This window comes from Aestuariibius violaceus (genome assembly GCF_040779325.2).
GTDB classification, from domain to species: Bacteria; Pseudomonadota; Alphaproteobacteria; order Rhodobacterales; family Rhodobacteraceae; genus Aestuariibius; species Aestuariibius violaceus.
Genome location: NZ_JBFONT020000001.1, coordinates 165,359 through 277,457, shown reverse-complemented (window position 1 = coordinate 277,457; position 112,099 = coordinate 165,359). Strand labels below are relative to the sequence as shown.

Below are 112,099 nucleotides of genomic sequence, written 5' to 3'. Positions count from 1 at the left end.
CTTCCCTTCGCTGGCGTGTCACGGACGAGGCGGCCGAGATTACGCACCGTGCCCCAGATCATCCGGTCCTTATAAGCCCGAACCCGATCGGGCCGGCGGATTGGGCAGGGTGGCACAAGGAGAGGGGGCTCTATTTCGCCGCCCGCTGGGATGACGCCTATCAGCCGCTTCTGTCCATGTTGGACCCCGGCGAGGCGCCGCTGCACGGCGCGCTCCTGTCCGGTGAGATCGGGCGGGGGCGCCACAGCCACTGCGCCCTGATCCTGCACCATCAGATGGAGCATCTCGTGCCGGGCGCCTTCCGCCTGCTTGCCAACCTCTGTGACCCAAGGCGCTGAGGCCCCGCCACGGTCGGAGTGGCGCGGGGTCAGCTGGCTTCTGGCTGATATGAGCCTCAACATCTGGGCGCTGGCCATCGTGAAGGCCAGCGGAGCGGAGTTTCCCGCCACCCAGCTTGTCTTCCTGCGGGCTGCGGTTGGCCTTGTCCTGATGATCCCGTGGATCGTCACCGCCCGGGCCGACTTTCGGTTGGCCCGCCGTCCGGGACTGCACCTTGCCCGGATCGCGCTGTCTTCGCTCACCCTTACCGCCAGCTTCTACGCCATCGCCCGGGTGCCCTTCGCGCTTTTCACAGCGGTGAATTTCACCCGCCCCCTCGTGATGATTGCCCTTGCGGCGCTGTTTCTGGCAGAGCCGGCCACGCCGCGTCGCTGGTTGGCTGCGCTGCTGGGGCTCGTCGGTGTGCTGATCGCTGTCGGCCCGGGCCCTGCCTCGCTGGATCCGGCATTCCTTGCGCTGACGCTGACGGTCCTCTCAGGAACTGCGGCCATCATCGTGACCTGCAAGATCAACGACCAGCCGCCCGTCGTCCTGATGACGGCATATACCGCCGGACTGGCCGTCACGACCGCCGTTCCCGCCGCCTTGTCCTGGGCGCCCGTGGCGAGGGCCGACTGGCCGGTCCTCCTGGCGATCGGCCTTTTTGCACAGGCCGCGCAATTCTGCTTTCTCAGAGCGCATCGCGGCGCGTCTGCAGGCCTTCTGGGCATTGTCGGATATGTCAGCCTCGTCCTTTCGACATGTGTTGGATGGCTCCTATTCGACGAGGTGCCGTCTTTGGAATTTTGGTGCGGGACCCTCCTTATCCTGACGGCGACCTGGATCGTCCGTGCATCATGGCGGGGATCAGTCAGATGACGATCGAGTGGAACGGGGAGGGGGCGGGGCGCGGTGGCTTTCTTGGACCGACCCAACCATGGACGCCTAGCTCTCGTTCGCGACCGATCGCCGGAAGAGCAGGAGGCTTGTGATCAACAGCACGGTTCCCAGCAGGGCCATCCAGAAGAACTCTGGCCAGACGGTCTCGATGCCTGCGCCCTTGAAGACGATGGCCTGGCTTGCCGCCATGTAGTGGCGTGATGGCAGTATGAGCGTTCCGACCTGCAGCCAGTCGGGCTGGCCTTCGACCGGCGTCTCACCGCCCGACAGCATCAGCATCGGCAGGACCGTCAGCATCACCAGAAGCGCGAATTGCGCCATCGAGCGGGCGAGCGTCGCCAGGAAGACCCCGAGGGCCGTCGCGGTGAAGAGAAAGAGGGCAGTGCCGGCAAGAAACAGGGTCTTGGAGCCTGCGACGACGATCCCCAGGGAACCCTGCAGCACGAATGTCAGCGACAGCCCTGCGGCGATCAGGACCACCGCTGCGTTCGCCCAGATCTTGGCCGCTGCGATGTCGAAGGGGGCGAGAGGCATGGCGAGCAGGTGTTCGATCGTCCCATGTTCCCGCTCCCGTATCATGGCGGCGCCGGTCAGAATGGTGGTCAGCCACATGATCTGGCCGATGAGCGCGACGATGCCGGCAAAGCGGACGGTGTCGCGGTTCGGGTTGAAGGCGCTGCGCAGGACCAGATCAACGACAGGCGGGTCGACCAGGTCTGCTCCGATCGCGAACCTGCGGATCTCGGCGCTGAGAATGCTGGTGATGTAGTTGGCACCGATCCCGGCCTGTTCCATCGCCGTCGCGTCGATCAGAACCTGGATCTCGGGAGTTCGGCGGGCGCGAACGTCCTTCTCGAATCCCGGCGGAACGGCAACTATGAAAAGGAAGCGCCCGGCATCCATCTGGGCGGCGCCGGACCCCGGTACGATCTGGACGACAGGCTGGAACTCCGGCGGGAAGAAGGCGGAGGCAAGTGACCTTGAAAGCGGCGAGTTGTCCTCGTCCGCGAACGCGATTGAGGCGTTGTTGACCGAACTTGCGACGCCGGTTGCCTCCATCACCGGCGCCAGGGTGAATGACCAGACCAGGAGCGCCATCATCACCCAGTCGCGGCGCAGGCTCATCATCTCTTTCAGGCCGAGCCAGAAAATGCGGGACAGCCGGTGCATTCACTTCTCTTGCGCGCGGAGCGCGAGGGCCGCGATCCCGGTCAGCACAGGCCCGAAGCAGGCGAGGGCCAGGATGTCGGGGCCGAGCGCCTCCCAGCCGAGACCCTTGGTGAAGGCGCCGACATTGAGATGCAGAAAGTACGACGACGGCCAGAGGGAGCCGATCGTCTGCGCGCCGCCTTCAAGGGTGGAGACGGGCTGCAGCAGCCCGGAGAACTGAATGGTCGGCACGACCGATGCGATCGCCGTCGCGAATGTCGCGGCCACCTGGCTTGTCGTCATGGTCGCTATGAGCAGTCCGTAGGATGTGGTGGCCCACACATAGAAGAGTGCGCCAATCGCAAGCGCCGCCGGATTACCTTTGAGCGGCACACCGAAGATGAAGATCGTCATCCCGGCCAGCAGCAGGAAGTTCGCGAAGGCGATTGCGATGTAGGGAATTTGCTTGCCGATGAGGAATTCCAGCCGCGTCGTCGGGGTCACATAGAAGTTGATGACCGAGCCCAGTTCTTTTTCCCGGGCAACGCTGACCGCCATGAGGACGGCAGGCAGCATGATGAGCAGGATCGCCGGCATGGCCGGGGCCATGGCGGCAATGCTTTCGAAGCTCTGGTTGTAGCGGAAGCGCGGTTCGATCCGGGCAATCTCGGCTTGGGGTGCGCCGCCGTTGCGGGCCTGAACGTCCAGGAATGTCTGGTGCAGCCCGGCGACATACCCCTCGACCGTCTCGCCCTTGAAAGGGATAGCGCCATCCACTGTCGCCAGTACCTCTGTCCGCTCGCCTGCGCGCAGTTTGCGCCCGAAATCCGGAGGCAGTTCGACAACGAGCGAGACATCGCCGGCGGTCAGCTGGTCGCGCCCTTCCGCGGCGCTGCCCAGTGGCGGTGTGGCTTCGAAGTATCGGGATCCGGAGATCTCAGAGATATAGGCGCGGCTTTCGGGACCCTGCGACAGGTCAAGGACTGCGAAATCCAGTTCTTCGATATCCAGCGTGATCCCGTAGCAGAAAACCAGCATCAGGAGAGCCGATCCGAGGAATGCGAAAGCAAGGCGGATGGGGTCGCGCAGCACCTCGACCGTCTCGCGCCTTGCATAGGCCATGGCGCGCGCCACGCCGCCGCCGGCCCCGGCGCTTGGCGCGTCGACGGAAACCGCGGGAGCGGCCACCGGGGCCGGGGGATCTGCGGTTTCCAATGCTGCGATGAACGCGCCTTCCAGAGTGTCTGCCCCCTCGGCCGCGATCAGCTCTTCCGGGGTCCCTTCCGCAAGAACCTGGCCGGCATGCATGAAAGACACGCGGTCGCAGCGTTCCGCTTCAGTCATGAAATGGGTCGAGACGAAGATCGTCACGCCCTGTCCGCGCGAAAGCTCGATCAGCAAGGCCCAGAACGAGTCGCGCGCCTCGGGGTCGACGCCTGAGGTGGGCTCGTCCAGGATCAGCACGCGCGGGCGATGGATCACCGCGACGGCCAGCGACAGGCGTTGTTTGATGCCAAGGGGCAGCGCCATGGCCAGCGTGTCGCGGTAGGCATCCAGACCGAAACGGCCCATCAGTTCTTCGATCCGCCCCGCCTGGTCGGCGATGGCGAAGATACGGGCGTGGAGCCGGAGGTTCTGGTGAACCGTCAGCTCGCCATAGAGCGAGAATGCCTGGCTCATATAGCCGATTTCCCGGCGCATCCTGCGGTCGCGGGCATTCACCGGCTTGCCGAACAACGTCGCTTCGCCCGAGCTTATGGGCAGAAGGCCGGTCAGCATCTTCATGGTCGTCGACTTGCCGCAGCCATTCGATCCGAGGAAGCCGAAGATCTCTCCTTGTTTGATCGAGAAATTGACACCGTCGACCGCGGTAAAGTCACCGAATAAGCGGGTCAGCCCATGGGCTGTTATGACAGGGTCTGCATCAGGCCGCCTGGCAGGCACGCCGACCGGCGCGGAGGGCGCCTCTCCATGGGTTCGAAGCCGCCGGTAGGCAGTCTCCAGGTCCTCAGCTTCGGCTTTCAAATCGGCCGGGCTGCCCTGAAACAGAACGTGCCCCGCATCCATCGCGACGATCCAGTCGAAGCTTTCGGCTTCCTCCATATAGGCTGTTGAGACCAGCACCGAGAGATCCGGGTTGTCATCCTGGATCGCATCGATCAGCGCCCAGAACTGACGGCGGGACAGCGGGTCGACGCCGGTCGTCGGCTCGTCCAGGACCAGCAGTTTCGGGTCATGGATCAGTGCACAGCAGAGCCCCAGCTTCTGTTTCATCCCACCAGAAAGCTTGCCCATCAGCCGATCGGCAAAGGGGGCAAGCCCCGTGGCCGACAGCAATGCGGCGATCCGGATGTCGCGCTCCTCCCGGCCCTGCCCGAAAAGGCGCGAGAAGAATTCGAGGTTTTCGCGGACCGACAGCTCCGCATAGAGATTGCGGCCCAGACCCTGCGGCATGAAGGCAATTGCCGGGCAGACGCGGCGTCGATGGGCAGGATCGTCGATCGGCCCCCCGAGAACGTCGATCTTTCCAGTCTGAAGCTTCTTTGCGCCTGTGATCAGGCCCAGGAGCGTCGATTTGCCGACCCCATCCGGCCCGATGAACCCGACAAGACGGCCGGGCGGCAGATCCAGCGACAGCGCGTCCACCGCTATGTGTTCGCGATATCGGTGGGTGACGCCTGCGATGCGGATCGCCGGTGCGGCGCCCCCGGCGCTCATTCGAAGAGCTCTGGCGGAATGCGCCGCTCCAGCGCCTCGGGCCAAGCGCTGTCGGAGCTGAGCCGGATCACAGCGACGCCGCGCAGACCGGTTTTCACATGCTCGATCCGGCCCGCGACGAGGTTTTCCGGGATGCGGACACGGACGCGGAAGACCAGCTGCTCGCGTTCGCTCAATGTTTCAACCTGCTTCGGCGTGAACTGCGCCTCGGGCGAGACGAAGCTGACGGAGGCAGGGATGGCGAAGTCCGGCAAAGCGTCGAGCACGATGCGCGCCTCGGCCCCGATCGGCAGAAGGCCTGCTTCACGGGCCGGGAGAAACACCTCCATATAGACGTCCTCGAGGCTGAGAAGCGTTAGGATCGGCTCGCCCGCGCCGACGACCTCACCCGGCTCCGCCAATCGATAGAGCACACGACCCTCCATGGGTGCGAAGAGCGTGCTGTCCTCGATCTGCGCGGCGATCCGGCGAACCTCGGCCTGCGCGGCTGCGATCTGGCTCTCGGCGGTTGCGACACGAGCCCTGGCCGCGCCATGGACTGCTACGGCGACGTGGTGGGCGGTTTCGCGTTCTTCGAAAACGGTCTCTGAGATATTCTGACCGGCCAGAAGCGCCCTTGCGCGGTCGAGTTCATGGGTCGCCCGAAGCTGCTCGCTTTGCCGCTGCAAGACGATGGCTTCGGCTTCCGCCTTCGTCTGACGAGCGAGTGCGACCTCGGCCTTGGCCCGGTCCAGCGTAGCCAAGAGCTCGTCGGTATCCATCTCGACCAGAACCTCGCCCGAGGCAACCAGACTGCCCTCGGCCGCCATGACCTGTGCGACGCGTCCGGGCATGGTTGGAGCGATTTCGACCTGCTCCGCTTCGATCCGTCCGTTGCCTTGGACGAAGCCATCCGGCAACCCTTCGCCGTTTTCCGAGATGAGCACATAGGCCGCCGCACCCGCGAGCAGGAGCGCCACCGCGGCGAGACCAGCGCTTGTCGTTCTTCTCATGATCGGGTGCTCCGCAACAACTGACAACACCCCGGGAGTTTGGTCAGAACCTGCGCGTCATGCCTTGCGTTCGGTCAAGCCGGCGCTTCCGAAATGCAGAGGATAAATGGAAAGAACGGCTCGTCAGTGGCAGGTCGGGCAGGTCAGCACGAGATGACGGCTGCAGATGTGCCGGAAGGGTGGAACACGCGTGCGCCACACGTGTGTCCTCTTTCAGCTCAGACATCTTTCTTGCAGATCGAAGGCATCAGCAGCTGCATCGGGCCAGAGTGACGTCTCAGCGCAGCTCATGCGACGGGCCGCTTGCGGGTCTTCATCCGCAGCCGGCCGTCGGCGACCAACAGCTATGTCACGGGGCGGCCCCGCCGAAGCGATTGGTCTTATGTCGTGCAGTATCTTGGATGTTTGGCTTGCAGCAACTGGGGACAGTCGTGACCCCCGGCAGGTGTGGCGCGGGACTGCGCGTTCACAGGGAGAAACGCCACCGCCGTTCGGCGATGAGCGTATCTCTGATCTAGAGCTATCGCGGCGGGCTTTTGGAGCTTTTGAAGCGAGCAGTCATCGCGGGAGGACAGCCGTCGCCTCGATTTCCACCTTTGCGGCATCTTCGATGAGGGCGCTGACCACCACCATGGTCATGGCGGGAAAATGATAGCCCATCACCTCGCGATAGGCCTGTCCCACCTTCTTCTGGTGGGCGAGATAGTCGCCCTTGTCTGTCACATACCACGTCATCCGGGCAATGTTCTCAACCGAGCCGCCGGCGGCCTGGACCACATCGGCTACGTTGCGCAGGGCCTGACGCATCTGGCCGATGAAATCATCATGCTCAAAGACCTGATGCGCGTTCCAGCCGATCTGGCCGCCGACAAACAAGACGCGCCCTTCGGCAATCATGCCGTTGGCATACCCCTTGGCTGGTTTCCAGCCGTCGGGGTGAACGGTGATGGTGCTCACGCTGTGCCCTCCTCAAGATAGGGCGCCAACCGGGTGCGGATCGCCTCGGGCCATCTATGCGACTTCATTGCCTGGACATCGACACACACAAGCGTCCCTTCCGTTCTTAGCCTGCGCTCTGGCCTGGTTTCATTCTGACTGGCATCGCCCCCGAGCGCTTCCATAGCGAAATCCACAGACGCTCCCCCCAGCCGCGTCAGCCACATCCGCCAATGCGTAACGTCGCCGAGGCGGGACGGCGCCTCGAACCGAGTGGATATCTGCCCCATCGGAACGCCCAGACCATCGTTGATATGCATCTGACCGAAAGACCAGCCTATGGCCTGATCAAAAAACGTCTCGACGCAATCGTTCATCATTTCAAAGTACCGCGGGTAGAACACGATTCCCGCCGGATCACAGTCGCGGAACATGATCTGGCGCTGCCACTGGAAGACAGCCATCAGGCGAAGGCCTGAAGACCGGTGATCGCACGCCCCAGGATCAGCGCGTGGATGTCGTGCGTGCCTTCATAGGTGTTGACCGCTTCCAGGTTCATCACGTGACGGATCACCGGGTATTCATCCGAGATGCCGTTGCCACCCAGCATGTCGCGGGCCTCGCGCGCAATGGTCAGCGCCTTGCCGCAATTGTTGCGCTTCATCAGGCTGATGAGTTCCACCGGAGCTTCATGATCATCCATCATGCGCCCGAGCCGCAGCGCGCCCTGGAGGCCGAGAGCGATCTCGGTATGGGCGTCGGCGAGTTTCTTCTGGATCAGCTGCGTTTGTGCCAATGGACGGGCGAACTGGCTGCGGTCGAGCGTGTATTGGCGTGCTGCCGCGAGGCAGGCTTCGGCGGCGCCCATCGCCCCCCAGGCAATGCCGTAGCGTGCGCGGTTCAGGCAGCCGAACGGACCGGCCAGACCGGAAACCTCCGGCAGGAGGTTTTCATCGGGAACGAAGACCTCATCCATCATGATCATGCCGGTGATCGAGGCACGCAGACTGAACTTGCCTTCGATCTTGGGGGTCTCCAGACCCTTCATCCCGCGTTCGAGAATGAAGCCCTTGATCTTGCCGTCATGGGCGTCGGACTTGGCCCAGACGATGGCGACATCCGCAATGGGACTGTTCGAGATCCAGTTCTTCGATCCCGAAATGAGGTAGCCCCCGTCGACCTTCGTCGCCCGGGTCGTCATCGATCCCGGATCGGAGCCGGCATCGGGCTCTGTCAGTCCAAAGCAGCCCACCCACTCGCCAGTCGCCAGTTTCGGCAGGAACTTGCTGCGCTGGTCGTCCGTGCCATAGGCAAAGATCGGGTGCATGACGAGCGAGGATTGAACCGACATGGCCGAGCGATAGCCGCTATCCACGCGCTCGATCTCGCGGGCGATCAGGCCATAGCCGACATAGCTCGCTCCGGCGCCGCCGTATTGTTCGGGGATGGTTGGCCCGAGCAGACCCAGCTCGCCGAGTTCGGTCATGATCTCGCGGTGGAAGACTTCCTTGCGGTTTGCTTCGACGACGCGGGCCATCAGCCGATCCTGGCAGTAGGCATGGGCCGCGTCGCGGATCATGCGCTCCTCATCGGTCAGTTGAGCGTCGAGCAGCATCGGGTCGTCCCACACATAGGAGGGTGCCTTGGCGCGGGCGCTTTGCGGTGTGGCGACCGCCGGGGTTTCACCGTCGTGTCGGATATCCTTGGCAGACATGGATCAGACCTCCTTGGGAAGTGCTTCTAGGGCCAGCGCGGTTCTCTGCCCGGCGCCGATATGCGGTGCGGCGAGGGCACGATCGGCGATGCCGCGGGCGGCATTCCGGTCTTGCGGCTGAAGCGCATGAGTATCCGGAACGGCACGTGCGATCAGCCGCCGGCCGCCGGAGACAACCACTGCCGCGGGAGGCACCTCCGGGTTGTCGGCAGCCGAGGTCAGCTCCTCTGCATTCGCTCCAAGAGGCAGCACGTTGAGCGCGTCTTGCCGCTTGGCCCGGTTCAACCGGAGGTGCAGCACCGCGCCCCGTCTTTCGGTGATGAGGACACTTCCCATGGTGACGTTCTTCAGCCTTGCCGCGTAAATTTCAAGCCTAAAGTTTTAGGCTTGAAATTTCGTCGATGTCCGTTCAGTGTTTTAGGGAAAGGCGCCGAAGATCAGGAGAGCGCGCGATGAGAGTTGTCTGCCTAGGCGGGGGCCCCGCCGGACTGTACTTCGCCATAAGCCTGAAGCTTCGCAATCCGTCACACGAAGTGACGGTGATCGAGCGTAACAGAGCAGACGACACGTTCGGTTGGGGCGTGGTCTTGTCGGACGAAACGCTGACCAACCTTAAAGCAAACGATCCGCAATCTGCCGAGATGATCCACGCGCATTTTGCCTATTGGGACGATATCGCCGTCGTGCATGACGGCGTGCGCACCGTCTCTACCGGGCATGGTTTCTGCGGTATCGGGCGCAAGTGCATGTTGCTGTTGCTGCAGGATCGCGCGCGGGAGCTTGGCGTCGATCTACGCTTCGAGACCGAGATCGATGACATCGAGACCTGCATGGAGGAGTACGATCTGGTCGTCGCGGCGGATGGCGTGAACTCTCGCACACGCACGCACTTTGCCGAACACTTCAAGCCAGAGATCGACCGCCGCGCCTGCAAGTTCGTCTGGCTGGGTACCCGCGCGAAGTTCGACGACGCATTCACCTTCATCTTCGAGAAGACGAAGCATGGCTGGGTCTGGGCCCATGCCTACCAGTTCGACGAGGACACCGCGACGTTCATCGTCGAATGCGCTGAGGAGACCTGGGCGAAGTGGGGCTTCGGCGACATGACCCAGGACGAGACCATCGCGGCCTGCGAGGCGATCTTTGCCAATCACCTTGATGGCCACGACCTGATCTCGAACGCAAAGCACCTGCGCGGGTCGGCGTGGCTCAATTTCAACCGGGTGCTTTGCGAGAAGTGGCACCATAAGAATGTCGTCTTGCTGGGAGATGCTTCCGCCACGGCGCACTTTTCGATCGGGTCTGGTACGAAACTGGCGTTGGAAAGCGCCATCGCGCTGGCGGAATTCGTCGATACCGAGCCGACGCTTGAAGCGGCGTTCGAGAAGTATCAGGAAGATCGGCGGCTCGACGTGCTGCGCTTGCAGTCGGCGGCCCGGAATTCGACCGAATGGTTCGAGGATGTGGAGCGGTATCTCCACCTCGATCCGGTGCAGTTCAACTATTCGCTGCTGACACGCTCGCAGCGGATCAGCCACGAGAACCTGCGCCTTCGGGATGCCGAATGGCTCCGCGGGGCCGAAGAATGGTTCCAGACGCAATCAGGCGCGAATGGTGTGCATCGCGCGCCGATGTTCGCGCCCTTCACGCTGCGGGAAATGCGCCTGAAGAACCGTGTCGTCGTTTCTCCGATGGCCCAGTACAAGGCCGTCGATGGCTGCCCGACGGACTGGCATTTCGCCCATTATGCGGAACGGGCAAAGGGCGGGGCGGGCCTTGTCTACATCGAGATGACATGTGTCAGCGCCGAGGGGCGGATCACTCCTGGATGTCCGGGCCTTTATGCGCCAGAGCACGAAGCGGCGTGGACCCGGCTTGTCGATTTCGTCCATGCCGAGACCGACGCGAAGCTTTGCATGCAGATCGGTCACTCCGGCAGGAAGGGATCGACGCAGCTCGGGTGGGAGGAGATGGACGCACCGCTCGCGGATGGCAACTGGCCGCTGCTCTCGGCTTCGCCGCTGCCGTGGTCTGACAGGAATGCTATACCCAAAGAGATGGATCGTGCCGAGATGGATCGCGTCAAAGCCGAATTCGTGACAGCGACCGAAATGGCCGCGCGCGCGGGCTTCGACATGATCGAGTTACATGCCGCCCACGGCTATCTGATCTCGTCCTTCATCTCGCCCCTGTCCAACATTCGCACCGACGAGTATGGCGGCTCACTCGAGAACCGGATGCGTTACCCGCTGGACGTATTCCGCGCCATGCGTGCCACCTGGCCTGAGGAAAAACCCATGAGCGTGCGGATCTCGGCCACGGATTGGGTCGGTGATCGGGGTATCGGGGGTGAAGAGGCCGTGGAGATTGCCCAGATGTTCCGCGACGCGGGTGTCGACATCGTGGATGTGTCGGCCGGCCAGACATCGGTCGAGGCCCGGCCTGTCTACGGCCGGATGTTCCAGACGCGGTTCTCTGACAGGATCCGCAACGAACGCGGCATTCCGACGATGGCGGTGGGAAATATCTACGAGCCCGACCACCTGAACTCTATCCTGATGGCGGGGCGCGCGGATCTGGTATGCCTCGCACGTCCCCATCTTGCCGACCCCTATTGGACGCTCCATGCGGCTGCAGCGTTGGGCGATGAGGAGACCGCCTGGCCTGATCCGTACCTGCCTGGTCGGGATCAGCTGCGTCGCCTGGCCGATCGCGGCGAAGGTATCGGGATCCGCGTATGACTTCGCTTGACGGCAGACGTGTCCTTGTGACGGGTGGAGGGACGGGTCTCGGCGCAGACCTCGCACGCGGATACGCAGACGCTGGCGCGCAGGTCTGGATCGCAGGACGAACAGAGCACCACTTGCGCGCCGTTTCAGAGGGGATCGATGGCGTGGAGCACGTGACCGCCGACGTGACCGATGAAGCTGCGGTCGCTGCGCTCTTCGATGCAACCGGCCCGCTTGATATTGTCGTCGCAAATGCCGGTGCATCGGAAAGCGCGCCGCTTGCGCGGACCGAGCTTTCGGCCTGGAACGGGATGATCGGGGTGAACCTGACTGGCGTCTTCCTGACGTTCCGCGAAGCGCTTCGCCGTTGGGGGAAGGCGCCCGATTGGGGCCGCTTGATCGCCGTCGCCTCCACCGCCGGGTTGAAGGGCTATCCTTACGTTTCCGCCTACAGCGCGGCCAAGCACGGCGTGATTGGCCTTGTCCGGTCGGCTGCGTTGGAAACGGCGCGTTCGGGCGTGACGGTAAACGCGCTCTGCCCCGGCTTTCTCGACACGGAGATGACCGAGCGCAGCATCGCGACCATCATGGAAAAGACCGGCGGTGATGCGACCGAGGCGCGCGCCGCGCTTGAAGGAATGAGCCCCCAGAACCGGCTGTTTCGTCCGGAAGAGGTCACGCGCGCCGCGCTTTGGCTGTCCGGACCGGGGTCGGAGGGGGTTACCGGCCAAGCCATCGCGATCGCGGGGGGAGAGGTATGAACGAAATGATGCGGACCGAGCAAGACGCAGGTGATGGTCTGTCGAAGCAGCGCTTGCGTGCATGGCTCAGGATTCTGCGGGCGACGCGCCTGATCGAGAGCGAACTGCGCGACAAATTGCGGGTCGGGCACGACTCCACCTTGCCGCGCTTCGACGTGTTGGCGACGCTCGCGCGCTACCCCGATGGTCTGCGCATGTCGGAAGTCTCATCGCATTTGAAGGTCTCAAACGGCAATGTCACCGGGATCGTGGAGCGGCTGGTCAGCGAGGGTCTTTCGGAGCGGGTTAGTGTCGAGGGCGATCGCCGCGCGATGCGCGTGCGCCTGACCGAGGCTGGGAAGACGCGCTTTGCTGCAATGGCCGCCGAGCATGAAGCATGGGTCGATGCCATCCTGGCGGATTTCGATGCGGACGAGTTGGACACGCTGATTTCTCTGCTCTCCCGGGTCAAGGAGCGGGCCAAGCCATGACCGGGATGACTGATCTGGCGCCAGACCATTTCAACTGGACGGTCACCGATCGCGTTGCCACGATCCACCTTCACGGGGCGGAGCGCAAAAACCCCCTGACGTTCGAGAGCTATGCCGAGCTGCGCGATACCTTCCGCGCCCTGCCCTATGCCACCGACATCGACGCCGTGATCCTCGGCTCGAATGGTGGGAACTTCTGCTCAGGCGGAGACGTGCACGACATCATCGGGCCGCTCGTGGCGATGGACATGAAAGACCTGCTTGCCTTCACACGGATGACCGGGGATCTGGTGAAAGCGATCTTGCATTGCGGCAAGCCCGTGATCGCTGCGGTTGACGGTATTTGCGTCGGTGCCGGTGCAATCCTGGCGATGGCGTCTGATTTGCGATTGGCGAGCAGCGACGCGAAGTGCGCGTTCCTCTTCACGCGTGTCGGCCTCGCGGGTGCTGATATGGGCGCCTGTGCGATGCTGCCCCGGATCGTCGGGCAGGGCCGCGCGGCGGAGCTGCTTTATACCGGGCGCAGCTTTGGTGCGGAGGAGGGGTTATCCTGGGGCTTCTGGAATGCTGTCCACCCCGCCGATGCGCTCGACGCGGAGGCTGCCAAGCTTGCCTCGCGGATCGCGGCTGGACCGACCTTCGCCCATGGGATCACCAAGACCCAGCTTAATCAGGAATGGAACATGAGCCTCGATCAGGCCATCGAGTCCGAGGCGCAGGCGCAGGCGATCTGTATGCAGACCGGCGATTTCGAGCGTGCCTACCGGGCCTTCGTCGCGAAGGAAAAGCCCGTGTTCGAGGGGCGCTGAGCATGGCCGACCGGAGTTTCCTCGACTGGCCGTTCTTCGAAGACCACCACCGTGAACTCGCCGACGCGCTGGAGGTCTGGTGTGCCGATACTCTGCCTGTTGACCATACCGATGTCGACGCCGCCTGCTGCGATCTGGTCGCAAAGCTTGGCACGGCTGGCTGGCTCACCCATTCCGCCACCGACGACGGTACCGCGCCCGACGTCCGCACGCTCTGCCTGATCCGTGAGACGCTTGCGCGCCACGATGGGTTGGCGGACTTCGCCTTTGCGATGCAGGGCCTTGGGATGGGTCCGGTCACGTTGTTTGGAACGGACGAACAGCGCGCTTGGCTGTCAGAGACCCGTATGGGCCGTGCCATTTCGGCATTTGCCCTGTCAGAACCAGCCTCCGGCTCGGACGTGGCCAACATTGCGACCGAGGCGTGCCCGGACGGCAATGGCTTTGTCTTGAACGGCGAGAAGACGTGGATCTCGAATGGGGGCATCGCCGATGTTTACACTGTCTTTGCGCGTACGGGAGAGGGGCCCGGTGCCAAGGGCTTGTCGGCTTTCCTCGTGCCTGCAGACAGTGCCGGGCTCGAAGTGGCGGAGCGGATCGATGTGATTGCGCCCCACCCGCTGGCACGGCTCCGGTTCGACGGGGTCAAGCTGCCGGGATCTGCCTTGATCGGTGAGCCCGGCAAGGGCTTTCGGATCGCGATGTCGGTGCTCGATGTATTCCGGTCGACGGTCGGCGCCGCCGCGTTGGGGTTCGCCCGCCGCGCCCTGGAGGAAACACTGGCCCGTGTGCGCGAGCGGCATCTGTTCGGCGCGCCGATGTCCGAGTTGCAGATGGTGCAGGGCCACGTGGCCGACATGGCGCTAGCCGTCGATGCAGCCGCCCTGCTCGTCTATCGTGCCGCCTGGACCAAGGACAGGGGTGCTGACCGGGTCAGCCGAGAGGCTGCCATGGCCAAGCTTCATGCAACCGAGACCGCACAGGATGTGATCGACAAAGCGGTGCAGCTTCATGGCGGGGATGGCGTGCGCTCGGGCCAGATCGTCGAACAGCTGTACCGCGAGATCCGGGCCCTGCGCATCTACGAGGGCGCGAGCGACGTGCAGAAGGTGGTGATCGCGCGCGCCGCCATGGGTGACTGAAATGGCCGAGCCCTATGATCCCGGCCAGGAGGGCGCCCACCAGTCCTTCGAAGACCGTATGAGCTATGGCGACTATCTGAAGCTTGACGCATTACTCGGTGCTCAGGCGCCGCTTTCAACCGCCCATGACGAGTTGCTTTTCATCGTGCAGCACCAGACGAGTGAGCTGTGGATGAAGCTTGCCTTGCACGAGTTGAACGCTGCGCGCACCTGGATCGGCGAGGAGCGGTTGCCGGAGGCGCTGAAATCGCTCAGCCGGGTCGCCCGGATCTTTGAGCAGTTGAATGGCGCCTGGGATGTGCTGCGCACAATGACGCCTTCGGACTACACGACATTTCGCGACACGCTTGGCCAGTCTTCGGGATTCCAGTCGCACCAGTACCGGCTGATCGAGTTCGTGCTTGGCAATCGTAACCCCGCAATGCTCAAGCCGCACGCCCATCGCCCTGCGGTGCATGCCGAGCTGGTGGCCGAGACTCAACGCCTGACCCTCTATGACATGGTGCTTGCCCATGTGGCGGCCGCTGGGTTGCCGGTGCCCGAGGCGGTGCTGAGACGCGACCGCAGCAGCCCATATGTGGCCAACGACGATGTCACCGCGGTTTGGCAGACCGTCTATCGCGCCCCCGCGGTGTATTGGGAGATCTACGAACTGGCCGAGAAGCTCGTCGATCTCGAGGACTATTTTCGACGCTGGCGGTTCAATCACGTGACCACCGTCGAACGGGTTATCGGGCTGAAGCGTGGGACCGGAGGCACCAGCGGCGTCAGTTACCTGCGCCGCATGCTCGAGGTCGTGCTTTTTCCCGAGCTTTGGCAGGTGCGGACAGGACTATAGGGGAGACACGGAATGCTTGGACCGAGCGGACATCTGGATACCTTCGCGCGGGACAACCTGCCGCCCCAAGCCGCCTGGCCCGAACTGCGGCTTGACAGATTTGACTATCCGGACTGGCTGAACGTGGGTGTGGAGTTGACGGATCGCATGGTCGAGCAGGGCTTTGGCGATCACACTGCTCTGATCGGGAACGGGCGGCGCCGCACGTACAAGGAGCTCACCGATTGGACGAACCGATTGGCCGCCACCTTGGTCGAAAACTACGGTGTGAAGCCGGGCAACCGGGTGTTGATCCGCTCCGCCAACAACCCCGCGATGGTCGCGTGTTGGCTGGCCGCGACCAAGGCCGGCGCGGTCGTCATCAACACGATGCCGATGTTGCGGGCCGGCGAGCTTTCCAAGATCGTCGACAAGGCCGAGGTGACGGTCGCGCTTTGCGACACACGCCTGATGGACGAGCTTGTGACCTGCGCCAAGGACAGCCGGACGCTGAAGACGGTGATTGGCTTCGATGGCACGGCAAACCATGATGCTGAGCTCGACCGCGCAGCGCTCGACAAGCCCGTACAATTCGACGCGGTCCGGACGGGACGGGATGACGTTGCGCTTTTGGGCTTCACCAGCGGCACCACCGGCCAGCCCAAGGCCACGATGCACTTTCACCGCGACATTCTGATCATTGCAGATGGTTACGCAAAGGAAGTTCTGGGCGTCGAGCCTTCGGATATCTTCGTCGGGTCGCCGCCGCTGGCTTTCACATTCGGCCTTGGCGGGTTGGCGGTGTTCCCACTCCGCTTCGGTGCGTCGGCGGTGCTGCTTGAGAACGCGTCCCCACCCAACTTGATCGAGATCATCCAAAGCTATGGCGCCACGGTCTGCTTCACGGCACCGACGGCGTATCGGGCGATGCTGCGCGCGATGGAGGAAGGGGCCGACTTGTCGTCGCTCCGCGCCGCCGTCTCTGCGGGCGAGACGCTGCCCGCACCGGTCTACGAGCAATGGATCGAACGCACGGGCAAGCCGATGCTTGATGGGATCGGCGCGACAGAGTTGCTGCACATTTTCATCTCAAACCGGTTCGATGACCACAGTCCCGCGTGCACGGGCCGACCTGTCGGCGGTTACGAGGCCAAGATTATCGGGCCTGACGGGGAAGAGTTGCCCAAGGGGGAGGTCGGCCGCCTTGCAGTGCGCGGGCCAACCGGCTGCCGCTACCTCGCTGACACGCGCCAGCAAGACTACGTGCACGACGGTTGGAATCTCACCGGCGACTCTTTCTGGCAGGATGAGGACGGGCGTTTCCACTTCGCTGCGCGCAGCGACGACATGATCGTCTCGTCCGGCTACAACATCGCTGGCCCAGAGGTAGAGGCCGCGCTGCTCGCCCACGAGACTGTGGCGGAATGCGCCGTGATCGGTGTGCACGACGCGGAGCGGGGTCAAATTGTAGAGGCATACGTCGTTCTGTCGGAAGGAGTTTCCGCCAGCCCGGACTTGGTTGAAACGCTGCAGGACTTCGTGAAGGCGACGATTGCCCCTTACAAGTATCCCAGATCGGTGAAGTTCATCGAGGCTTTACCGAAAACGCAGACCGGTAAGGTCCAGCGCTTCCGATTGCGTCCAGAAGCCTGAGGTGGCGACTGGTTCCACTTCTGTTTGGACCGGTCGTGCAGTTGACAGGCGCTGTTTGGCGAGGAGGGGTCGCCATCGCATGAAAGGACGTTGCCCTACGCCAGCAACCTAACAAATGTGCCTGCATCAAGGGTTTCCGCGCATTTCTTTTAAGCTTGAAATTTCAACATTGAAATAAATTTTCTGATGTCCTAGCGTCATGCAATGCGGAAGGTCGAACAGGCTTGTGCAGATTGACGACGGGGCGGCTTGCCCACCAGAGTGAAGGTGCTGCTGGGGTCCTTTAGGGCCATGCGCCAAGGCGTAAGGCGGCAAAAAAACAGACAGACGGCGCGATTGCACCGCCAACGGGGAGAGTACGAATGAAGAAGCACGCACTTGGGATGGCAGCAGGCCTTGTCGCGCTCGGCCAGGCCGCGAGCGCCGAAGTGAAGGTCGGTATGATCGTGACGCTGTCGGGCCCGCCTGCAGCTCTGGGTCAGCAGGCGGTGGACGGGTTCCAACTGGCGCTCAAGGATCTCGGCGGCACGCTCGGCGGTGAACCGGCCGAGCTGATCATCGAAGATGACGAGCTGAAACCAGACGTTGCCCTCTCGGCCGCCAACAGCCTGGTCGACGGGGAAGATGTCGACTTCGTGGTCGGCACGATCTTTTCCAACATGCTGCAAGCCGTTTTCCGCCCGGTGACGGAATCCGAGACCTTCCTCATCAGCCCGAATGCAGGCCCCTCCACCTTCGCGGGTCGGAACTGCAGCCCGTACTTCTTCGTCACGTCCTACCAGAACAACCAGAACGCCGAAGTGATGGGCGCCTACGCCCAGGAAGCGGGCTTTACCAACGTCTTCATGATCGCGCCAAACTACCAGGCCGGTCGGGACAACATGGAAGGCTTCCGCATGCATTATGAGGGCGAGATCGCGGACGAGATCTACGTGCCCCTCGACCACCAAGATTTCTCGGCCGAGATCGCGCGTATCGCGACCTCGGACGCCGATGCGGTCTTCGCCTTTACGCCGGGCGGTCTGGGCGTGCGCTTCGTGCGCCAGTTCAACGATGCGGGCCTGAGCGACCGGATGCAGTTCATGTCGGTCTTCACGACCGACGAAACCACGCTGCCCGCCCAGCAGGACGCGGCGGAAGGGTTTATCGCCGCTGGCAACTGGGCTCCCGACATGGCGACGGAGCGCAGCATGGCCTTTGTGGAGGCCTTCGAGGCCGAGTATGGTTACGTGCCCGGCGGCTACGCGATGCAGGCCTATGATGCCGCTCTCCTCATCGACAGCGCGGTCGCGGCCGTGGGTGGCGATCTGTCTGACAAGGAAGCACTGGGCGCGGCCCTGGAAGCCGCCGAGTTCGCGTCTCTGCGTGGTGATTTCTCGTTCAACGCCAACCATTACCCGGTGCAGGATTTCTACCAGCTTTCCGTCGCCCAGCGCGAGGACGGGGCCTGGGTCACGTCGATGGGAGACCAGGTGTTCGATAACTACGCCGACAGCTTCGCCGGAGAGTGCCGCATGTAATCCCTCGGGCGGGGTCCTCATGGCCCCGCCGCACCTAATGCGCCGCAAGCGAGGGGCAGACGCAGATGTCGACGACGCTCATCCTGATCCAGATCCTTAACGGGCTACAGCTCGGCGTGATCCTGTTTCTCATCGCCGCCGGTCTGACGCTCGTCTTCGGGGTCATGGGCTTTATCAACCTCGCCCACGGCGTGCAGTACATGCTAGGCGCCTATCTCGCTTACTGGCTCCATGGACTGACCGGGAGCTTCATCGCGGCTTTCCTTCTGGCCCTCCCCTCGGCCTTAATCCTCGGGCTCATTCTGGAATTCCTGATATTCAGGCATCTCTACGCGCGTGATCACCTTTCCCAGGTGCTGGCAACGTTCGGCGTGATCCTGTTCCTGAACCAGGCGGTGAAGGTGCTCTTCGGCCCGGCCGCGCTGAGCGTGCCGGTGCCTGAGTTCCTTGACTGGTCGTTCACACTCGTCGATGGCCTTCTCTACCCCGCCTACCGTGTGGCGCTGATCGTGGCGGGCCTGCTCGTGGCGCTTGGCCTCTGGTACGTTATCACGCGCACGCGGGTGGGCATGCTGATCCGAGCCGGGGCGACGAACCCCGACATGGTCTCGGCCCTGGGCGTGAACGTTCGCCAACTCTTCCTCGTCGTCTTCGGCTTCGGCGCGATGCTGGCAGGCCTTGCAGGTGTGCTGGCCGCCCCCGTCTTCTCGGTTGAACCGGGAATGGGGGATGATCTGCTGATAGTGGCTTTCGTCGTGATCATCATCGGCGGCGCGGGGTCGATCCGCGGTGCCTTTGTGGCGGCGCTTCTCGTGGGCCTCGTCGACACGCTTGGGCGCACCTTGGTGACCGACGGGCTGCGGCTCTTGATGGATGCGTCGGCCGCCAACCAGATCGGGCCCGCTATCGCCTCCATGCTGATCTACGTTCTCATGGCCCTTGTGCTGTTCTGGCGGCCCGAAGGTCTTTTTGCCGCAAAGGTGATCCGGTGAGTGACGAAGCCAAACCATTTCCGGCAGCCGGTCCAAGGCTTGCCTTTGGACCGCTCGTGGCCGGCGCTGTCTTTCTGTTTCTCGCGCTCGTTCCGCTTATGGCAGAAGTCTGGGGTGGGTCCTATCTGACCTCGCTCGCCATCCGGGCGATGATCCTCGCGATCATAGCGATCTCGCTCGATCTGCTCTTGGGCCATGGCGGCCTTGTCAGCTTCGGGCACAGCGCGTTCGTTGCCATCGGTGCCTACGCCACGGGGATCATGATCACGGAGGGTATCTACGAGATGGCCCTTATCCTTCCCGTCGCCATCGGCGCTGCCGCCCTGTTCGCACTGGCAAGCGGCGCGATCAGCATGCGAACGACAGGCGTGTCGTTCATCATGATCACGCTTGCTTTCGGGCAGATGGTGTATTTCGCGCTTGGCTCGCTCGCGCAATACGGTGCCGATGACGGGCTGACACTTTGGTCAGCGCCGGATTTCTTTGGCACTGGATGGTTGGCGAGCGATGCGGGCGTCTATGCCACTGTTCTTGCCGTTTTGATCGCGACATGGGCCATCGTGCACGCCATGGTCCACGCGCGGTTTGGTCGGGTGTTGCGGGCCGCCCGGCAGAACCCCACCCGCGTGGCTTCGATGGGTTACTCGGTCTACAATTACCGTCTGACGGCCTATGTGATCGCAGGCGTCATTGCCGCGATTGCAGGCGTCCTCTGGGCCACCCACGCAGAGTTTGTCAGCCCCTCGCTTGGCTCCTGGCAGCGCTCGGGCGACTTGATCGTGATCGTTGTGCTGGGAGGCATGGCCACGCGGAACGGCGCACTGATCGGCGCGATCTTCTTCGTGATGATCGAGGAAATCCTGTCCTCCATCACCCATGACTGGCGGCTCATCTTTGGTCCGATCCTGATCCTGATCGCCCTCTTCGCGCGCGGCGGCCTAGCGGGCCTGATCGACCGGGTGAAAGGTCCAGCGACATGAGTGAGGTCGTCCTTGAGCTGTCAGGCCTTCGCAAAGCGTTCGGCGCATTGGTGGTTACCGACGGGATCGACCTCGACCTGCGGCGGGGGGAGTGCCATGCGCTGATCGGCCCGAACGGCGCGGGCAAGTCGACGCTGATCCACCAGATTTCGGGCGTGCTGCAACCCGATGCAGGGCGTATCTCCTTCGAGGGGCGGGATGTCACTGCCCTTTCGCAGTCCGAGCGGGCCGTGGCCGGCCTGGGACGGTCGTTCCAGATCACATCGATCCTTCCCGAATTCACCGTTTTGGAAAACGTCGCCCTTGCGGCACAGATGCGCGCCGGGTCGAGTTACCGGTTCTTGCGCCCCGCGGCACGGGAGGCAGAGCTGAATGACAAGGCGATGGAGGCGCTTGGCATCATCGGCCTTGCGCGACGTGCGGATATCGTTGCCAGTACCCTTTCGCATGGCGAAAAGCGCTTGCTGGAACTGGCGATCGCCATTGCCGGGGAACCACGCGCTCTCTTGCTTGATGAGCCGATGGCCGGCATGGGCCGGGCCGAAAGCGCGACGCTGACCCAGACACTGCTGGAACTGAAGGCCGCCTATCCGATGCTGCTGATCGAGCACGATATGGAGGCGGTCTTCCGCATGGCGGACCGGGTCTCTGTCCTCGTCGCTGGCGCCATCGTGGCCACTGGCACGCCAGACGAGGTTCGCGATGACCCGCAAGCCCGTGCTGCCTATCTCGGCGATGACCATGTGAGTGCCCAATGACCCTCCTGTCGCTTCACGAAGTGAAGGCCGGATACGGCTCGGCGCAGGTCCTGCATGGCATTAGCCTTGAGATCGCAGAGGGTGAAGTCGTGACCCTTCTGGGACGCAATGGCATGGGCAAGACGACGACGGTTCGCGCGATCATGGGCTTGATCAAGCCGTGGGGCGGCAAGGTCATGATCGATGGCAAAGACATGACTGGCCGGCCGCCCTATGAGATCGGGCGTGCGGGCGTGGGTCTGGTACCGGAAGGTCGGCAAGTCTTCCCCACCTTGACGGTCGAAGAGAACCTGCTCGCCGCGGCGAAGACGCCACATGGGCGTGCCCGCTGGACCCTGCCCGAAGTCTTCAAGTTCTTCCCGCGGCTGAAGGAGCGGCGCAAGAACCTTGGCGCACAGCTTTCGGGCGGCGAGCAGCAGATGGTCGCAATCGGCCGGGCGCTGATGACGAATCCCCGCCTGCTGCTGCTCGATGAGGCGACCGAGGGCCTTGCCCCGCTGATCCGGGAGGAGATCTGGTCGCGGCTGGGAGTGCTGAAGGCCGAAGGCGAGGCAATCCTTTTGATCGATAAGAATGTGGGCGCACTCGCGGCGCTCGCCGACCGGCACTACGTGATCGAGAAGGGCGAGATCGTCTCGACGGTCGCCGATGCCCATGGCGGCCCGGTACCGGCTGCCGAACTCGAACGCTATCTGCATCTATGACACCTGAAGGGAGGCAAGGGACATGAAACTCGAACACGGTGTGACGAAAGCCGATGAGGCATTCGGCGGCAAAGCCTGGAACGTGGTCGGCCACACCTACACACCCAAGCTGCATTCCGACGCCGCATTCCTTTGGCATGCGGCGATCCCCGCGGACACCTTCGTGCCGCCGCACATCCATCCCTTTCAAGACGAGTGGATCTACATGCTCGACGGTGAGCTGGAGGTTGAGTTCGGCGCCGAGAAGCATGTCGCGGGGGCGGGTGACATGGTGCGGATGCCTAAAGGCGTCGCACATGGAATCTTCAACCGCTCGGGCGTGTCGGCCAGCTGCACCTTCGGGGTTGCTCCGGCGGGCAAGCTCTTCGACCTGTTTGGTGTGCTCGATGGTGTGATCGACCCCGAGGAATTGGTGCGCCTTTCGGCCGCGCACGATGTGAACTTCCTGCCGCCGCCTGAGTGAGTCAGTTCGGCCGAGAGGGCAGGCCGAATTATCGCTGCTCTCTCGCCTTTGTTGCAGGCACCTTCCGGGACTTAGTGCATCGCGCGGGAGAACCCGGCCAAATCCTCGTAGTCACCGACAATGGCACGCAGCTCGTCCGGTGTCGCAACATCATTGACGTCGGAGTACCCCTCCGGCGCGCGTGCCTCGACGAAGTCGATCACCCGCTCAGGGCCGCCGGATCGATTGGAGTCAACGATCGCTGCCGTCGCCGGACGGCGTGCAGCGTCATAGTCGGCAAGTGCTTTGATGGGATCGCCCCCCTCCGCCAGCCGATCGGCGAGGTCGCGCGCGTCGAGGATTGCCTGGCTCGCGCCGTTGGAGCCGACCGGGTACATCGGGTGCGCCGCGTCCCCCAGAAGCGTCACGCGTCCATGCGACCAACGGGGAAGCGCGTCACGGTCGCACATCGGGTAGACAAAGATCTCGGATGTCGCGCGGATCAGGGCAAAGATGTCGGTCTCGGGGATCGAAAGATGCCCCTCGGCCATCCCAAGCGCCTCCTCAACCGGCGCGCGGCGCGACCAGTCGTCCCGGCCTGGTATCGGCGTGTTACCGTCGCCGAGTTTGGCGCAGATAACCCAGTTGGTCAGCGCTTCCCCCGGCCGTTCCGGGTCGTGTGCTATGGGGTAGAGGACCAGCTTGCGGGACATGCCGCCCGCTACGATCATGCTCGCCCCATCGAGAAACCGCGGCCACCACGCTGCGCCGCGCCACATCAGGACGCCGTTCCAAGAGGGCGGACCCTGGTCAGGATAGTAATGGGTGCGGATGGTGGAATGAATACCGTCGGCACCAATCAGCACGTCCCCGGATTCTTCAAACGTGGTACCATTGCGGGAGGCGAAGGTGGCAGTCACGCTGCTGTTTGTCTCTTCGAACGAGATCAGGCGCCGGTCGGTCTGTACCGCGTCTTCCCCCAACCGGTCGCGCGCCGCGTCGTGTATCACGCCCTGCAGCCGCCCCCGATGGATCGAGAATTGCGGCGCGGAGAAACCTGCCCATGCGCCACGCGGCTGGGCCACGATGTCGAGGCCCTGGGCTGTTTTGTAGATCAGACGCCTTGTGCGCAGCGCGACCGCGTCGAGTGCGGGCAGCAGGCCCAGTTCGTCCAGCTCTGCGATGGCGTGCGGCAGTGTGTTGATCCCGACACCGAGTTCGCCGATCGAACGGGATTGTTCGAAGACGCGGGTTTCTACGCCACGGGCATGAAGCATCAGCGACAGCGTGAGCCCCCCGATCCCGCCGCCGGCAATCAGCACTTTCATTCCGCGGGCTCCGGTACTCTTTCTTCGAGGTCTGCGACAGTAGCCGCTTCAACGGTGTACGTGGGTGTCGTCTTGAGGAATTCCCCGTAGGCTGGCGCATGGGGATAGGAGAAATGTTCGGCCAGCGGGTTTGAACGGCTCCGTTTCCACGCGCCCATATCGGCCAAAAGCTCGTCGAAGTGCTTGAAATGGAAGGGCGCGGAGCAGAGGCCGCCATAGACCTGCGCCGCCGGTCGCTCCGTTCGCTTCCAGGCGAGCATCATGTCGATGTTTTCAAGCATCTGCGCCTCGGTCGGCTGGCGCTTCAGCTTGCCGTCGGCGAAGCGGACCAGCCAGTTGGCGATCATCTCGGCCGACAGCACGGTGCAGAAGCTGGAGTTGAACCCGACAAACCCCATGTCGGGCAGGTCTGGGTTCACGGAAAGGCGGTAGACACGATATTGCCCGTCGTCATCGATCAGCTTGTCGCGGAAGCGTTCGGCCAGGAACGGCACGCCCAGCTTCCAGCCCACTGCGAGCACCGACAGATCACAGGGCATCCGGTCGCCCGTGGTCAGCACGGCGTGGCCTTCTTCGTAGTGGTCGATCGTGCCCCGCACGGGCTTGATCGTGCCGTCCTCGAACCCCTCGAACAGGCCCGGCGTGACGATGGGCACGGAGCAAGAGACCGTCTTCTCGATGGGCTCGTCGGGTACCATGTCCCACTTTTTCAGCTTGAGCTGGAGCTTCAGCAGCGTCTCGAGCCCGCGGAAACTGGCCCAGACGAGCGGCTTGAGCGCTGCGGCGATCAGGCGCTGTGCGGGTGCCTTGCCCCAGGTGTTGAACTGCATCTCCTGCGCCCGCATGTAGAGCAGCCGTTTGAAGTTGATGCCGCCCACGAAATAAGGGATCCGCCAGACGTTGTCGCGATAGACGAGGTGGACGGATTTGGCCCCGCTCCTGGCCGCGTTCACGGCGATGTCTGTGGCTGATTTGGAGCCGCCGAGGACCAGCACATTCTTTCCCTCTGCCATCCCGCTGTCGGTGTATTCCGAGGAGTGCATGACCTGGCCTCCGGCGGCCGTGAACGCCTCCTGTCCGGGGTGGGAAAGGGTGTTCTTGTCGGAGAACTGGCCTGTCCCGACAGCAATGAAATCAAAGTGTTCCTCCCACCGTTTGCCGTCTTTCTCCAGGGTCAGCGTCCAGCCGTCCTGACCGTCTTTGCGGTCCATCAGGGCGACGTTGGTCTTCAAATGAAAGAGCTTATGGAGGTCGTGCTTTTCGGCATAGGAATGCAGGTAGGCATGGACCTGCGGGCCTTTGGGCCATTCCGGGTAATCGTCCGGCATTGGGTGGTCGGTGAAGCTGTAGAGATCCTTCGGCGATTGGGTCTGCACGTCGGGGTAGGAGCGCGAGGGTTCCCACACGCCGCCCAGGTCATGGCTGCGCTCGAACGCGGTGACGTCATGGCCCTTCTCGGCAAAAGCCTTCGCCGCCGCGAGGCCACTGACACCGCCGCCGATCACCGCGACTTTCTTCCTGTTTACCAGTACCATGGCGTATCTCCCAACCGCTGCGCACACGACATCCCCGCCCATCACGCTACACCGCTATGGAAATGCTTCCAGTATAAAATTTCATGCTTGAAGGACTTTGATCGAAAGCGCCTGGTGTGGTCGACGTGCCGCTTCGAGCGGATCGGGTGGGACGGCGCCTTTGGGAAACCTGTGAGTCGTCACAGATCCTGAGTGATCGTTAAGGGGCGGTTCGGGCAGGTTTCGGGTCGGCAACGCGGTCTGGCTGCGAATCATTTGTTAATGCTGGTTTTTCGGGAAGAATTGGCTGTGCGGCATATGGTCGGCATCACGTCGGCATTTGGTCGGAGGGGAAACCTGAAATCAGCCGAGTAACGGACCGTTCTGCTGCAGTGCAGCGCAACGGCGTGGACAATCACGCAGATGGGCAGGATTGTTCTTCGTGAGAGGCCTGTGCAAGCACGCACCCTACGGGGTTGTAAGAACCGGGCCGGGCCAGTGGCTGATGACTCTGGAAGGACTTGAATGCTCCGTTCGCTTTTCATGGTTTTTCTCCTGACGCTACCATTGACTGCGCACGCTTTGAGGTGCCTTCCACCTCCGACGACAGAAGAGCTTCTGAACGGTATCGATACACCGGTCACCGATAGTGATGAGATTGTCCTGGGGATCGGCAAGTTCACCGGAGAATTCCCGCAGAGAACAGCCGAAGAGGGTGTCTTCACCGGGCTGGTGTTCGAAGCTGGCCGTTGGAGAGGCCCCATATCTTCCAAGGTCAGATGGGGGTCCTTCCCTGCCGAGATCTGGTACTTTCGTCCGTCGCCGATGCACTATGAGCAAGAACATCTGTTCGTGTTCGTGGGACGCCCAAGTGTTCTGATGGGAGTGTATCAGTATTCTTGCGGCTGGCGGCCGGATCCCGAGGGGCCATGGATCGGCGATACGCAGATATATGTCTATCCGATCGAGGGAGCGGCCCATCGAGCGGCCCTTTTGGACTGCATCAGGGCACGCCAATGTACCTTGAAGAACCTCGACGGAGGATAGCTGTCGGAGCCTTCGCCGATCGGCTGTCCGTCAGAACGTAACGTCGAACCGCGCGCCCTTATCCGTCGGGTGGTGGTCGATGCGGCCGCCCTGGGCCTCGATCAGGCGGCGGAGGATGGCGAGGCCCATGCCGGTGCCTCCGCTGTCGCGGCGGGTGGTGAAGTAGGGGTCGAAGATGCGGCCGCGATTGCCGTTGGAGATGCCGGGGCCGTCGTCGGTGACGCTCAGGCCGTCCTCGGTTGCGGTGGCTTGCAGACGGGTCGCCCCGGCCTCGGCCGCGTTGCGGGCGAGGTGGAGGAGGACGACATGCAGCGCCTCGGGCGAGAGCGGCACGGTGCCGTCCTGCGTCACATCGATGGGCAGGGCGAGGCCGGCCGTTGCCTGGGAGAGCGTCGCGGTGCCGCGGGCGGCCTCAGTCGCGCGGGCCCAGTCGCGCTGGGCCTCGACGAGGCGGGTCATGCGGTCGGCCGCCTCGCCGATCCGCGCGGCCAGCCGGGTGCGGGTCGTGGGGCCGGGATCGCCTTCGAGCAGTTCGGCGGCGCCGGCGACGGCGGTGAGCGGCGATTTCAACTCGTGCGTCACGTGATCGGTATAGGCGCGGATCGTGGCCTCGCGGTTCTGCAGCACCTCGCCCATGCGCAGGACGGCGGCGCCGAGGTCGCGCAGTTCGGAGGTGCCGTAATGGTCGAGCGGGGTGACGGGGCCGCCGGCCTCGATCTCGGCGGCCTTTGCGGCTAGGTCGCGGATCGGGCGGACGAGGAGGCGCCAGAGGAGGAAGCCGAGAATCGCCGTGACCGCCGTGACCGTGCCGAGGACGGCCCAGGCCTTGGGCCAGGTCATCGGCGGGTCGAAGAGGCGCGCGGCGAAGAGGCCCGCGAAGGGCAGGCCGAGGACGATGAGGAGGGTGCCGCCGACGACGAGGCCGAGCGACGGGCGCCATTTGACGCGGATGCGCCCGGCGGGCCCGTTCTTTAGCGACACGGGCCCATCCGGATGCCGACGCCGTGGACGGTTTCGATGGCGTCGATGCAGCCCGCCGCTTCGAGCTTGCCGCGCAGGTTGCGCAGGTGGCTGTCGAGCGTGCGGTCGCTGACATGGATGTTCGTGCCGTAGACGGCGTCGACCAGTTGGGGCCGCGACAGGACGTGGTCGGGGCGGGTCATCAGGCGGGACAGGATCTCCATCTCGCGGGCGGTGAGCGGCACCGCCTCGCCCGCGATCTCGCACAGGTGGCGATCGGGGTCGAGGGCGAGGCGGCCGCGGCGGAGCGTGGCATTGGCCGCGGCGGGCTGGGTGCGCTTGAGGATCGCCTTGACGCGGGCGACCAGTTCGCGCGGGGAGAAGGGTTTGGTGACGTAGTCGTCGGCGCCGATCTCGAGCCCGAGGATGCGGTCGATCTCGTCCTGGCGGGCGGTGAGAAACAGGATCGGCACGTCGGAGGTCTTGCGGATCTCGCGGCACACCTCGAGCCCGTCGCGTTCGGGCATGCCGATATCGAGGATGATGAGCGCGGCGCGTCCGCTGCGGCCAAGCTCCAGCGCGGCCTCGCCATCGGCGGCTTCGAAGGCGGCGAAACCGGCCTCTTCCAGCGCGATGCGCAACAGGTCGCGGATCGAGGGATCGTCGTCTGCGATCAGGATTTCCGTCATCTGCCCCATGTCCTTTTCTTTGGCGTAGATTGGCGCGGATCGCGCGGGGACGGAAGTAGATGAGGATTTGACGGGTGGTGGCTGAGCATATGTGCAAATTCCGTGCAGGCGTGCTACCGGCGCGGAGATGAGTGACATGGGGGACAGGATCGCGCCGCAACTGGCGAGCGCGCGTGTGACGGGGACGGGGTTTTCGCGCGCGATCCCGGTGCCGGAGCGGTATCGGACGGAGGGCTACGAGGCCGCGTTCGATGCGGAAACGCTGTGGTACGACGCCGTTGCCGTGGGCGGGCAGACGCTGCTGATCTGCCCCAAGCTGGGGTCGCTGGGGCGGCTGGTGCGGGCGGGGCAGTTCACGGTGGATGGCCGCGCAGTGCCGGTGCGGCGGGTGCGACGGTACCGGCGGCATGACGTGGTGGAGCTGGCGGGGTCCGGGCTGGTCGTGTCGCTGGAGGCCGACGGGCAGCGGTTCGGGTCGGCGGTGTCACGGGATGAAACGGGGCTGTTCGCCGGGATGAACGCCCATGTGGCGATCACGAAGGACAACGATCCGGTCTGGATCGAGGATTTCGCGCGGTTCCACGTGCAGCATCACGGGCTGGCAGGGGTGCTGCTGTTCGACAACGGATCGGTGCGGGTGCCGCCCGAGGAGGCCGCGGCGGCGCTGGCCCGGGCGGGCGTGCGGCGCGCGGTGGTGGTGCCGGCGCCCTTTCCCTACGGGCCGCGCGGCAAGCCGCCCTATGCGCGGCGGACGAAGTTCCTGCAGACGGCGCTTTTGAACATCGCGCGGCTGCGGTTCCTGGGGCGGGCGCGGGCGGTGCTGCAATGCGATATCGACGAGCTGGTGTGGAGCCAGGACGCGCGGATCTTCGATATGGCGGCCGAGAGCCGGCTGGGGCTGGTGCGGTTTGCGGGGCGCTGGATGACGCCGGAGAAGGGGCAGGCGGGGCCGTTCCGGCACCGGGACCACCGGTTCCGGCGGGCGAAGGACCCGGACTGCCCCACGAAATACTGCATCCGCCCGCAGAGTTTCTTTGGGCGCCGCAGCTGGGACGTGCACGACCTGGAAGGGCTGCCATCCGTCGGGAGCGTCAGCGGGGCGGCGGGATACCTTCATTGCCGGGGGATTTCGACCGACTGGAAGGGGAATGCGCGGAACCGCCCGGTGCGGGGGGTGCCGGATGCGGAGGCGGCGGCGCTTCTGGACGCGACGGATTGGGCCTGAGTGGTCAGGACTGCATCGCCGGCTTAGCGCTCCAGAACGGATCGATGCGTTGCAGGGCCTTTTCGTTCCGCACGGGGATATAGTTTGACCGGTCGCCTTCTTTTTCCGGGATAGTGACGGTGAGGAGATCGTGGTTCCGGACGGCGAGGATGTAGGGCTCTCCGCCTTCGCCGTCGAAGAGGTCGAGGTCGTCTGATGTGAAGTGGACGAAATGACGCTCGCCTTTTGCGGGGAACAGCCTGACTTCCGTCAGTTTCGATAGCGCCTCTATCCGGTCGCGAAGTCGCTTCGACGTTTCTTCTGGCATCAACACGGCGGGCAATTGCTCAACTCCTGTGCAGCTGGAAGACGGATCGGCGAGTTTCCCCAACTCCGGGAGACTCAACTAGGAGTTAAGTGAATTTCGATCTATCGTATAGGTAGAATCAATGGAGGCTTTAACAACCCATACTGTCAATTCAAATTCTGTGGGCGGGCCAAAAGGAGCGGAAATATGCCATTTCTCTTCACTTGGGACGAACTTGGCGGAGCATCGGGGAGCGTTGTCGAAACGGATGATACGAATGGTCTGAGCACCACTGTCACGGTCAATTCAGCTCCGGCTTATACCTATTTCCCTGATAACGGAACTAATTCAGAATTCCCTGGTGGCACCATATTAACAAGCGGTGCCAGCGAACCTGCTACGAGTTCGGTCGGATTTTCGACGCCGGTGACGGACGTTACATTTGAGATATACGACCTCGACAGTGACGAAACGACATTCGACGATGAGATCACGATTATTGCATTTGATGCTGACGGTATTCAGATCCCGATCACGTTTTCCAATCTGGAATCGTACCATGTGCAAACGGATGCAAATACTGTCGAAGCCGACGGAAATACCTCCGACGCTTTTGATGGTGCAGGTGCGCCCGACAGTATTACCGTAACGATACCAGGCCCCGTTTCGACGATTTTCATCATTACCGACAATGGATCGTCCGGTGAACCTGCCGGTACGATCGGTGTTGGGTCGATCTCGGCCACAGTTTTCTGTTTCGCGCGCGAAACTCTCATCCTTACGGATCGCGGGGAGGTGCCTGTCGAAACGCTAAAGGTCGGGGATCTGGTCGAGACGCTTGATAAGGGGCTGCAACCGATCACGTGGATTGGTCACCGGGCGGTGCCGGCGGAAGGATCGCTTGCGCCGATCAGGATCGATGCCGGAGCCATTGGAAACGAGAGGGATCTGATCCTCTCTCCGCAGCACCGGGTTCTTTTGCGGGGCTGGCAGGCAGAGCTTTATTTCGGTGAGCCCGAAATACTGGTGGCCGCCAAACATCTTCTTGGTTCGGATCGGGTGAACAGATGCGAAGGGGGAGAGGTAGAATACTACCATATTTTGTTCAAAAAACATGAAATCGTCTTTGCCGAAGGCGCGCCGTGCGAAAGCTTTCATCCCGGCGAAATGTCGATGGACAGTATAGAATCGAAGCAGCTTGAGGAATTGTTAAAGATATTTCCGGAACTGGAAACGCAACCCGACAGCTATGGTCAGGCCGCGCGATTGTCGTTGAAGAGTTATGAGGGGCAGCTTGTGACGAGTTCTTTTTAGAGCACACTGGGGAGTGGGAAATGGAACCACAAAGAGGACCATTTCATGAAGCCAAGATCATGTCTGTTTTATGCCAGCGCAATTCCTATTGCGCTGGCGGGGTGTGGCGTTCCTGACGATAATCGGACGGTTGTCGATACGGGTATCGATGCCGGTCCATTGCAGAATGGCGTGGCGGAGGTTTGGGTCGATCCCGACGGGTGCCAGCATTGGGTGATCGACGATGGTGTGGAAGGCTATATGACCCCGCGCCGAAGTCGGCCGTGTCCGATGCCGAAATGAGTTAGCTGGCGGCAGCGCAGGCGTTGCGGATCGCGGCGATGTTGCGTCCGTAAGGCGCCGGATCGTCGGCTGAGCCGCCCTTGAAGACGGCGGAGCCCGCCACGAGCACGTCCGCTCCGGCGGCGGTGACGCCTGGCGAGGTTGCGGGCGTCACGCCGCCGTCGATCTCGATATGGATGTCGCGATCGCCTGCCATGTCGCGCAGCTGTCGGATCTTATCCTCCATCGGGATGAAGGATTGCCCGCCGAAGCCGGGATTGACCGTCATCACGCAGATCAGGTCGACGAGGTCGAGGACGTGGGCCACCGCCTCGGCCGGGGTGGCGGGGTTCAGCGCCACGCCTGGGCGCATGCCCGCGGCGCGGATCGCCTGCAGCGTGCGGTGGATATGTGGCCCGGCCTCCACATGGGCGGTCAGGATGTCGGCGCCGGCATCGGCGAAGGCGTCGATATAGGGATCGACCGGGGCGATCATCAGGTGGACGTCCATCACGCCTTTCACGTGCGGGCGAAGCGCCTTCACCATGGGCGGGCCGAAGGTGAGGTTGGGGACGAAGTGCCCGTCCATCACGTCGACATGGATCCAGTCGGCGCCCTCGGCCTCGACCGCGCGGCATTCGGCGCCGAAATTCGCGAAATCGGCGGCGAGGATGGACGGGGCGATCTTGATGGGGCGCATGGCGGTCTCCGCTCGGAATGTCCCTGTTCTGCGCGCTTTTGGACCGGTTGTCACGGGGGGCGGCGATTGCCGCGTCCGGCGGCGGGACGCCCATCGTTTTGGCGCCTTTCGGCGGGGCGCGGCAGGGGGCCGCAGGTGCGCGCTCTGTCACATTTCCTTCATGGGACGATGATGTAGCATCTGGCGCATGTCGATTATTCAGATTCTCAGCCGGGAAGTCCTTGGGCCCGGCGAAGCGCTTCATTTCAGCAGGTCGGTTCTGCCGCGGTCGCGGGCGACGCGGCTGCATGGCCATGATTTCCATGAGGTCTTCTGGATCCAGCATGGCCGCGCGCGGCACCGGATCAACGACCGCGCGCAGGAGCTGGAGGAGGGCGATATCGTCTTCATCCGCCCGCGCGACGTTCATGCCCTGCAGGGGCGGGGCGAAGAGACGCATATGGTGAACGTGATCCTGTCCGACGAGGTGCTGGCGCCCTTGCGCGCCCGGCACGCGGAGCTGGCGGGGCGGTTCTTCTGGTCGGAGGCGGATCTGCCGGAGCGGCATCCGCGCGACATCCGCCAGCTGACGGAGCTGTCGCGGACGGCCCTGATGCTGGAGACGGGCGCGCGGGGGGTGTTGCAGGCGGAGGCGTTTCTGCTGCCGCTCTTTGCAGGACTGATGCCAGCCGCCGCGGCGCCGGAGGATGCGCCGGACTGGCTGCTGCGCGCCTGTGCCGCCGCGCGGGAGCCGCGGGTGTTCCGCGAAGGCGCTGCCGGGTTCGTGCGCGTCACCGGGCGGGCGCATGCCCATGTCAGCCGGACGGCGCGGCGGTTCCTGGGCCAGAGCCCGTCGGAATACGTGAACAGCGTGCGGATGGAGCATGCGGCACGGCGGCTGGTCGGGACGGAGGACAGCCTGGCCGAGATCGCGACCGATTGCGGGATCCCGAACCTGAGCCACTTTCACCGTCTTTTCCGGCAGCATCACGGGGCGACCCCGCATGCCTACCGCAAGCAGCGCCAGCACCGGCTGGTTGCCCCCCGTCCGGAACCCGAGGACGCTTGAAGCGGGCGCATTGGCGTGAGAGGATCGGGGCCTGCCGTTAAAGCCCCGGAAAGCGCCGCCCGTGACCAAGCCCGATACCGCCCTTCAGCACCGGCCGCAGGACCTGCCGCAGGCCGTCGAGATCCGCAATCCCGGCCTGCCGCTGGACCTGTCCTGGGTGCGCGCCGTGCAGGCCAATACCTCGGCCATCGAGCGGCGGGCGCAGACCCTGCCGGGGCGGCGGTCGGTCAAGAAAGAGTGGCAGGCGGCGTGGCTGTTGAAGGCGATCACCTGCATCGATCTGACGACGCTGTCGGGCGACGACACCGAGGCGCGGGTGCGGCGGCTCTGCGCCAAGGCGCGCCAGCCGGTGCGGGCGGATCTGCTGGCCGCGCTGGGGATGGAGGGGCTGACGGTGGGCGCGGTCTGCGTCTATCACGAGATGGTGGCTGCGGCGGTGGATGCTTTGCGCGGGACGGGCATTCCGGTGGCCGCCGTGTCGACCGGGTTTCCGGCGGGGCTGTCGCCGCTCCATCTGCGCATCGCCGAGATCGAGGAGAGCGTGAAGGCCGGAGCCGAGGAGATCGATATCGTGATTTCCCGCCGCCATGTGTTGGAAGGGCGGTGGCAGGCGCTTTATGACGAGATGCGGGCGTTCCGCGAGGCCTGCGGGCCGGCCCATGTGAAGGCGATCCTTGCGACGGGAGAGCTGGGGACGCTGCGCAACGTCGCGCGGGCCTCGTATGTCTGCATGATGGCCGGGGCGGATTTCATCAAGACCTCGACCGGCAAGGAAAGCGTCAACGCGACCCTGCCGGTGACGCTGACGATGATCCGCGCGATCCGGGATTTTCATGAGCGGACGGGGCACCGCGTGGGCTACAAGCCCGCCGGGGGGATTTCGAAGGCGAAGGACGCGCTGGTCTACCTTGCGATGATGAAGGACGAGCTGGGAGATCGCTGGCTGCAGCCGGATCTGTTCCGGTTCGGGGCGTCGTCGCTGCTGGGAGATATCGAGCGGCAGCTGGAACACCACCTGACAGGCGCCTATTCGGCGTCGTGGCGGCATGCGATCGGGTGATGGCGCCGGTGGAGAGGTCGGATTTAAGTATTTGGGGCCAGATGAAGCGGGGAGCCGTGCGATGACGGTAAAGGAGATCTTCGAGACGATGGAATACGGTCCTGCGCCTGAAAGTGCTGCCGAGGCATTGGCTTGGATCGAGAAGCAGGGGGGTCGCTTCGGGCATTTCATCGGGGGCGGGTTCACCGAGCCGGGAAAGACGTTTGAGACGAAGAATCCGGCGACGGGAGCGGTGCTGGCGGAGGTGACCCAGGGCAGCGCGGCGGACGTTGCGGCGGCAGTGAAGGCGGCGCGGAAGGCGCAGGCGGACTGGTGGAAGTTGGGCGGCCATGGGCGGGCGCGGACGCTTTATGCTCTGGCGCGGCTCTTGCAGAAGCACAGCCGGCTGTTCGCCGTTCTGGAGACGCTGGATAACGGCAAGCCGATCCGGGAGAGCCGGGATATCGATGTGCCGCTGGCGCAGCGGCATTTCTACTATCACGCCGGAATGGCGCAGCTGATGGAGGATGAACTGCCGGGGCGCGTGCCGTTGGGCGTGTGCGGGCAGATCGTGCCGTGGAACTTCCCGCTGCTGATGCTGGCGTGGAAGGTGGCTCCGGCGCTGGCGATGGGCAATACGGTGGTCCTGAAGCCTGCGGAATACACGCCGCTGACAGCGCTCTTGTTCGCCGAGATCTGCGTGGAGGCGGGGATCCCGGCGGGCGTCGTCAACATCGTGACCGGCGATGGCGCGACGGGGGAGGCGCTGGTGGGTGCGGAGGTCGACAAGATCGCCTTCACCGGGTCGACCGCCGTGGGCCGCCGGATCCGCGAGGCGACGGCGGCGCGGGGCATTCCGCTGACGCTCGAGCTGGGGGGGAAGTCGCCCTACATCGTGTTCGACGATGCCGATCTTGATTCAGCCGTTGAAGGGCTGATCGATGCGATCTGGTTCAATCAGGGCGAGGTCTGCTGTGCGGGGTCTCGGCTGCTGGTGCAGGAGAGCGTGGCCGAGCGGTTTCACACCAAGCTGAAGGCGCGGATGGACAAGATGCGGGTCGGCGACCCGCTGGATAAGGCGATCGATATCGGCGCGGTGATCGACCCGGTGCAGCTGCAGGCGATCACCCGGCTGGTCGATGCGAACACGGCAGGTGAGGTGCACCGCGCGGCGGTGACGCTGCCCGCGGAAGGGGCGTTCTATCCGCCGACTTTGATCACCGGCCTGGCCCCGGCGGATACGCTGATGCAGGAGGAGATCTTCGGGCCGGTGCTGGTGTCGACCACCTTCCGGACCCCGGCAGAAGCGGTGCAGATCGCGAACAACACGCGCTACGGATTGGCGGCGACGGTGTGGACGGAGAATGTGAACCTGGCGCTCGACGTGGCGCCGAAGCTGGCGGCGGGGGTTGTCTGGATCAACGCGACGAACCTGTTCGACGCGGCCGCCGGGTTCGGCGGCGTGCGCGAAAGCGGGTTCGGCCGGGAAGGCGGTTGGGAGGGGCTGCGCGCCTATACCAAGGCCGCCGGAAAGCCGAAGGCGCTGAAGCGGGTTCTGCCGCACGAGGGGAACGGCGCGGCGGGCGAGGCGGGGCTCGACCGGACGGTGAAGTTGTATATCGGTGGGAAACAGGCGCGGCCCGATGGGGGCTATTCGACGCCGGTCTACGGGCCGAAGGGCGCGCTGCTGGGGCAGGTGTCGGTGGCGAACCGGAAGGACGTGCGCAACGCGGTGGAGGCGGCGCAGGCGGCCAACGGATGGGGGGCTGCTACGGCGCATCTGCGGGCGCAGATCCTGTACTACATCGCCGAGAACATGGCGGCGCGGGAAGGAGAGCTGGCCAAGGCGCTGGATGCGATGACCGGCGCCAAGGACGGCGCGGCGGAGGTCGCGGCAAGCATCGATCGGCTGTTCACCTATGCCGCCTGGACGGACAAGGTCGAAGGCCGCGCCAAACCGGTGCCGTTGCGCGGCACGGCGTTGGCCATGCGGGAACCGGTCGGCGTGATCGGCGTGCTGGCGGCGGACGAGGCGCCTTTGCTGGCCCTCGTGACGGCGATGGCGGCGGGCATGGCGATGGGCAACCGGATGATCCTCGTCGCCTCGGAAGCCTATCCGATGGTGGTGCGCGAGCTGATCCAGATCCTCGAGACGTCGGACGTGCCCGCGGGCGTCGTGAACCTGCTGACCGGCAGCCATTCAGAGCTGGCCAAGACGCTGTCGGAGCATCTGGATGTGGATGCGGTCTGGACGTTTTCGTCGAGCGACCTGTCGGGCGCGGTGGAACGGGGGGCGGTCGGCAACCTGAAGCGGACCTGGATGAATAATGGCGCGGCAATGGACTGGACCGCGAATACATCCGAGGCGTTTCTGGAGGCGGCGACGGAGATCAAGACGGTCTGGATTCCCTACGGCGAGTGAATGCGGGCGCGTCTTGCGCGCATTTGCCGGGCCTCGGTGACGGTCTAGACGTGATAGGTGAGCCTCGCGTTCTCCTACGCGCATGCGTTAACCCTAACGCCGATTAACGTTAACGCTCTGGGTTAGGAAGGCAGGGTGACGAAGGACTTGGTTTCTGGCGTGAATATCTGCCTTTAGGTCAATTAAGGTTTTCCTGACCTTTCCGGTTTCCGGCCTTGGCTGGGCCGGTTCATGCTGAAGAGATTTCTGCAGGAGCAGATGCGTTTTTTCGGGCACGGGCGGTCCCCGTGAATATGCCGCGCAACGTCATCGGCCAAGGAAAACAGTGCGGCTGCCTGTTTTGCTTCAGCCATGATGTTGCATCCGGGGCATGGAAATTGAATGGTGTTCATATTCAGGCTGGGGCAGCGACGGAATTGCTGCTTGGGTCCGACCGTCCTCGCATTGGAAGGACGTCTTGGAACGTGACCTATGAAACATCTTATCATTCCTGCCTTGCTGGTTTGCTTTGCCGCCACCCCGGCGCTGGCGAACGAATACGTCAACTCCGACTACGTCTACGGATACTCCGCGACGATCGAGGTCGGCGACGACTACGAGGCTTCAGGGTTTGGTATCGCCGGACGCTTCAGCGTCAGTCCCGACGGCAAGATCGTGGGCGACTGGCGGCAGTATTCGGATGAGATCTTCGGCTTCGACGTCGACGTGAATATCGGACAGTTGGGTTACCGTCACACTTTGGCACAGGACCCGGGGTATGCCTTTTCGGTCGCTGCCGGTGTCATCGGTGGTAATGTCGAGACCGATTTCGACGACGTTCTGGAGAGCTTCGGTGTAGAACTCGAGGACTCGACCTATTTCGTCGCTGCCGACATAGAGTTCGGGATCGGGTCGGCCGGTGTTCTGGACGGCGAGATCCAGTTTACCGGGATCGAGGGCAGCGAATGGTCTTCGAAACTGGGATATACCCAGTATCTTGCGCCGAATTTCGGGATCCGGGCTGCGGGCCGTTTCGGCGAGGATCTCAATCAGTACGAGCTGGGGGCGGTCTTCCGCTTCTGAGCGTATCGGGGGCGGCTTTCGGGCCGTCCCCACCCGTGATCAGGACCGCGGCTTGCTGCGCCAGGTGTCGACCCAGCGTGAGAACCGGCCGGTCTTGTCGTCGTACCATGCATCGGCCCGGTCGACGCGGGGAGAGATGTAGCGGCGCTTGAAGCGCAGCCAGCGGGCGGTGACGAACCAGATGAACGAGATCACGAGGATCCAGCAGATGATCGCGATCCAGGGGATGATCCGGACGTCAGGGCCATCGACGGCGCGGATCGTGACCGCGTTGGGATAGATCGAGAGATATGGGATCCGGACGCCGTAATGGCGTATCGCAGCCCATCTTTGGTCATCTATATCGCGAGTTCTGAGGGCGCTTGCTTGAGTTTGTAGGTTGGCGGTATCGAACTTGAAATAGGGCGGCCAGCCCCACCCTGTGTCTTCGTTGCGATACACCATTGGGCGTCCATTAGGCAGTTCCGTTTGGATGAAGAAGACGTCGCGGGTATCGTTTACGGCCTGCCCCGCATCGGGCTGGGACCAGAAGAGCGTGTTCTCTCCGCCCAGATCCACCCGGCGGACTTCGGTTTCGACCACGCGGACGACATCGGTCTGCGGCAGCGTATAGTAGAGGAAGCCTGCGAGGATCGTCGCCAGCGACCCCCAGAAGAGCCATTTCAGATAGAATGCCATTGCCGCCTCACATGTGGTTCACAGTGTAGATGATCGTGCCGATCACTGCCAGCGGCACGACATAGACCAGAAGGATCAGCCGCTTTCTGAGCGAGCCGTCATAATCGACCATCCCGCGCTTGACGAACTCGTCCTTTTCGGCGGGAGAGATCGACGGGTCGCTAAGGCGTTCCAGTTCGAATTCCCGTTCGAGTTTCTCGCGCCGGGCCATGCGCGAATAGATCGAAACGCAGAAATAGACGACGGTCAGGACCGCCAGAAGCATGACCAGAAGCCGGACGAACGCCATTTAGTTCCTCCTTACCGCGCCCCAGGGGCCGACCCGTTCGATCAGACGCTCGGTGTCGCGGTCGCGGGCCGTGTCCCTGCGGTCGGGTGCGTTGTGGCCGAACAGCGCCTCGCGCGTGGCGGCCTTGTCTTCCATGTAGTCGCGTTCGAGGAAGCGCGCCACATAGTCTTTCTTGGGATCGGACCAGTCGCGGTAGGCGGCATAGAACGCCTCTTTATGACAGATGAAGAGCTGGCGGATGTCGAGCGGGCAGAGCTCGGCCAGCAGCATGTTGACGAGGTCTGCATCCGTGTGGGGCGCGGCGCGCAGGCCGTAGAAATAGGCCGGATGCTCGCTGGTGATCGTGGGCCAGGGCCCGCCGCCCTCGGCCCAGCGGAGAAGCGCGGCGAGGCCATGGAACGTCTCTGGCAGGATATCGTGGTAGCGCCGGGCGAGCGCGCGCATCTCGCCGCGGGTGCCGCGGCCGATGCTATCGCCCATGGCGCCGGCCACGTCGACGATGATGAAGTCGAGCTTCTGGCGCAGGATCCGGGCCGCGTCGATGCCACGCGCCTCGATGATCGGTTCGGTCAGGCTGTTTTCCTGCAGGAACTGGGCGATGCCGGTGCGTTCCGAGAGGTCGAGGACGCGTTTCACCGGCAGCTCGCCCAGGTCTTCGGTATCCCCCGCAGTGATGACGGCGGGCTTTTCCATGTCGCGGAAGACGTAGAGGCCGCCGAAATGGTCGGTCCAGAAGTTCCCCTGTTCGAACTCGCCTTCGTTCAGCGTGATCGGATTGCGGCTGACATCGCCGGTTTCCTTGGCGATCGAGATCATCTCGGCGATCAGGACGTCATCGAACCAGGCGTCTTCCTCGGTCTTGAAGTGGATGATCTTTTCGCGCAGCTCGGCCGCCTGCCGGACGGCGCCGCCGGTCGTGTCGGCCTCGACCCGGATCTTGCGGATATCGAAGAGGCGGGCGGCGGTGGGCACGCTGTAGACGGAATTCACGAGCTCGCCCGCCACCGCGTCGCGGGCGGTCAGCGCGAAGAGCTGCGCCTCATTTTCCTCGATGAACTGGCGGAGGATGCCGCGGGAGGTGGAGAACTTCATGTTCAGAAGCGGCGCGGCCTTCTGCTCGGTCGTGAGCAGGATGAACTGCCGGTTCACGCCCGCGTGGTTGAGGTAGAGGTCATCGCCCAGCTCGTCGGCGATTTCGGGCGAGTAGCCGGAGATGTCGATGTGGAACTCGGTGAGGGCGGTCTGCTGGCCCGTCAGATGGTCCAACGCGCGGTTGTAGCGGTCGACCCAGACGGGGGACGAGACCTCCACGAGGTTCCCGAACATCAATCCCCGTTCAATTAGTCGCCGCATCGTCCCTCCTACTCCTAAAAATGGCTATTTTTGCCTGATTTTCAAGGCGTTGCCTTACCATTCCACCTCTTTCCAGCGCTTGGGGAAGCTGGCGATGGTGAGCACCATGACGGGCGCCCAGAGGATGGAGGACATCGCGCCCAGGCGCAGGAAGTACCAGACCGCGCCGCCGTCGCCCGCCAGTTCCGGCGGCATGCCGCGGGCGAGATAGAGGGCGAGCATGGTGAGCGCAGAGGCGATGAGCAGCAGGAGCGTGGAGAGGAGGCCCAGGCGGATCAGGGGGCCCACGCCTTCGGGGAAGACGGGGAAGAGAAGCCGCGGGATGACCCAGCCGAGGGCGCCCAGGAGGAGCGCGGGGAAGATCAGCCCGTCGGTGATCATCCCTGCTTCTCCGCCAGATACCGGCGCTTGGCTTCCTCCATCCGGCCCATCTCGCGCACGGCGTTTTCGATGGCGACCTCGTCGGATTTGTCGGCATAGCGGAATTCGCTGTCGGCGTAGCGGTTGATCTCCTGGATCACCATGTCGGTGGTGATCGGCACGCGCAGTTCCTCGATCATCGCCTTCTTGGTGTCGTAAGGCTTGAAGAGGAAGAGGTCGGGGTCCTCCATCCATTCATCCGGCAGCTCGAAATCCATCGCACGGACCTTCACCGCGTCGGTGATGTTCTTGATCGCGCGGCCGGTGAAGCGTTCGTCGGCCTCCTGGATCGCCTTGAGGTAGGTGCCGAGCTTGGCGATCGTGTCGAGCTCGCCGATCTGGCTGTGGACCTGGTCGAAGACGCGGATCAGCCCCTCTTCATGGGGTTTCGAGTGGCTGGCAAAGCTGGCCGAGACAGCCTTCTTGATCTCCTGCGCCTCGAAGATCTCGTGATCGCCGACGGGAATGTCGTGGTTGCGGCCCATCAGCAGGTAGAGGATGTCGATATAGTCCTCGCGCGTCCGCGGCCCGTCGACGAGGAAGCGGGCGCCGGCCCGCTGGCGCAGGGCGTCATCGACGTTTTCGGGGTAGTTCGAGAACATGCCGAAGGTGCAGTTGCCGCGCACGACGGTGTTGGCGCCCGCGAAGCTTTCCATCAGCACGGCGGTGATTTCGAGCTGGCCTGCGGACGACTGGCGGTCGCCGCGCTTGCCCGCCAGCTGGTCGATATCGTCGATCGTGCCGAAGCCGATCACGCCGGGATCGATGACATTGTTGATGAAGGCCTTGGCATTCTGGCCCGACTTGCCTTGGTAGCTGTCGATATTGTCGGTCGAGAGGTTCTGGTAGCGGAAGGCATAGCCCGCCGTTTCGCAATAGCCCGAGATCAGCCCCGCCATCATCTGGATCAGGGTGGTCTTGCCGGTGCCCGGCGCGCCGTCGCCCATGAAGGTGAAGATGAAGCCGCCCAGCTCGGCAAAGGGGTTGAGCCGCCGGTCGAAGTCGTAGGCCATCAGCATCTTCGACAGCCGCAGCGCCTGGTACTTGGCGATGTGATTGCCCACGACCTCGTTCGGTTGCTTGAACGTCATGGTGAGCGTCGTGCCCTTGCGGGCGCGGGCCGGCGCGAAGCCGTCGATGACGAAATCGTCCGCTTCGACCCGCCAGGAGGCGCCGGTGAACGCGTCCAGCCGCGCGACCCCGCTGGACCGGGCGGCGACCTTTTCCATCAGCGCCTCGGCGAAGGCGAGAACGGTCGCGACCATCGTGCCGTCATCCTTGGCGAAGCGGGCGAGGTCCTGGTCAAGCTCCCACAGGATGCCGTGGAGCGCGAGGGAGCCGTTTTCGAGCAGTAGCTCCTGCACCTCGCCGACCTCGACCGTTTCGCTGCCGACCTTGTCGGCCAGCAGGAAGGCAACGGCGGAGCCGAAGACATGGGCGGTGGCCAGGGCCTCGACCGCCAGAAGCTCGGTGAACTCGCGCTTGCGGTCGTTGGGGAGCGCGCTTTCGAGGTTCGCGCGCTTGAGGTCTGAGAGGCCGGAGCGATCCGCGACCTCTTCCCCCAGCGCGAGGGCGATGGCGAGCGCCCGGCGGAGGCCCTGAAGGACCGCGGCCTGAATGGGAGAGACCAGCGCATCCTCGGCTTCGGCGCTTTCGATCCGCTCGATCAGGTGGACGCCTTCGGGGCGGTGCGTCCTCTGGGTGACGAGGCCGGGGGTGGTGGAGCGAAACCGCCGCCGCGTCCCGATCCCCGAAGAGCGTTCCGGTGCCGGGGCCGCCGCCCCTCCGCTGGCGATCCGGGGCGAATGGTCGAACCCGTCCATCAGCGCGATCGCGGCGTCGTATTGCCCCGTCACCGCCTCTTCGCGCAGCTCCATCTGATTGCCGCTCTGGCTCATCGTTTCGCCTCTTCAAATGTCATTGACGTCAATCTCACCCTTGGCACCCCCGGCGACGAGAATGCGCCGTTATCGATAGCTCACCACCCTGCCGCCCGCGCCGACCACGAACTTCCGCACCGAGGAGAACCCCGGCGGCCGCGTCTCGGCCAGAGCCTGATAGACCCGCTGGGGCAGGATGATCGAACGTTCCAGCGTCGTCGCGCCCAGATCAACGACGCCCTGCTGCGCGAACAGGTCAAGCGCGAAGATCTCGCGGTCGACGCTGCCGAACCAGCCGGCTTTTTCCTGCTCGACGCGTTCGCTGACCAGGTTCTCTTCCGTCCAGACCAGCGCCCAATCCTCGCCCTCGGGGGCGCGGGCGGCGGCCATGACCTCCTTCAAGGGGCCGGTCTGGCTGGTGAAGGCGTGGGAATACATCGGGCCCACGTGGAACCGACGCAGCCGCTTGGGATGCAGGTCGTCGAAATCCCGGTCGAAGCCGCGGGCGATGGTGACAAGCTTGAGGTGAGCCAGCGCCTGGGCGATCAGATGGGCCTGCACGGCGGGCCAGCGCCTGTCGTCCTTGGGCAGCGCCGTGCGGCCGGAATCCTCGACATCCATCAGATAGATCGTGGGCAGGTTCACCTGGCTGTCATAGACCGCCCAATGGAGCAGGAACCGCCGCCGCTGGCCGGTATTGCCCTGCCAGAGGGCGACCGGGTCGTTGCGCGCCCAGAAGAGCTCTCCCGTCGCCATCTCTTCGTAGTAAAGCCGCTGGCCCATCGCGTATTGCAGGGATGTCGGGATCTGGAGGTCACCGAGGATGACCCGCAGCATCTCGTCCTTCAGCGCCTCGGTGCTGCGTCCCTGGGCCAGGTGGCGGTTGGCCTGCGCGGCGTCCGAGGCCATCTCCAGCAGCTCTGAAAAGATGGGAAAGCCGCTGCCGGACCGGTCGAAATCCAGCTGTCCGGCCTGGGCGTAGCGGCCCGCGAACATGTATTTCCAGCGCAGGGCCCGGAACGTCCAGGTGAGGCCCACAAGGTAACGGGCCAGCACGTCGACGTCCTGCCGGGCCAGATGACCTTCCGCCTCCATCAGGGCAGCGACCCGGGCGAGATGGCCGGTTATCGCCTCGAACTTGCGGAAATAGCGCCGCGTGATGCGGGTGTCGTGGAGCTGGGTCGCGGCCGCGTCGGTCCCGGTCATGACCGCAGACCCTGCGAGAACGGGATGCGCGCGGTCATCCTCATCTTGCCGGAAATACCTCGGGGGAGCCGCCCCGTGGGCGGCGGGGGCAGCGCCCCAGAAACCGTTTCAGATACGGGGCCGGATCCAAGGCCGAAGGCCCTGCAGGTCATGCCTGATAGAGGTTCTTGTCGTGCTTCTCGACGATCTTCTCAAACCGGCGGGCGAAGCGTTCGTCGGCCTTCGCCTTGGCCTCCAGGATCTCGCGGGCAAAGACCATGTGGCCCTCATGCGCCTCCATCATTTCGGCCATCCGTGTGTTGGTGGCGGATCCGATGGCGGCCATCGCCGTCTGCGCCTCCTGATCGGTCTTCACCCCGATCTCGTTGATGCGGTGGGCGACGTCCTGCTGTTGCGCGGTCTTGAGCGACTTGGTCAGCGCATCATAGAGCACGACCCGCTGCTTGGTGTCCGTCTGCAGCTTGTTGATCAGCACCATCTGGGTTGCTGCTTGGTTCTGCAGGCTGTCCGTCCAGGTCTTGCCCTTTTCGATATAGCGCTCAAGGGTTTGGGACTTGGCGAGCTTCACCTGCTCTTCCTGGACCAGTTCGTTGTAGCGGGTGTTGAGCTCGGCCAGTTCCGTCTCCAGCCGGGTGCGGGCGGCGGCGTCCTGTTCGACCGAGATCTTGTTTTCCAGCTCGATGATCCTGGGGTCCATCGCGGCAACTTCGGTGCGGACCGTTTCGAGCTCGGCAACCGTCGTCTCGCGCTCTTCCAGGGTGCCGGTCAGGTTCGTTTCGACCTTCTGCTTCTGTTCGTTCAGCACGTCGAGCTGGCCTTGCAGAAGCTGCACGATGACATCGGATTTCGAGATCAGGTCCTGCAGCTTGTCATCGACGCTGGCCGTCCGCATCCGCTCTTGCCGCATGGATTCCGCCTTGGCCTTGGCGAAGACGCCGACCACGCGTTCCCAGCCGGTTTTCGACCGCATCTCGTCGAATTCCTTGGAAAACTGGGAGGTGACGTCGTCGAGGCCCATGATCAGCTCGGCGATGTTGGCGTTCATCGCGTCGGTATGGGTATGGACGTCTTCGAGGGAAGCATTCTCGATATCGACCGAGATATCGGTGCCGTCGGCCATCTTCTGGCGCGCCATCTCGATCCGGCTGGTCAGCTCGGAAATCTTGCTTTGTGCCGCGGCAACCTGCTCCTGGCTCTCCCGGATCTGGGCGTCGAAATCGGCCATGTCGAAATCCCCTCGTTAATCTGTCCCTGCCCGTCATATGGGCCGTCCTTGCATCATTTTCATTGCAGAACGGGGGGATTGCGCAAGGGGTTGTGGCAAATTCGGCGCGGAAGGTGTTGTCAAGGTCCGGTTTTCCGGTGCCTTTTTGAGGGGAAGGAGAGCGCGATGCCCCGGACCGGACCCCGCAACCTGATCACCGATGTCGATGGGCTGCGTGTGGGTAACGTGTCCCACGAGCGGATTGCGACGGGGGTGACGGTTCTGATTGGCGACCGGCCGTTCGTGGCGGGGGTTCACGTGATGGGCGGGGCGCCGGGGACGCGCGAGACGGATCTGCTGGCGCCGGACCGGACGGTGCAGGAGGTGGATGCGCTGGTGCTGTCGGGCGGCTCTGCCTTCGGGCTGGATGCGGCCTCGGGCGTGGCGGATGCGCTGGCCGAGACGGGGCGGGGATTTGCGGTGGGGCCGCATCGCGTGCCGATCGTGCCGGGGGCGATTTTGTTTGATTTACAAGAGGATGGCCGGTGGGACGAGAACCCCTATAAGGCGTTGGGTCGGGCGGCATTGGATGGCGCCGGGGAGGAGTTTGCACTGGGCCGTGCAGGCGCCGGGACAGGGGCGACGACGGCGACGGCGCGGGGCGGGCTAGGCTCCGCCTCGGAGGTCTTGCCTGGCGGCGGGGTTGTCGGAGCGCTGGTGGCGGTCAACGCGCTGGGCTCGGCGCTGGTGGGTAGCGGGCCGCAGTATTGGGCGGCGCCTTGGGAGATCGGAGATGAGTTCGGGGGCCATGGGGCTGCTTCGGACTATCCGTTGGAAATCAGGACGAAAATCGGGGCGCTCGGGGGCAGCACGACGATCGGGATCGTGGCGACCGACGCCGCCCTGACCCAGGCCGAGGCGACGCGGATGGCGGTCGCGGCCCATGACGGGCTGGCCCGGGCGATCGTGCCGGCACATACGCCGCTGGACGGCGACCTGATCTTCGCCGCCGCCACCGGAACCGGGCCGAGGCCGGACGGGCCAGTAGAGATGGCCCTGTTGTGCCACGCCGCGGCAACGTGCGTTGCGCGGGCGGTGGCGCGCGGGGTCTTCGAGGCGAATCGGGGGTAAACACCCTTGTTTTTATGGAAAAGGCCATGTCGGCGTTCGGTCGGCACTCTGTCGGCTTTCTGTCGGACATCGAAAGGACGGGATCCCGCGGTAACGGACCGTTCTGCTGCACTGCAGCGCAACGGGAGAAACGGTTTCGGGATCCGCGGTCGGATTGTATGCTGCCGCCCAGACCGCCTGTTTTCTGCATTTGGAGAGATGATTTTCATGAAAGTCCTGGTCGCGCTGGCATCGGCCGCAATCGTCATCGGAGGCGGCAGCATGGCCGAGACGCGCGCAGGTGATGCCTTTCGGGAATGTACCCTGACTTCGGACGTGGACGGGTCTGTGATCGAACTGGCGCGCCCCGCGAGCGAGCTTGCGGCTATCGGTGTGGCGGCTCCGGATTCCGGCGGGACGGATGTCGAGTTGGTGGTTGATGACGGAATGCGTGTGTCGGTGAAGAAGTCGGGCAGAATTTTCAGGATTACGGCCACGACGGCCGACTGGGTGATGTTCAACGGTATCCGAGTTGGTCTGAGCCGGGAGGACACCCTTTCAATCATCCCACTGGAGTATGATCCGGAGGCCCGGGAGGGGAAAACGCTTGCCTTCGCGAACCCGTCCTTCAGGGGCAACCTGTTGGACATGTGCATGAACGAGATCACGTTTGACAGCGCGGACCGGGTCGAGGTGATCGAGATCACCTGGACGCCGATGAGTATCTCACCGGCCCGGCCGCCCCGGGTTCCGTTGCCGATGCTGGATCAGGATTGAGAGGGGGAGGTGGGCAGATTGCCCAGCCAAGCCGGCTACGCGTGCTGAGATGGAAGGTTGCCGGCCTGCGCGTTGACATGGCCGATGGCGGCAGCTGCGATGTCCTGCAGGACCTCTTTCGGTTGTCCGGCGCGGGCGAGCGTCAAGATGGAAACCGCGGCGCCGAAGAGGGCGTTGGTGGCTTCCTCGGATGAAACCCCATCCTCTTCCAACCGGTCACGGAAGAACGCTTTCATGGTATCCAGCCTGTCGCGAATGCCCGCCTTTATCTCCACCGAATGGACCTCGAGCTCTCCCGCGGTATTGATGATGAGACACCCCTTCCGGGCCGGATCATCAATCGCCGAAGTGACGAGCCGGTCGAGGTATTGAGAGGCGCCCCGCAAGCCGGGCAGATCCACCTGCATATGCGTTCGAAAACGTTCTCCGTAGCGGTCGAAGGCGCGTTCGAACAGGTCCCTCTTGTTGCCGAACGCCGCATGGAGGCTACCGGGGCGCACCCCTGTCGCTTTCGCGAGGTCCTGGATCGAGACCGCGTCGTAGCCCCTGGCCCAGAACAGATCTGTCACGGTTGAGAGGACTGTGTCGGTGTCGAAGGTTCTTGGTCTGGCCATGCTCTGAAATATTTTTGGACAGTCGACCAAATATGCCTTATCTGTTTTTTGGTCAATCATCCAAAAATGAGGTATCCAATGAAGGACGTAGCGGGAGTCATTCTAGGGGCGTCGTTCCTTTTCCCTGTCCCAGCGGTTGCGGAGACCGGGGCTGAGATCATCGAGAGAGAAGCGTCGTTCTATGAAGCGTTCATTGACGCGGATGCCGAGATGATGGCGGACATCTTTGCGGACGGGTTTCTCTATCAGCACGGCTCTGGCCAGGATTTCGATGAAGCGTCCTTCCTGGGCCTGATTTCAAGCGGAGCGGCTGTCGTCACCCGTGCCGATGCGCCCGATCTGCGGATCGTGGATTTCGGCGACACGGTCGTGACGTCCGGGGCCAGCCGGGTGGAAGGCCGGATCGGGGCGGATCCGTTCGGAGGTCAGTTGCGGTTCGTCAATGTATGGCATCTGGAAGATGGCGCATGGCGGCTGCATCACCGTAACTCGCAGTTTGTCGAGTGATTGCTTTGCTGCTTCGCCCGTGAAGCCGACCGATGAGATGCGCAAGCCGCTTGGCTCCAATCCTGAGCGTTTTGTCTTCGGCTCTGCCGGCCCGGATCGAGCGGTACCGCCGCTGCCCGAGCAAGCGCCTGACCGGTGAGGAGGATCAGCAAAGGGTTCAGTGGACTTTTTGCCCGACGAACGCGGTCTGGCGCTTTGGGGACAGAGCGCTGCCCGTTCATTTTGTGGGACGAGTTTGGCTGCCATCAAGTGCGTCGTTCCGCCGTCGCTGCGCCAGCCCCCGGTCAGGCGCTCGCCCGGCGCCAGGGCGTCAAACGAACCGAGCCCCTTGATCTGAGGTTGCGCGTCTGGGCCTAGGTCCCGGCGCGAAGCCGGATTGCTTGACATGCCATGGGGCGGAAGCGGGTTGCGAAGGGAAGAGGGGGGCGGATTGCCCACCTCAGGCTGGTTTTCAGAACCTAGCGGAGGAGAGATGCCTCATGCCGTTTCAGCGAGGGTCGAGCCGACGCGCCGAAGCTGTCGACGGAGACAGCAAGCTCTGGGAAGATTGTGAACAATTCTTCGCGCTGCGCCTCTTCGACCGCGGTGAGACCCGTTTCGCCGGGATGAAAGCTTTCGCAAGGGGCACCCTCGGCAAATATGATCTCATGTTGGTCGAAAAGGATATGGAAATACTCGATTTCGCCGCCTTCGCGCCTGAAGATCCTATCGGATCCGACAAGGTGCTTTGCCGGAACGAGGACTTCCTCCTCCGCAAAGTACAGTTCAGCTTGCCAGCCTGACAAAAGCACCCTGTGCTAGGGGGACAAGGTGAGCGCGCGTTCATTCCCAATCGCACCGGGGGAAAAGACGATCGGCGCCAGATTACCTTTTGCAGCGACGGTCTTGCGGCCGATCCAGCGAATTTCTTGCGGTCCGTTATCGAAGGTCTCGACCATGTCGCCGACGCCGAGAGCCTCAACAGCTTTTGGACCATCGGTAGTTCGGATGATCGTCCCCGCGCTGAAACAGAAGACAAGATCCGCATATGCTTCAGTCGCGATGGGATCGCCGATTGCTATCGTAAGCTCGTCACCGGGGTTCAATTCTATCGTCGACGCGAAGCCGGCCCACGTTGCTCCGGTACCGTCGTCAAGCGTGATATAGACGAGAGTACCGGTCTCGCCCGTAGTCTCATTGGTCACGGTTGACTCGGCGGCGTTGTAGATTGACTGACCGGCGGTTCCCACCAAGACACCATCGATAATCAGGTCTTGCTCCAAGACCTGATTCAGTCCTGGGTCCTGAACCTGCCCGCCTGTGTCACTGTCGTCGTCAAAAATTGGGATCATCATCGGACACCGACACGACATCGGGAGAGCCCGAAACTGTCGTCGTTGTTCCCGATCCAAATACGGCGAGAGCGCCGTCTATTCCTGGTGCTATTCCCAGATCTGCATTCGAATAGATAAAGAAGTCAGGCATATACGCCTCCTGAACTGGAGAGGACCAAGTGTCGTACCGAGCGTCGTCCGGGGGGCGTCCTTAATTCTGAAGTCGAGAGTGTCCTTTACGTCTGGGATGGTTTCGTTGTTCGAGAGCCCACACTCGAAGTTGCCGGTGCGTCATCTACCATAGGTAGATAATTCTATCTAATTAAAGTTGATGGTTGTGCGGGAAACTGCCTCTTATAAGGGCACCGACCGGCGATGCCGGGCCCGAAAGACCAAACGGGAGGCAGATCGTTCAGGCGATGGTCGCGCAGATGCCCGTCATCTCGAGGTAGTCTTCTATGCCGTGGCGGGAGCCCTCTTGGCGTGGTGGAGTTGCTCGACACGCCCCGTCGTGTGTCGCGAGGTGCATCAAGCAGGTTTCGGATGGAGCGGCGGCAGGTTTCCTGCCTCCTGTTGGTTTTGGGGTCAGACAAGGAGAGATGCCTCATACCGTTTCAGTGAGGGGCGGGCCGAGGGACCGAAGCTGTCGACGGAGGCCGCGAGCTCTGGGAAGATGCTGAACAATTCTTCGCGCTGCGCCTCTTCGACCGCGGAGAGACCCGTTTCGCCGGGATGGAAGCTTTCGGAGAGTGCGCCGTTTGAAAACACGATCTCATGCCTGTCGAAGAGGATGTGGAAGTATTCGACGGTTCCTCCTTCACGCCGATAGATCTGATCGGATCCCGCAAGATGCTTGGCAGGGACGAGGACTTCGGGTTCGCCGAAGAAAAGCTCTGCCCGCCATCCTGAAACGAGGACGCGGTGCTGGGGGGACAAGATCAGTTCGCGATCATTGCCGATAGCGCCCGGTAAAAAAACGATGGGTGCCAAGTTGCCTGTCGCCTGGACGGTCCTGTGACCAATCCACTGAATCTTCTGAAGGCCGTGGTCGAGGGTCTTTACCACCCCCCCGACCTGCAAATTCTCAACGGGCATTGGGCCGTTGGCTGCCTCGATCAGCGTGCCCTGACCGAAGCAGAGGACAAGATCGGTATATGGAACCGATGCAACAGGATCTCCGGTAGAGATCGTGATGTCATCCCCTGGATTCAGCAATATTGTAGAGGCGAAACCGACCCAGGTCTGGTTTCCGGCGCCATCATTCAAGGTAACATAGTAGAGGGTGCCTGTTTCGCCGGTTGTGTTGTTCGTAACCGTCGACGCAGCTTCGTTATATATTGGATCTCCCGCCGTACCGATCGTGACGCCATCGATGACCAGGTCTTGCTCCAGGGATTGATTGAGTCCCGGATCCTGAATTTGACCGAGGTCGCCCACGAGATCGTCAAAATTAGCATCGTCATCAGAGACCGAAGCGATGTCAGGTGATCCGGAAACGGTTGTTGCCGCACCGTTCAGAATGACGTCGGTAGCTCCGTTCAAACCCGGTGCTATTCCAAGATCTGCATTCGAATAGATAAAGAAGTCGGGCATATACGCCTCCGAACTGGAGAGAGCCGAGTAAGTCGTACTGAGCGTCTTCCGGGAGCGGGGCGTCGTGATTTCTGTGGTCTAGTGTATCCTGTTCAGTCTGAAGGTATTGGTCTTCCGGGCAGCCCACCACCAGAAGTTGCTATCCGCCGATAGCCAGACCGAGAGATTCATCTATTTAAAGTTGATGATCTTGCGGGAAGCCGCCGCTTACCGACACGCAAACCAGCAATGCCGGTGCCGAGCGGCTAAACTTGAGGCGGATTTCTCAGGCGACGCTGGTGCAGATATATTTCATCTCGAGGTAGTCCTCGATGCCGTGGCGGGAGCCTTCGCGGCCGAGGCCGGATTGCTTGACGCCGCCGAACGGGGCGACCTCGGTGGAGATAATGCCGGTGTTGACGCCGACGATGCCGTATTCGAGCGCCTCGGCCACCTTGGTCACGCGGGAGATGTCTTTGGCGTAGAAATACGAGGCGAGGCCGAAGATCGTGTCGTTGGCGAGCGCGATCACCTCGTCCTCGTCCTTGAAGCGGAAGAGGGGGGCGAAGGGGCCGAAGGTTTCCTCGGTCGAGACCTTCATGTCCTTCGTGGCGCCGGTGACGATGGTGGGCTGGAAGAACTGACCGCCGAGGGCGTGTTTTTCGCCGCCGGTCAGGACCGTGGCGCCTTTGGAGAGGGCATCGTCCAGATGCTCCTGCACCTTGTCGAGCGCGCCCGGTTCGATCAGGGGGCCGAGGTCGGTGCCGTCCTCCAGGCCGTCGCCGACCGTCATGTCTTCCACCGCGTTCTTCAGCTTCTCGGCGAAGGCATCATAGACGCCGTCCTGCACGTAGATGCGGTTGGCGCAGACGCAGGTTTGACCGTTGTTACGGAACTTGCAGGCGATGGCGCCTTCGACGGCGGCATCGAGGTCGGCGTCGTCGAAGACGATGAAGGGGGCGTTGCCGCCAAGCTCCATCGAGCATTTCATCACCTGGTCGGCGGCTTGCTTGAGCAGGATGCGCCCGACCTCGGTCGAGCCGGTGAAGGTGAGTTTGCGGACCTTGGGATTTTCGCAGAACTCTTTTCCGGCGTCGGAGGAGGAGGTCGAGGGGAGGACGGAAAAGACGCCTTCGGGCACGCCTGCCTCTTCGGCGAGGACGGCCATGGCCAGCGCGGACAGCGGCGTGAGCGAGGCGGGGCGGACGACGAAGCTGCAGCCGGCGGCGAGCGCGGGGGCGACCTTGCGGGCGATCATCGCGTTGGGGAAGTTCCAGGGCGTGATCGCGGCGGCAACCCCGATGGGCTGGCGGATCACGGTCAGGCGCTTGTCGGGCTGGTGGCCCGGGATGGTCTCGCCGTAGACGCGCTTGGCCTCTTCGCCGAACCATTCGACGAAGGCGGCGCCGTAGGCGACCTCGCCCCGGCTTTCGGTGAGAGGCTTGCCCTGTTCGGCGGTCATGAGGATGGCCAGATCCTCCTGATGTTCCATCATCAGGTCGTACCAGCGGCGCAGGATCTGGGCGCGGTCCTTGGCGGTTTTTGCGGCCCAGGCGGGCTGGGCGGCATGGGCGGCGTCGATCGCCTGTGCTATCTCTTCGCGGGAGAGGTCGGCGACGTTTGCGATGGTGTCGCCGCGGGCGGGGTTGGCGACGGCGAAGGTTTGACCAGAGGCCGCTTGTACCCATTTGCCGCCCAGGTAAGCGTCTTGCCGCAACAATGCGGGGTTCTTGAGCATTGAGCGGATGTCGGTGGTATCATCGAGCATGGGTGGCCTCTCTTCTTCGGGCGGCGTGCCCTTGATGGGAGGATAGTATGGAACTGGACGACGCCTATGCCAATGCCGCGCATATTCCGGGTGCGGAGGCCTATCCCGAAAAGTGGCGCACGGCGGCGGAGGGGTTTCGCGCACAGGCGCGGTGTGAGCTGGATCTGCCTTACGGGGAGCATCCGCGGGAAGTGTTCGATCTGTTCCATCCGGAGCGGTCGTCGCTGGGGCTGATCGTCTTTGTCCATGGCGGCTACTGGATGCGGTTTTCGAAGGACGACTTTTCTCATCTGGCGGCGGGGCCGGTGGCGCAGGGATGGAGCGTGGCGTTGCCGTCCTATCCGCTGGCGCCGGAGCGGCGTCTGCGGGAGATCGGGTTTTCGGTGCGCAAGGCGGTCGATCAGATTGCCCGGCGGATGGTGGGTCCGGTGGTGCTGACGGGACATTCGGCGGGCGGGCAGGCGGTACTGCGGCTGGGCTGCCGGAACACGCGGGTCGAGGTGCGGAACCGGATCGCGCGGATCGTCGCAATCTCGCCCGTGGCGGACCTGCGGCCGCTGATGCGGACGTCGATGAACGAGACGCTGAAGATCGACGACGAAGAGGCCAAGCGGGAAAGCCCGATGCTGCGGCGGAAGAAGCAGGGGATAGACGTCACCGTCTGGGTCGGCGCGAAGGAGCGCCCGGCCTTTCTGGACCAGGCGGAGGACATGGCCAAGGCCTGGGACGTGGAGCACGTCGTGGATCCGGGGCGGCACCATTTCGACGTGATCGAAGGGCTGGAGGATCCGGAGAGCGCCGTGGTTCGGGCGCTTGTGGGCGAGCGGATTGCGGTTGGGTGACGGCCCCTTGGTATTCTTGCGTGCAGTTACCAGACGTCCGCTGTTTCAATTCTGAAACAGCGCTTTCCCCTGTCGTGGCTACACCGGACGCCCGGCGCCTCCCATCTGAGCATCATCACGATGTAGCAGAGGAGAGACGACATGTTCCGGTTCCTTATCCCGATTGCCCTTGCGGCGACCCCGGCCCTGGCAAGCGACCAGTTGGCCCAATCCCTTGGTGTCGACCCCGGCGCCTATAGCGTGTCAGAACTGGCGACGTTGAAAGCCGCCATGGAAGAGCACGACCACCAGAAGGTCGATTTGATCCTCGGCGGTGGTGCCATCGTCTCGACCCAGGGTCGTGCAGGCGCAGGACAGGCGCAGCTGGCTGCGCAGCTTGGTGTCGCGCCGGGTGCCTATGACGTGGCTGACCTGATCGAGTTGCGGGTCGCGTATGAGGAAAACGACGATCAGCGGGTGCGGAAGATCCTGAGCGGCGGCAGCGTCGTCTCGACCCAGGATTCCGGAGTTGCGGGCCATGATCAGATGGCACGGCAGCTTGGTGTCGATCCGGCGGATTACACGAACGCCCAGATCGCCGCGATGTACATGGACGAGTTCAGCGACTGAGACGTCCCAAATCCCCCAATCTCAGGCGCTGATGGCGCGCGGGTCTCCTGCCCCCGCGCGCCTTTTTCATGTGCTGCCCGGCGTCAGGGTCGACGCATGGGCGACGAGAAGATCGATGAAGACGCGGACGGCGGGGATGCTGGCCCGGCGGGGCGGGAATGAGGCGAAGCCGCTGATTTCCGGCCCGGTGTAGTCCGGAAGGACCGTGACGAAGTCGCCGCTGGCGGTGCCGTGGCGTCCGAAGATCTCGGGCAGCAGCGCTAGACCCGCGCCGGAGCGCAGGATGCCAAGCGCGATGCCCGGATCGCTGACCCGGCAAACCTCGTGATCGGCCAGTTCGATCGTGCGGCCGCCCGGGCCGGTCAGGCGCCAGATTTCGGGCGAGCCGGGCACGCCGATCACGATCCGGGGGAGCGTTGCCACGACGGCCGGATCGGTCAGGTCGGCGGTGTCGGCGAGGCGTCTTGCGCCATAAAGCCGGAGAGGGGAGCGCAGGATACGACGGGCGATCAGGTAAGGCTCTTCCGGGCGGCCGAGGCGGATGACGACGTCGAGATCCTCGGCAAGGGGGTCGGGGCCGCTGGCGCCGGTTTCGACCGTGGTGCGCACCTCGGGGTAGCGAACGGCCATTTCAGCCAGGACGGGGCCGAGGATCTGCTGGGCCGAGAGCGCGCTGGCGGCGATGCGCAGGGTGCCGCGCGGGGTGCCGTTGGCGATGCGCACGATCTCTTCGGCATCGGTGCCGGCCTGAGCGACGATGCGGGCCGTCTCAAACAGGCCCATCCCGGCCTGGGTGGGGCGCAGCCCGGTACTAAGCCGGTCGAAGAGGGGGACGTTCGCCGCCTCCTCAAGCCGGGAAAGGGCGCGGGAGAGCGTGGCTTTGGAGACGCCGCAGCGGCGCGCGGCACCGGTGAGGCTGCCTTCTTCGCAGATGTAGAAGAACAGGCGCAGATCGTCGGTGCTGATCTGGTCGGCGAACAACATCGGTGCAGGTCCCCCAGGCGGCCGGTCATGCGGTGCGGCGCGATGCCGCGCGCACGGCCAGGTTGAACCTCATGTCGTTTTCGTGACGGCGTTAATCAAGTGCGCCGCCTCGATAAAATCGGGATTGATTGGAGGGGGCCGCCGCCGGTGATCCGGCGGCGGCCCGTTGGATGTCAGCGCCGTTTGGCGGTGAAGCATTCCGTCTGGACGGTGACGCAGACCTGCGTCGCCTCGGCCCGCGTCATCGGCCCGACCGAGACCGTGGTAAGGCTTTGGGTTGCCGTGAAGGCCGCGCGCTGGCGGGCAAGGGCCGGGTAGTTCGAGCGGAGCGTGGACCAGTGCCGTTCCGCCGCCTCGCGCGTGCTGAAGGCACCGAGGATCGCGTAGTGGTCCGTGGCGCCGGAGGCCGCGACCTGCGTGGGCTGGGCCTGGGTTGCGGGCGCTGCGGGCGTCGGCGTTTCGATGAACTGACCCAGCTTGCTGGAGTTTTCCGTCTCGAGCGCGGGGACGCGGACATCGGTGCTGAGCGACGGCTGCTGCAGGGCGGTGACCCGGCGGCGCAGCTGCTGGGTGACCCGGCGGGCATCCATCGCGTCGTTGACGATGCGCGGCGTGATCAGCACGATCAGCTCGGTCCGGGCATTGTCGCGCCGCGTGCGGCCGAAGAGCTTGCCCGCGACGGGAATGTCCTTGAGGCCGGGAACGCCGCTGTTGCCGCGGGTTTCGGTGTTGGAAAACAGCCCGCCAAGCACGATCGTCTCGCCGCTATTGACCGAGATCGAGCTGTCGACGATCCGCTGCGAGATCGTGGGCGTCAGCGTTTCCGCATCGGCTTCGCGCACGTTGCTGACCTCTTGGACGATGTCGAGCGTGACGGCGCCGGAGGAGTTGATGCGCGGGGTGACATCGAAGATGACGCCGGTATCGCGGAACTCGACGGTCGAGATGAAGACGTCCTCATCCGCGTTCACGTCGGTCGCCTGCTGGGTCGCGACGGGCACCTGATCGCCGACCAGGAGGCGGGCGCTTTCGTTGTTGAGGATCATCAGGTTGGGGGACGAGATCACGTTGATCTGCGTCTCATCGGCCAGCGCGTCGACGATGACGTCGGCGGGGCTGTCGAGGGTGACGAAGAAGCCGGGGGTCTCGGCTGAGATGCTGGCCGAGCCGCCCCGTGTCAGGCCGCCGCGGGCATCACCGTCGCTGAACAGGAACTGCACACCGTAGCGCAGGTCGTCGGTCAGCGTGACCTCGACGATGGTCGCTTCGACCAGCACCTGGCGCGGCGGCACGTCGAGGCGGTGGAGGATGCCGACGATGCGGTTGTATTCCTCGCGCGTCGCGTGGATCAGAAGCGTATTCGTCGCCTCGTTGGCCACGACCCGCGTTTCGTTCTGGGTGCCGAGGTTGCCTTGCGTCATCTCGCCCGTGTCGGAGGCGAGGATGACTTCGGCCTCGCCTTCGCCCTCAGCTGTCACCACGGAGATGCCGAGGACCTGCGACAGGGTCGGTGCCACGGTCGATGCGCGCGCGTACTTCATGTCGTAGGAATAGACCTGCGCGTCGTTCTGGCCCTCTTGCGTCAGGCGGCTGATCCAGACGGCCACGTTCTGCAGGGCGCGGGGCGTCTTGGCGACGGCGAGGATCGAGTTGTTCTCGGGGATGACCTCGAAGACGGCGATCGGTTCGAACTGCTCGTCGGTTTCGACGATCTGTTCCAGCCCGTTGACGATGGACTGGGCGGAGCGGCCGCGGATCGGGAAGATGCCGACCGATTTGTTGGCGAGCCAGTCGACATCGAAGCTGTCGATCGTCTCCTGCCAGGCGCGCTGGTCGCCGGAGGTGCCGGCGAGCACGATGATGTTGCGCTGGGCGTCGATGCCGACGATGCCGCTGCCCGCGAAGGGCTGGAGGATCGCGGCCATCTCCTGCGCGCCGATATTGCGCAGGGGCACGACGCGGAAGCTGTAGCCCGGCGGGATGTCGCGGCCTGTGGAGGCTCCGATAGCAAGGTCGGAGGTCAGGGGCACGATGGCAAAGACCTCTCCCCGTCGGATGAGGGCGGCGTTGTTCTGGCGGAGCGCCAGTTCGAAGACCTCGATCGCGGTGGCGCGGCTGATCGGTTCGGCCGAGCGGATGTTGACGGTGCCGCTGACGCGGGGGTCGATCACGAAGTTCTGGCGCAGGACCTCGCCCAGGATGGCGTTCGCGGCCTCTTCGATCGAGACGTCGACGAGGGTGAGCGACACGGTCTGGCCGCTGGATCCGACGGTGACGAAATCGTCCTGACGGACGAGCGGCTGGCGGCCGGGGAAGATCGTGCCGTCGCCGGCTTCGACCGACTGCGCGGGCAGGACGCGGCCTTGCCGCCGCTCGCCCGGGCCGAAGTCACCGGCATTGCCTTCTATGATGTCGCGTTGCCATGGAAACAGGGAAACACGCTGACTGGCGAGGTCGTCGTCGTTCAACGCCTCGCATCCGGCCATGGCCAAGACCACGCCGATCCATGGGATCGTCTTCTTCATTACTTCTGCCCTCTGCCACTCAATCGCGCCACCTCTTCGGGCGGTCGCGTTATCGTGACATTGCAATGCGTTACGGCGCAAAGCTAAACAAAATTAAGGAGCAGCAGGAAAGCGAAGCAGAGGTGTGACCCGAAAGCGACTTTCGGATTTGCGGGGGGAGCGGAGGTGAGGAGGCGCGTGATCGTGGCCGCCGCCAAGCCGCTGAGCGCGGCAAGGCCGAGGGCGAGAAGGCCCAGCATCGGGTCGAGCCAGGCACCGATCGCGGCGGCGAGCCAGACGTCGCCGAGGCCGAGCGCCTCGACCCCGCGGAGGGTGAGGAAGGTCTGGCGCAGGGCCAGGAGGGTGAGTGCCGGAGAGGCGATGCCGGCGAGGAGGGAGAGCCAGCTTTGGCCGTCGAGCGTGGCGAAGATGCCGAGGACAGCGAGAGCGATACTCCACCCCGGGGGAAGCCAGCGCCAGGCGAGGTCGCAGGCGGCGAGAAGCAGAGCGATAGCGATGGCCGCGGTCAGGAGCGGGGCGCCGCCGAAGGAAAACTGCAGCCAGATCGCGGCGGAGAGGCCGAGGGTCAGGCCCGCCTGAAGGCTCGTCGTCCAGCGGAGCGCGGGCCGGCCACCCGCCTTGCGCAGGGCGGCGCGCAGCGCGAGGCGCGCGGGGGTGGAGACAAAGATGTTGGCGATGGCGATCTGCGCGAGGATCGCGGCGGCAAGCGGCGTCATGGCAGGACGCGGGCTGACAGGATGTCGTAGTCCATCCGGCCACCGCGGAAGCCGAGGCCCTTGGCGGCCACCACCATTTCCATCCGCGCGCGGATGCCAGAGGTCAGGACGGCCTCTGCCGTCATCCGGAAGACCGGGCCGGTGCGCGGCGCGAGCCAGACGGCGGCGGCGCCGAGACGCGGCGGGGTGAGGCCTGCGGCGCGGCGGGCGAGGACGTCTTGGACGTCGCTTTCGCCGACGCCGGGGAGGGAGAGGAGGACATCTGCCGGGGCCGAGCCAGGATCGATCCGGGGGGTCATGTTGAGCGTCGTGAAGGTCTGGCGAATGCGCTCTCCCGACGCTGTCGAAAGGTTGAACTGGGTGACGAGCGCGTCGACCGAGCCGTAGACGCGGCCTGCCTCGCGCGTCTGGACGATGGCCTGGGCCATGTTGGCTGCGTCGAATGCGTCGGCGCCGGATCCGACGCGGCGGAGGGCGGGGGCGAGGAGTTCGGCGGGGGCCGCGTTGATGTCGAGCTTGCCGGATTCATCCTCGATCCGCAGGATTACCTCGCCTTCGGCGAAACGCATGATCTGGGGGGTGCCGTCGCGGGGGACGGCCTCGTCGTCGGTCACGGTGAGGGCGAGGCGGGCGAGACCGGCGTTGAGGCCGCTGCGGGCCAGTTCGGTGGCGCGCAGCATCTCGACATCCGCGCGGGCGGTGAGCGCGCCGCTGCGGGCGGTGGCGAGGTAGGCGCTGACCGCGATCAGGAGCGCGACGCCCATCCAGAGGACGGCGACGAGGACGAAGCCCTTGGCGTGGCGGCGGGCGGTCAGCGCAGGCGGCATTCCCTCTCCTCCAATCCGGCGCGGCCGAGGCGGGCGATGCAGGCGGGCGCACGCTCGGCCGGGATGCGCGCGGTGAGCAGGCGGTCGCCGCCGACATCGAGCGCGATGGCGAGAGGCAGGCCGGTGCCGGTCTGGGCCTCGCTGCGCCAGCGGGCGTCGCCGCCGAAATCGGCCGGGATGAGGTAGGAGAGGCGCGCCTCTCCCTGGCCGGACAGGAGGCGGGTGCTGCGTGCCTCTTCGGCCGGGAAGCGGATGTCGGAGGCGCCGCGGGCGCGGCGGGCCTCGAGCGTCCAACCGCCCCCGCCGTCGGCGCGGATCGTGAGGATGCCAAGGAAGCCGGGGGCGTCGTGGCGCGGCGGGACGAGGACGCGCAGCTCGCGCGCGTCGCCGCCGAAGTAGCCCGCGCTGCGCAGGCTGGTGCCGCCTGCGGCTGAGGCCCAGTCGCGGAAGACGCGGCGGGCGGCGATCCAGTCGTCGGCGGTGGAGATCTCGGCCGGTCTGGCGCGGTCGGTCATCTGGCGCAGGCCCCAGGTGGCGCCGGTCATGAGCGACAGGGTGACAGCCGAGATCGAGAGGGCGACGAGCGCCTCGATGAGGGAGAAGCCGCGGGCGGTGCGGCGGCGGCGGATCACAGCGGGCTCGCTGCGTAGCGGAGGGACCTGAGGGTGACGTCCGGGCCCTGGCCGGTGACCGAGACGGCCACGGTCAGGAGGTGGCCCGCCGGGATGCGGCCGAGATCCATGTCGCGCTGGACGCCGTCGGTGATCGTCAGCCGCCAGCGGCGGGGGCCAACCTGGCCTTCCTCGAAGAGGCCCGCGCGGAGGGGGATGTCGACGCCGGTACGGTCGAGGATCTGGCTGGCAAGGAGGACATTCGCCGCCTGATCCTCTGCCGCGCGTTCGAGGCGGGCGCCGGTGCCGACGGCGCTGTAGAAGCCCGCCACGGTGACGGTCGCGACGGCCATGGCGACGAGCGCCTCGACCAGGGTGAAACCCCTGGCGCGGCGGCGGGTCATCCCGCAACCTCGCTGCGGCCGGTGAGCCAGTTGAGGATCACGGTGCGGCGGTGGGGGCCTGCGACGAGGGTCAGCTCCAGCCCGTCGGATTCGCCGTTCGGCTGGAGGATCGTGCGCTGGGTTGCGTCGGGGCCGTCGACATTGCGGGAGAGGCGATGGGTCAGGGGACCGGCGGCAAGCTGGCGGTCGTCGGGCGTCCAGACGAGTTCGACCGGGCGGCCGGTTTCGGCGGCCATCAGGCGCGCCTGGGCGAGGAGGACGGAGATTGCTGCGACCTCGCGATCCAGCCGCGTGCGGTCGCCCGGGCCGGTCGCCACGAGGATCAGCGTGCCGATCATCGCGACGATCGCGGCGGCAGCCAGCACCTCGGTCAGGGCGGCCCCGCGGGAGAGGCGGGTGCGGCGCGGTGTCATCCGGTGATGTCGGCGGCCTGCCCGTCTCCGCCCGGCTGGCGGTCGGCGCCGAGGGAGCGGACGCGCACCTGGCCGTTGTCGAGCATGTAGATGTAAGGGCTGCCCCAGGGATCGACCGGCATCTTGCCGTCGCGCAGATAGGGGCCGTTCCAGCCGGGCGTGTCCCCGTCCCAGGTGATCAGCGCGTCGAGGCCGCGATCCTCGTCCGGCAGGCGGCCGGTATCGATCGTGTAGATGTCGATGGCACTGCGGAGCTGGGCGATCTGCGCCTCGGCCGCCTTGACCCGGCTGTTGCCGAGCTGGCGCATGGCGGCGGGGCCGACGAGGCCCACGAGCAGGCCGATGATGGCGACGGCGACCAGCATCTCGACCAGCGAGAAACCCTTGGCCGTTCTGCGGCGCCTAGAACGAAATCGCGTTGACCGCGGTGATGGCAGAAAAGAGGGCATAGAGGCTGACCCCGATGGTTGCGCCGACGATGACGATGAGCGCCGGCTGGAAGAGAAGCATGAAACGTTCGGTGGCGCGGCTGCGCGCCTCGCGCAGGTCGGCGGCGGCGCGGGCGACCATGTCGGGCAGGTCGCCGGCCTCTTCCCCGATGCGGATGGTCTCGATCGCGTCGCCATCAAGCAGGTTCGCGGTGTCGAGCGCCTGCCAGAGCGGGGTGCCTGACTGCACCTCTTCGCCGATTTTCTGCAGCGTGGGGTGCAGGGGGCTGTCGGCGGGCGTGGCCTCGACGAGGACGGCCAGCGCCGTGTCGAGCTGGACGCGCCGTTCGAGGAGGCTGCCGAGGAGGGTCAGCGCCTGGGCGCCCTGGTTGCGGGCGTTGAGGCGGCGGAGCGGCGGGATACGCTGGGCGGCGGCGGTGAGGATCGGCATCAGCCGCCCGCGGCGGGCGAGCCAGATCGCGGCGCCGGTGGTCGCGGCGGTGCCGAGGAGGAGCAGCGGCCAGATCCAGGAGACGAAGGCGGAGAGCGCGAAGACGGCGCGGCCGAGCGCCGGGACGAGGTCCATTCGGCCTTCGACGAGGGGGCGGAACTGAGGGATGATCGCGACGAGGATGACGGCGATGGAGGCGGCCGCGACGACGAGGAGGATTGCCGGGTAGATCATCTCGGTCACGATCTTGCGGCGCAGGGTGAGGCGCGTGTCGAGCATCCCGTGGACGGAGGCGAGCGCGCTGTCGAGCGCGCCGGTCGCCTCGGACGCGGTGAGGATCGCGCGGCAGGCCGGATCGGAAAGGCCACCGGGGCCGCCGAGTGCTTCGGCCGGGGAGGCGCCGTCGCGGAGTGATGCGCGGGCTGCGGCGGCGGCGGTTTTCATCGGGCCGGTGCGGCCTTCGGCGATGAGGCCCAGCGCGCGGTCGAGCGGGATGCGGCGTTGGGTCAGGCGGGCGAGGCGGCCTGCAAACTCGGTGGCTTTCGGCAGGGTGAGCGCGGCGTCCTGTACGGGAGCCGTGGCGCTGGCGCTGAGGCGGACGGGCTGGAGGCCCTGGGCCTTGAGGGCAAGTGCGGCCTCGCGCTTGTCGGCACCGCTGATCCGGCCGGACTTGCGCGCGCCGCTGGCATCACGGGCGACATAGTCGAAGGCCGTATCGGACATCAGTCGCCCTGCCCGCGCGGCTGGAAGGCGGCGAGGCCGAAGACGCGCGCGACCTCTTGGAAGGCGGTTTCACCTGCATAGACGAGGCCGAGCGCTTCGTCGGCCATCGACGGCGTGTCGGCATCGGTGAGGAGCGCGGTTTCGTCGAGCGCCTCGAAGACGGCCATCCGCCCGCTGAAGCCGGTGCCCGCGCAGGTCTCGCAGCCCTTGGCGCGGCGCAGCTCCCATTCCTCTTGCGGCAGGTCGGGGCGCAGGCGGGCGAGGGTTGCGACGAGGTCGGCCTCGGCCAGGCCCAGGGGCAGTTCTTCCGAACAGTCGGGACAGAGGCAGCGGACGAGGCGCTGGGCCGCGACCATGCGCAGGACGGATTTCAGGAGGAAGTCGGGCACGCCGAGGTCGAGCATCCGCTGCATCGCATCCTCGGCGCTGTTGGTGTGCAACGTGGAAAGGACGAGGTGGCCGGTCATCGCGGCGCGGACGGCCAGCTCTGCCGTTTCGGAATCGCGGATCTCGCCCACCATGAGGATGTCGGGGTTGTGGCGCAGGACGGTGCGCAGGACCGCGGCGAAGGTCATCCCGATCTCGGGCCGCACCTCGATCTGGACGAGGCCGGGGGCCGTGATCTCCACCGGGTTTTCGATGGTGACGATCTTGCGGTCGGCGCTGTTGATGCCCGAGAGCGCGGCGTGGAGCGTCGTCGTCTTGCCGCTGCCGGTGGGGCCGGTCATCAGGATCAGGCCGTTCGGCTGGGACAGCGCCGTTTCGAACACGTCATGGATGCGCGGTGGCATGTCGAGATCGGCGAGCGAGGCAAGTCCGGAGGCGGAATCGAGGATCCGCAGGACCAGCGTTTCGCCGTGGATTGATGGCAAGCTTGAGGCACGCATGTCGATCGGCCGCCCGCCGATGCGCTGGCGAATGCGGCCGTCCTGCGGCAGGCGGCGTTCGCTGATATCCATCCCGGCGAGGATCTTGATGCGCGAAAGCACGCCGCTTTCGATCGCGCGTGCAGGCGGTGGCACCTCGGCCAGCAAGCCATCGACGCGCAGGCGGACGCCGATGCCGGTGTCGCGGGATTCGATATGGATGTCGGTGGCGGAGCGTTCGACGGCGCGGGCGAAGAGCGCTTCGATATAGGTGACCGTGGGGGCGTTGTTGGCAAGCTCGGTCAGGGCCTGCGCGTCGAGGTCGCCCGTTTCGGTTGCGATGTCAGGGGCTTCGTCGCCCGCCGCATCGCGGGCGGCTTCTATATCGCGGTCGGTTGCGATCGAGAGCGCGGGGGCATCGCCGAAGGCCATGCGCAGGACGCGGAAGATCTCTTCGTCGGTGGGATCGGCGATGGCGAAGGCCGGGCGGTTGCCACGATTGCCCAGGGGCAGAATCGCCTTTCGCGACAAAAAATCGGCAGAAAGACGCTCAACCTTGGGAATCGGTCTGGGCATCTCTGACAGCTCAATCAGAGGTAGGCGCGCGATGTCGGAAGCGGCCGCAGCCCAGTCTTTCTGGGAGACGTGACCGAGCCGGTCGAGGACTTTACGGAGGGGTTGGCCTGTTTCGCGCTGGGCGACAATCGCGCGGTCACGCTGAAAGCTGTCTAGCAAACCCTCGGCTTCGAAGCGCGCAAGAACGATGGATTGATCAACATTCGTGATCAATCGAATCTCCGCTGACGAGGCGTCATCCCATTCGCGTTCTGGCTGTGTCATCGCTCCCGCCACTAGGAAACAATCTGTTGATTTGGGCCAGATTTGCCCAAATCTAGCGTAGGGCTCCGTCTTTTCGCCTAAATACGGCGGGATTGTGGCGGCTTTTGTCCGAAATGAACCTTAATTTAAGGCAATCCATTGACGCGTTCTGGGCGTCTACCTGCGCCCCTACCCCCGTTATTCCGGACTGCCGCGGAGTAGATGATTATGAAGACTGCACGACCGTATGTTACCCCCGTTATTCTTGTGGCCTGCGCGGGGCTCTTTGCCGTTGGAACCGTGGTGATCGCCGAGACCGGCGAGGCGGTGGAAAAAGCGAAACCTCCCTTCTCCATTCTGAGCGATATCCCCGCCGGTGAGAGCGACGGACTTCGCGAGACGAAAGTCGCCGCCGACGGGATGGCGGGCGATGCGGTTCCCGACCGGTTCAGCTTCGAGGTTGGCAGCGCGGGCACCTATGTGCTGTCGGTGCCGTCGGACCCGGTGGAGATCGTTATCAACGGACAATCGGTGCTCGACCCCGACCCGGCGGATGCGCCTGCGGAGGAGAGCGTTCAGGTCTTCATAAGCCTGCAGGAAGGCGCGCATCTGATCGAGTTCGAAGCCAAGGGCGCGGCTGCGCTGAGCCGCGCCTACCTTGACCAGGTGTCGATTGCGCGGCTGGGGCAGGACCCGGTTGCGATCCTTGAGACGGCCGAGCCGCTGGAGCCCGGCGAGATGCCGGTGACGCATGTAGCCGCCGCGATGTCGAGCACGGCCGGGCAGACAACACAGGTCGCCCTGGCCGAGCCGAACCTGCCGGAGCGGTTCGAGATCGGTGGGCGGAACCGGGCGGGCGCCCAGCCGGCAGCGGCCTCCGCCGACGGGGGCGCGCCCGGCGCGGCGCCGATGCCGACAGGCGGCACGCAGATGGCCAGCGCAGGCGGCACCTCAGAAACAGAGAGCAGTTCGGGCGGTGGCACGACCTCCGTGCCGGTGATCCCGGCCTCCCTTGGGTCGGGCAACTCCGGTGGTGGCAGTGGCGGTGGGTCCGGTGGATCGGGCGGCGGCTCGGGTGGCGGCACTGGCGGTGGCGGCACCGGCGGCGGATCGACCCCGCCGACAGCTGGGGGCGGCGGGACGCCTACGCCGACACCGACTCCCACGCCGACACCGACACCTCCCGCCACAGGTGGGCCGACCGTGGGTCTGGGCCCGCTGGCCCCGCCGACGGACGTGGAGCCGACGATGGCCGTGCAACTGCTGAGCGCGGGCGCGGATGCCACGACGATCTCGTCGACCGGTCAGACGCTGTTCGGCGCAGTGATGGACCCGGCGGCCTTCGACGTGGTTGATGTGACGGTCGCCCCATCCGGGCGCACCGACCGGGTCGAGGTCGGGCCGAATACCGGGCAGTTCGCGGTGCGGCTGTTCGAGGAAGACCTGTCGAGCGGCAACGTCACGATCACGCTGACCGGCGCCTCGACGGCGAGCGACGAGGTCGCGACGGCCGCGGTGACCTACAGCTTTGAGACGGCGTTGCCCGCAGACGGGGCCGCGCAGGCGCTGTCGCGGATGACCTTCGGGCCGACACCCGATCTGTATTCGCGCGTCCGGGCGCAGGGCTTTGCGGCCTATGTCGAGGAGCAGCTGAACCCCGACAGCATCGATGACGCTTTCTTTGAAAACAGCGGCCTGGACGATCTGGGCGATGATGAGACCACGTCGAGCGGGCGCTTCTTCGAGAACATCATGGACGAGAACCTGGCCTATGCCATGTTCTCGGAGAAGCAGCTGCAAGAGGTTGTCGGCGATTTTTGGTGGAACCATTTCCACGCGATCAACAAGGATTCGTCGATCGTCCATCAGGCGCTGACCGACCGGCGGTTCTTCCGGGAAAACGCCTTCGGGCGGTTCGAGGACCTGTTGCTCTACAGCGCGCGCAGCCCGCTGATGTCGCAATACCTCGACAATGATCAAAGCCGTGCAGGGAACCTGAACGAGAATTACGGGCGTGAGATCCTGGAGCTGCATACCGTCGGTGTCGACGGCGGCTATGGCGATGACGACGTGATCGCGGTCAGCCGCGTCTTTACCGGATGGCGCTATGACGAGGTCGGGCCGGAGAATCCCGATTCCAGCGTCCAGCGCCGGTATGAGTTCGAGTTCCAGCCGGATCGCCACGACAGCGAGGACAAGGTGATCCCGTTCCTCGCCACGACCATTGCGGGCCGGAGCGGTGATGCAGGCGTCGAGGAAGGCGAAGAGCTGATCGCGCTGCTGGCCGAGGATGCGCGGACCATCGACTTTGTCTGCGGCAAGCTGGTGCAGCGGCTGGTGGCCGACACGCCGCCGCAGCAATTCATCGATGCCTGTGCGGCGGCCTGGGTCGCCAATGACGGCAGCGCCGGTGAGATGGTACGCGCGATCCTGCTGCATCCGGATTTCACGACGCTGGCCAAGTCGAAGACCAAGACGCCGTTCGAATATGCCGTGTCTGTTGCGCGGGCCTTTGGGATGCAACCCGGCGACGGGATGACGGCGCGCGATTTCCTGAGCCGGTTCCGTGAAGCGTCGTGGAATGCCGGGTACAACTCGTTCCGCGCCCCGGCGCCGACGGGGCTGGCCGAGTATGGCACGGCCTGGACGACCTCGGCCGCGTTCCAGGCGCAGTACCGCAAGATCCTCGAGATCGCGGATCAGGCGGGGCGGCATAACTCCGAATTGCAGCAGCGAATCCTGGATGCCGGTCTGGAAACGACGGAAGAGGTCGCGGCCTACCTGTTCGCAGTGGCAACGGCGGACCGGTTCCGGCCCGACGAGTTCGAGGCGCTTCTGGCCGAGTTGCGCGGGCCGGACGGCATCTTCGAGCCCATGACGGAAGATGAAGGCCCCGCCTTCGACCGGGCCATCGCGACGATCGCGGTGATGCCCAGCTTCCACGTGCAGTGATTTAAGATCTGGGGAGTGGTGATATGCAGACCCGTAGAGATTTCCTGAGAACCGCCGCCCTGACCGCCGCAGCTTCGGCTGTGGGAACGGTCGGCGCACCGAAATTCGCCTTTGCCCAGGAGGCGGGGACCAAGACGCTGGTCAAGGTGTTCATGCGGGGCGGGGCGGACGGGTTGCACCTGTTCCCGCGGTTTGGCGACATGACCTATTTCAACGTGCGCCCGAACATCGCGATCGAGGCGCCAAGCAACGATCCGAACTCTGCGCTCGATCTGGGCCATCCGATCCGGGGCATGAACCCGAACATGGCTGCGATGATGGAGATCTGGGAGAGCGGCCGGATGATGGTCGCGCCGTCTGCCGCGCTTGAGGAAGGCAACCGGTCGCATTTCGATTGCCAGCGCTGGATCGGCACCGGGATGCGGAACAATCTGGTGGACGGGTACCTCAACCGCTACCTCCAGGCGGTGAACGCGACTGACCATCCGCTGCGGGGCGCGTCGCTGGGCAAGAGTTCCATCGCGACCGAGATGCGGGGCGAGATCGCGGTTCCGGCCGTGTCGAGCGCGGGCGGTTTCGACGTCCGGAGCGGGGATTTCTGCAGCGGCTCCGGCTGCGCCGAGAACCGCCTGACCGAGATGATGCGCGAAGTGTCGAGCCACGAGGTCGACCTGCCGGAAGCCGAGGCGCGGGTGCGCGAGCAGCAGATCGTGCTGGTCGATACGATCGCCGAGATCCAGGCGGCGGGGGCGGATTATACGCCGTCGGCCGGGGGCCTTGACTATTCGGGCAGCCCGCTGGGCCGTGGCCTGCGGCTGACGGCGCAGCTTTTGAAGGCGGGCGTGCCGCTGTCGGTCGCGTCGCTCGACTGGAATATCGGCTGGGACACGCATTCGAACCAGATTGCGGATGGCGCGGACCGCTTCGTCGACCAGAACAAGGGCTATCACCGGAACATGACCGCCGGGGCGACGGATTTCCTGACCTTCTGGCGGGATATCTCGGAGCTGCGCGACGACGTCGTCGTGCTGGTCGGCAGCGAATTCGGGCGGACCGTCTACGAGAACGGCAACGAAGGCACCGATCACGGCCATGGCGGTGCGTGGTTTGCCTTTGGCGGGCCGACCGTCGGCGGGATGGCGGCAGAGGATGTCGCATCGCTTGACGACAGCAATCTGGAGCGCGGGCGCTACATGCCGAACCTGATCGATTACCGCGACATTGTCTCGGAAATCATGATCCGGCATATGGGGCTGCCTGAGGCAATGATCGGGACGGTCCTGCCTGGGATCAACGTGACCAATCGCAATCTGTTCACTCGGGTGGCGTAGCGAAGGACGCAGTGGCGTATATGGGGTTTGGGACGAAGGTCCCTTTCGGAAAGATCGGTTTTGACCAGCTGAAGGTGCCGTCGACTGCCGCCCTGGAGGCGGGGTGGCGCTGGCTGCGCGGCGATCTGCGCGCGCCCGAGCCGGGCGACGTCGCGCTGACCGTTTCGGGCGGCGTGCCAGTGGTGCTGGGCGAGGACGGGCAGCCGATTGGTCTGGACGAGGCGAAGCCGCGGATCGAGCGGGCGCGCCATGTGGAGATCGTGCTGCCGTCCGAAGAGTGTCTTGAGATCGAGCTGACCCTGCCCGACGCGTCCCTGCGCGAGCTTGAGGATATGATTGCCGTCGAGCTATCGGTGCGCTCGCCATTCGAAGAGGCAGAGTCGCTGTGGCTGTGGCGGCTGGAAGAGCGCCCCGGAGAGGGCTGGCATCTGCGGGCCTGCGTGATCCTGCGCCAGACCATCGCGCCGCTCCTGACCATGGTGGAGGAGAGCGGCTATCGCATTTCGCGGGTCTCGCTGGGCCTTGGGGAGGACGCGCTGAGCGCGTTGCCTGACTGGGCGGCGCCGGCGGAAGAAGCCCCGCGCGGGGCGATCCCGGCGCGGCTGCGCGGGACGGTGATGATCTCGGCCGCGTTTCTGGCGGTGGCGCTGATCGCGCTGTCGGTGGTCCAGTTGCGGCATATGAGCCTGTCGACGGAGGCCGATGCGGCACGGTCGCAGATCGCAGCTTTGGCGGTGCAGGACAGTGCGCGTCGGACAGTTGGTCAGGCTGCCGCGGCGTCGCAAAGCCGGCTGAGCCTGCCCACGGTTCTGGCCGGGCGCATTCCGGCCGAGTCGTGGCTGGAGCGGCTGACCATCGATGGCGGGGAGGTCAGCCTGACGGGCTTTACGCCATCGGCTGCGGCATTGAGCGATCTGCTGGCGGCGACGCCGGGGCTGAGCGATCCGCGCTTTGCGGCGCCGGTGACGCGAGACAACAGCCAGGGGATCGAGCGGTTCCGGATCGATGCGACGCTGACGGGGGCGGGGCGATGAGCCAGATCGTCTTTGCCGACCGTGACAAGCCTGCCCGGATCGGCCGGGTGCTGGAATATGTGGCTTTCGGGATTGCGCTGGTCTTTGTCCTGCTCGCCTGGCGGGCGGTGGAGGCCCGCAGTTCCAGCCTGGCCGAGCTGCGCGCGGTGACCGAGCGGGCCGAGGCTGTCGAGGCGCGGGTGGCGACCTCTGACGGGGCCTTTGCGGCAGCGCTTTATGCCGCTGGGACCCCGCGCGAGGCGCAGACGCGCCTGCAGACAGACGCTCAGGCGCTGGCGGCGGCGCATGGGCTGGAGATCGAAGTGATCCGGGCGCGCGAGGTGACGCCGGACGGGCCGCTTCTGACGATCGGGATGGTCCTCGCTGGGGCAATCCCCGAGGACCGGTTGGAAGATTTTCTCTATGCTGTGGCCGATGCCGAGCCGCTGATCGCGGCGACCGAGATCGAGCTGCGGCGGGCGCGCACGCTGAGCCGGAGCGATCCGACCCGCCGGATCGCCATCCAGATGACGCTGGAGGCGTATCTTCAGCCATGACCTTCGCCGACGTAACCCGCCTTGTGACCGAACGGTTGAGCCGGGAAACCGTGCTGGGCGGCGTGGCGTGCCTTTGCGCGGTGATGCTGGTGTTGCCGAACGGGGCCGAGACCGGGTCTGGCCCCGCGCGCAGCCCCGCCGGATTGATACCGGACGCGCCCGGCGTCGCGCCGGGGGCGTTGACCCAGGCGCCGCTGTTCCATGTCAGCCGCCGCCCCCCGGCGCCGGTCGCCGAAGAGCCGATCGCGGTGCCCGATCCGCAGAACGTCGTCATCCAGCTGTCCGGCATCGTGGGCGATACGAATGACGGCTATATCGCGTTCTTCCGCGCCTCGAACCGGTCGGAGCTGCTGATGGCAGAGGTCGGCGACAGGATCGACCGGTGGACCGTGGAAGAGATCGAGCGAACCCGCGTCCTGCTGCGGGACGATGCGGGTGAGACGACGGCGATCGATCTGGAGAACGGCTGAGCCGCTTTCAGGGGCGCTGGTCCAGGGATGGGTGCAGCCAGCCCATGCAGCGGATGGCCGCGGTGACGGGATCGATGATCCGGAAATCCAGCGCCGACCTGACCGTCTGAACCACTTTCGTCATCCCGGCGCATCCGAGGATGATCGCGTCGATCCCATCCTGGCGAATGGCGTCTTCGGCTTCATTCAGGATCAGTTGGGCGGCGCTTTCCGGCCCACGCTCGAGATCGAGGACGGGAACGTTCGACGCGCGGACCCGGGCGAGGTGGTGGGAGAGACCACAGGCGGCGATGTTGCCCTCGATGATCGGAACCGCGACGGGGAGCGTCGTGACGACGCTGAACCGCCACTGGCGCAGGGCGCAGTAGTGATAGGCGGCCTGGCCGATGCCGATAACGGGGCAGGCGGCGCGCTGTGCGGCCTTGGCCAGCGCGGTGTCGTCGAAGCAGCCGATGATGATGCCGTCGGCCCCTGCGGCTGCGGCCTTGTCGACAAGGCGCAGGAGCGGGGGCGTTGCGGCCTCGCCGTCTTCGGCGCCCTGGATCGCGGGCGGGCCGCCGGTGGACGTCCACCCCTCGATAGCAAACGCGGGGGCGGCTGCCCTGCCTGTGTCCACCATCGCGTCGGTCATGGCCGCCGTGCTGTTGGGATTGATGATGATGACGGCCACGGGTCAGACCAGGCCTTGCCCCGCATCGGACCCGCGCCGCCTGCGCTGCCGCCCGGTCAGCCAGACGATGAGGAGGAAGACGCCGATCACGACGAAGGAAAAGGCGGTCGTCAGCGTGCCGAGGGCGAAGATCACGGGCGTGGTGACGTTGGTCGTCATCCCGAAGATCTCCAAGGGCAGGGTGTTGTAGCCGCCGGCGGTCAGAAGCGTCCGGGCGAATTCGTCGTAGCTGAGCGTGAAGCCGAAAAGCGCGACGCCGATCAGCGAGGGGGCGATGATCGGCAGGACGACATGGCGGATCGTCTGCCAGGGGGAGGCGCCGAGATCGCGGGCGGCCTCCTCGTAGCTGCGGTCGAACCGGTTGAAGACGGCGAACATGATCAGAAGGCCGAAGGGAAGCGTCCAGGTCAGCTGGGCGCCGAAGCCGGAGGTCGACCAGTGCACGTTGAGGCCGGATTGCGAGAAGATCAGGCCAACGCCCAGCGACACCAGGATCGAGGGGATCACGAGCGAGGTGATGATGAGGTAGAACAGCACGGTCGAGCCTGCGAAGCGCTTGCGGAAGGCGAGGCCGCCCATGACAGACACGACGACGGTCGTGACCATGACCATGAGGCCCAGCGCGAAGGACCGCCGGAACGAGCCCCAGATGTCGCCCACCGCCTGTTGTTCGAAGAGGTCGCGGAACCAGTGGAGCGACCAGCCGCGCATCGGGAAGGTCAGCCCGCCCTGCGGCCCCTGGAAGGACAGGATCGCGATGGTGATCGTGGGCCCGTAGAGGAAGATCAAGAACAGCGCGAAGAACGCGGCGAGGAGGTAGAAGGACCGGGGGCGCGGCTCCATCTCAGAGTTCCTTCCGGATGTCGACGAAGCGCAGGAAGATGCTGATCATCAGAAGGACGGTGACGAGCAGCACGACCGCGGTGGCAGAGGCGGAGGGGTATTGCAGCAGGCCGATATCGTTCGAGATCAGGCGGCCCACATTGGCCGACTGGCTGCCCGACATGAAGCGCACCGTGATGAAGTCGCCCATCACGAGGGTCACGACGAAGATTGTGCCGATCATGATCCCGGGCTTCGTCAGCGGGATGATGACATGCCAGAGCGTTTGCCAGCCGGTGGCGCCGGCATCAGCCGCCGCCTCAATCAGGGAGCGGTCGATCCGCATCATCGTGTTGAAGATCGGGACCACCATGAAGAGCGTGTAGAGGTGGACGAAGGCGAGGATCACGCTGAAATCGCTGAAGAGCAGCCATTCGAGCGGCGCGTCGATGACGCCCCAGGAGAGGAGCGCGGAATTGGCCAGCCCTTCGCGCCCCAGGAACGGGATCCACGAGATCATGCGGATGATGTTCGAGGTCCAGAACGGGATGGTGCAGAGCAGGAAGAGCGCGATCTGCCAGTTGAGCGACCGGACGTGGAAGGCGAGGAAATAGGCCGCCGTGAAGCCGATCAGCAAGGTGAAGACCCAGGTGATCGCGGCGTATTTGAAGGTGTTGAAGAAGACGCGGTAGGTTACGTCGGATCCGAAGAGGAAGGCGTAGTTGTCGAGCTGGAAGGCCGGGTAGATCGAGAACTCGGTCGCGCCCCAGAAGCTGACGATCCCGATCATGATGATCGGTAGGACGAGGAAGACGGCCAGCACTAGCGCCAGTGGCGAGGCCAGGAGCCAGCCGACTGCGTGCCGCGAGAGCGGTTTGCGCGCCGTGATCGGGCGCTGGGCCGGGATCTGGGTCTGGACCGCCTGCTCGGTCATGATGCCTCTTTCGCGGCTTGGGACCCTCTGGCCGGGGAGGTCCGGCCAGAGGGGTTCACATCAGTTGGACGTCGGGATCAGGCCGCGATGAACTCGTTCCACTTGCGGACCATGTACTGGTTTTCGTCCATGACGGCGTTCCAGCAGGCGACGGCGCCCATGCGGTCGTAGAACGACCCGCCGTCGCGGACCTCGCCCGGCTGGGCCATGACGTCGCCGAAGGGGTTGGTGATCTCTTCGGTGGCTTCCGCGCCTTCGAACCAATAGCCCCACTCGTTCTCGGACATGTGATTCTTCGAGGTTTCCGGCACGGCGGAATAGTAACCCTGCCGCATGAGGAAGCCGCCGACCCAGCCATCGAGATACCAGTTGATGTATTCGTAGGCCGCGTCGAGCTCCATCCCGCTGAGCGAGTTGGACAGGCCGATGCCACCGCCCCAGGAGCGGTAGCCCTCTTCCAGCGGCTGGTAGACGCATGGGATGCCACGCGACTTGACCGCCGTGATCGCGGGCGACCACATGGACTGGATCACAACCTCGCCCGACGCCATCAGGTTCACGCTTTCGTCGAAGGTCTTCCAGAAGGCGCGGAACTGGCCGTTCTGCTTGGCTTCGGTGAAGATCGCGATCGTCTGGTCGATCTCTTCCCGGGTCATGTTGCCCTTGTCGGCATACTGGATCTCGCCCATGGATTCGCAGACCATGGCCATATCCATGATCCCGATCGACGAGATGTCGAGGATCGAGGCCTTGCCGGCGAATTCGGGGTTCAGAAGCTCGGACCAGTTGCTGATCGGCCGCCCGATCAGGTCGGGGCGGATGCCCAGCGTATCGGCGTTGTAGATCGTGGGGATGAGGGTCATCCAGCCGGTTTCTTCATCGGCGAAGGTGGTGGCCCCCGGTTCGGGCACGAAGCCGACCGTGTGCGGCGCGGTGCCTTGGGCGATCACGCTTTCCGGCGTCAGCTTGCCCGATTTGAAGATGCCGACGATCTGGTCGTAATTGGCGATCCTGGAGACATCCATCGCCTGCAGGTTGCCCGTCGGCCAGACCTTCTTGCAGATCCAGTATTCGATATCGGCGATGTCGAAACTGTCGGGCTGGGTGGCGGCGCGCTGGGTCACGCTGTCGCTGTCGAGCGCCGTCATCTCGAGCGTGAAGCCCAGATCTTCCTGCACCTTCTGGGCCACCTCGTTGAGGTTCGACACACCGGTGCCGAACTGGCGCAGCGTGATGTCCCGCGTTTGCTGGCCCCAGACCATGGGCGCGGGCAGGGCGGTCGCGGCCAGCGCCGCGCCGCCCGTTTTCAGCATGGACCGCCGTGAATAGCGGATCTTCGGAATTGTGGTCATCGTAGTCTCCCCGTCTTGAAGTCTTTTTCAGGCCGACAGCGCGTGGGCCGCCTTCCTGTCCCAGTCGAGGCCGACGGCCTCGCCCAAATCCTTCGGTTGGCCGAAGAAATCCTTGTCTGTCAGAAGTGCCGTCACCTCTTGTTCGCCGCCGATCATCGCCCGCAGCGCGACATGGGTGCCCTGATATTCGACGCCGGTGACCCGCCCCTGAAGCCGCGCGCCGTCCGGTGCGGTGAGGCGCAGTTCGTCCGAGCGGACGGCGATCTTGCCCTCGGGCAGGGCGATCACGTTATGCGAGCCGAGGAACTGGGCCACGAAGGCCGTTTTCGGGGCATCGAAGACATCCCGGGTGGGGCCCGATTGTTCGATCCGGGCGTCGTTCATCACGACGATTTCGTCGGCGAGCGCGAGCGCTTCGTCCTGGCCGTGGGTGACATGGATGAAGGTGATGCCAAGCTCGCGCTGGAGGCGCTTGAGCTCGCCCCGCATCCGCACGCGCAGGAACGGGTCGAGGGCCGACAGCGGCTCGTCCAGCAGCAGGACCTGCGGGTCGGTGATCAGCGCGCGGGCCAGGGCGACGCGCTGTTGCTGGCCGCCTGAAAGCTGCGCGGGAAGCCGGTCGGAGAGGCCGGTCATTTCGACGAGTTCCAGCATTTCGGCGGCGCGGGCCCGGCGCGTCGGGGCGTCGACGCCTTTCATGCGCAGGCTGAAGGCGACGTTGTCGAGGACGGTCAGGTGCGGGAACAGGGCGTAGTTCTGGAACATCATCGCCGTGCCGCGCTTGGCCGGTGGCAGGTAGGAGATGTCACGCCCGCCCAGAAGGATATTGCCGTCGGTGACGCTTTCGTGGCCCGCGATCATCCTGAGCGTCGAGGATTTGCCGCAGCCCGACGGACCGAGCAGGCACGCATAGGTGCCCGCGTGGAACAGATGGGTGATCGCGTCCACGGCGACCGTCTGCCCGTAGCGTTTCGTCAGACTGACAAGTTCAAGATCGAGTTCGCTGCGCACCATGACCCCTCTTTCCCGTCGACGTTGGAAGGGGCTGGAGGCTTGCTGAAGATATTCCGCACCCGGACGAGGCGTGAATCCCGGCGGTGCGGAAAGGGCGGGCAGTTTGGATGTGTTGTGTTCGCGAAAATGGCAAAGATTGTATACGATCCGGATCAGATATCGGGGCAGATGCTCTGGAATCTTGCCGCGGGGGGGCGAACCTGCCAGAGAGTCGGGAAAGGATCCGGCCATGAAAGACCTCGACCCCACATCGCCCCCGACCGCCGAGATCATCGCGTTTCGGCTGACCGAAGCGGTGCATGAACACCGCATCCTGCCGGGCACGAAGTTGTCGGAAGACGAGGTGGGCGAGATCTTTGGCACCGGTCGCACGGTGGTGCGTCAGGCGCTGAGGATGCTGGCCCATGAGGGGTTGCTGACGATCGAGCGGAACCGCGGCGCCTATGTCGCCAAGCCGTCGGTCAAGGAGGCGCGCGAGGTGTTTGAGGCGCGCGCGCTGGTCGAGCCGCAGACGGCGCGCGCCGCTGCCGAACGCGCGACGGACGACGACATCGCGCTGCTCGAGGCGCATATGGCCGCGGAACACGCCGCCCTTGCCGCCGACGAGGCCGGGCGGGCGCTGAAGCTGTCCGGCCAGTTCCATCTGGAGCTGGCCCGGATCGCGGACCAGGCCACGATCGAGGCGTTCATCCGGCAGCTGATCTCACGCTCGTCCCTGGTCATCGCGCTCTATTGGCGGCGGCGGAATGCGATGTGCGAGAGCCATGCGCATCATGCGCTGCTGGATGCGCTGAGGCGCCATGACGGGGATTCGGCGGAGGAGCAAATGAAGGGGCACCTGCTGGATCTTCTGTCGCAGCTCGACCTGCGGGATCAGGAAAGCGCCATGCCGTCGCTGCGCGAGGCGTTGTCGCAATGATCCGCCATCGCCGTATGGCGCTAGAGGATCTGCGCCGCGCGCTGGACTGGGCGGCGGAGGAAGGGTGGAACCCGGGCCTGGATGATGCCGAAGCGTTCTATGCCGCTGATCCCGGCGGGTTTTTCGTTGCCGAGGAGGATGGCAAACCGGTCGCGTCGATCTCGGTCGTCAATCACAACGACGATTTCGCGTTTCTCGGTCTTTACATCTGCCGCCCCGAGTGCCGCGGGCGCGGCATCGGGTTCGCGCTGTGGGAAGAGGCGATGGCACATGCCGGGCAGCGGACGATCGGCCTGGATGGCGTGGCCGAGCAGCAGGCGAATTATGCGCGGTCTGGCTTTGTCCTGGCCGGGACGACGCGCCGGTTCTCGGGCGATTTGACGGGACGCGAGGTCGCAGGGATAGACCCTGCGGATACGGCCGATATTCCGACGCTGATCGACCGGGAGGCGCAATGCTCTGGCGTTCGCAAGGAGGACTATCTGTCGGCCTGGTTTCGCGACACCGCGCATCGCAAGACCTTCGTCGCCAGCTCAACAGGCTTTGTGACCGTGCGCCGGTGCCGTGACGGCGCAAAGATCGGACCGCTGATCGCAGAGGACGAGAACACGGCGCGGGACCTGATCGCCGCAGCCGCGGCTGCGTTCCCCGGCCCGTTCTCGATCGACGTCCCGGACAGCGCGCCGACCCTTGCCGGGATCTGCGAGACGCTTGGCCTTTCCGTCACGTTCGAGACGGCGCGCATGTATCGCGGCACGCCGCCGGTGACTGGCGATGGCCTTTTCGCGGTCACCACCTTGGAGCTGGGTTAGCCCCTTCCCCCGGTCACCCCCCTATCCCGCCGGCAGTTCGGGCTGTAGGCTTCGAATCCATATCGCACACGACCATCGGGGGACGTTTCGTATGCCTATCTTGCTTGATCGCCGCGCCTTTCTTGCATCCACCGCGGGCTTCATCGCTTTGCATCCGTTCTCGGCCCGGGCACAGGCCGGACAGGCGCATCTTAGGGTCATGGAGACGACGGACATCCATGTGCACATCTATCCTTACGACTACTACGGTGACCGTCCCGTGGATACGGTGGGCCTTGCCCGCACGGCGTCGCTGATCGACGGGATCCGGGGCGAGGCGACCAACTCGATCCTGCTCGATAACGGGGACTTCCTGCAGGGCAACCCGATGGGCGATTACATGGCCTATGAACGGGGCATGTCCGAAGGCGACATCCACCCGATGATCGCGGCGATGAACGCGCTGGGCTTCGATGCCTCGACGCTGGGCAACCACGAGTTCAACTACGGCATCCCGTTCCTCATGAACTCTGTTGCCGGGGCGGCCTTTCCGGTGGTCTGCGCCAACGTGGCGACCGAGATGGCGGGCAGCGCGCCGGCCGATACCACGCTGGTGCCGCCCTATGTGATGCTGGATCAGACGCTGACCGACGGCGCGGGCGAGAGCTTTCCGATCCGGATCGGGATCATCGGCTTCGTGCCGCCGCAGATCATGACCTGGGACCGTCGCCATCTGGAAGGCAACGTGCAGGTCCGCGATATCGTCGCCGCGGCCGAGGCCTATGTCCCGCAAATGCGGGAGGACGGGGCCGAGATCATCATCGCGCTGAGCCATTCGGGCATCGGCGAGGCGGATCATACCGACATGATGGAAAACGCCTCGATCCCGCTGGCGGGTGTCGACGGGATCGATGTGGTGCTGACCGGGCACCATCACCGGGTCTTCCCGGGCCCGGATTATGCCGAAACGCCTGGCGTCGATGCCGAGGCAGGCACGATCATGGGCAAGCCGGGCGTCATGGCGGGGTTCTGGGGCAGCCATATGGGGCTGGTCGACCTGATGCTCGAGCGGGATGGCAATTCATGGCGCATCGCCTCCCACAAATCCGAGGCGCGTCCGATCTTCCGGCGGGAGGAGGACCGGTCGATCACGCCACTGGTGGAAAGCGATGAGGAGGTGCTCGCCTCCGTCGAGGCGGCGCATGAGGCGACGCTGGCCTATGTGCGGGCCGAGGTCGGGCAGACCGATGCGCCGCTGCATTCCTATTTCGCGCTGGTGGCCGATGATCCCTCCGTCCAGATCGTGTCGAACGCCCAGACCTGGTATATCGAGCAGATGATGGCGGGGACGGAGCATGAGGGGCTGCCGATCCTGTCGGCTGCGGCGCCGTTCAAGGCCGGTGGGCGCGGGGGGCCGGAATACTACACCGACGTGGCTGAGGGGCCGGTTGCGATCAAGAACGTGGCGGATCTGTACCTCTATCCCAACACGGTGCGCGCCGTGCGGATCACCGGGGCCGACGTGCGCGAGTGGCTGGAACGGTCTGCGGGGATGTTCAACCAGATCAATGCGGGCGAGGCGGATCAGGTCCTGCTGAACCCCGATTTCCCGTCCTACAATTTCGACGTGATCGACGGGGTGGCGTACCAGATCGATCTGACGCAGCCGTCGCGATACAATAATGACGGCGAGGTCGTGAACCCGGACGCACGCCGGATCGTCGACCTCACCTATCAAGGCGCACCGATCGACCCGGATCAGGAGTTCATCGTTGCGACCAACAATTACCGTGCTGGTGGTGGCGGCAGCTTCCCCGGCGCCAACCCATCGACGGTAATCTTTGAAGGGCCCGATACGAACCGCGACGTGATCGTGCGCTACATCGTCGATCAGGGCACGATCAGCCCCTCGGCGGACGCCAACTGGACTTTCATGCCGCTGCCCGGAACCACGGTTCTGTTCGACACCGGCCCAGCCGCCGAGAGCTATATGGATGCTGTCGAGGGTGTGTCGATCGAACCCGCCGGAGAAGGGCCAGACGGCTTCGCGCGCTATCGCATCGCGCTTTGAGGTTCTCGCGGTGCCTTACCGGCGCGGTTTCGCCGCAAGGGGAAGATCATCGAATAACCCAGGCGCACCGCCTATCTGCGCGCCCTCGATCGTGAGAATTCTAAGCTTCGTGTCGACATGGTCGGCCCCTGAAAAGCCGGTGAGCTTACCGCCCGTTCCTACGACGCGATGGCACGGCACTATGATCGGCAACGGATTGCGGCCAAGGGCCAGTCCCACGGTCCGCGCGAGCCGCTTGTCGCCGAGTTGCGCCGCAATCGCGCCGTAGGTCGACGTCTCGCCGGCCGGGATCGCGTGCATCGCGGCATAGACCTGTGTCGCAAAGGGATCGATTCCGCTGAGATCGCAGAGGATGGAGGTGAGATCTGTCCGCTCCTCCTCAAGCAGGGCGGTCATCGACGTAATGGCGGATCGGATATCGGCCGGCGGCTCGCCACTTACCCCGCCCGTCCGCGCGGCCAGACGACGGCCTGTTTCAATCGAGCTCTTGTCCGGAAGGCGCGTCGCAACGATCACGTCATTGCGCCAGGCGATGCCGCAGTCACCGATCGGGGTCGGGAAGAGAGAGGTGCACCATCGGTCATAGTAAGGTAAAGAGGTGATGGATAGGACCACCATCGCCGGTGCGGGACTCACTTAGAGCGATACTGAAGGATGTGTGGTGTGGAACCCATTCAATCCGATGGTGTCCTGGACCACGGTCTCTGGCCTATGACGCGCTGAAGAACTTATGATTGCCCTCCTGTTCGGCTGGTTCGTGCCCTTCCTGATCCCGAAATCTGAGCGCCGGCCTGTGGAAGTCCGCCAGAAACTGGGGACGAGGCGTGTGGCGCAAACGTGGGGTCGTTCCCAGGCAGTCTGGCGGGGGAAGCCGAGGCTTATCAGAACCGCTCCACCGGCGGGCGATTGATGCAGTGAAGTACTATGCCTGGCGGTGTCAGTGCCCTGGGGATCGTTACTTTTGGGTGGGGTGGTTGGGGGAGGCTTGGTTTAGCTGAGTTTGGCGGCGGGGATCGCTTCGTTCTCGATAAGGTTCATTAACACCGAAAAGAAGCCGCCTGAGCGGGCCGGTTGGGTGGGGTCGCTGACGATGACGATGGTCAGGCCGATGCTGGGGGCGACGCAGATGATCTGGCCTCCGTAGCCTCGGGCGAGGGCGTATTCCGTGCCTCCGGTGCGGCCGAGGAACCAGCCGTAGCCGTAGCCGAGGCCGGACCAGCGGGAGGCGGTGCGGGGCTCGAAGCTTTCGGTGATCCACGCCTCGGACACGACCTGGGTGCCGTTCCAGGCGCCGGTCTGGCGGATCATCTCGCCGAACCTTGCCATTGCGCGCGGCGTCAGCGCCATCTCGTTGCCGCCGAGGTAGTAGCCCTGCGGGTCGCGCGTCCAGGCGGGGATCTCGATGCCGAGCGGATCGCCCAGCCAGCGGCGGGCGAGGGTCAGCAGGCTTTGCCCCGAGGCCTCGGCCAGAACGGCGCCGAGGATGTGGGTGGAGCCGGTGGAATAGAGCATCCTTCCGCCCGGTTTGGCGATCATCGGGCGGGCCAAGGCATTGGAAACCCAGTTGGAACTGGAGATCCACTCGCCGTAATTGCCGCCCGACGTGCGTTCGAGACCGGCGCGCAGGGTCACCAGATCCTCCATCGTGATGTCGCGCGCGCGGGGGTCGGCGGCGGCGGGGATGAGGCGGGGGGCGGCCTGGGCGATCGTGGTGTTGACCGAAGGGATCACGCCCCGGTCAATGGCCGCGCCGAGGAGCGTGGCGACGAAGGTCTTGGACACCGACTTGACGTTGTACCGGGAATTCAGCCCGCGGCCATTGGCGCGCTCGGCCACACGCTCCTCGCCGTTCTGCAGGACGATGACACCGCGCAGACGGTCGATTTCGGCGATGCGCTGGCGCAGGGCGGCCCAGGGATCGGCCTGGGCAAGGGCGGGCGCGGCGAGGGCGGCGGCGCCCATGGCGAGGGTGTGGCGGCGTGTGAACATGGGGCCCAATGTGGGCCAAATGGCCGGAGTCTCAAGGGGCCGCACGCTCAGATCGGCGTGAGCGGCGGGGGCCCTTCGTTACCAAGAGTTTGCCGGGATCTTAACGGAGGTAAACGGCCCAAAAGGCCTGCGGCATCCGGTCGGCAACACGTCGGCATCACGTCGGAGTTTAGCGCTAACATCCGTTGCGTTACCGGACAGCGCGGTCGGGAAGAGGGCGCAACGGGTGGAAACGGTGGATCATCATCAGAGGTGATTGTTGATTAGTAGTGCGCGGCGCAATAAGAATCCAACGGTGAATACAGCCGTGTCCTTTCCCCTAAACGGAGAATAATAGCCGCATGGAGCCGACGGAAAAGTCAAAGGAAGAGATAGAGATTTTCTCCTTGGGATGCCAAATCGTTTCTGAGTGCTAATCTCGGGGGTCTTCTTTTCGATGGTAGAGCCATTCACCCTAAGAGATACACGGCGAGCGGTCGAATAGCCAATTCATGGATCTAATGCTTCAAGACGTGGCTGGAGCTAGAAACGAAAGATTTATTTGAAACCTCTTCAGAATTTGAGGCACTGCTTTCAATTGAAGGAGCTCATAATCTAATTCTTCGGCATTAGCCAGCCATTAAAATTGTTTCTAGCGCTAGGGGTGAGCATTTCTTTAAATGTCTTAGTTTCCCCATAATATAGGCAATGGCGAATCATTGTGAAAGGGTTCATGTTTCTTTCGTGATTTATCCTTTGATGCTCGGCGTAGTCTTTCACTTTGCTGATCGCATTCTTCATATAAAAATTGAATTTTCCCCTCGTGGTTTCTGGCCGCATTGCCAAAATATCCTGGACAAATAAATCTACTTTGCTGTGATCGAAGTCGTGCTTCGGAAAGAAATGCTCTGATATTCTTAGAAAGGAAAAAGCGTCGAGCGGAACTCTAATGAAGTCTTTCTGAGCACCCCTCTTCATTGAGGTCTGTTCATCAAGCTCGATGTCGCCATATTCTATCTCTGACTTCTCTTCGTATTCGCTTGTCAGATCGCGGATTGCGAGGAATTCCCTGTCTGCAATTTCGAAGAGCGCAGCCAAGGCATTGACTCTTCTCTTGAGGTCCACCGGTATCGATTTTTTGTACTTTATTTTGTGGTCTAAGTTGCTCCATGCGTCTTGAGTAAGTGTTCTGATTTGTATTTCAAACTTCATGTTTTTATATCTCGAGTACTCCGGAAGACCATACCTGTCCGGATTAAGTCGAAGGTCTATATGAAGCCCCTTATATCCAAATTTGTTGTCATTTTCATTTAATTCAGCGGTCTTATCAGATGTATCAATTATCTGAAAATTTTCTTCTAGCGCTGACTTGATCTTTTCAATCTCATCCTCGTAATTGCAGGTCACCCTGAGGCCAAGAAGATCCGTAATATGATCTTTGATTTCATAAGCGACCTTCTTCTTTTCGAGAGGTTCGCGATATTTTCTTATAAACTTTGATATGCACTCATCACGATCCTTCAGGCGATAATCGATCTTTGATATTCCTAAGTTGTCATTTGCTGCTGATATTGAGGTCAACAATGCGTGAACAGAAGCTAGCGCGTCCTCATGCAACGCCGTATTCGCATCGTAAAAGGATTTGAAGTTATCTATTTCGGCCTGAAAGTCTGGCGATGCCATGTCTATTTCCACTCGTTACGACTTAGAAATGCTACTAGGGGTTGTTCGTATTTGTCAAACCACAACCTCCATCTCCACCTGCTCCCCCACACCGAAGACGCGTTTGTAGCGGGCGACCTCCTCGGACGGGCCCATGGCCTTGCGGGGGTTGTCGGAGAGTTTGACGGTGGGTCGCCCGTTCGCGGCGACCGCCTTGCAGACCAGCGAGAAGGGGGCGAGGGCGTCGCCTTCCGTGAGCCCTCGAAAATCGTTCGTCAGCAGCGTCCCCCAGCCGAAGCTCACCCGGGTGCGGTGGGCGAAGCGGCGGTGCAGATCCTCGATCTTGTCGGCATCGAGCCCGTCGGAGAAGATGATCAGCTTATCGTGCGGATCCTCCCCCCGCGACTGCCACCAGCGGATCGCGGTTTCTGCCCCCTCTACCGGGTCGCCGGAATCGATGCGGATGCCGGTCCAGCCCGCCAGCCAGTCGGGCGCGTTTTCGAGGAAGCCCTTCGTGCCGTAGGTGTCGGGGAGGATGATGCGCAGGTTGCCCTCATGCTCTTCATGCCAGTCCGACAGCACGTCGTAGGGGGCCTGGGCGAGCGTCGCGTCGTCGCGGGCGAGGGCGGCGTAGACCATGGGGAGTTCGTGGGCGTTGGTGCCGATCGCCTCGAGGTCGCGGTTCTTGGCGATGAGGCAGTTGGAGGTGCCGGTGAAGCGGTCGCCCAGCCCCTCCTGCATGGCCTGGACGCACCAGTCCTGCCAGAGGAAGGAGTGGCGGCGGCGGGTGCCGAAATCGGCGATGCGGAGGTCCGGCAGGGCGCGGAGGCGGTCGATCTTTTCCCAGAGCTTGGTCATGGCGCGGGCGTAGAGGACCTGAAGCTCGAACTTGCCCATGGTTTCGAGGACGGCGCGGGAGCGGAGTTCCATGAGGATGGCGAGTGCCGGGATTTCCCACATCATGACTTCGGGCCAGGGGCCTTCGAAGGTCAGCTCGTATTGGTCGCCGACGCGGTCCAGGTGGTAGGGCGGGAGCGCCAAGTGTTCGAGCCAGTCCATGAAGGCGGGGGTGAACATCTGGCGCTTGCCGTAGAAGGTGTTGCCGCGCATCCAGGTGCTTTCGCCGCGGCGGAGGGAGAGGGTGCGGACATGGTCGAGTTGTTCGCGCAGCTCGCCCTCGTCGACGAGGTCGGCCAGCGGGATGTGGGTGGAGCGGTTGATGAGGGAGAAGGTGACGGTGGTGTCGGGCCGGTTGCGGAAGACCGACTGGCACATCAGGAGCTTGTAGAAGTCGGTATCGATCAGGGACCGGACGATCGGGTCGATCTTCCAGCGGTGGTTCCAGACGCGCGTGGCGATGTCGACCATGTCACCCTCCCTGAGCGGTCGGTTCATAGACCGGGAAAAGGGGGCGGGTGGCAAGGCTTAGCTGGCTTCGATGGCGTGCTTGTAGGCGAGGGCCGCGTCGCTGAGGGAGGGGGCGTGGGCGGCTGAAGCTTCGGGGAAGAGGTCGGGGAAGCGGCTGTCGAGGCTGGTCGTGCGGTATCGGTCGGCGGCGATGGTTTGTGCCTCGCGCAGATAGGCGATGCGGGCGGTATCGTCTGCGGCCAGCGCGGTCAGCATCCGGTGGACACCGGAGGGGTCGGTATAGAGGGGGAGATCGCCGAAGGTGCCGCGGAAGTCGTCGGGCAGGATGCAGGGGCGGCCCGCCAGGATGGCTTCGACGATCGTGCGGCCGAAGGCTTCGTAGTAGGAGGTGTGGGGGAAATAGACGAAGGCGTCGAGGGTCGAGAGGTAGTCGACCGGGGGGAGGCTGCCATAGGGGTGGACCGTCCAGTTGGCGGGCAGGCCCTCGAGGATCGCGCGCGGGATCTCGGCCCCGCCGAGGATGTTGACCTGGATGTCCGGATGGTCCGGGTAGGCCTGCCTGATGCGCTCTGCCGTCTCCGGCCATTTCTCGAGCGTGTCGCGGGCATGGCGGCCAATCGTATAGGGCGCAGACATCCGATCCTTCGGGTCGCGGAGCAGAGAGGCCGTATCGAAGGTCGGGTTCCAGTCCAGAGCGGAAAGAGGGGCAGCGCCGGGTATTCCGTCGCGCGCCTTTTCCAGTTCCGCGCGGATACCGGGGCTGATCGGGCATATCTCAACGCTTTCGGCGGAAAGCGCGTCTGCGCGGGCAAAGAGGGTTCGGGAATCGTGATGCGGATCGCCGGACGGGCGGAGATTGCTGTTGTTGACGACGATGTGGCCGTGTTTTGCGCGGATCTTCGGAAGGACTTCCCGGGCGAAGGGCGTATCTGCGATCGTCGATGGTCCGCGAAGGATCACGTGATCGACCTCGAGCCGATCGAAGGTGTGAGAGAAACGGACGCCGCCCGGCCATGCCTTATAGCGATCGGTCAGCGTTTTGCCGACGCTGTAGCTGTTGGGGCAATGGATCAGGACCGGATCGAAACCAAAGGCGGCGAAGTGCCCAAGCTCGTCTATCGTCGATGACGCATTGCCGCCGGGAAATCGGCAGTTGGTGATTGTCGCAATCCGTGCCGTCAGGATCCGGCGTGGCGGCGCGGGGCCGTCGAGGGCGCGCGAGATATCTTCGGGTGCGTTGAGAAGAGCGGGCGGCGCGGGAAACGGCCGTTCCTTCTGCGGGAAAGGCAGCCAGAGGTTCGGTTGTTTCAGATGGGCGTGCCACGACCGCATTGCCCTGCGGTACTGCCTGCGCGCCTTCGAAAGATCACTCGTCCAGCCATCAACTGGATCAGCCGCCTTCGGCGCGAAGATCAGCGGCACGAGATACCTTGGCAGCTTCTTTCGGGAGAAGCGGTAGAGGCGGCCGATCAACTCCCGGTCGGCCTCCAGCCGGACGCCGTCCCAGTTTCCCAGAACCTCGTCGAAGAAGCGGGTCTTGATCATCAGGGCCGCCGGGCGGGCTACGGTGACCCCGTCGCGAGAGTTTGCGGTAAAGGGCAGGTGGCGTCCCGGCCGGCCGGCCCGGTCCATCCGGATCGCACCGGCCAGGTGGGCGGGGTCATCCGACGCCGCGATCGCGCCGACCTGCCGGGCGATCCGAGCGGGATGGGACCAGCTGTGCTGATCCTGCAGGGTGAGGTAGTCGCCGCTGGCCGCATGGACCGCCCGGTTGTTCGAGACATGAGGGCCGACCCGGACGGGATTCTGTAGAAGGCGGATGCGATTGTCTTCGGCGGCGAGACGAAGGAGGATCTCCCAACTGTTGTCGGTGCTGGCATCGTCGCAGATCATCAACTCGAGATTGCGCCAGCTTTGATCCAGCACGGACCGAACCGAGTGTTCCAGCACCGGTCCGCTATTATGGACCGGCATCAGCACAGAGATCAAAGGCCCCTCGGTGACAGCGGGCGGCGGCGGGGCCGACAGGCGCTGCAGGACCGGATCGCTGCCGCTGCGCAGGGAAAGCGGGGTCAGGTCGAAACCGGCAAGATAGGCGTTTATGCCCTCGAGCCAGCGAACTTCATCCTTGGTGCCGTTGGTGAGGATCGAGTTGACGAAGTAGGCTTTCAGCACTGGGCACCTTGCGTTGATCCTGTGCGGAAGCTCTAGCTTGACCGGCATCCGTTTTCAAACCAGGAGCGTGCGGAGGATCCGTGGGCGCCGACCTGCGAATCTAGGGTCCGCCGGTCTTGCCGTTACACGCAGAAGATGATCATAGAAAACGTGGTCAGCCTATGAGAGGTTGGCGGCAGTCCGCGAGACATGATGTGGAGTGATCCATGCGGGTCGAAAAGACAGCCCTGGAAGGTGTTCTGTTGCTCGAACCGCGGCGGTTCGGGGATGTGCGCGGGTTTTTCTCGGAAAGCTGGAATGCACGGGTGATGGCCGAGAACGGCATCGAGATCGCCTTCGTGCAGGACAACCATTCGCTGTCGGCCAAGGCAGGCACGGTGCGGGGTCTGCATTACCAGGCGCCGCCGCACGCGCAGGCCAAGCTGGTGCGCTGCGGGCGCGGGCGGCTTTATGACGTGGCCGTCGACATCCGGGACGGATCGCCCACCTTCGGGCATTGGGTCGGGTATGAACTGAGCTTCGAGAACGGTCTGCAGTTGCTGGTGCCCGAGGGGTTCGCCCACGGGTTCGTGACGCTCGAGGAAGACACCGAGATCGTCTACAAGTGCTCGGATTTCTATGCACCGGAAAGTGACCGGGGCATCCGTTGGGACGATCCGGAGATCGGCATCGACTGGCCGTGGACGGGCGAGGCGCTTTTGTCGGACAAGGATGCCGCCGCGCCAGCGCTGGGCGAGGTGGAACGGGTCTTCAGCTATGGAGGGGGCGCATGACGATCCTCGTGACCGGCGGGGCGGGGTTCATCGGCTCTGCCGTGGTGCGGCTGGCGGTGTCGCAAGGGCGGCGGGTGGTGACGCTGGACGCGCTGACCTATGCGGCGAACCTGGAAAATCTGGCTCCGGTGACGGGCAGCCCGCTGCATGTGTTCGAGAAGGCGGATATCCGCGACCGGGCGGCGGTCGATGCGATCTTCGAGACGCACCAGCCGGATGTGGTGATGAACCTCGCCGCGGAAAGCCATGTGGACCGGTCGATCGACGATCCGTCGCCCTTTGTGGACACCAATGTCTTGGGCACCTTCACGATGCTCGAAGCGGCGCGGGCCCACTGGACCGCTCGCGGCAAGCCGGAGGGGTTCCGGTTCCATCACATCTCGACCGACGAGGTCTTCGGATCGCTGGGCGCCGAGGGCAAGTTCGATGAAGAGACGGCTTATGCGCCGAATTCTCCCTATTCCGCGTCGAAAGCCGCGTCGGACCATCTGGTGCGGGCGTGGGGAGAGACTTACGACCTGCCGGTTCTGACGACCAATTGTTCGAACAATTACGGGCCCTACCACTTCCCCGAAAAGCTGATCCCCGTGGTGATCCTGCGCGCGCTGGCGGGCGAGCCGATCCCGGTCTACGGCCAAGGGGAGAACGTGCGGGATTGGCTGTATGTCGAGGATCACGCCGAGGCGCTTTTGACGGTGATCGACAAGGGCGTGCCGGGGCGGACCTACGCGATCGGCGGCGATGCAGAGCTGCGCAATATCGATCTGGTGCGGATGATCTGCGGTATCCTCGACCAGCTGCGGCCTGACGGTGCCCCCCATGGCCGGCTGATCACGTTCGTCGAGGACCGGCCGGGGCATGATGCCCGCTATGCTATCGACGCCTCCCGCATCGGGGCGGAGCTGGGCTGGCGCCCCTCGGTCACGCCCGAAGAGGGGCTTGAGCGGACGGTGCGCTGGTATCTCGATAATGAGGAGTGGTGGCGCAAGCTGCAGGACCGCGAGGGCGTAGGCGAGCGGCTTGGGAAGATCGCCTCGTGAAGGTCGTCGCCTTCGGCAGGTCCGGGCAGGTGGCGCGGGCGCTGGCCGCGTTGGGGGCGGAGTGCCACGGGCGCGAGAGCGCGGATTTCGGTGATCCGGCGGGTGTGGCCGAGGTGGCGCGAGGGCTTGAGGCCGACGCTTTCGTCAACGCCGCCGCCTATACCGCCGTCGATGCGGCGGAGGAAAACGCGGCGGAGGCGCAGCGGATCAATGCCGACAGCGTCGGTGCGCTGGCCCGGGTGGCGGCAGAGCGGGGGATCCCGCTGGTTCATATCTCGACCGATTACGTGTTTGACGGCAGCGGGGCGGCGCCCTGGGCGCCGGATGCGCCGGTGTCGCCGCTGGGCGCTTACGGGCGGACCAAGCTGGCGGGCGAGGTCGCGCTGCGCGAAGCGGGCGGGACCCATGCGATCTTGCGCACCTCCTGGGTGTTTTCGGCCACCGGAGCGAACTTCGTGAAGACGATGCTGCGGGTCGGCGCCGACCGGCCGCTGCTTCGGGTCGTGGCCGACCAGATCGGCGGGCCGACCCCGGCGGACGCCATCGCGGCGGCCTGTATCGAGATCGCCGGGCAATTGCGGGAGGCGCCGGAGAAGACCGGCACCTATCATTTCTCGGGCGCACCGGACACAAGCTGGGCCGGGTTCGCGCGGGAGATCTTTGCGGTTGCCGGGATGGACACGCAGGTCGAGGAGATCCCGAGCGCGGAGTATCCGACGCCCGCGGCGCGGCCCCTGAACTCCCGCCTCGATTGCAGCGCGACAGAGGCCGCGTTCGGGATCGCCCGACCCGATTGGCGGGCGGCGCTGGGCCGGGTTCTGGAGGAGCTGAAATGACGCGCAAGGGGATCATTCTGGCGGGGGGCTCCGGTACGCGGCTCTATCCGATCACGATGGGCGTCTCCAAGCAGCTGCTGCCGATCTACGACAAGCCGATGGTCTATTATCCGCTGTCTGTCCTGATGCTGGCGGGGATCCGCGAGATTGCGGTTATCACGACGCCCGAGGATCAGGAGCAGTTCCAGCGGCTTCTGGGCGATGGCGGCCAGTGGGGGCTGAGCCTCACCTATATCGTGCAGCCGAGCCCAGATGGCCTCGCGCAGGCCTACATCCTGGCCGAGGCGTTTCTGGATGGTGCGCCGTCGGCGATGGTGCTGGGCGACAACATCTTTTTCGGCCACGGCCTGCCGGAATTGCTGGAGGAGGCGGACGTGCAGGGACACGGCGCGACCGTGTTCGGCTATCGCGTCGCCGATCCCGAACGCTACGGCGTGGTCGCCTTCGATGGGGACGGCAAGGTGCAGGAGATCATCGAGAAGCCCGCGGTGCCGCCATCGAATTATGCGGTGACGGGGCTCTACTTCCTCGACGGGACCGCACCGGAGCGGGCGCGGGCGGTCGAGCCGTCGGAGCGGGGGGAGCTGGAGATCACCTCGCTTCTGACGCTTTACATGGAAGAAGGACTGCTTGCGACGCGGCTGATGGGGCGGGGTTATGCGTGGCTGGATACCGGAACGCATGGGAGCCTTCTGGATGCCGGGAACTTCGTGCGTACCTTGGAGAACCGGCAGGGACTTCAGACCGGCTGCCCCGAGGAGATCGCCTATGGCCGGGGTTGGATCGACCGGGCGGCGCTGATGGATCTGGCCGAGCGGTACAGCAAGAACGCCTATGGCCGCTATCTGAGGGCGATCGTCGAGGCGGGATGAGCACGCCGCACGTCACGATCCTGCTGGCGACCTATCAGGGGGCGCGCTGGCTGCCCGAGCAATTGGCGAGCTTTCAGGCCCAGACCCATGAGGCGTGGTCGGTGGTGGCGAGCGATGACGGCTCGACCGACGGGACGCGGGAGCTGTTGGAGGGCTGGGGCGCGCGGATGACGCTGCGCGACGGGCCGCGGCAGGGGGCGGCGGCGAATTTCCTGTCACTGGTCAAGGGGCTGCCCGAGGCGCCCGGTTGGATCGCGTTTTCGGATCAGGACGACGCCTGGCTGCCCGAAAAGCTGGCGCGCGGGGTGGCGGCGCTGGGACCGGGCGACGAACCGGCGCTTCACTGCAGTTCGGTCGCGATCGCGGATGAGGGGCTGAGCGTCGTGGGGCGGACGCTGCGCACGACGCGGCCTTTGGCGTTCCGCAATGCGCTGGTCCAGAACGTTGTGACCGGCTGCACGGTGTTGCTGAACCCGGCCGGGGCCGCCTTGCTGCGGGCGGCCGCGCAGGCGACCGAGACCGTTTTCATCCATGACTGGTGGACCTATCTCGTCCTTTCTGGCGCAGGCGCGCGGATCGTGCGGGAGGAGGAGCCGGGCGTGCTCTACCGTCAGCATGGGGGGAACGCGATGGGCGCCCATGCGGGGATGCAGGCGCGGCTGGCCCGGGCCGGGATCCTGTTGAGCGGGCGGTACCGGGCGTGGACCGATCTGAACCTTGCCGCCTTGCAGGCGATCCCCGAGGTGCTGACCCCCGAGAACGCGGCGCTGGTCGATCGGTTCGCCGAGATGCGGCAGGCGCCCTTGCGGAACCGGATGCGGCTGTTGCGGGAACTGGGCCTCTACCGGCAGACGCGGGCGGGCAACGCAGCGCTTTGGCTGGCGGTGGCGCTGGGGCGGATCTAGCGGTTACTTGGCGGCGGCGGCTGCAGGCGCCGCGGGGGCGGACGGCCCCACATGCATCAGCTCTTCATGGTGGCGGATCCCGTCCTCCACATCGTCATAGAGATGCAGCTGCCCGTTTTCGATCACCGCGACACTTTCACAGAGGCGCCGGATCTGGGGGAGGGAATGGGAGACGATGATCGCCCCGCTGTCCTGCATCCGTTCGGTGAAGACCTTTTCGCTTTTCTCGCGGAAGGCGGCGTCGCCGACCGCGGTGACCTCGTCCACGAGGTAGGTGTCGAAGGCGATGCCCATCGAGGTGCCGAAGGCCAGCCGCGACCGCATCCCCGACGAATAGCTGCGCACGGGCAGGTTGAAATGCTGCCCGAGCTCTGCGAAGTCGCGCACCGATGCGGTCAGCGCGTCGCTGTCGACGCCGTAGATGCGGGCGATGAAGCGCACATTCTGCGATCCGGTCAGATCGGCGTGAAAGCTGCCGGAAAATCCCACCGGCCACGAAACCGTCCCGTCCGTCTGGATCTCGCCGGAATCGTAGCCCATCGTGCCTGCGATCATCCGCAGAAGGCTCGACTTGCCCGCCCCGTTGCGCCCCAAAAGGCCCACGACGCTGCCCGTCGGGAAGACGGCGTTGATCCTGTCGGCCACGATCTTGCGTTTGCCGTTCAGCACGTAGGTCTTGCTAAGGTCGCGGAGGGCGATCATCGGGCGGCCCGCCTCACTTGCGGTCGCGCAGGGAGTAGAAGACCAGCATCAGGATCGCCCAGCTGACAAGCGCGCCGCCGATCACGAGGCTGAGCAGCAGACCGCGTTTGGGGAATTGCGAGGTCTCGGCGAGTGTCGGAGGAATGTAGGAGGTCAGATACCGTGTCTGCCGCTGCGCCTCGGCGCGGGCCGCGTCGTAGGCGGCAAGTGCGGTGACGTAGCTTTGCTGGGCGAATTCCTGATCGACGGCGAGCGATTCGTATTCGCTGACCAGCATCGAATAGGCCTCGGTATCCCCGTTTCCCGAGGCGCTCAGCTGATCCTTTTCGGCCTGGATACGCGCCTCGATCACCTCGACCAGCCTCCGGGCCTGTCCGATCCGAGGGTCGCCCGGGCTGCTTGTCGTCGTCAGCAGAAGGTCGAGGTCGATGCGGGCCCGCGCAAGCTCGGCCTCGAGGCTCGCCAGAAGGCCTGTCCGCCCTTCCGCGTCGGTCGTGGGGTCGACGATCTGGGTGCGGATGCGAAAGGCCGTCATCGCCTGCTGCGCTTCCTTGCGGCGCTCGACCGCGCGCTCGAGCTCTTCGTTCGCGTAGCGCGTTGCGTCGGCCCGCGCCGACGCCGAGAGCGCGTTGATCATGCGGCTGCTCTCTTCATAGATCGCGGTGGAGACCGCGTTCGCGTCTTCGGGCGTGAAGGCCGTCACTCGGATCTCGATCAGGCCGCCGGCGGAATCGTAGAAGACCTTGACCATCCGCCGCCAGTAATCGGTCAGAGCCTCGATGCTGGCGCCGGGGGCGAGCGAGAAGACCGGATCGTCTTCCAGTACGTAAATCCGGCGCAGATCGAGCTTTTCGTCGATCGTGCGGACCATCGCCTGGCTTTGGATGAATTCGTAAAGGATGTCGGTATCCGACGACGAGCTGCCGGACAGTTCCGTGATGCCGCCCAGGAGTTCGATGGGTGAGCTGACATCCTCGGTCCGGACGGCAAAGCCGACATGGGAGGCGTACTGGTCCTTGGCGATCCAGTAGAGGTAGTAGGTCGTCGCGGCCGCAGGCAGGCCCACGCAGAGGAAGAACATCGCGACAAGCCCGTAATGCCGCGGGCGCATCCGGGCCCGCGGGGCGATGCGCTGGGTCGGCTTTGCGCGCGGCGCAGGGGCTTTGGGCGTCCCCGGATCCTCGGGCGAAGGGGCATCAACCCGGGGGGCGGCGCCCGGTGTGACCGCGGCGATCTTCGCCGACTGGGCCGCGGCCGGCGCGTCAGTGGCCGAGGGGACGGCCTTGAGCGGCCGGTCGCCGTCGTCTTTGAGTTCCTGTGCCATCTGCTCCGCCTAACGCGTTCTTATGCATCCTCTGGTTATGTCTAGCAAACCGGAACGGGAAAGACCAATATCCCGCCATGACGACACAGCCTCTTTCCGCCCCGCAAAGGCCCCGCCCGGCCCCTCTGGCGCTGGGGAGCCTGCGGACCGTTCCCGCGCTGATGCTGCGGGAGATGTCGACGACCTATGGCCGGTCGGCGTTCGGCTATCTCTGGGCGGTGCTGGAGCCGGCGGCCGGGATTGTTCTGCTGACGCTGGCCTTCTCGTTCGCGTTTCGGTCGCCGCCGATCGGCACGAATTTTCCGATCTTCTACGCCTCGGGGATGCTGCCGTTTCTGATGTACCTGCATGTGAGCCAGAAGGTCGCGACGGCGATTCGGTTTTCCAAGCCGCTGCTCTTCTACCCGCGGGTGACCTTTGCCGATGCCCTGCTGGCGCGCTTCCTTCTGAACGCGCTGACGCAGGTCGCCGTCTTCATGATCGTCCTCACCTCGATCATCGTGATCTTCAATCTCAACATGATCATCGATCCCGTTGCGGTCATCCTTGGCATCGGGATGGCTCTCATGCTGGCGGTCGGGATCGGGACGCTGAACTGTTTCCTGATGTCGATGTTTCCCGGGTGGGAGCGGCTTTGGGGTATTCTGACGCGGCCGCTCTTCATCATCTCCTGCATCTTCTTCCTGTTCGAGGTCGTGCCGCAGCCGCTGCAGGATTACCTGTGGTTCAACCCGCTGGTCCATGTGGTGGGGCAGGTGCGGACAGGCATCTACCCGACCTATTCGGGCGACTACATTTCGCCGCTTTACGTGATGTCCGTGTCGCTTATCTGTCTGTTCTTCGGGCTTTTGCTGCTGCGGCGCTATTCCCGGCAGATCGTCAACGATTGAGCCTCGCTCAGGCGATCCGGACGCCGGCCTCCCGCATCGCGTCCCGCGCCGCGGCTTCGGAGCCGTCGAGGTCGATCGCCCGGCAGGCTGTGTCCAGCACGGTGACATCGTAGCCCAGCTTGGCCGCGTCGAGCGCGGAGTAGAGGACGCAGAAATCGAAGGCGAGGCCCGCGAGGGTCAGCGTCGTCAGGCCGCGCGTCTGGAGGTAGCCGTGCAGGCCCGTCGGCGTCTCGCGGTCGTTTTCGAAGAAGGCGGAGTAGCTGTCGATCTCTGGCCGGAATCCCTTGCGGACGATGAGATCGGCGCGGGCGGTGTCGAGGCCTTTGTGAAACGCCGCGCCGTCCGACCCGATCAGGCAATGGTCGGGCCAGAGGATCTGCGGGCCATAGGGCATCTCGACCGTGTCGTAGGGGGTCTTGCCTGTGTGGTTTGAGGCAAAGGATTGGTGGTCGGCCGGGTGCCAGTCCTGGGTCAGGATGACCGCCTGCGCCTTTGACATCTCGGCGTTGATCGGGGCGACGACGGCGTCACCGTCGGGTACGGCCAGCGCACCGCCGGGGCAGAAATCGTTCTGGACGTCGACGACGATCAAGGTGTCGGTCATGGGCAGGTTCTCCTTCGGTCTCTCCATACCGACCTTTGAAACCTCTGCAAATGGCGCTAGGACGCCCGGCGATGATCTCTGTCGCCGCCTTCTACCGTTTTACCCCCATAGACGCGCCGGGCGCGCTTAAAACGCAGCTGGCCGCGGCGCTGTGCCCGCTGGGCGTGCGGGGGACGCTGCTGGTGGCGCCGGAGGGGATCAACGGAACGCTCGCCGCCGAGCACGACGCGCTGATGCAGGCCATGGCGCTCCTGCGTCAGATCCCGGGCTGCGAGGCGCTGACCTGGAAGGAGAGCCGGGCGGACAAAATGCCGTTCGGGCGGCTGAAGGTTCGGCTGAAGAAAGAGATCGTGACGATGGGCCGGCCCGAGGTCGACCCGAATGCAGCGGTGGGCCGCCGGATCGCGCCGGAGGCGTGGAACGCGGTGCTTGACGATCCCGACACGGTCGTCATCGATACCCGCAACGATTACGAGGTGGCGATCGGGTCGTTCGACGGCGCCATCGACCCGCGGACGGTCAGTTTCGGTGCCTTCCCCCGCTGGTGGGAGGAGAATGCGGAGCACTTCGCGGGCAAGCGCGTCGCGATGTTCTGCACGGGCGGGATCCGCTGCGAGAAATCGACGAGCTTTCTTGTCGGCCAGGGGGTCGAGGATGTGGTGCATCTCGACGGTGGCATCCTGGCCTATCTGGAGAAGGTGCCCGAGGCCGAAAGCCGCTGGCACGGCGGCTGCTTCGTTTTTGACGAGCGGGTGGCGGTCGGCCACGGGGTCGAGCCCACGGACCACACGCTCTGCCATGGCTGCCGCAGGCCGCTCACGCCCGAGGATCTGAGCCATCCCGATTACGAGGAAGGCGTCTCATGCCACCGCTGTGCGGGGGAGACCAGCGAGGCGGACAAGGCGCGCTACCGCGACCGGCAGAGGCAGCGCGCGGCGGCGAAGACGGGCTGATCCTCCAAACGCTTGGGCACCTCGTACTACGTCGCCCAGATGTCCCGCCCGGCGGGCAATTTTGCGAGGTTTCAGTTAGCGCAGCCGCCCGAAGGATTGCGCTACCTCTCGAAGCCGCGCTGTCGCGACGCCCTCAGGGTCGGGCGATGCCTTCGTCAGGAAGGATTACCGAGAATGAGCCTCAGGCCTTCGGCGTCGTCTTCGGCTTTGCGCGTGACCGGGGTGCGGGCTTCGCCGGCGCATCTGCCTTGGCCGGGGCTGCCTTGGTTGCCGCGGCCTTGGTGGTGCTGGCAGATGCCGGTTTGGCGGTGGCGGCCTTTGCGGTGGCCGGCTTGGCCGGGCTGGGGCCGCTCTTGCTCTCTGCCGCCTTCGGGGTCGTCTGCTTTGCTGTCGGCGCAGCTTTCGGAGCCGGTGCCTTGGCGGTGGGGCTGGACGCGCTTTTCGCCGGTTCGGCCTTCGGTGCGGCTTTCGCGGTCTCGGTCTTTGCGGGGCTCGGGGGGGTCACGACCTTTTCGGCCTTGGTGGCCGTCTGTCTGGCCTTGGGCGCGGTCTTTGGCGCCTCGGCCTTGGCCGGGCCGGGGGCCGCTTTCGCGGGCTCTGCCTTTGCAGCGGCCGGTGCCGCCTTAGCCGTGGGAGATTTCGGAGCGCTCTTGGCCTCTGCCGCCTTCGGCGCAGCCTTTGTCGTCTGGGTCTTGGCCGGGCTCGCTTCGGCCTTCGGGGCAGCCGGCGTCGCTTTGGGAGCGGCCGTCGGGGTGTCGGTCCTGGCGGCGCGAGGGGCGGCCTTTGCCGCCGTTGCCGTCGGCGCGGTCGTCCCGGCTTCCGCCCTGGCCGGGCCGGGCGTGGTTTTGGCAGCCGCAGCCTTGGTCGCCGCAGGCGCGCTCTCTGCCGGCTTGGCCTTCGGTGCCGCCGGTTTGGGCATTACAGGTTTCGATGGGCTCTTTGATAGTCCCAGAAGACGGGCGGCTGTGGCGATGATGGCGCGTCCGGCGCCAGCGGTTTTTTCGGTTTCCGGCATGGCTCAATCCTCGATCTGCTGGGGTATCTCATGGACCCAAACCATGACGATCCCAGGGGAGTTGCCTGCAAATCGCAGAAAACCTGTGTGAATGCCACTCAGTTCAGCGATTGCACAGGTGTCAGGATGATTTCCGTCGCATTCTGAATGGTCAGCACCGTGCCGGGCAAAAGGCCCGGGCGTCCCGCCCCCTCGCCGGCGAAGGCCTGATCGACCCGCTCGGCATTGGCGAAGAGCTGCAGCAGCACCTCCGAGTCGCCCGGCACGAAATGGCCGACACCGCGGCTGAAGCTCGTCACGTCGACAACCGTCACCGGAAAGGCGGCAAGCGTCTGAATATCCGGGATATTCCCCAGCCGCCGCCCAGACCCGTTGAGCCGCGCGGACAGGCGCAGCGCCCTGTCGCGTTCGGAGGCGAAGATGACGAAGGGTTCGGGCACCGTCCGGAACCGCCTCAGCTGCGAGACGAAGACCTCCGGGTCGATGTCCGGCGAAAACAGCACCACCTCGTCGACCAGCGCATCCGCTTCTCCCGGCTGGGCGATGTCGATCTGACGCAGCGTTTCAACGACGACATGCGAGCCAAGCGAATGGGCGACGAGCATCAGGCTGTCCGCCCCGGCCTGGCGCACCTCGCGGATCATCCGCTCCAGCCCGTCGCGGGCGAAAAGCGCGCTTTCGCGGTCGCGGCCGTAGCCCAGCGGATTGGCCTGGCTGGGCCAGGCATAGTGCAGCGAGACGACGTTGGCGTTGATGTCTTCGGTCAGCTGCGCGACGCGCAGGACGCCTTCGCCATAGGTGTTGTTGTAGCCGTGGATGTAGATGACCGCATCCCGCTGCCCGCGCGGCAGCGCCTGCAAGGCGCGGGCCACCCGCGCCTGGAAGGCCTGCCCATCGGCGAGCCGTTCGCTTTCGACGGCGACGATATCGGATGTCGGGTCCGGCCGGCGGCCGGGCGTGCCCAGATCGCCCGGGTTCCGGTTCTCGGGGAAGGCGAGCTTCACACGCGCATAGGACAGGTTCAGCGACCGCGTCGGGCCCGCCTCCAGCGGCGTCGTCAGGACGCGGGTCGTCGCGATGTAGACATCCCGCGTCACCTCGGTCGGGGCGATGGCGGCAGGCACCAGCGCACCGCGCGGGGCGCAGGCGGACAGCAAACAAACAAGGAGGACGAGCCAGCGCATGAACCGATCGGTTTAGTTTTCTCACCCGACCGATAAGGCGCCGCGCCGCGCCTGTCCAGCGAAGTTACAGCACGTAGCGGCTCAGATCGGTGGAGCGCGAAAGTTCGCCCAAATGTTCCTCGACAAAGGCCGCGTCGATCTGAACCGTCTCGCCGGATTTCTCGGGCGCGTTGAAGGACAGATCCTCGAACACCCGCTCCAGCACGGTATAGAGCCGCCGCGCGCCGATATTCTCGACCGCCTCGTTCACCTCCGCCGCGATCCGGGCGAGCGCGGCGATGCCCTCTTCGGTGAAGCTGACGGTCAGATCCTCGGTCGCCATGAGCGCGGTGTATTGCAGGGTCAGGGCGTTGTCCGTCTCGGTCAGGATGCGCACGAAATCCTCTTCGGTCAGCGCGCGCAGCTCCACCCGGATCGGCAGGCGGCCCTGCAGTTCGGGCAGCAGGTCGGACGGTTTCGCGATGTGGAAGGCGCCAGAGGCGATGAAGAGGATATGGTCCGTCTTGACCGGCCCGTGCTTGGTCGAGACCGTCGTGCCCTCGATCAGGGGCAGCAGGTCGCGCTGGACGCCTTCGCGGGAGACGTCGCCGCCGCGCACATCGGTCCGGGCGGCGACCTTGTCGATCTCGTCGATGAAGACGATGCCGTTCTGCTCCACCGCTTCCATCGCGGCGCGCGTCACCGTCTCGTCGTCCAGCAGCTTGTCGGCCTCCTCCGAGATCAGCACCTCGTAGCTTGCCGCGACCGTCAGCTTCTTCTTCACCGTCCGCTGGAACGCCTTCCCGAAGAGATCGCCGATATTCATCATGCCGACCTGCCCGGGCTGGCCTGGTAGTTCCAACCCCTGCATCGGGTTCGAGGTATCGGCGACCTCAAGCTCGATCACCGTGTCGTCCAGCTCCCCCGTTTTCAGCTTCTTGCGGAACATCTCGCGCGTGCCCTCGCGCGCCTGATCGCCCGCGATGGCGTCGATCACCCGTTCCTCGGCGGCGCGGTGGGCCTTGGCCTTGACGTCTTCCCGCATCCGCTCGCGGGTCTGCAAGAGCGCCGCATCCACCAGATCGCGCACGATCTGCTCCACATCCCGGCCGACATAGCCGACCTCGGTGAACTTGGTCGCCTCGACCTTGACGAAAGGCGCGTGCGCCAGCTTGGCCAGCCTGCGCGAGATCTCGGTCTTGCCGACACCGGTCGGGCCGATCATCAGGATGTTCTTGGGATAGACCTCGTCCCGCAGGTCATCCGCCAGCTGCTTACGCCGCCAGCGATTGCGCAGGGCCACGGCCACGGCGCGCTTGGCGTCCTTCTGGCCGATGATGAAACGGTCGAGTTCCGAGACGATCTCGCGGGGGGTCAGGTCGGTCATGAGGGCTTTCGTCAGAGTGAGTGCGCGAGAGATAGGCATGTGAGCGGAAAACGCAACGGGGAGAGCTTAGGGATGAGAACTGAAGGCAGGGCACGGGCGTCAACTAAAGGTGACGAGCTTTCGAGCTTCAGCTTGAAATATGTCACTCCGCCTATCTTGATTCCACGCTTGTTGTGGGCGGTCTGACGAACTGAATGCCGCCTGTATCTTCTGAATCTGAGAGCTGTCGGAGTAGACTCTGCCGCTGAACAAGGCTGCTGAACTCAAGAATTCCATCTGCCTCTACTACTCTGATCGTGACGGGATTATTGAGCTCCCGACGAAGTCTTTTGATCTCCCGATGATAGCGGATGAGGGTTCGGATGTCGGCAAAGGCTGCCGAGGATCCCCGAAACAGTTCAGGAACACCATCGTCATCAAATAGCTTATCTATCGCATGAAGCCGTGCAACCAACTCTTCAAGCGCGATTACCTGCGGATCATCCGAGTCAGATGGTCGTGTTCTTGCACGGGCCTCTTCGAGTGCTTTCGAAGTCTTTCGTCTGTATTCTGTCGAAAAAATTTCTCCTACCGATATGCTTTCATCTGCTCGTAAGACCGCTGCTATCAATGCGATTTTTTCGGGTCCGTAGGTTGTGAAGTGGTTTACAGCTGATTGTGCCAAAAAACGATCAAGATATGGCTCAACATCCTCGTCTGGGATTATATCAACAAACCGATCATGGTCAGTGATTTCTGCTCCAAATCCGGAGATCGGCTCGAAATAGACATCAACAAATCTCTTTTTCAATTCATACCTTAAGTCTCTCAGTGCACTAGAATCGTAGACCCGCTGCACAATATAGCTTGCATCGGACGGAGGTGTGGCCAATGTGATATGTGCATTGCACATAAATAATATCAGAAAGAATATTTTGAAAACAATTCTCATATATCTATGCCTTAGGCCTATTCCTTAGGAGGAGAAAAAGGTAAAATGGGTTCTTACGCCGGACCTCAAAACAGAATTATTCGGCTCCTGAGCTCCCTTCTAATGTAGGTGTCCCGAATAGCCGAAGCAATCCAATCTAGCAGCCCCAAATCCATCCGTCCCCTCACCCCACCGGCAGCACTCTCCCCCTCGGCAGAAACGGCAGAAGTGCCGTCAGGCGGCGCGGTTCCTCTCCCGGAACGCGTCGGGAAGCGGCGGCGTGACGCCCAGGATCATTGCGATCCCTAACCCTCCCGAGGTTCGTCAGCAGCGATCACGGCGCAGTTCTCGCCCTCCAGGCCCGTCCCGAAGCGGTCGCGCTATGAGACAGGCGGCCCGTCGCAACGCTCAAAACCTCAGGAGCCTAGCACTGCACCTGAACGAACAGAATGCGGCTCATGTCGCTCGTCATACCGGTCTCTAGGAAGTCACCGGCATGTTTCTGATGATAGTCCGGATCGAACCCGACCCATGTGCAGTCCGGGTGAAGATCGATCGCGCGTCCGGCCAGGTCGACACGCGTCTCTAGCGGAATGGTCTCCGATATGGCGCTGACATATCCGTCTTCTCCCCTCGAGAAGACCTGATTGTTGAAGGTGAAATACGCGATATCCGCTCCCGATTGATGCGGCTCAAAATCGTTGAGAACCATGAAGTTGATACGGGCGGTTTCGCTATCGAAGAAGCCTCCGCCGTCGGTCGTCATATCGACTGTCACGGAGTGCGACGCCGTGTCTTCGCCGGTCGCTTTGAGGCCGAGAAACAGCAGGGGCAGGGTGCAAAGGAGGAGGTTTCGCATGGCTGTGGTCCATTTGGCTTACGGATAATTCCGGCGCGTCTTGCAGCGTATTCAGTCCATGTTCAATGCACCCACCCTTCATCCCACCGGCGGCAACTTCCCCCTCGGCAGGAACGGCAGGAGCGCCATCAGGGCGGCGCGGATCCTCTCCCAGAAGGCGCCGAGCAGCAGCAGCACGACGCCCAGGATCAGGATCGTCATGGCGATGCCCATCCCCTCGTCCAGCTGGGTGCTGAGCGCTACGACGTAACCCACGGCGGCGATCAGGAACGACCGGCGGTCGATCACGATGGCAACCAGCGCGATCAGGGCGAGGAAGGCGATCAGCAGCCCGCGCGCGCCCGGCGCGTCGCTGGTGATGAGCGTCAGCGCGATGGTGTTCACGATGGCGGGGGCCGCCACGATGTGCAGCCAGAACCCGTTCGAGGCGCGGCGGGTCACCCGGTGCGGGTCGGACATGTCGAACCACATGGCGACGGCAAAGACCGCGACGCCGAACAGCAGCGTGCCCAGCGCGAAGGGCCCCTCCGCCGACAGCAGGAACAGGTCGGACAGATCGCCGGGGTCGCCCGCCTGCACCGCCAGCGCCACGACCATCAGGATGAACAGCCCCACCGCCACCAGCGCCAGCGCGAACGGCACCCGGAAGCGCAGCCAGTAGATCAGCAGCGCGACCGAGGCGAGCGCCAGCGGGAAGATCGTGCTCGACCAGTCCTGCTGGGCCACCATGAAGGGCTGCGCATAGGAGGCCGTGAAGCCGAGCGCCGCGTTCAGCGCCCAGAAGATCGTCAGCGTGATCGCGGGCGCCACCATCCGCCGCCGTCGGATGAAGTATTCCGACAGCGCCCAGAGGATCCCCGCCGCGATCAGGCTGCGGGTGACGACGAAGCCCTGGACGTCGAAGAACCCCGTCCCCGCATCGACCCAGCCGATCGCCGCCGACACGCCGACCCACCCGGCGGCGAGAATGACAAGGCCCACGACGATGAAGATCTCGTTGAAGCCTTTGAACAGCTCGAACGGCTCCTCATCCGGGCGGGTAGCGGCCAGATGCCCCTGCCGTTCCGCCGCCAGCGTCAAAATCCGCGCCGCCTGCGCCTCGGTGATCGCCCCGGCGGAGACGGCGGCGCGCAGGTCGTCCTTTTCGATCATCCCTTGATCGCTTCGACCGTGAGGTTGCCGTTGGTGTAGACGCAGATATCGGCGGCGATCGCCATCGCGTCCCGCGCGACCTGTTCTGCCGACCGGTCGCTGCCGATCAGGCCGCGGGCGGCGGCCAGCGCGTAGTTCCCGCCAGAGCCGATGGCGGCGATGTCGTGCTCGGGCTCCAGCACGTCGCCCGCGCCGGTGATCACCAGCAGCGTCTTGCCGTCGGTGACGATCAGCATCGCCTCGAGCTTTTGCAGGTACTTGTCCGTCCGCCAGTCCTTCGCCAACTCGACCGAGGCCCGCTGCAGCTGGCCCGGATGCGCCTCCAGCTTGGTCTCCAGCCGCTCGAGCAGGGTAAACGCATCCGCCGTCGACCCGGCAAAGCCCGCGACCACGTCGTGCCCGCCGGGCGACAGCCGCCGCACCTTGCGCGCGGTGCCCTTGATGACCGTCTCGCCCAGGCTGACCTGCCCGTCGCCCGCGATCACCACCTCGCCACCCTTGCGCACGCCGATGATCGTCGTGCCGTGCCAGCCGGGAAACTCGTCTTTCGCCATAGAAAACTCCTGTCGTCCGGTCCCCATATGGGGCGGCGGCGCGGGGAAGGGAAGCGGCGGCGTCAGGCGGCCTCGGCCAGGAACTCTGCCAGAAGATCGAAGACGATGCGGATCCTGCGGCTCGTATGCAGCTCGCGGTGGGTGGTCAGCCAGACCGGGAATTCGATCGGGTCCATCTCGGGCAGCACCGGCTCGATCCCCGGGGTCTTCGCCGCCACCGCCTCGGACATCACGGCGATGCCAAGGCCCGCCTGCGCCATCTCCCACGCGACGATGCCGCTGCTTGATCCGCATCTGAAATTCCGCTCGGTCAGCTCGATCCCGATCCCGGCGAGGAAGGCCCGGTACCGCGCATTGTCGCTCAGCCCGATCCAGTCATGCCCGGCCAGATCCGCCCGATCCGCAGGCCGGCCCCGCCGGTCGAGATAGGCGGGCGCGGCGTAGAACCGCCCCTTCATCATGCCGACGAGGCGCGCGATCAGGTCGGGCTGTTCGGGGCGGACATGGCGGATCGCGATATCGGCCTCGCGGCGCAGCAGGTCGCGGATATCGTCAGCCGCGATGATCTCGATCTCGATCAGCGGCGCGACCTCCCGCAGGCGCAGCAGCGCCTCGGGCAGGATATAGGCCGACATCGCGTCGCTCGCCGTCACCCGCACCTGCCCTTCGACCGCCTGCGACTGGCCCGAGGCGGCGAGCGAGATCCGGCTCGCCGCATCCCCCATCGCCCGCACGTGGTCCAAGAGGTCCCGCCCGGCGCGCGTCAGCTGCAACGACCGGCCCGCCCGTTCGAACAGCGTCACGCCCAGCGCGTCTTCCAGCGCGGTCACCTGCCGCCCCAGCGTCGGCTGGGTCAGGCCCAGCGCGCGCGCCGCGGCCGACAGCGACCCCTCCTCCACCGTCGCGAGGAAGGCGCGGACCTGGTTCCAATCATAGGAGATGGCGGACCAATTCATGCATCCCCGTATATCCGAAGTACCGATTTCGGCAATTCCTCTTCGATCTGCGCATGGTCTAGATGGCCACGAAAGGAGAGAGACGATGATCGATACGATGGATTTCTGGGACCGGAAGGCGCAGCGCTACGCGACGAGCCCGATCGCCGATATGCGTGCCTACAAATACACGCTTGAGCGGACGCAAAGCCATCTGCGCGCCGATGACCGGGTGCTCGAACTGGGTTGCGGCACCGGCATGACGGCAGCGCATCTTGCCCCCGGGGTCGGGGAGTATGTGGCGACCGACATGTCGGGCGAGATGGCGAAGATCGCCCAGGCCCGTGCGGACGAGGCCGGGCTGACCAATATGACGGTCCGTACCGGCGGGGTGCAGGACATCGTCTTCGACGGTGGCCGCTACGACGCGGTGCTGGCGTTCAACCTGCTGCACCTTCTGGACGATCTGCCGGGGGCGCTGGCCGGCATCTCGCGGCTTCTGAGGCCCGGCGGGCTCTTCATCTCGAAGACGATCTGCCTGCCGGATCGGGGCTTTCCGCTGAAGCTCACGCTGATGCGGGCGATCCTGCCGCTGATGCAGCTGGCCGGACAGGCGCCCCACGTGCGGATCACCAAGATCCGGGAGCTTGAGCGCGAGATCTTCCATGCGGGCTTCGAGATCATCGAGACGGGCAATCACCCGGCAAATCCGCCCAGCCGCTTCATCGTCGCGCGCCGCGCGTGAGGCGGCAGGACGGGGCGGCCTTCTCAAGCGCCGGAGAAGCGGGATCCTTGACAGGCAGGTGAAGAATGGCCCGCTTGTGAGGATCCCACCGATCAACTAGTGAGGCCGAAAGAGTGGCCGCGCAGGTCCTCCCTGAAGGGGCCTGCGCGGCCCACGAGACGGACGTTAACACGGTTGATGCGCAATTACCTTGGTTTCTCAAACGGTTGGTCAAACGGTGGGTCGGTATGAATGCGCGGCAGAAGCGCGGCGTTCCATCCTCATGGGCGTGATGGCCCGATGCCGGTTGCGCCTCTCTCGAAAGCGGGTGCGTCAACTGCCAGGCCTGAACATGCATTTGAATAGTTAACTGCCGTGGGGACGATCAGCATCATCCTCTGCAGTCACAATGGCGAGCGCCTCTTGCCGGACACGCTGGATAGTCTTGCTGCGCTGGATCTGCCATCGCCGACGCAGCTGATACTGGTCGACAACGCGAGCACCGACCGGACCTGGGAAATCCTCCAGCGCCCGTTCGAGAGGTTCGACGTCATCCGCCTGCAGGAACCGCGGCGCGGCAAGTCCCTGGCCCTGAATCTAGCGCTGGAGCGCGCGGCGGGCGATCTCATCGTCTTTACGGATGACGACACAACACGGGATCCGGACTGGTTGACTGCCTATCTCGATGCCGGAACACATCATCCAGAGGCGCTGTGCTTCGCCGGTCAGGTCCGCCCGAATTGGTCGGCAACACCGGCCAGGTGGCAGGAATACATCGCCGATCACGGCGGGGCGTTCGGATGTTCGAAGATCAGCTTCAACGACCGCGTTCAGCCGATAGACGCCTCGCAGGTCAAGGGCGCGAATTTCGCGATCCGGGGGGCTGCGCGCGCCTTGAGGTTCGATACGGAGCGGCTGAACTACGGTCAGGAGGGTGCCGGCGGCGAGGATACGCATTTTGCGTCCCGTGCCGGGGATCTCGGACATCCCATCCTCTTCGTGCCGGATGCGGTCGTCCGGCACCTGATCGAACCCGAGGACATGTCGATTGGCAGCGTTCTCGGACGAACCCGCAGCATCGGCCGGTCAAGGTGGCAGAGGTTGCGCCTCCAGGGCGAGCCGCCGGAACTGGAACTGCGCAGGGCGCGACGACGGTTCAGAAAGGCCGTGAAGAACATCTTCCGGTCGCGGTCGCGGCCTGAGATGGTGTTTTGGCTTCTCAAGGCGGTTTTCTGGCGGGCGCAGATCAAGGAAGCCAGGAACGAGGCCGCGACGCCCGCTGCCTCGGCCGAAACCCCCTGACACGCCGGATCGGCGGTGCGAACCGGCGGCCCGTCAGAAGAGCGTCAGCACCAGCCCCATCACCCCGCAGGCAACAGCGGCATAGCCGCCGTCGATCATGGCCAGCCGGATCGGCCGCATCGAATAGAGCACGTTGAGCGTGATCCAGGGCGCGATGAAGAAGGCGCCGATGCCAAAGCCCCCGATCAGCCCGGCATGCCAGGTCTCGACGCCGCTGCCCGAAAAGGTATGCGCCATCATCGCGGCGACGACGAGGGTGCAGACAAAACCCTTGGCATAAAGCGCCGGGCTCTGGGTGATGTCGGGCGTGCCGTCCTCTTTCATCGGGACGCCGATATCGGCCATCCATTGCGTGGAGAACACGTTGTACCAGATGGCACCTGCCGCGAACCCGGCGACGGCTGCGATAAATATCGCGACGATACCCATGGACCTCTCCCTTCCTTCCGTCAGGGCAGGATGGCGTGAGGTGGGTCCCATGGGAAGGCCGTACCGTGTCCACCGGCGCCGTCAAAGATCCAGATGGTAATGGAAGAGATGTCCATGAAGATCGCGGACTGTGAACTGACGCAGGCCCCAGGGCTTGTCCTCGATCGGGTCCACGATCTCTGCCCCCAGATCGTTGAGGGCGCGGTAAAGGTCATCGATCGCCTCCGCAAAGACCCAGAACGTTCCGGGATGGATCTCGGTATCAGTCTCGCGAAAGAAGATCGCGCAATCCCCGCGCGAGACGGCCCCGATCCGCCCGTCCTCCTGATGCCACCCGATCCGGAATCCCATCCGGTCCCGATAGTATCTCTGCGCCTCCTCTACGCTTCGCACCGGAAGCTCGGGCGTAGCCGGACCAATTCTCATCGGCAACTCTCCTTGGCAGCGGGCTCTCGCTCTCCGCCTGCACGATACAGCAAGGACCCCGTTCCGTGCTACGGCGAGCGGCCCATCCAGGCAGGCGATGCCCGTCCTCCCGACGTCCCATCAACAAAACGGCGCAGCTCTCAGCATTGTCGCCGCTGTTGCGCTGCACCGCAGCAGAACGCTCGGTTACCGGGCGATCCACCGGTGTGATGTCCGACAGGAAGCCGACGGTATGCCGACCGAATGCCGACCCGCCGATGCGCCCAAATTTTCCTGGATTAATGGCCGATTCGGGGTCTTCCCGGGGTTGCGCCTGTCAGACCAGCCGTCCGCCCCTCTCATACCCGGTTAACAAAAAAGGCGCCCCGCAGGGCGCCCTCGATTCGGATTATGGGACAGGGATCAGATCGACTCTTCGATCCAGCTTTGCAGCTGCGCCTTCGGCTTGGCGCCCGTCATGTTCGACACCACGTCGCCGCCCTTGAACATGAACAGCGCCGGGATCCCCCTAACCCCAAGCTGGGCGGGGGAATTCGGGTTGTCGTCCACGTTGACCTTCACGATCTTGACCTTGCCGTCCATCTCCTGGCTCAGCTCTTCCAGCGCGGGCCCGATCTGCTTGCAGGGGCCGCACCATTCCGCCCAGAAATCGACAACAACAGGAATATCGGACTGACGGACCTCGGTCTCGAAGGTCTCGTCGGTGACAGCATGGGTGGCCATATCGGCTCTCCTCGGTGGAGGTGGGTTGGATCAGGTGCGGAACGTAGGAACGCGCGCGGCGCCGGTCAAGCAGGTCTCGCGGTTGTGAGCGCGCCGGACACAAGGTCATGTGGCAAAAGCATCAGTTCCGGCCCGGCCGTCCACAGGATCGCGGTCTGGATTTCGTGGTCAGGATAGACCTCGGACAGCGCCGCTTCATAGGCGCCCATCTGCCGCAGGATGCCGTCCGGGGTGTCTTTCGGATCGTCTGGGGCAACGCGATTGGTCTTGTAATCGACGGCGAGAACCCGGGTGTCGGTGACCATCAGCCGGTCGATCGTGCCGTGAATCCGCTGCCCGTCGAGCGCGTCGAGCGCGGCGCTGATGGCGACCTCGCTGAGGGTGCCCGGGGCAAAAAGGGATTGGAAATCTGGGTGGTGGAGGATCGCCCGCGCCTCTTGCAGCGCGGGTGCCAAGGGCACTTCGTCGCCAACTTCTGCGGCAAGCGCGTTGATGATCGCGGGGTGATCCTCCTCCGCAGCATCCGGCAGGGTCTCCAGCAGCCGGTGGACGAGCACCCCGTGAAGCCGGGCCGCTTCCGGGTCGGCGCCCGCGGCTTCCCCGGGCAGCGTCTTCAGCCCGCCGAGGGCGGAGGGCGAGAGGGTCGGCGCCGGGCGCTCCGCGCGCGGTGGCGGGGTCAGGAGGGCCAACGGGATCGGACTGTCCTTTTGTTTCTGCGACTTAGAAGTCTCGGCAACCGGCCCGTCCCACTCGAGATGAGACAGGCGCAGCCCGTCGCCGGTCGGGAAGGCATGGCGATAAGCGCCCGTGTGATCCAGCCCTGCCCGGATCGCGTCGTGCCACCCCTCGTTTTTGCTGTCCTTCGCCGGGGCCGCGCCGCAGCAGATGAGCCAGCTTTCGGCCCGGGTCATCGCGACATAGAGCAGGCGGTTCCGTTCCGCCTCCAACCGGGCCACGTGGGCGTCCGCGACGGACGCCAGCACAGGCGGCCGCTGGGCTTTGTTCAATGCCGGCAGACCAAGGCCGTTTGTATCGTAAATCCTTGGCGGATCGGGTGGTTTTCGCGGCGCGGTATCGGGCAGGACGACGATCGGCGCCTCGAGCCCCTTGGCGCCATGAACCGTCATCACGCGCAGCTTGCCGCGGGCGGCGCCCAGTTCGCGCTTGATCTCGATCTCGTCGCCGCGGATCCATTCGAGGAAACCGGTGAGGCTCGGCACCGAGGTGCGCTCGTAATCGATGGCGAGGCCGAGGAGGGCGTCGATCGCATCCTCGGCCTCCTCCCCCAGCCGGGCCAGCAACCTCTCGCGGCCGTCATGGCGGGTCAGCAGGCGTTCGATCAGCTCGTAGGGGCGCAGGAAATCGGATTGGGCGCGCAGATCGTCAAGGATCTCAAGGGTTTCGGGGTGATGGTCTCGCTGGTCGCGGAGCGCCTGCCAGAGATGCTGACCTTCGGGGCGCGGCTGGGCGAGGGTGAACAGGGCGCCCTCGTCCCACCCGAAAAGCGGCGATTTGAGCGCGCTGGCCAGCGCCAGATCATCCTCTGGCAGGGCGAGGAAGGCGAGCACGGCGAGGATATCCTTCACCGCCAGTTCCTCGATCACCTTCAGGCGGTCCGCGCCCGCGACCTCGATCCCCTGCGCCTTGCAAGCGCGGATGATCTCGGAAAAGAGCGGCCCGCGCCGCTGGACAAGGACGAGGATGTCCCCCGCATCGACAGGCCGCCGCAGGACGGTGCCGTTCCGCGAGACCGGGATCGTCTCCTCTTCGGTCATCCGCTTGATTTCGCTGGCAATCTCGCGGGCCAGCCGGACCTTGGGGTCGCCCGGCTGGATGCGGTCGACGGGATCGGTCCAGTCGCCGCTTTCTTCGGCCTGTTCCCGTTCGATCATCGGCCAGAGGTCGACGCGCCCGGGCAGATCGGGCCGGAAGGGACGGTGCAGAACCGCGTCGCCCACGCCGGGGCGGTCGCGGAACACCTCATCAACGAGGCGCAGGATCGGCGCGGCGGACCGGAACGAGTAGTCGAGCGAGGAGATCGCCAGGGGGTCGCCTGTGGCGTCGAGCCGTTCGGCGAAGTGCGCCTTCAGACGCTCGAACTCCGCCGGATCGGCGCCTTGGAAGGAGTAGATCGATTGCTTCAGATCGCCGACGACAAAGATCGTCCGGCGGATGCCGGGCCGCGCCCCGGCGCCTGCGGTGAACTCCTGCGCAAGGTCGCGGATCACCTCCCACTGGTCCGGACTGGTGTCCTGGGCCTCATCCACCAGGATATGGTCGATCCCGCCGTCGAGACGGAAGAGCACCCATTGCGCGACGGCGGGATCGGTCAGCAACTGGCGCGCCTTGCGGATCAGATCGTCGAAGTCGAGCCAGCCGCGGATTTCCTTGGCCCGGTCAAGCGCAGGCAGAAAATCCTGCGCGAAATGGTGCAGCGCGCGGGCGCTTTGGAAGGCCAGCAGGGCGAGGCGCCGATCCCGGCCTGCCGCCACCCGTTCCATGAGATGATCGAGGTCGGCCGCTCCCGTGAAGTGCGGCGCGGCCTTCAGGGTCGCCTTGGTCGGGATTGTGCCACTCTTCGGCCCAAAGGGATTCGCGGCGGTCTCGCCATAGAGAAACACATCCTCGAGGTCCGCCAGATCGGGATAGGCGATTTCGCCCCTCGCAGCGATTGCCGAGAGCTTTGTGGCGACCTTCTGGTCGTTCGCGCTTCCGGCGGCGCAAACCGCCACCAGATCGGCGATGAGACCGGCATCGCCCGGCGCAACGGTCTGTGCCAAGAGACTTGCTTCATTCTCGCCCGGCATAAGGCCCAGCGCTGCGCGAAGCTCTGTCTCGTTGCGGGGCGGCAGGAACAGGTCGCGCTGGCGGGCGATGTCGGCGAGCAGCTTGTCGAGGTCGATGGTCGCGTGGTGGCGGGCGAAGTCCTGCAGGGTCTCCGGCGCGTCCGCGGCGATCCGATCGAGGACGTCGGCACGGAGCTGCTGGGCGCTGCGGTCGTCCATCTCGACGAAGCCGGGGCTGACGCCCGCTTCAAGCGGGAAGCGGCGCAGAAGCGTTGCGCAGAAGGAGTGAATCGTCTGGATCTTCAGGCCGCCGGGCGTTTCGATCGCGCGGGCGAAGAGCCGGCGGGCCTCTGCGATCCGGGTAGCGGAGACAGGGCCGGTGACGCCGAGATCGGACAGGTTCTGCCGTAGGTCCTCGGGCGCCATCATCGCCCACTCGCCGAGGCGGCGGAACAGGCGGTTCTGCATCTCGCTCGCCGCGGCCTTGGTGTAGGTGAGGCAAAGGATCTTCTGCGGGTCGACCCCGCCGAGGAGGAGCCGCGCGACCCGGTCGGTCAAGACGCGCGTCTTGCCGGAGCCTGCATTCGCGGCGAGCCAGGTCGACCGTTCGGGGTCGGCGGCCTGCTGCTGGCGGCGGGTCGCTTCATCGACGCTCATCCGACCCTATCCCCTTTGGCGCGGTCCGACAGGTCCCATTCGCCGAAGCGCGAGAGGTGGTCGTAATCGCTGACCGCACTCTCCTGCTCCATGGCGAGGCGGGCGGTGTAGCCGCGGTCGCGATCGGCCCAGCGGGCCATGAGCTGGCAGAAGCCGTCCCACGTCTTGTCGGGCGGTTCCTCGTTCAGGGGCGCGGGATGCACCTTGGCGGGGTCACGCAGGCTGATGTAGTCGGCGCGCGCGATCACCGCGCCCGCCGGAAAGCCGGGGAAGCCGCCCTGTTGGAGGATTGCGGCTTCGAGGAGGAGCTGCTTGTCGAAGACCTTCTGCTGGGCCTTCGTCGGGGGGGTGCCGGACTTGTAGTCGTAGAGGATCGCCGCGCCCGCCCCGGTCCGGTCGATGCGGTCGGCCTTGGCGGTAAGGGTGACGTTCAGGCCGGGGATCGTCGCCTGGCCGGTCTTTTCGAGAAGGGCGGGCGTGCCGCGAGCCTGGCGCGCATGTTCGCTGTCGATGAAGGCTTCCGCCGTTCGGTCGAGTGTCGCGTGCCAGAGGGCTCGCGTCGCTTCGCCGGGGACGTGATCGGCGAGGATCTGGCCGGCGAGGTCGGTCAGCGCTTTGCGGGCGTCGTCGTCGCTCGCGTAGGGCCAGCGGGCGATGAACTGGTGCAGGATCTCGTGCAGGACGATCCCGCGCAGCAGCGCGTCGGGGCGGGCGCTGAGCGGGTCGAGCGGCCTGAGCCGCAGGATGGAGCGGGCGTAGATCGCGTAGGGGTCGCGGATCAGGTCGCGGATACGGGTGACCGAGAGCTTGCGGGGCCTGAGGTCGACCGGTGGCTGGGGGGAGGGGCGCGGCGCCAGGTGGATGCGTTTCGCGGGGCGGTCGAGCGCCTCGGCCCAACCGACATAGGTGCGGCCGCGGCTGCGCATTGCCTTGAGCGCGTCTGGGCCGTTCTGGTCGTGGAGGCCATCGAGCAAGTTCGTCAGGCGGTTCAGCCAGCGGGAGGGCACGGTTTCGGCGTCGTCCGACCGGAGCGAGCGGCTGAGCCAGACCTCGGGCGCGCAGATCGCCTGCTGGAAATCATGGGCCGAAAGACCGATCCGCCGCTCGGGCAGGAGGAGCCCGGCCTGGAGGCGCATGGCGCGGTTGAACCAGGGGTCGGGGGCCGGGCGTTCGGGCCAGGTGCCGTCGTTGAGCCCGCCGAGGATGACCAGATCGCATCCCTGCACCCGCGCCTCGAGCGTGCCCCAGATGCGGATCTGCGGATGGGGCTCGATGGTGCGGCGGACATTGGCGCGCGAGAGGATCGCGGTGAGCAGCTCGGCGAAGTCGGCGGGGCGAACCGGGCCGCCATGGGGGGCGCTTTCGGCCAGTTCGGCATGGAGCGCGGCGGCAGCCTCGCCGGCCTCGCCGGTCCAGAGCGTGGCGCCATCCCCGCTCGGGCCGGCGGTGATGTCGTCGGCGAGGCGTCGGTGGATCGTCACCAGATCAGCCAGCGGGTGCGGCCGGTTCTCGGGCAGGTGATCGGCGATCCCGATGACCCAGCCTGCCCAGGCTGCCCGCGCAGTATCGTCCGATGCCCAAGCGGTGATGTCGGCGGCGCGGGGGACGGTGAGGCCCTTGCGGCGGAGGTGCAGTTCAAGATCCCGGGTCAGGCGCAGGTGGTCGCCGCGTCCCTCCCCGCCGCTATTGGCGAGCGGGTGTTTGAGGAGCGTCAGCAGCGCCTCGGCATCCAGGGCACCCGCCATTGCCTCGGCGACGTGGCGCAGGAAGCGGCCGGGGGCGGTCAGGTGCAGGGGCTCGCCCGCGCTGTCGTCCGGGGTGATCCGCCAGCGGTCGAGCGCGGCGGTGACCTGACGGGCGAGGGTCCGGTCGGGAGTGATGAGCGCGGCGGTCTGGCCGGTCTCTGCCGCCTTGCGGAGACGGAGCGCGATGGCGGCGGCCTCGATCCTTGGGGTCGGGGCCTCGATCAGGGTCATCGCGGCGGTCGCGCCCTCGAGATCGGTCAGGTTTTGGCCATCGGCGATCCAGTCGTCGGTGACGGGGGCCGGGCGCAGCGCAAGCGAGACGAGCGCGTTGCGCGGTGGCGACGGAGGTTCGGCGGCGGTCCAGCGGGAGATCGCGGCCGGATCAAGCCCCAGATCGTCGGCGAGGCGGCGGAAGCGGTATTGCGGATGATCCTCTGCCGTCAGCGCGTCGCCCAGCCGGTCCCAGACTCGGGCGGGCATGTCGAAATCGACGCCGGGCAGGACCAGCGCACCCTGCGGCAGATGGGCGACCGCGCGCATCAGGAGCGCCGTCGTACTGCGCGACCCGGTGGAACCCGCGAGGATGACCGGGTGGCGCGGCGGGGCAGTCTGCCACCGCGCGACAAGGGTCTCCGTCGCCTTGCGCAGGCGGGTTTCGGGGTCGGGTGCGTCGGAGGTTTCGCCGAGGAACCTCTCGGTGATGCGAACGAATTTCAGCGCCCTCTCCCAATGGCCGGAGGCGTCGCTGACATCGACCGCCACGATATCGTCGGCGCCGACCCCTTCGCCGCGCATCTCGTCGATCAGCGCAACGAGGCTGTCTGCAAGATCAAACACGCGCTGGCGCCCGGCGAGGTCTGGTTCCTGTTCGATCAGCGTGGAGACCAGGCGCGCGACCTCGAGCCGCCGTTTCAGGCCGCCGGGGGCGGGCGGCGGCATCCCAAGCGCGGGATCATCGGCGATGTCCGTGAGCAGGCGAATACGGGGGAGTAACCCCGCAGGCCCGGCATCGAAGCACTCGCGCAGGCGCCGCTGCATCCGCCGGGTGTTCACGAT

105 protein-coding genes and 1 pseudogene (2 of these 106 cut by a window edge) are annotated in these 112,099 nt (G+C 64.7%); 46 read left to right on the top strand and 60 right to left on the bottom strand.

Annotation, left to right across the window (positions count from 1 at the left end):
- On the top strand, positions 1 to 338 hold the end of the coding sequence (locus AADZ90_RS01370) for a PIG-L family deacetylase (protein ID WP_367309549.1). 1,906 nt of this gene lie to the left of the window's left edge; the window shows 338 of its 2,244 coding nt (coding positions 1,907-2,244); the start codon falls outside the window, past its left edge; the stop codon is at positions 336 to 338.
- Between the two features lie 49 nt (positions 339 to 387).
- Entirely contained in the window at positions 388 to 1,197 is an 810-nt protein-coding gene (locus AADZ90_RS01365) for a DMT family transporter (RefSeq protein ID WP_411996916.1), read from the top strand.
- A gap of 66 nt (positions 1,198 to 1,263) precedes the next feature.
- Here AADZ90_RS01365 and AADZ90_RS01360 read toward each other — a convergent pair whose 3' ends face one another.
- The 7 genes from AADZ90_RS01360 to AADZ90_RS01330 form a co-directional block, all read right to left on the bottom strand.
- Positions 1,264 to 2,388, bottom strand: coding sequence for an ABC transporter permease (locus tag AADZ90_RS01360; RefSeq protein ID WP_367311268.1), 1,125 nt, complete (start codon positions 2,386 to 2,388; stop codon positions 1,264 to 1,266).
- Positions 2,389 to 5,085 carry a ribosome-associated ATPase/putative transporter RbbA gene (gene rbbA / locus AADZ90_RS01355; protein ID WP_367311269.1) on the bottom strand — a complete coding sequence of 899 codons (2,697 nt, stop codon included), beginning with the start codon at positions 5,083 to 5,085 and terminating at the stop codon, positions 2,389 to 2,391.
- Complete coding sequence (locus AADZ90_RS01350; protein WP_367311270.1) at positions 5,082 to 6,077, bottom strand: HlyD family secretion protein; 996 nt, start codon at positions 6,075 to 6,077, stop codon at positions 5,082 to 5,084. The genes rbbA and AADZ90_RS01350 overlap by 4 nt, the downstream gene beginning before the upstream one ends.
- A gap of 558 nt (positions 6,078 to 6,635) precedes the next feature.
- Positions 6,636 to 7,034 (bottom strand): RidA family protein, encoded by a 399-nt coding sequence (locus AADZ90_RS01345; protein ID WP_367311271.1) that lies wholly within the window; start codon positions 7,032 to 7,034, stop codon positions 6,636 to 6,638.
- The gene (locus AADZ90_RS01340) at positions 7,031 to 7,477 is read right to left on the bottom strand and encodes an acyl-CoA thioesterase (protein ID WP_367311272.1); all 447 of its coding nucleotides are present in this window, start codon (positions 7,475 to 7,477) and stop codon (positions 7,031 to 7,033) included. Before AADZ90_RS01340 ends, AADZ90_RS01345 begins: the two co-directional genes overlap by 4 nt.
- Positions 7,477 to 8,628, bottom strand: a complete 1,152-nt coding sequence (locus AADZ90_RS01335) for an acyl-CoA dehydrogenase (protein ID WP_367311551.1) — start codon at positions 8,626 to 8,628, stop codon at positions 7,477 to 7,479. Before AADZ90_RS01335 ends, AADZ90_RS01340 begins: the two co-directional genes overlap by 1 nt.
- A gap of 102 nt (positions 8,629 to 8,730) precedes the next feature.
- A complete protein-coding gene (locus AADZ90_RS01330; protein ID WP_367311273.1) occupies positions 8,731 to 9,063 on the bottom strand; it encodes a hypothetical protein in 333 nt (110 codons plus the stop codon).
- A 116-nt stretch (positions 9,064 to 9,179) separates the two neighbouring features.
- Here AADZ90_RS01330 and AADZ90_RS01325 point away from each other — a divergent pair, with 116 nt between their 5' ends.
- The 13 genes from AADZ90_RS01325 to AADZ90_RS01265 all read left to right on the top strand — a co-directional run bounded on the left by AADZ90_RS01325 (position 9,180) and on the right by AADZ90_RS01265 (position 22,525).
- Positions 9,180 to 11,468, top strand: a complete 2,289-nt coding sequence (locus AADZ90_RS01325) for a bifunctional salicylyl-CoA 5-hydroxylase/oxidoreductase (RefSeq protein ID WP_367311274.1) — start codon at positions 9,180 to 9,182, stop codon at positions 11,466 to 11,468.
- Positions 11,465 to 12,217, top strand: a complete 753-nt coding sequence (locus AADZ90_RS01320) for an SDR family NAD(P)-dependent oxidoreductase (RefSeq protein WP_367311275.1) — start codon at positions 11,465 to 11,467, stop codon at positions 12,215 to 12,217. Before AADZ90_RS01325 ends, AADZ90_RS01320 begins: the two co-directional genes overlap by 4 nt.
- The gene (locus AADZ90_RS01315) at positions 12,214 to 12,687 is read left to right on the top strand and encodes a MarR family winged helix-turn-helix transcriptional regulator (RefSeq protein WP_367311276.1); all 474 of its coding nucleotides are present in this window, start codon (positions 12,214 to 12,216) and stop codon (positions 12,685 to 12,687) included. Before AADZ90_RS01320 ends, AADZ90_RS01315 begins: the two co-directional genes overlap by 4 nt.
- Positions 12,684 to 13,496 (top strand): enoyl-CoA hydratase family protein, encoded by an 813-nt coding sequence (locus AADZ90_RS01310; RefSeq protein WP_367311277.1) that lies wholly within the window; start codon positions 12,684 to 12,686, stop codon positions 13,494 to 13,496. The genes AADZ90_RS01315 and AADZ90_RS01310 overlap by 4 nt, the downstream gene beginning before the upstream one ends.
- A 2-nt stretch (positions 13,497 to 13,498) precedes the next feature.
- On the top strand, positions 13,499 to 14,638 hold the full coding sequence (locus AADZ90_RS01305) for an acyl-CoA dehydrogenase family protein (RefSeq protein ID WP_367311278.1): 1,140 nt from the start codon (positions 13,499 to 13,501) through the stop codon (positions 14,636 to 14,638).
- Position 14,639: 1 nt separating this feature from the next.
- On the top strand, positions 14,640 to 15,476 hold the full coding sequence (gene kynA / locus AADZ90_RS01300) for a tryptophan 2,3-dioxygenase (RefSeq protein WP_367311279.1): 837 nt from the start codon (positions 14,640 to 14,642) through the stop codon (positions 15,474 to 15,476).
- A gap of 12 nt (positions 15,477 to 15,488) precedes the next feature.
- Entirely contained in the window at positions 15,489 to 17,108 is a 1,620-nt protein-coding gene (locus tag AADZ90_RS01295; protein ID WP_367311280.1) for an AMP-binding protein, read from the top strand.
- A gap of 362 nt (positions 17,109 to 17,470) precedes the next feature.
- Positions 17,471 to 18,628, top strand: a complete 1,158-nt coding sequence (locus AADZ90_RS01290) for an ABC transporter substrate-binding protein (protein ID WP_367311281.1) — start codon at positions 17,471 to 17,473, stop codon at positions 18,626 to 18,628.
- 65 nt (positions 18,629 to 18,693) lie between these two features.
- Complete coding sequence (locus AADZ90_RS01285) at positions 18,694 to 19,620, top strand: branched-chain amino acid ABC transporter permease (RefSeq protein ID WP_367311282.1); 927 nt, start codon at positions 18,694 to 18,696, stop codon at positions 19,618 to 19,620.
- Entirely contained in the window at positions 19,617 to 20,600 is a 984-nt protein-coding gene (locus tag AADZ90_RS01280) for a branched-chain amino acid ABC transporter permease (protein ID WP_367311283.1), read from the top strand. The genes AADZ90_RS01285 and AADZ90_RS01280 overlap by 4 nt, the downstream gene beginning before the upstream one ends.
- Positions 20,597 to 21,358, top strand: a complete 762-nt coding sequence (locus AADZ90_RS01275; protein WP_367311284.1) for an ABC transporter ATP-binding protein — start codon at positions 20,597 to 20,599, stop codon at positions 21,356 to 21,358. The genes AADZ90_RS01280 and AADZ90_RS01275 overlap by 4 nt, the downstream gene beginning before the upstream one ends.
- Complete coding sequence (locus AADZ90_RS01270; protein WP_367311285.1) at positions 21,355 to 22,062, top strand: ABC transporter ATP-binding protein; 708 nt, start codon at positions 21,355 to 21,357, stop codon at positions 22,060 to 22,062. Before AADZ90_RS01275 ends, AADZ90_RS01270 begins: the two co-directional genes overlap by 4 nt.
- A gap of 22 nt (positions 22,063 to 22,084) precedes the next feature.
- Positions 22,085 to 22,525 (top strand): cupin domain-containing protein, encoded by a 441-nt coding sequence (locus tag AADZ90_RS01265; RefSeq protein ID WP_367311286.1) that lies wholly within the window; start codon positions 22,085 to 22,087, stop codon positions 22,523 to 22,525.
- Between the two features lie 71 nt (positions 22,526 to 22,596).
- Here AADZ90_RS01265 and AADZ90_RS01260 read toward each other — a convergent pair whose 3' ends face one another.
- Together AADZ90_RS01260 and AADZ90_RS01255 are read right to left on the bottom strand one after the other, a co-directional pair.
- Positions 22,597 to 23,832, bottom strand: coding sequence for a flavin-dependent oxidoreductase (locus AADZ90_RS01260; protein ID WP_367311287.1), 1,236 nt, complete (start codon positions 23,830 to 23,832; stop codon positions 22,597 to 22,599).
- Entirely contained in the window at positions 23,829 to 25,361 is a 1,533-nt protein-coding gene (locus AADZ90_RS01255) for a flavin-containing monooxygenase (RefSeq protein WP_367311552.1), read from the bottom strand. Before AADZ90_RS01255 ends, AADZ90_RS01260 begins: the two co-directional genes overlap by 4 nt.
- Positions 25,362 to 25,871: 510 nt before the next feature.
- Between AADZ90_RS01255 and AADZ90_RS01250 the strand changes: the two genes are divergently transcribed.
- On the top strand, positions 25,872 to 26,393 hold the full coding sequence (locus tag AADZ90_RS01250) for a hypothetical protein (protein WP_367311288.1): 522 nt from the start codon (positions 25,872 to 25,874) through the stop codon (positions 26,391 to 26,393).
- 30 nt (positions 26,394 to 26,423) lie between these two features.
- Here AADZ90_RS01250 and AADZ90_RS01245 read toward each other — a convergent pair whose 3' ends face one another.
- Both AADZ90_RS01245 and AADZ90_RS01240 read right to left on the bottom strand, forming a co-directional pair.
- Complete coding sequence (locus AADZ90_RS01245; protein ID WP_367311289.1) at positions 26,424 to 27,374, bottom strand: sensor histidine kinase; 951 nt, start codon at positions 27,372 to 27,374, stop codon at positions 26,424 to 26,426.
- Entirely contained in the window at positions 27,365 to 28,051 is a 687-nt protein-coding gene (locus AADZ90_RS01240) for a response regulator (protein WP_411996914.1), read from the bottom strand. The genes AADZ90_RS01245 and AADZ90_RS01240 overlap by 10 nt, the downstream gene beginning before the upstream one ends.
- Positions 28,052 to 28,169: 118 nt before the next feature.
- On the opposite strand from AADZ90_RS01240, the gene AADZ90_RS01235 reads away from it, so the two are divergent.
- Entirely contained in the window at positions 28,170 to 29,267 is a 1,098-nt protein-coding gene (locus AADZ90_RS01235) for a hypothetical protein (protein ID WP_367311291.1), read from the top strand.
- 4 nt (positions 29,268 to 29,271) lie between these two features.
- Here AADZ90_RS01235 and AADZ90_RS01230 read toward each other — a convergent pair whose 3' ends face one another.
- Positions 29,272 to 29,637 carry a hypothetical protein gene (locus AADZ90_RS01230; RefSeq protein WP_367311292.1) on the bottom strand — a complete coding sequence of 122 codons (366 nt, stop codon included), beginning with the start codon at positions 29,635 to 29,637 and terminating at the stop codon, positions 29,272 to 29,274.
- A gap of 123 nt (positions 29,638 to 29,760) precedes the next feature.
- On the opposite strand from AADZ90_RS01230, the gene AADZ90_RS01225 reads away from it, so the two are divergent.
- Together AADZ90_RS01225 and AADZ90_RS01220 are read left to right on the top strand one after the other, a co-directional pair.
- Positions 29,761 to 30,867 carry a Hint domain-containing protein gene (locus tag AADZ90_RS01225; protein ID WP_367311293.1) on the top strand — a complete coding sequence of 369 codons (1,107 nt, stop codon included), beginning with the start codon at positions 29,761 to 29,763 and terminating at the stop codon, positions 30,865 to 30,867.
- A 45-nt stretch (positions 30,868 to 30,912) separates the two neighbouring features.
- Positions 30,913 to 31,149 (top strand): hypothetical protein, encoded by a 237-nt coding sequence (locus AADZ90_RS01220; RefSeq protein WP_367311294.1) that lies wholly within the window; start codon positions 30,913 to 30,915, stop codon positions 31,147 to 31,149.
- Between the two features lies 1 nt (position 31,150).
- On the opposite strand, the gene rpe is transcribed toward AADZ90_RS01220, so the two are convergent.
- Positions 31,151 to 31,828, bottom strand: coding sequence for a ribulose-phosphate 3-epimerase (rpe, locus tag AADZ90_RS01215; protein WP_367311295.1), 678 nt, complete (start codon positions 31,826 to 31,828; stop codon positions 31,151 to 31,153).
- 187 nt (positions 31,829 to 32,015) lie between these two features.
- Here rpe and AADZ90_RS01210 point away from each other — a divergent pair, with 187 nt between their 5' ends.
- The 4 genes from AADZ90_RS01210 to AADZ90_RS01195 all read left to right on the top strand — a co-directional run bounded on the left by AADZ90_RS01210 (position 32,016) and on the right by AADZ90_RS01195 (position 37,399).
- Complete coding sequence (locus AADZ90_RS01210; protein ID WP_367311296.1) at positions 32,016 to 32,876, top strand: helix-turn-helix transcriptional regulator; 861 nt, start codon at positions 32,016 to 32,018, stop codon at positions 32,874 to 32,876.
- 61 nt (positions 32,877 to 32,937) lie between these two features.
- Positions 32,938 to 33,936 carry a deoxyribose-phosphate aldolase gene (gene deoC / locus AADZ90_RS01205; RefSeq protein WP_411996913.1) on the top strand — a complete coding sequence of 333 codons (999 nt, stop codon included), beginning with the start codon at positions 32,938 to 32,940 and terminating at the stop codon, positions 33,934 to 33,936.
- Between the two features lie 61 nt (positions 33,937 to 33,997).
- Entirely contained in the window at positions 33,998 to 36,337 is a 2,340-nt protein-coding gene (locus AADZ90_RS01200; protein WP_367311297.1) for an aldehyde dehydrogenase family protein, read from the top strand.
- A 471-nt stretch (positions 36,338 to 36,808) separates the two neighbouring features.
- The gene (locus AADZ90_RS01195; RefSeq protein ID WP_367311298.1) at positions 36,809 to 37,399 is read left to right on the top strand and encodes a hypothetical protein; all 591 of its coding nucleotides are present in this window, start codon (positions 36,809 to 36,811) and stop codon (positions 37,397 to 37,399) included.
- 39 nt (positions 37,400 to 37,438) lie between these two features.
- Here AADZ90_RS01195 and AADZ90_RS01190 read toward each other — a convergent pair whose 3' ends face one another.
- The 7 genes from AADZ90_RS01190 to AADZ90_RS01160 form a co-directional block, all read right to left on the bottom strand.
- Entirely contained in the window at positions 37,439 to 38,077 is a 639-nt protein-coding gene (locus tag AADZ90_RS01190) for a DUF1523 family protein (protein ID WP_367311299.1), read from the bottom strand.
- Between the two features lie 7 nt (positions 38,078 to 38,084).
- A complete protein-coding gene (locus AADZ90_RS01185) occupies positions 38,085 to 38,366 on the bottom strand; it encodes a hypothetical protein (RefSeq protein ID WP_367311300.1) in 282 nt (93 codons plus the stop codon).
- Positions 38,367 to 39,719, bottom strand: coding sequence for a DUF6638 family protein (locus AADZ90_RS01180; protein WP_367311301.1), 1,353 nt, complete (start codon positions 39,717 to 39,719; stop codon positions 38,367 to 38,369).
- A 54-nt stretch (positions 39,720 to 39,773) separates the two neighbouring features.
- A complete protein-coding gene (locus tag AADZ90_RS01175; RefSeq protein ID WP_367311302.1) occupies positions 39,774 to 40,100 on the bottom strand; it encodes a hypothetical protein in 327 nt (108 codons plus the stop codon).
- Positions 40,097 to 42,037 carry an AAA family ATPase gene (locus AADZ90_RS01170; protein ID WP_367311303.1) on the bottom strand — a complete coding sequence of 647 codons (1,941 nt, stop codon included), beginning with the start codon at positions 42,035 to 42,037 and terminating at the stop codon, positions 40,097 to 40,099. The genes AADZ90_RS01175 and AADZ90_RS01170 overlap by 4 nt, the downstream gene beginning before the upstream one ends.
- A 69-nt stretch (positions 42,038 to 42,106) precedes the next feature.
- A complete protein-coding gene (locus AADZ90_RS01165; RefSeq protein ID WP_367311304.1) occupies positions 42,107 to 43,225 on the bottom strand; it encodes a hypothetical protein in 1,119 nt (372 codons plus the stop codon).
- 148 nt (positions 43,226 to 43,373) lie between these two features.
- Positions 43,374 to 44,450: a hypothetical protein gene (locus AADZ90_RS01160; RefSeq protein WP_367311305.1), complete on the bottom strand. Its 1,077-nt coding sequence runs from the start codon at positions 44,448 to 44,450 to the stop codon at positions 43,374 to 43,376.
- Between the two features lie 165 nt (positions 44,451 to 44,615).
- Here AADZ90_RS01160 and AADZ90_RS01155 point away from each other — a divergent pair, with 165 nt between their 5' ends.
- Both AADZ90_RS01155 and AADZ90_RS01150 read left to right on the top strand, forming a co-directional pair.
- The gene (locus tag AADZ90_RS01155) at positions 44,616 to 45,560 is read left to right on the top strand and encodes a P1 family peptidase (RefSeq protein ID WP_367311306.1); all 945 of its coding nucleotides are present in this window, start codon (positions 44,616 to 44,618) and stop codon (positions 45,558 to 45,560) included.
- Between the two features lie 207 nt (positions 45,561 to 45,767).
- On the top strand, positions 45,768 to 46,316 hold the full coding sequence (locus AADZ90_RS01150) for a hypothetical protein (protein ID WP_367311307.1): 549 nt from the start codon (positions 45,768 to 45,770) through the stop codon (positions 46,314 to 46,316).
- A 35-nt stretch (positions 46,317 to 46,351) separates the two neighbouring features.
- Here the strand turns inward: AADZ90_RS01150 and AADZ90_RS01145 are convergent, their stop codons facing one another.
- Positions 46,352 to 46,930 (bottom strand): TetR/AcrR family transcriptional regulator, encoded by a 579-nt coding sequence (locus AADZ90_RS01145; protein ID WP_367311308.1) that lies wholly within the window; start codon positions 46,928 to 46,930, stop codon positions 46,352 to 46,354.
- 78 nt (positions 46,931 to 47,008) lie between these two features.
- On the opposite strand from AADZ90_RS01145, the gene AADZ90_RS01140 reads away from it, so the two are divergent.
- A complete protein-coding gene (locus tag AADZ90_RS01140; protein ID WP_367311309.1) occupies positions 47,009 to 47,437 on the top strand; it encodes a nuclear transport factor 2 family protein in 429 nt (142 codons plus the stop codon).
- 458 nt (positions 47,438 to 47,895) lie between these two features.
- On the opposite strand, the pseudogene AADZ90_RS01135 reads toward AADZ90_RS01140, so the two are convergent.
- The 4 genes and pseudogenes from AADZ90_RS01135 to AADZ90_RS01120 all read right to left on the bottom strand — a co-directional run bounded on the left by AADZ90_RS01135 (position 47,896) and on the right by AADZ90_RS01120 (position 52,090).
- Positions 47,896 to 48,768 (bottom strand): annotated as a pseudogene (locus AADZ90_RS01135) (Hint domain-containing protein).
- Positions 48,752 to 48,901, bottom strand: coding sequence for a hypothetical protein (locus AADZ90_RS01130; protein WP_367311566.1), 150 nt, complete (start codon positions 48,899 to 48,901; stop codon positions 48,752 to 48,754). Before AADZ90_RS01130 ends, AADZ90_RS01135 begins: the two are co-directional and overlap by 17 nt.
- A 434-nt stretch (positions 48,902 to 49,335) precedes the next feature.
- Complete coding sequence (locus tag AADZ90_RS01125; RefSeq protein WP_367311310.1) at positions 49,336 to 50,343, bottom strand: Hint domain-containing protein; 1,008 nt, start codon at positions 50,341 to 50,343, stop codon at positions 49,336 to 49,338.
- 265 nt (positions 50,344 to 50,608) lie between these two features.
- Positions 50,609 to 52,090, bottom strand: coding sequence for an NAD-dependent succinate-semialdehyde dehydrogenase (locus AADZ90_RS01120; protein ID WP_367311311.1), 1,482 nt, complete (start codon positions 52,088 to 52,090; stop codon positions 50,609 to 50,611).
- 47 nt (positions 52,091 to 52,137) lie between these two features.
- Here AADZ90_RS01120 and AADZ90_RS01115 point away from each other — a divergent pair, with 47 nt between their 5' ends.
- A complete protein-coding gene (locus AADZ90_RS01115) occupies positions 52,138 to 52,932 on the top strand; it encodes an alpha/beta hydrolase (RefSeq protein ID WP_367311312.1) in 795 nt (264 codons plus the stop codon).
- Positions 52,933 to 53,073: 141 nt separating this feature from the next.
- Positions 53,074 to 53,541: a hypothetical protein gene (locus tag AADZ90_RS01110; RefSeq protein ID WP_367311313.1), complete on the top strand. Its 468-nt coding sequence runs from the start codon at positions 53,074 to 53,076 to the stop codon at positions 53,539 to 53,541.
- 66 nt (positions 53,542 to 53,607) lie between these two features.
- Here the strand turns inward: AADZ90_RS01110 and AADZ90_RS01105 are convergent, their stop codons facing one another.
- The 10 genes from AADZ90_RS01105 to AADZ90_RS01060 form a co-directional block, all read right to left on the bottom strand.
- On the bottom strand, positions 53,608 to 54,525 hold the full coding sequence (locus AADZ90_RS01105; RefSeq protein WP_367311314.1) for a LysR family transcriptional regulator: 918 nt from the start codon (positions 54,523 to 54,525) through the stop codon (positions 53,608 to 53,610).
- Positions 54,526 to 54,698: 173 nt separating this feature from the next.
- The gene (gspD, locus tag AADZ90_RS01100; RefSeq protein WP_367311315.1) at positions 54,699 to 57,050 is read right to left on the bottom strand and encodes a type II secretion system secretin GspD; all 2,352 of its coding nucleotides are present in this window, start codon (positions 57,048 to 57,050) and stop codon (positions 54,699 to 54,701) included.
- Positions 57,051 to 57,133: 83 nt separating this feature from the next.
- A complete protein-coding gene (locus AADZ90_RS01095) occupies positions 57,134 to 57,766 on the bottom strand; it encodes a prepilin peptidase (protein ID WP_367311316.1) in 633 nt (210 codons plus the stop codon).
- Positions 57,763 to 58,593 (bottom strand): hypothetical protein, encoded by an 831-nt coding sequence (locus tag AADZ90_RS01090; RefSeq protein ID WP_367311317.1) that lies wholly within the window; start codon positions 58,591 to 58,593, stop codon positions 57,763 to 57,765. Before AADZ90_RS01090 ends, AADZ90_RS01095 begins: the two co-directional genes overlap by 4 nt.
- Positions 58,578 to 59,225 carry a PulJ/GspJ family protein gene (locus tag AADZ90_RS01085; RefSeq protein WP_367311318.1) on the bottom strand — a complete coding sequence of 216 codons (648 nt, stop codon included), beginning with the start codon at positions 59,223 to 59,225 and terminating at the stop codon, positions 58,578 to 58,580. The genes AADZ90_RS01090 and AADZ90_RS01085 overlap by 16 nt, the downstream gene beginning before the upstream one ends.
- Positions 59,222 to 59,608, bottom strand: coding sequence for a type IV pilus modification PilV family protein (locus tag AADZ90_RS01080; RefSeq protein WP_367311319.1), 387 nt, complete (start codon positions 59,606 to 59,608; stop codon positions 59,222 to 59,224). Before AADZ90_RS01080 ends, AADZ90_RS01085 begins: the two co-directional genes overlap by 4 nt.
- On the bottom strand, positions 59,605 to 60,021 hold the full coding sequence (locus tag AADZ90_RS01075) for a hypothetical protein (protein WP_367311320.1): 417 nt from the start codon (positions 60,019 to 60,021) through the stop codon (positions 59,605 to 59,607). Before AADZ90_RS01075 ends, AADZ90_RS01080 begins: the two co-directional genes overlap by 4 nt.
- A complete protein-coding gene (gene gspG, locus AADZ90_RS01070; RefSeq protein WP_367311321.1) occupies positions 60,018 to 60,470 on the bottom strand; it encodes a type II secretion system major pseudopilin GspG in 453 nt (150 codons plus the stop codon). Before gspG ends, AADZ90_RS01075 begins: the two co-directional genes overlap by 4 nt.
- Positions 60,424 to 61,623, bottom strand: a complete 1,200-nt coding sequence (locus AADZ90_RS01065; RefSeq protein ID WP_367311322.1) for a type II secretion system F family protein — start codon at positions 61,621 to 61,623, stop codon at positions 60,424 to 60,426. Before AADZ90_RS01065 ends, gspG begins: the two co-directional genes overlap by 47 nt.
- Positions 61,623 to 63,278: a GspE/PulE family protein gene (locus AADZ90_RS01060; protein ID WP_367311323.1), complete on the bottom strand. Its 1,656-nt coding sequence runs from the start codon at positions 63,276 to 63,278 to the stop codon at positions 61,623 to 61,625. Before AADZ90_RS01060 ends, AADZ90_RS01065 begins: the two co-directional genes overlap by 1 nt.
- Before the next feature lie 258 nt (positions 63,279 to 63,536).
- Between AADZ90_RS01060 and AADZ90_RS01055 the strand changes: the two genes are divergently transcribed.
- Genes AADZ90_RS01055 through AADZ90_RS01035 form a run of 5 tightly spaced genes read left to right on the top strand, consistent with a single transcriptional unit; the run spans position 63,537 to position 69,631 of the window.
- The gene (locus tag AADZ90_RS01055) at positions 63,537 to 66,260 is read left to right on the top strand and encodes a DUF1800 family protein (protein WP_367311324.1); all 2,724 of its coding nucleotides are present in this window, start codon (positions 63,537 to 63,539) and stop codon (positions 66,258 to 66,260) included.
- A gap of 23 nt (positions 66,261 to 66,283) precedes the next feature.
- Complete coding sequence (locus AADZ90_RS01050) at positions 66,284 to 67,591, top strand: DUF1501 domain-containing protein (RefSeq protein WP_367311325.1); 1,308 nt, start codon at positions 66,284 to 66,286, stop codon at positions 67,589 to 67,591.
- A 20-nt stretch (positions 67,592 to 67,611) separates the two neighbouring features.
- A complete protein-coding gene (locus tag AADZ90_RS01045) occupies positions 67,612 to 68,625 on the top strand; it encodes a PilN domain-containing protein (RefSeq protein WP_367311326.1) in 1,014 nt (337 codons plus the stop codon).
- Positions 68,622 to 69,161 carry a GspMb/PilO family protein gene (locus AADZ90_RS01040; RefSeq protein WP_367311327.1) on the top strand — a complete coding sequence of 180 codons (540 nt, stop codon included), beginning with the start codon at positions 68,622 to 68,624 and terminating at the stop codon, positions 69,159 to 69,161. Before AADZ90_RS01045 ends, AADZ90_RS01040 begins: the two co-directional genes overlap by 4 nt.
- Positions 69,158 to 69,631 carry a hypothetical protein gene (locus tag AADZ90_RS01035; RefSeq protein WP_367311328.1) on the top strand — a complete coding sequence of 158 codons (474 nt, stop codon included), beginning with the start codon at positions 69,158 to 69,160 and terminating at the stop codon, positions 69,629 to 69,631. The genes AADZ90_RS01040 and AADZ90_RS01035 overlap by 4 nt, the downstream gene beginning before the upstream one ends.
- A gap of 7 nt (positions 69,632 to 69,638) precedes the next feature.
- Here AADZ90_RS01035 and AADZ90_RS01030 read toward each other — a convergent pair whose 3' ends face one another.
- The 5 genes from AADZ90_RS01030 to AADZ90_RS01010 form a co-directional block, all read right to left on the bottom strand.
- Entirely contained in the window at positions 69,639 to 70,301 is a 663-nt protein-coding gene (locus tag AADZ90_RS01030; protein ID WP_367311329.1) for an aspartate/glutamate racemase family protein, read from the bottom strand.
- 3 nt (positions 70,302 to 70,304) lie between these two features.
- Complete coding sequence (locus AADZ90_RS01025) at positions 70,305 to 71,144, bottom strand: ABC transporter permease (protein WP_367311330.1); 840 nt, start codon at positions 71,142 to 71,144, stop codon at positions 70,305 to 70,307.
- 1 nt (position 71,145) lies between these two features.
- Positions 71,146 to 72,057, bottom strand: coding sequence for an ABC transporter permease (locus AADZ90_RS01020; protein ID WP_367311331.1), 912 nt, complete (start codon positions 72,055 to 72,057; stop codon positions 71,146 to 71,148).
- A gap of 77 nt (positions 72,058 to 72,134) precedes the next feature.
- Entirely contained in the window at positions 72,135 to 73,400 is a 1,266-nt protein-coding gene (locus tag AADZ90_RS01015) for an ABC transporter substrate-binding protein (RefSeq protein WP_367311554.1), read from the bottom strand.
- Positions 73,401 to 73,436: 36 nt separating this feature from the next.
- The gene (locus AADZ90_RS01010; protein WP_367311555.1) at positions 73,437 to 74,420 is read right to left on the bottom strand and encodes an ABC transporter ATP-binding protein; all 984 of its coding nucleotides are present in this window, start codon (positions 74,418 to 74,420) and stop codon (positions 73,437 to 73,439) included.
- 232 nt (positions 74,421 to 74,652) lie between these two features.
- Between AADZ90_RS01010 and AADZ90_RS01005 the strand changes: the two genes are divergently transcribed.
- From AADZ90_RS01005 to AADZ90_RS00995, 3 genes are all read left to right on the top strand, one after another.
- Positions 74,653 to 75,342: a GntR family transcriptional regulator gene (locus AADZ90_RS01005; RefSeq protein WP_367311332.1), complete on the top strand. Its 690-nt coding sequence runs from the start codon at positions 74,653 to 74,655 to the stop codon at positions 75,340 to 75,342.
- Positions 75,339 to 76,154, top strand: a complete 816-nt coding sequence (locus AADZ90_RS01000) for a GNAT family N-acetyltransferase (protein ID WP_367311333.1) — start codon at positions 75,339 to 75,341, stop codon at positions 76,152 to 76,154. Before AADZ90_RS01005 ends, AADZ90_RS01000 begins: the two co-directional genes overlap by 4 nt.
- A gap of 91 nt (positions 76,155 to 76,245) precedes the next feature.
- Positions 76,246 to 78,204: a bifunctional 2',3'-cyclic-nucleotide 2'-phosphodiesterase/3'-nucleotidase gene (locus tag AADZ90_RS00995; RefSeq protein WP_367311334.1), complete on the top strand. Its 1,959-nt coding sequence runs from the start codon at positions 76,246 to 76,248 to the stop codon at positions 78,202 to 78,204.
- A gap of 15 nt (positions 78,205 to 78,219) precedes the next feature.
- Here AADZ90_RS00995 and AADZ90_RS00990 read toward each other — a convergent pair whose 3' ends face one another.
- The 5 genes from AADZ90_RS00990 to AADZ90_RS00970 form a co-directional block, all read right to left on the bottom strand.
- A complete protein-coding gene (locus tag AADZ90_RS00990) occupies positions 78,220 to 78,822 on the bottom strand; it encodes a methylated-DNA--[protein]-cysteine S-methyltransferase (protein WP_367311335.1) in 603 nt (200 codons plus the stop codon).
- Positions 78,823 to 79,194: 372 nt separating this feature from the next.
- Positions 79,195 to 80,193, bottom strand: coding sequence for a serine hydrolase domain-containing protein (locus tag AADZ90_RS00985; RefSeq protein WP_367311336.1), 999 nt, complete (start codon positions 80,191 to 80,193; stop codon positions 79,195 to 79,197).
- Between the two features lie 594 nt (positions 80,194 to 80,787).
- Positions 80,788 to 81,855 (bottom strand): GTP pyrophosphokinase, encoded by a 1,068-nt coding sequence (locus tag AADZ90_RS00980; protein WP_367311337.1) that lies wholly within the window; start codon positions 81,853 to 81,855, stop codon positions 80,788 to 80,790.
- Between the two features lie 54 nt (positions 81,856 to 81,909).
- Positions 81,910 to 83,202 (bottom strand): nicotinate phosphoribosyltransferase, encoded by a 1,293-nt coding sequence (gene pncB, locus AADZ90_RS00975; RefSeq protein WP_367311338.1) that lies wholly within the window; start codon positions 83,200 to 83,202, stop codon positions 81,910 to 81,912.
- Positions 83,203 to 83,259: 57 nt separating this feature from the next.
- Positions 83,260 to 85,377, bottom strand: coding sequence for a glycosyltransferase (locus tag AADZ90_RS00970; RefSeq protein ID WP_367311339.1), 2,118 nt, complete (start codon positions 85,375 to 85,377; stop codon positions 83,260 to 83,262).
- Positions 85,378 to 85,583: 206 nt separating this feature from the next.
- On the opposite strand from AADZ90_RS00970, the gene rfbC reads away from it, so the two are divergent.
- From rfbC to AADZ90_RS00945, 5 genes are read left to right on the top strand one after another with little or no spacing between them, the layout of a single operon-like run.
- Entirely contained in the window at positions 85,584 to 86,150 is a 567-nt protein-coding gene (rfbC, locus tag AADZ90_RS00965; protein ID WP_367311340.1) for a dTDP-4-dehydrorhamnose 3,5-epimerase, read from the top strand.
- Positions 86,147 to 87,190: a dTDP-glucose 4,6-dehydratase gene (rfbB, locus tag AADZ90_RS00960; RefSeq protein ID WP_367311341.1), complete on the top strand. Its 1,044-nt coding sequence runs from the start codon at positions 86,147 to 86,149 to the stop codon at positions 87,188 to 87,190. Before rfbC ends, rfbB begins: the two co-directional genes overlap by 4 nt.
- Complete coding sequence (gene rfbD / locus AADZ90_RS00955) at positions 87,187 to 88,026, top strand: dTDP-4-dehydrorhamnose reductase (protein ID WP_367311342.1); 840 nt, start codon at positions 87,187 to 87,189, stop codon at positions 88,024 to 88,026. Before rfbB ends, rfbD begins: the two co-directional genes overlap by 4 nt.
- Positions 88,023 to 88,898, top strand: a complete 876-nt coding sequence (gene rfbA / locus AADZ90_RS00950; RefSeq protein WP_367311343.1) for a glucose-1-phosphate thymidylyltransferase RfbA — start codon at positions 88,023 to 88,025, stop codon at positions 88,896 to 88,898. Before rfbD ends, rfbA begins: the two co-directional genes overlap by 4 nt.
- Positions 88,895 to 89,803 (top strand): glycosyltransferase, encoded by a 909-nt coding sequence (locus AADZ90_RS00945; protein ID WP_367311344.1) that lies wholly within the window; start codon positions 88,895 to 88,897, stop codon positions 89,801 to 89,803. Before rfbA ends, AADZ90_RS00945 begins: the two co-directional genes overlap by 4 nt.
- A gap of 3 nt (positions 89,804 to 89,806) precedes the next feature.
- Here the strand turns inward: AADZ90_RS00945 and AADZ90_RS00940 are convergent, their stop codons facing one another.
- Together AADZ90_RS00940 and AADZ90_RS00935 are read right to left on the bottom strand one after the other, a co-directional pair.
- The gene (locus AADZ90_RS00940; protein WP_367311345.1) at positions 89,807 to 90,505 is read right to left on the bottom strand and encodes an ABC transporter ATP-binding protein; all 699 of its coding nucleotides are present in this window, start codon (positions 90,503 to 90,505) and stop codon (positions 89,807 to 89,809) included.
- A 13-nt stretch (positions 90,506 to 90,518) separates the two neighbouring features.
- Positions 90,519 to 91,829 (bottom strand): KpsE/RkpR family capsule polysaccharide export protein, encoded by a 1,311-nt coding sequence (locus AADZ90_RS00935; RefSeq protein WP_367311346.1) that lies wholly within the window; start codon positions 91,827 to 91,829, stop codon positions 90,519 to 90,521.
- A gap of 77 nt (positions 91,830 to 91,906) precedes the next feature.
- Here AADZ90_RS00935 and AADZ90_RS00930 point away from each other — a divergent pair, with 77 nt between their 5' ends.
- Positions 91,907 to 92,719, top strand: coding sequence for an ABC transporter permease (locus AADZ90_RS00930; protein ID WP_367311347.1), 813 nt, complete (start codon positions 91,907 to 91,909; stop codon positions 92,717 to 92,719).
- A 7-nt stretch (positions 92,720 to 92,726) separates the two neighbouring features.
- Here the strand turns inward: AADZ90_RS00930 and pncA are convergent, their stop codons facing one another.
- Positions 92,727 to 93,323 carry a bifunctional nicotinamidase/pyrazinamidase gene (pncA, locus tag AADZ90_RS00925; protein WP_367311348.1) on the bottom strand — a complete coding sequence of 199 codons (597 nt, stop codon included), beginning with the start codon at positions 93,321 to 93,323 and terminating at the stop codon, positions 92,727 to 92,729.
- A 71-nt stretch (positions 93,324 to 93,394) separates the two neighbouring features.
- Between pncA and trhO the strand changes: the two genes are divergently transcribed.
- The gene (gene trhO / locus AADZ90_RS00920) at positions 93,395 to 94,276 is read left to right on the top strand and encodes an oxygen-dependent tRNA uridine(34) hydroxylase TrhO (protein WP_367311349.1); all 882 of its coding nucleotides are present in this window, start codon (positions 93,395 to 93,397) and stop codon (positions 94,274 to 94,276) included.
- A 146-nt stretch (positions 94,277 to 94,422) separates the two neighbouring features.
- On the top strand, positions 94,423 to 95,382 hold the full coding sequence (locus AADZ90_RS00915; protein WP_367311350.1) for a hypothetical protein: 960 nt from the start codon (positions 94,423 to 94,425) through the stop codon (positions 95,380 to 95,382).
- Positions 95,383 to 95,389: 7 nt separating this feature from the next.
- Here the strand turns inward: AADZ90_RS00915 and AADZ90_RS00910 are convergent, their stop codons facing one another.
- From AADZ90_RS00910 to AADZ90_RS00880, 7 genes are all read right to left on the bottom strand, one after another.
- On the bottom strand, positions 95,390 to 96,475 hold the full coding sequence (locus tag AADZ90_RS00910) for an alpha/beta hydrolase (protein WP_367311351.1): 1,086 nt from the start codon (positions 96,473 to 96,475) through the stop codon (positions 95,390 to 95,392).
- Positions 96,476 to 96,539: 64 nt separating this feature from the next.
- A complete protein-coding gene (hslU, locus tag AADZ90_RS00905) occupies positions 96,540 to 97,841 on the bottom strand; it encodes an ATP-dependent protease ATPase subunit HslU (RefSeq protein ID WP_367311352.1) in 1,302 nt (433 codons plus the stop codon).
- 151 nt (positions 97,842 to 97,992) lie between these two features.
- Entirely contained in the window at positions 97,993 to 98,772 is a 780-nt protein-coding gene (locus AADZ90_RS00900) for a hypothetical protein (protein WP_367311353.1), read from the bottom strand.
- A 403-nt stretch (positions 98,773 to 99,175) separates the two neighbouring features.
- A complete protein-coding gene (locus AADZ90_RS00895) occupies positions 99,176 to 99,610 on the bottom strand; it encodes a hypothetical protein (RefSeq protein WP_367311354.1) in 435 nt (144 codons plus the stop codon).
- A 78-nt stretch (positions 99,611 to 99,688) separates the two neighbouring features.
- A complete protein-coding gene (locus AADZ90_RS00890) occupies positions 99,689 to 100,762 on the bottom strand; it encodes a hypothetical protein (RefSeq protein ID WP_367311355.1) in 1,074 nt (357 codons plus the stop codon).
- Complete coding sequence (gene hslV, locus AADZ90_RS00885; protein ID WP_367311356.1) at positions 100,759 to 101,316, bottom strand: ATP-dependent protease subunit HslV; 558 nt, start codon at positions 101,314 to 101,316, stop codon at positions 100,759 to 100,761. Before hslV ends, AADZ90_RS00890 begins: the two co-directional genes overlap by 4 nt.
- 62 nt (positions 101,317 to 101,378) lie before the next feature.
- Positions 101,379 to 102,272 (bottom strand): LysR family transcriptional regulator, encoded by an 894-nt coding sequence (locus tag AADZ90_RS00880; RefSeq protein WP_367311357.1) that lies wholly within the window; start codon positions 102,270 to 102,272, stop codon positions 101,379 to 101,381.
- 85 nt (positions 102,273 to 102,357) lie between these two features.
- Here AADZ90_RS00880 and AADZ90_RS00875 point away from each other — a divergent pair, with 85 nt between their 5' ends.
- Entirely contained in the window at positions 102,358 to 102,996 is a 639-nt protein-coding gene (locus AADZ90_RS00875; protein ID WP_367311358.1) for a class I SAM-dependent methyltransferase, read from the top strand.
- A 354-nt stretch (positions 102,997 to 103,350) separates the two neighbouring features.
- Complete coding sequence (locus tag AADZ90_RS00870; RefSeq protein WP_367311359.1) at positions 103,351 to 104,277, top strand: glycosyltransferase family 2 protein; 927 nt, start codon at positions 103,351 to 103,353, stop codon at positions 104,275 to 104,277.
- Positions 104,278 to 104,310: 33 nt separating this feature from the next.
- On the opposite strand, the gene AADZ90_RS00865 is transcribed toward AADZ90_RS00870, so the two are convergent.
- The 5 genes from AADZ90_RS00865 to addB form a co-directional block, all read right to left on the bottom strand.
- Complete coding sequence (locus AADZ90_RS00865) at positions 104,311 to 104,706, bottom strand: DUF1761 domain-containing protein (protein ID WP_367311360.1); 396 nt, start codon at positions 104,704 to 104,706, stop codon at positions 104,311 to 104,313.
- An 81-nt stretch (positions 104,707 to 104,787) separates the two neighbouring features.
- A complete protein-coding gene (locus AADZ90_RS00860; protein ID WP_367311361.1) occupies positions 104,788 to 105,132 on the bottom strand; it encodes a VOC family protein in 345 nt (114 codons plus the stop codon).
- Between the two features lie 402 nt (positions 105,133 to 105,534).
- Positions 105,535 to 105,855, bottom strand: coding sequence for a thioredoxin (gene trxA, locus AADZ90_RS00855; protein ID WP_367311362.1), 321 nt, complete (start codon positions 105,853 to 105,855; stop codon positions 105,535 to 105,537).
- 65 nt (positions 105,856 to 105,920) lie between these two features.
- Positions 105,921 to 109,298, bottom strand: a complete 3,378-nt coding sequence (gene addA, locus AADZ90_RS00850) for a double-strand break repair helicase AddA (protein WP_367311363.1) — start codon at positions 109,296 to 109,298, stop codon at positions 105,921 to 105,923.
- A protein-coding gene (addB, locus tag AADZ90_RS00845; protein ID WP_367311364.1) for a double-strand break repair protein AddB crosses the window boundary here: on the bottom strand, positions 109,295 to 112,099 show its 3' portion. Its footprint extends 132 nt past the window's final position; only the last 2,805 of its 2,937 coding nucleotides appear in the window; the start codon falls outside the window, past its right edge; its stop codon occupies positions 109,295 to 109,297. Before addB ends, addA begins: the two co-directional genes overlap by 4 nt.

What these genes read in the sequence shown, in the direction of transcription:
- AADZ90_RS01265 (WP_367311286.1), top strand. Translation starts at nt 22,085, where the DNA reads ATGAAACTCGAACACGGTGTGACGAAAGCCGATGAGGCATTCGGCGGC.
- AADZ90_RS01190 (WP_367311299.1), bottom strand. Translation starts at nt 38,077, where the DNA reads ATGGCATTCTATCTGAAATGGCTCTTCTGGGGGTCGCTGGCGACGATC.
- AADZ90_RS00935 (WP_367311346.1), bottom strand. Translation starts at nt 91,829, where the DNA reads ATGGCACAGGAACTCAAAGACGACGGCGACCGGCCGCTCAAGGCCGTC.
- AADZ90_RS00945 (WP_367311344.1), top strand. Translation starts at nt 88,895, where the DNA reads ATGAGCACGCCGCACGTCACGATCCTGCTGGCGACCTATCAGGGGGCG.
- AADZ90_RS01025 (WP_367311330.1), bottom strand. Translation starts at nt 71,144, where the DNA reads ATGGAGCCGCGCCCCCGGTCCTTCTACCTCCTCGCCGCGTTCTTCGCG.
- AADZ90_RS00890 (WP_367311355.1), bottom strand. Translation starts at nt 100,762, where the DNA reads ATGATCGAAAAGGACGACCTGCGCGCCGCCGTCTCCGCCGGGGCGATC.
- AADZ90_RS01305 (WP_367311278.1), top strand. Translation starts at nt 13,499, where the DNA reads ATGGCCGACCGGAGTTTCCTCGACTGGCCGTTCTTCGAAGACCACCAC.
- AADZ90_RS00990 (WP_367311335.1), bottom strand. Translation starts at nt 78,822, where the DNA reads ATGGTGGTCCTATCCATCACCTCTTTACCTTACTATGACCGATGGTGC.
- trhO (WP_367311349.1), top strand. Translation starts at nt 93,395, where the DNA reads ATGATCTCTGTCGCCGCCTTCTACCGTTTTACCCCCATAGACGCGCCG.
- AADZ90_RS01110 (WP_367311313.1), top strand. Translation starts at nt 53,074, where the DNA reads ATGTTCCGGTTCCTTATCCCGATTGCCCTTGCGGCGACCCCGGCCCTG.
- AADZ90_RS00910 (WP_367311351.1), bottom strand. Translation starts at nt 96,475, where the DNA reads ATGCGCTGGCTCGTCCTCCTTGTTTGTTTGCTGTCCGCCTGCGCCCCG.
- AADZ90_RS01290 (WP_367311281.1), top strand. Translation starts at nt 17,471, where the DNA reads ATGAAGAAGCACGCACTTGGGATGGCAGCAGGCCTTGTCGCGCTCGGC.
- AADZ90_RS01185 (WP_367311300.1), bottom strand. Translation starts at nt 38,366, where the DNA reads ATGGCGTTCGTCCGGCTTCTGGTCATGCTTCTGGCGGTCCTGACCGTC.
- AADZ90_RS00915 (WP_367311350.1), top strand. Translation starts at nt 94,423, where the DNA reads ATGCCTTCGTCAGGAAGGATTACCGAGAATGAGCCTCAGGCCTTCGGC.
- AADZ90_RS00930 (WP_367311347.1), top strand. Translation starts at nt 91,907, where the DNA reads ATGACGACACAGCCTCTTTCCGCCCCGCAAAGGCCCCGCCCGGCCCCT.
- hslV (WP_367311356.1), bottom strand. Translation starts at nt 101,316, where the DNA reads ATGGCGAAAGACGAGTTTCCCGGCTGGCACGGCACGACGATCATCGGC.
- AADZ90_RS00980 (WP_367311337.1), bottom strand. Translation starts at nt 81,855, where the DNA reads ATGGCATCGCCAGACTTTCAGGCCGAAATAGATAACTTCAAATCCTTT.
- AADZ90_RS01250 (WP_367311288.1), top strand. Translation starts at nt 25,872, where the DNA reads ATGCTCCGTTCGCTTTTCATGGTTTTTCTCCTGACGCTACCATTGACT.
- AADZ90_RS01115 (WP_367311312.1), top strand. Translation starts at nt 52,138, where the DNA reads ATGGAACTGGACGACGCCTATGCCAATGCCGCGCATATTCCGGGTGCG.
- AADZ90_RS01130 (WP_367311566.1), bottom strand. Translation starts at nt 48,901, where the DNA reads ATGCCTGACTTCTTTATCTATTCGAATGCAGATCTGGGAATAGCACCA.
- AADZ90_RS01325 (WP_367311274.1), top strand. Translation starts at nt 9,180, where the DNA reads ATGAGAGTTGTCTGCCTAGGCGGGGGCCCCGCCGGACTGTACTTCGCC.
- AADZ90_RS01120 (WP_367311311.1), bottom strand. Translation starts at nt 52,090, where the DNA reads ATGCTCGATGATACCACCGACATCCGCTCAATGCTCAAGAACCCCGCA.
- AADZ90_RS01340 (WP_367311272.1), bottom strand. Translation starts at nt 7,477, where the DNA reads ATGGCTGTCTTCCAGTGGCAGCGCCAGATCATGTTCCGCGACTGTGAT.
- AADZ90_RS01175 (WP_367311302.1), bottom strand. Translation starts at nt 40,100, where the DNA reads ATGATCACCGACGGGCTGATCTTCCCCGCGCTCCTCCTGGGCGCCCTC.
- AADZ90_RS00940 (WP_367311345.1), bottom strand. Translation starts at nt 90,505, where the DNA reads ATGATCGCCCTCCGCGACCTTAGCAAGACCTACGTGCTGAACGGCAAA.
- AADZ90_RS01035 (WP_367311328.1), top strand. Translation starts at nt 69,158, where the DNA reads ATGACCTTCGCCGACGTAACCCGCCTTGTGACCGAACGGTTGAGCCGG.
- AADZ90_RS00880 (WP_367311357.1), bottom strand. Translation starts at nt 102,272, where the DNA reads ATGAATTGGTCCGCCATCTCCTATGATTGGAACCAGGTCCGCGCCTTC.
- AADZ90_RS01090 (WP_367311317.1), bottom strand. Translation starts at nt 58,593, where the DNA reads ATGCCGCCTGCGCTGACCGCCCGCCGCCACGCCAAGGGCTTCGTCCTC.
- hslU (WP_367311352.1), bottom strand. Translation starts at nt 97,841, where the DNA reads ATGACCGACCTGACCCCCCGCGAGATCGTCTCGGAACTCGACCGTTTC.
- AADZ90_RS01220 (WP_367311294.1), top strand. Translation starts at nt 30,913, where the DNA reads ATGAAGCCAAGATCATGTCTGTTTTATGCCAGCGCAATTCCTATTGCG.
- AADZ90_RS01210 (WP_367311296.1), top strand. Translation starts at nt 32,016, where the DNA reads ATGTCGATTATTCAGATTCTCAGCCGGGAAGTCCTTGGGCCCGGCGAA.
- AADZ90_RS00865 (WP_367311360.1), bottom strand. Translation starts at nt 104,706, where the DNA reads ATGGGTATCGTCGCGATATTTATCGCAGCCGTCGCCGGGTTCGCGGCA.
- AADZ90_RS00900 (WP_367311353.1), bottom strand. Translation starts at nt 98,772, where the DNA reads ATGAGAATTGTTTTCAAAATATTCTTTCTGATATTATTTATGTGCAAT.
- AADZ90_RS01225 (WP_367311293.1), top strand. Translation starts at nt 29,761, where the DNA reads ATGCCATTTCTCTTCACTTGGGACGAACTTGGCGGAGCATCGGGGAGC.
- AADZ90_RS01150 (WP_367311307.1), top strand. Translation starts at nt 45,768, where the DNA reads ATGAAAGTCCTGGTCGCGCTGGCATCGGCCGCAATCGTCATCGGAGGC.
- AADZ90_RS00985 (WP_367311336.1), bottom strand. Translation starts at nt 80,193, where the DNA reads ATGTTCACACGCCGCCACACCCTCGCCATGGGCGCCGCCGCCCTCGCC.
- AADZ90_RS01155 (WP_367311306.1), top strand. Translation starts at nt 44,616, where the DNA reads ATGCCCCGGACCGGACCCCGCAACCTGATCACCGATGTCGATGGGCTG.
- gspG (WP_367311321.1), bottom strand. Translation starts at nt 60,470, where the DNA reads ATGCCCTCTTTTCTGCCATCACCGCGGTCAACGCGATTTCGTTCTAGG.
- AADZ90_RS01180 (WP_367311301.1), bottom strand. Translation starts at nt 39,719, where the DNA reads ATGCGGCGACTAATTGAACGGGGATTGATGTTCGGGAACCTCGTGGAG.
- AADZ90_RS01320 (WP_367311275.1), top strand. Translation starts at nt 11,465, where the DNA reads ATGACTTCGCTTGACGGCAGACGTGTCCTTGTGACGGGTGGAGGGACG.
- AADZ90_RS01050 (WP_367311325.1), top strand. Translation starts at nt 66,284, where the DNA reads ATGCAGACCCGTAGAGATTTCCTGAGAACCGCCGCCCTGACCGCCGCA.
- AADZ90_RS01330 (WP_367311273.1), bottom strand. Translation starts at nt 9,063, where the DNA reads ATGGGAAGTGTCCTCATCACCGAAAGACGGGGCGCGGTGCTGCACCTC.
- AADZ90_RS01105 (WP_367311314.1), bottom strand. Translation starts at nt 54,525, where the DNA reads ATGTTGTTCGCCGACCAGATCAGCACCGACGATCTGCGCCTGTTCTTC.
- AADZ90_RS01040 (WP_367311327.1), top strand. Translation starts at nt 68,622, where the DNA reads ATGAGCCAGATCGTCTTTGCCGACCGTGACAAGCCTGCCCGGATCGGC.
- AADZ90_RS01335 (WP_367311551.1), bottom strand. Translation starts at nt 8,628, where the DNA reads ATGCTGCTCGACGCTCAACTGACCGATGAGGAGCGCATGATCCGCGAC.
- pncB (WP_367311338.1), bottom strand. Translation starts at nt 83,202, where the DNA reads ATGGTCGACATCGCCACGCGCGTCTGGAACCACCGCTGGAAGATCGAC.
- AADZ90_RS00860 (WP_367311361.1), bottom strand. Translation starts at nt 105,132, where the DNA reads ATGAGAATTGGTCCGGCTACGCCCGAGCTTCCGGTGCGAAGCGTAGAG.
- rpe (WP_367311295.1), bottom strand. Translation starts at nt 31,828, where the DNA reads ATGCGCCCCATCAAGATCGCCCCGTCCATCCTCGCCGCCGATTTCGCG.
- AADZ90_RS01240 (WP_411996914.1), bottom strand. Translation starts at nt 28,051, where the DNA reads ATGGGGCAGATGACGGAAATCCTGATCGCAGACGACGATCCCTCGATC.
- AADZ90_RS00875 (WP_367311358.1), top strand. Translation starts at nt 102,358, where the DNA reads ATGATCGATACGATGGATTTCTGGGACCGGAAGGCGCAGCGCTACGCG.
- AADZ90_RS01360 (WP_367311268.1), bottom strand. Translation starts at nt 2,388, where the DNA reads ATGCACCGGCTGTCCCGCATTTTCTGGCTCGGCCTGAAAGAGATGATG.
- AADZ90_RS01260 (WP_367311287.1), bottom strand. Translation starts at nt 23,832, where the DNA reads ATGAAAGTGCTGATTGCCGGCGGCGGGATCGGGGGGCTCACGCTGTCG.
- AADZ90_RS01170 (WP_367311303.1), bottom strand. Translation starts at nt 42,037, where the DNA reads ATGAGCCAGAGCGGCAATCAGATGGAGCTGCGCGAAGAGGCGGTGACG.
- AADZ90_RS01095 (WP_367311316.1), bottom strand. Translation starts at nt 57,766, where the DNA reads ATGACGCCGCTTGCCGCCGCGATCCTCGCGCAGATCGCCATCGCCAAC.
- AADZ90_RS01055 (WP_367311324.1), top strand. Translation starts at nt 63,537, where the DNA reads ATGAAGACTGCACGACCGTATGTTACCCCCGTTATTCTTGTGGCCTGC.
- trxA (WP_367311362.1), bottom strand. Translation starts at nt 105,855, where the DNA reads ATGGCCACCCATGCTGTCACCGACGAGACCTTCGAGACCGAGGTCCGT.
- AADZ90_RS00895 (WP_367311354.1), bottom strand. Translation starts at nt 99,610, where the DNA reads ATGCGAAACCTCCTCCTTTGCACCCTGCCCCTGCTGTTTCTCGGCCTC.
- rbbA (WP_367311269.1), bottom strand. Translation starts at nt 5,085, where the DNA reads ATGAGCGCCGGGGGCGCCGCACCGGCGATCCGCATCGCAGGCGTCACC.
- AADZ90_RS01275 (WP_367311284.1), top strand. Translation starts at nt 20,597, where the DNA reads ATGAGTGAGGTCGTCCTTGAGCTGTCAGGCCTTCGCAAAGCGTTCGGC.
- AADZ90_RS01080 (WP_367311319.1), bottom strand. Translation starts at nt 59,608, where the DNA reads ATGACCCGCCGCCGCGCCAGGGGTTTCACCCTGGTCGAGGCGCTCGTC.
- rfbA (WP_367311343.1), top strand. Translation starts at nt 88,023, where the DNA reads ATGACGCGCAAGGGGATCATTCTGGCGGGGGGCTCCGGTACGCGGCTC.
- AADZ90_RS01270 (WP_367311285.1), top strand. Translation starts at nt 21,355, where the DNA reads ATGACCCTCCTGTCGCTTCACGAAGTGAAGGCCGGATACGGCTCGGCG.
- AADZ90_RS01365 (WP_411996916.1), top strand. Translation starts at nt 388, where the DNA reads ATGAGCCTCAACATCTGGGCGCTGGCCATCGTGAAGGCCAGCGGAGCG.
- AADZ90_RS01160 (WP_367311305.1), bottom strand. Translation starts at nt 44,450, where the DNA reads ATGGCCGATTTCGACGCCCAGATCCGGGAGAGCCAGGAGCAGGTTGCC.
- AADZ90_RS01145 (WP_367311308.1), bottom strand. Translation starts at nt 46,930, where the DNA reads ATGGCCAGACCAAGAACCTTCGACACCGACACAGTCCTCTCAACCGTG.
- AADZ90_RS01350 (WP_367311270.1), bottom strand. Translation starts at nt 6,077, where the DNA reads ATGAGAAGAACGACAAGCGCTGGTCTCGCCGCGGTGGCGCTCCTGCTC.
- AADZ90_RS00995 (WP_367311334.1), top strand. Translation starts at nt 76,246, where the DNA reads ATGCCTATCTTGCTTGATCGCCGCGCCTTTCTTGCATCCACCGCGGGC.
- AADZ90_RS01125 (WP_367311310.1), bottom strand. Translation starts at nt 50,343, where the DNA reads ATGCCCGACTTCTTTATCTATTCGAATGCAGATCTTGGAATAGCACCG.
- AADZ90_RS01310 (WP_367311277.1), top strand. Translation starts at nt 12,684, where the DNA reads ATGACCGGGATGACTGATCTGGCGCCAGACCATTTCAACTGGACGGTC.
- kynA (WP_367311279.1), top strand. Translation starts at nt 14,640, where the DNA reads ATGGCCGAGCCCTATGATCCCGGCCAGGAGGGCGCCCACCAGTCCTTC.
- AADZ90_RS01065 (WP_367311322.1), bottom strand. Translation starts at nt 61,623, where the DNA reads ATGTCCGATACGGCCTTCGACTATGTCGCCCGTGATGCCAGCGGCGCG.
- AADZ90_RS01315 (WP_367311276.1), top strand. Translation starts at nt 12,214, where the DNA reads ATGAACGAAATGATGCGGACCGAGCAAGACGCAGGTGATGGTCTGTCG.
- AADZ90_RS01075 (WP_367311320.1), bottom strand. Translation starts at nt 60,021, where the DNA reads ATGACACCGCGCCGCACCCGCCTCTCCCGCGGGGCCGCCCTGACCGAG.
- AADZ90_RS01020 (WP_367311331.1), bottom strand. Translation starts at nt 72,057, where the DNA reads ATGACCGAGCAGGCGGTCCAGACCCAGATCCCGGCCCAGCGCCCGATC.
- gspD (WP_367311315.1), bottom strand. Translation starts at nt 57,050, where the DNA reads ATGAAGAAGACGATCCCATGGATCGGCGTGGTCTTGGCCATGGCCGGA.
- AADZ90_RS01000 (WP_367311333.1), top strand. Translation starts at nt 75,339, where the DNA reads ATGATCCGCCATCGCCGTATGGCGCTAGAGGATCTGCGCCGCGCGCTG.
- addA (WP_367311363.1), bottom strand. Translation starts at nt 109,298, where the DNA reads ATGAGCGTCGATGAAGCGACCCGCCGCCAGCAGCAGGCCGCCGACCCC.
- AADZ90_RS01140 (WP_367311309.1), top strand. Translation starts at nt 47,009, where the DNA reads ATGAAGGACGTAGCGGGAGTCATTCTAGGGGCGTCGTTCCTTTTCCCT.
- AADZ90_RS01285 (WP_367311282.1), top strand. Translation starts at nt 18,694, where the DNA reads ATGTCGACGACGCTCATCCTGATCCAGATCCTTAACGGGCTACAGCTC.
- AADZ90_RS01200 (WP_367311297.1), top strand. Translation starts at nt 33,998, where the DNA reads ATGACGGTAAAGGAGATCTTCGAGACGATGGAATACGGTCCTGCGCCT.
- AADZ90_RS01045 (WP_367311326.1), top strand. Translation starts at nt 67,612, where the DNA reads ATGGGGTTTGGGACGAAGGTCCCTTTCGGAAAGATCGGTTTTGACCAG.
- pncA (WP_367311348.1), bottom strand. Translation starts at nt 93,323, where the DNA reads ATGACCGACACCTTGATCGTCGTCGACGTCCAGAACGATTTCTGCCCC.
- AADZ90_RS01165 (WP_367311304.1), bottom strand. Translation starts at nt 43,225, where the DNA reads ATGACCGGGACCGACGCGGCCGCGACCCAGCTCCACGACACCCGCATC.
- rfbB (WP_367311341.1), top strand. Translation starts at nt 86,147, where the DNA reads ATGACGATCCTCGTGACCGGCGGGGCGGGGTTCATCGGCTCTGCCGTG.
- AADZ90_RS01195 (WP_367311298.1), top strand. Translation starts at nt 36,809, where the DNA reads ATGAAACATCTTATCATTCCTGCCTTGCTGGTTTGCTTTGCCGCCACC.
- AADZ90_RS01235 (WP_367311291.1), top strand. Translation starts at nt 28,170, where the DNA reads ATGAGTGACATGGGGGACAGGATCGCGCCGCAACTGGCGAGCGCGCGT.
- AADZ90_RS01005 (WP_367311332.1), top strand. Translation starts at nt 74,653, where the DNA reads ATGAAAGACCTCGACCCCACATCGCCCCCGACCGCCGAGATCATCGCG.
- AADZ90_RS01295 (WP_367311280.1), top strand. Translation starts at nt 15,489, where the DNA reads ATGCTTGGACCGAGCGGACATCTGGATACCTTCGCGCGGGACAACCTG.
- rfbC (WP_367311340.1), top strand. Translation starts at nt 85,584, where the DNA reads ATGCGGGTCGAAAAGACAGCCCTGGAAGGTGTTCTGTTGCTCGAACCG.